At 68.4% G+C, this 112,836-nt stretch carries 108 protein-coding genes and 1 tRNA gene (2 of these 109 cut by a window edge); 63 read left to right on the top strand and 46 right to left on the bottom strand.

Annotation, left to right across the window (positions count from 1 at the left end; genetic code table 11):
• Together F3H57_RS06410 and F3H57_RS06405 are read right to left on the bottom strand one after the other, a co-directional pair.
• Window positions 1-627: the 5' portion of a DegT/DnrJ/EryC1/StrS family aminotransferase gene (locus F3H57_RS06410; RefSeq protein WP_149755068.1), read on the bottom strand. The gene continues 555 nt to the left of window position 1, outside the view; 627 of the gene's 1,182 nt are visible here — the first part of the coding sequence; its start codon is at window positions 625-627; its stop codon lies off the left edge, out of view.
• Entirely contained in the window at window positions 627-1,295 is a 669-nt protein-coding gene (locus F3H57_RS06405; protein ID WP_149755067.1) for an HAD-IA family hydrolase, read from the bottom strand. The genes F3H57_RS06410 and F3H57_RS06405 overlap by 1 nt, the downstream gene beginning before the upstream one ends.
• A 116-nt stretch (window positions 1,296-1,411) precedes the next feature.
• On the opposite strand from F3H57_RS06405, the gene glmU reads away from it, so the two are divergent.
• Both glmU and glmS read left to right on the top strand, forming a co-directional pair.
• Entirely contained in the window at window positions 1,412-2,761 is a 1,350-nt protein-coding gene (gene glmU, locus F3H57_RS06400; RefSeq protein WP_149755066.1) for a bifunctional UDP-N-acetylglucosamine diphosphorylase/glucosamine-1-phosphate N-acetyltransferase GlmU, read from the top strand.
• Between the two features lie 3 nt (window positions 2,762-2,764).
• A complete protein-coding gene (glmS, locus tag F3H57_RS06395; RefSeq protein ID WP_149755065.1) occupies window positions 2,765-4,579 on the top strand; it encodes a glutamine--fructose-6-phosphate transaminase (isomerizing) in 1,815 nt (604 codons plus the stop codon).
• Between the two features lie 3 nt (window positions 4,580-4,582).
• On the opposite strand, the gene F3H57_RS06390 is transcribed toward glmS, so the two are convergent.
• The gene (locus tag F3H57_RS06390; protein ID WP_149755064.1) at window positions 4,583-5,080 is read right to left on the bottom strand and encodes a hypothetical protein; all 498 of its coding nucleotides are present in this window, start codon (window positions 5,078-5,080) and stop codon (window positions 4,583-4,585) included.
• 77 nt (window positions 5,081-5,157) lie between these two features.
• Between F3H57_RS06390 and moaA the strand changes: the two genes are divergently transcribed.
• Window positions 5,158-6,165 (top strand): GTP 3',8-cyclase MoaA, encoded by a 1,008-nt coding sequence (gene moaA, locus F3H57_RS06385; protein WP_149755063.1) that lies wholly within the window; start codon window positions 5,158-5,160, stop codon window positions 6,163-6,165.
• 171 nt (window positions 6,166-6,336) lie between these two features.
• Here the strand turns inward: moaA and F3H57_RS06380 are convergent, their stop codons facing one another.
• Complete coding sequence (locus F3H57_RS06380) at window positions 6,337-7,467, bottom strand: anhydro-N-acetylmuramic acid kinase (RefSeq protein WP_149755062.1); 1,131 nt, start codon at window positions 7,465-7,467, stop codon at window positions 6,337-6,339.
• 74 nt (window positions 7,468-7,541) lie between these two features.
• Between F3H57_RS06380 and tyrS the strand changes: the two genes are divergently transcribed.
• Complete coding sequence (gene tyrS, locus F3H57_RS06375; RefSeq protein ID WP_149755061.1) at window positions 7,542-8,795, top strand: tyrosine--tRNA ligase; 1,254 nt, start codon at window positions 7,542-7,544, stop codon at window positions 8,793-8,795.
• A gap of 13 nt (window positions 8,796-8,808) precedes the next feature.
• Here tyrS and F3H57_RS22765 read toward each other — a convergent pair whose 3' ends face one another.
• On the bottom strand, window positions 8,809-8,937 hold the full coding sequence (locus F3H57_RS22765; protein ID WP_262504491.1) for a hypothetical protein: 129 nt from the start codon (window positions 8,935-8,937) through the stop codon (window positions 8,809-8,811).
• A 49-nt stretch (window positions 8,938-8,986) separates the two neighbouring features.
• Between F3H57_RS22765 and F3H57_RS06370 the strand changes: the two genes are divergently transcribed.
• Window positions 8,987-9,886 carry a GNAT family N-acetyltransferase gene (locus tag F3H57_RS06370; protein WP_149755060.1) on the top strand — a complete coding sequence of 300 codons (900 nt, stop codon included), beginning with the start codon at window positions 8,987-8,989 and terminating at the stop codon, window positions 9,884-9,886.
• Between the two features lie 44 nt (window positions 9,887-9,930).
• Here the strand turns inward: F3H57_RS06370 and F3H57_RS06365 are convergent, their stop codons facing one another.
• Window positions 9,931-10,479 carry a peptidylprolyl isomerase gene (locus tag F3H57_RS06365; protein ID WP_149755059.1) on the bottom strand — a complete coding sequence of 183 codons (549 nt, stop codon included), beginning with the start codon at window positions 10,477-10,479 and terminating at the stop codon, window positions 9,931-9,933.
• Entirely contained in the window at window positions 10,472-10,978 is a 507-nt protein-coding gene (locus tag F3H57_RS06360) for a peptidylprolyl isomerase (protein ID WP_149755058.1), read from the bottom strand. The genes F3H57_RS06365 and F3H57_RS06360 overlap by 8 nt, the downstream gene beginning before the upstream one ends.
• Window positions 10,979-11,115: 137 nt before the next feature.
• On the opposite strand from F3H57_RS06360, the gene F3H57_RS06355 reads away from it, so the two are divergent.
• From F3H57_RS06355 to F3H57_RS22950, 5 genes are all read left to right on the top strand, one after another.
• Complete coding sequence (locus tag F3H57_RS06355; protein WP_149755057.1) at window positions 11,116-12,303, top strand: phosphoglycerate kinase; 1,188 nt, start codon at window positions 11,116-11,118, stop codon at window positions 12,301-12,303.
• Window positions 12,304-12,403: 100 nt separating this feature from the next.
• Complete coding sequence (locus F3H57_RS06350) at window positions 12,404-12,706, top strand: FtsB family cell division protein (RefSeq protein ID WP_149755056.1); 303 nt, start codon at window positions 12,404-12,406, stop codon at window positions 12,704-12,706.
• Window positions 12,707-12,977: 271 nt separating this feature from the next.
• Complete coding sequence (locus tag F3H57_RS06345) at window positions 12,978-13,859, top strand: hypothetical protein (protein ID WP_149755055.1); 882 nt, start codon at window positions 12,978-12,980, stop codon at window positions 13,857-13,859.
• Entirely contained in the window at window positions 13,856-14,584 is a 729-nt protein-coding gene (locus F3H57_RS06340; protein WP_149755054.1) for a YkgJ family cysteine cluster protein, read from the top strand. Before F3H57_RS06345 ends, F3H57_RS06340 begins: the two co-directional genes overlap by 4 nt.
• A 25-nt stretch (window positions 14,585-14,609) precedes the next feature.
• Window positions 14,610-14,933 carry a transposase gene (locus F3H57_RS22950; protein ID WP_149755053.1) on the top strand — a complete coding sequence of 108 codons (324 nt, stop codon included), beginning with the start codon at window positions 14,610-14,612 and terminating at the stop codon, window positions 14,931-14,933.
• A gap of 87 nt (window positions 14,934-15,020) precedes the next feature.
• Here F3H57_RS22950 and F3H57_RS06330 read toward each other — a convergent pair.
• A tRNA-Leu gene (locus F3H57_RS06330) sits at window positions 15,021-15,106 on the bottom strand.
• A gap of 111 nt (window positions 15,107-15,217) precedes the next feature.
• Here F3H57_RS06330 and F3H57_RS06325 point away from each other — a divergent pair.
• The 5 genes from F3H57_RS06325 (at window position 15,218) to F3H57_RS06305 (ending at window position 17,993) form a co-directional block, all read left to right on the top strand.
• Complete coding sequence (locus tag F3H57_RS06325) at window positions 15,218-15,796, top strand: YqaA family protein (protein WP_149755052.1); 579 nt, start codon at window positions 15,218-15,220, stop codon at window positions 15,794-15,796.
• A 23-nt stretch (window positions 15,797-15,819) separates the two neighbouring features.
• Window positions 15,820-16,281: a disulfide bond formation protein B gene (locus F3H57_RS06320; protein ID WP_149755051.1), complete on the top strand. Its 462-nt coding sequence runs from the start codon at window positions 15,820-15,822 to the stop codon at window positions 16,279-16,281.
• A gap of 115 nt (window positions 16,282-16,396) precedes the next feature.
• Complete coding sequence (gene rocF, locus F3H57_RS06315; protein WP_149755050.1) at window positions 16,397-17,320, top strand: arginase; 924 nt, start codon at window positions 16,397-16,399, stop codon at window positions 17,318-17,320.
• A gap of 8 nt (window positions 17,321-17,328) precedes the next feature.
• Window positions 17,329-17,577: a hypothetical protein gene (locus F3H57_RS06310; protein WP_149755049.1), complete on the top strand. Its 249-nt coding sequence runs from the start codon at window positions 17,329-17,331 to the stop codon at window positions 17,575-17,577.
• Window positions 17,574-17,993 (top strand): PPC domain-containing DNA-binding protein, encoded by a 420-nt coding sequence (locus F3H57_RS06305; RefSeq protein WP_149755048.1) that lies wholly within the window; start codon window positions 17,574-17,576, stop codon window positions 17,991-17,993. Before F3H57_RS06310 ends, F3H57_RS06305 begins: the two co-directional genes overlap by 4 nt.
• A gap of 121 nt (window positions 17,994-18,114) precedes the next feature.
• Here F3H57_RS06305 and der read toward each other — a convergent pair whose 3' ends face one another.
• The 3 genes from der to F3H57_RS06290 all read right to left on the bottom strand — a co-directional run bounded on the left by der (window position 18,115) and on the right by F3H57_RS06290 (window position 21,659).
• The gene (gene der, locus F3H57_RS06300; RefSeq protein ID WP_149755047.1) at window positions 18,115-19,572 is read right to left on the bottom strand and encodes a ribosome biogenesis GTPase Der; all 1,458 of its coding nucleotides are present in this window, start codon (window positions 19,570-19,572) and stop codon (window positions 18,115-18,117) included.
• A gap of 65 nt (window positions 19,573-19,637) precedes the next feature.
• Window positions 19,638-20,963 carry an outer membrane protein assembly factor BamB family protein gene (locus F3H57_RS06295; protein WP_223162987.1) on the bottom strand — a complete coding sequence of 442 codons (1,326 nt, stop codon included), beginning with the start codon at window positions 20,961-20,963 and terminating at the stop codon, window positions 19,638-19,640.
• A 42-nt stretch (window positions 20,964-21,005) separates the two neighbouring features.
• The gene (locus F3H57_RS06290; RefSeq protein ID WP_149755046.1) at window positions 21,006-21,659 is read right to left on the bottom strand and encodes a tetratricopeptide repeat protein; all 654 of its coding nucleotides are present in this window, start codon (window positions 21,657-21,659) and stop codon (window positions 21,006-21,008) included.
• Between the two features lie 259 nt (window positions 21,660-21,918).
• On the opposite strand from F3H57_RS06290, the gene F3H57_RS06285 reads away from it, so the two are divergent.
• The 3 genes from F3H57_RS06285 (at window position 21,919) to F3H57_RS06275 (ending at window position 27,988) form a co-directional block, all read left to right on the top strand.
• Window positions 21,919-23,229 carry an efflux RND transporter periplasmic adaptor subunit gene (locus tag F3H57_RS06285; RefSeq protein WP_149755045.1) on the top strand — a complete coding sequence of 437 codons (1,311 nt, stop codon included), beginning with the start codon at window positions 21,919-21,921 and terminating at the stop codon, window positions 23,227-23,229.
• Window positions 23,226-27,032: an efflux RND transporter permease subunit gene (locus F3H57_RS06280; RefSeq protein WP_149755044.1), complete on the top strand. Its 3,807-nt coding sequence runs from the start codon at window positions 23,226-23,228 to the stop codon at window positions 27,030-27,032. Before F3H57_RS06285 ends, F3H57_RS06280 begins: the two co-directional genes overlap by 4 nt.
• Before the next feature lie 71 nt (window positions 27,033-27,103).
• Entirely contained in the window at window positions 27,104-27,988 is an 885-nt protein-coding gene (locus F3H57_RS06275) for a DMT family transporter (protein ID WP_149755043.1), read from the top strand.
• On the opposite strand, the gene F3H57_RS06270 is transcribed toward F3H57_RS06275, so the two are convergent.
• The 5 genes from F3H57_RS06270 to F3H57_RS22475 form a co-directional block, all read right to left on the bottom strand.
• Window positions 27,985-28,323, bottom strand: coding sequence for a hypothetical protein (locus F3H57_RS06270; protein ID WP_149755042.1), 339 nt, complete (start codon window positions 28,321-28,323; stop codon window positions 27,985-27,987). The genes F3H57_RS06275 and F3H57_RS06270 overlap by 4 nt on opposite strands.
• Window positions 28,324-28,447: 124 nt before the next feature.
• Window positions 28,448-30,286, bottom strand: a complete 1,839-nt coding sequence (locus F3H57_RS06265) for an ABCB family ABC transporter ATP-binding protein/permease (protein WP_149755041.1) — start codon at window positions 30,284-30,286, stop codon at window positions 28,448-28,450.
• Window positions 30,287-30,352: 66 nt separating this feature from the next.
• Window positions 30,353-31,438: a transglutaminase-like domain-containing protein gene (locus F3H57_RS06260; protein WP_149755040.1), complete on the bottom strand. Its 1,086-nt coding sequence runs from the start codon at window positions 31,436-31,438 to the stop codon at window positions 30,353-30,355.
• A 139-nt stretch (window positions 31,439-31,577) separates the two neighbouring features.
• Window positions 31,578-32,351 (bottom strand): 3-hydroxybutyrate dehydrogenase, encoded by a 774-nt coding sequence (locus F3H57_RS06255; RefSeq protein WP_149755039.1) that lies wholly within the window; start codon window positions 32,349-32,351, stop codon window positions 31,578-31,580.
• 207 nt (window positions 32,352-32,558) lie between these two features.
• The gene (locus F3H57_RS22475; RefSeq protein ID WP_223162986.1) at window positions 32,559-32,723 is read right to left on the bottom strand and encodes a hypothetical protein; all 165 of its coding nucleotides are present in this window, start codon (window positions 32,721-32,723) and stop codon (window positions 32,559-32,561) included.
• A 9-nt stretch (window positions 32,724-32,732) separates the two neighbouring features.
• On the opposite strand from F3H57_RS22475, the gene F3H57_RS06250 reads away from it, so the two are divergent.
• Complete coding sequence (locus F3H57_RS06250; RefSeq protein WP_223162985.1) at window positions 32,733-34,454, top strand: extracellular solute-binding protein; 1,722 nt, start codon at window positions 32,733-32,735, stop codon at window positions 34,452-34,454.
• A gap of 119 nt (window positions 34,455-34,573) precedes the next feature.
• On the opposite strand, the gene F3H57_RS06245 is transcribed toward F3H57_RS06250, so the two are convergent.
• Window positions 34,574-35,197: a helix-turn-helix domain-containing protein gene (locus F3H57_RS06245; RefSeq protein ID WP_149755037.1), complete on the bottom strand. Its 624-nt coding sequence runs from the start codon at window positions 35,195-35,197 to the stop codon at window positions 34,574-34,576.
• A 68-nt stretch (window positions 35,198-35,265) separates the two neighbouring features.
• Between F3H57_RS06245 and F3H57_RS06240 the strand changes: the two genes are divergently transcribed.
• The 11 genes from F3H57_RS06240 (at window position 35,266) to gap (ending at window position 46,669) form a co-directional block, all read left to right on the top strand.
• Window positions 35,266-36,774: a class I adenylate-forming enzyme family protein gene (locus F3H57_RS06240; protein WP_149755036.1), complete on the top strand. Its 1,509-nt coding sequence runs from the start codon at window positions 35,266-35,268 to the stop codon at window positions 36,772-36,774.
• 88 nt (window positions 36,775-36,862) lie between these two features.
• Window positions 36,863-37,501, top strand: a complete 639-nt coding sequence (locus tag F3H57_RS06235) for a DsbA family oxidoreductase (protein WP_149755035.1) — start codon at window positions 36,863-36,865, stop codon at window positions 37,499-37,501.
• A 214-nt stretch (window positions 37,502-37,715) separates the two neighbouring features.
• Window positions 37,716-38,933, top strand: a complete 1,218-nt coding sequence (locus F3H57_RS06230) for a multidrug effflux MFS transporter (protein WP_149755034.1) — start codon at window positions 37,716-37,718, stop codon at window positions 38,931-38,933.
• Between the two features lie 211 nt (window positions 38,934-39,144).
• Window positions 39,145-40,359 (top strand): NADP-dependent isocitrate dehydrogenase, encoded by a 1,215-nt coding sequence (locus tag F3H57_RS06225; protein ID WP_149755033.1) that lies wholly within the window; start codon window positions 39,145-39,147, stop codon window positions 40,357-40,359.
• A gap of 256 nt (window positions 40,360-40,615) precedes the next feature.
• Window positions 40,616-41,236, top strand: coding sequence for a YitT family protein (locus F3H57_RS06220; protein ID WP_149755032.1), 621 nt, complete (start codon window positions 40,616-40,618; stop codon window positions 41,234-41,236).
• Window positions 41,237-41,297: 61 nt separating this feature from the next.
• Window positions 41,298-42,635, top strand: coding sequence for an NADP-specific glutamate dehydrogenase (gene gdhA, locus F3H57_RS06215; protein ID WP_149755031.1), 1,338 nt, complete (start codon window positions 41,298-41,300; stop codon window positions 42,633-42,635).
• 67 nt (window positions 42,636-42,702) lie between these two features.
• Window positions 42,703-43,452: an SDR family NAD(P)-dependent oxidoreductase gene (locus tag F3H57_RS06210; RefSeq protein WP_149755030.1), complete on the top strand. Its 750-nt coding sequence runs from the start codon at window positions 42,703-42,705 to the stop codon at window positions 43,450-43,452.
• Window positions 43,453-43,465: 13 nt separating this feature from the next.
• Window positions 43,466-44,362, top strand: a complete 897-nt coding sequence (locus tag F3H57_RS06205) for a 2-dehydro-3-deoxygalactonokinase (RefSeq protein ID WP_149755029.1) — start codon at window positions 43,466-43,468, stop codon at window positions 44,360-44,362.
• A 16-nt stretch (window positions 44,363-44,378) separates the two neighbouring features.
• Window positions 44,379-45,362 (top strand): aldose epimerase family protein, encoded by a 984-nt coding sequence (locus F3H57_RS06200; protein WP_149755028.1) that lies wholly within the window; start codon window positions 44,379-44,381, stop codon window positions 45,360-45,362.
• Window positions 45,363-45,428: 66 nt separating this feature from the next.
• On the top strand, window positions 45,429-45,572 hold the full coding sequence (locus F3H57_RS22110) for a hypothetical protein (protein WP_188129617.1): 144 nt from the start codon (window positions 45,429-45,431) through the stop codon (window positions 45,570-45,572).
• A 92-nt stretch (window positions 45,573-45,664) separates the two neighbouring features.
• Window positions 45,665-46,669, top strand: coding sequence for a type I glyceraldehyde-3-phosphate dehydrogenase (gene gap, locus F3H57_RS06195; RefSeq protein WP_149755027.1), 1,005 nt, complete (start codon window positions 45,665-45,667; stop codon window positions 46,667-46,669).
• Between the two features lie 166 nt (window positions 46,670-46,835).
• Here the strand turns inward: gap and F3H57_RS06190 are convergent, their stop codons facing one another.
• Window positions 46,836-47,075, bottom strand: coding sequence for a hypothetical protein (locus F3H57_RS06190; RefSeq protein ID WP_149755026.1), 240 nt, complete (start codon window positions 47,073-47,075; stop codon window positions 46,836-46,838).
• 225 nt (window positions 47,076-47,300) lie between these two features.
• Here F3H57_RS06190 and F3H57_RS22105 point away from each other — a divergent pair, with 225 nt between their 5' ends.
• Entirely contained in the window at window positions 47,301-47,459 is a 159-nt protein-coding gene (locus tag F3H57_RS22105) for a hypothetical protein (RefSeq protein ID WP_188129616.1), read from the top strand.
• Here F3H57_RS22105 and coaD read toward each other — a convergent pair.
• From coaD to F3H57_RS06175, 3 genes are all read right to left on the bottom strand, one after another.
• Entirely contained in the window at window positions 47,450-47,950 is a 501-nt protein-coding gene (coaD, locus tag F3H57_RS06185) for a pantetheine-phosphate adenylyltransferase (RefSeq protein ID WP_149755025.1), read from the bottom strand. The two genes, F3H57_RS22105 and coaD, sit on opposite strands and share 10 nt — an antisense overlap.
• Window positions 47,951-48,018: 68 nt before the next feature.
• Window positions 48,019-48,456 (bottom strand): CBS domain-containing protein, encoded by a 438-nt coding sequence (locus tag F3H57_RS06180; RefSeq protein ID WP_149755239.1) that lies wholly within the window; start codon window positions 48,454-48,456, stop codon window positions 48,019-48,021.
• 113 nt (window positions 48,457-48,569) lie between these two features.
• Window positions 48,570-50,018, bottom strand: a complete 1,449-nt coding sequence (locus F3H57_RS06175) for a fused MFS/spermidine synthase (protein WP_188129615.1) — start codon at window positions 50,016-50,018, stop codon at window positions 48,570-48,572.
• Between the two features lie 279 nt (window positions 50,019-50,297).
• On the opposite strand from F3H57_RS06175, the gene F3H57_RS06170 reads away from it, so the two are divergent.
• Window positions 50,298-51,797 carry a CoA-acylating methylmalonate-semialdehyde dehydrogenase gene (locus F3H57_RS06170; RefSeq protein WP_149755024.1) on the top strand — a complete coding sequence of 500 codons (1,500 nt, stop codon included), beginning with the start codon at window positions 50,298-50,300 and terminating at the stop codon, window positions 51,795-51,797.
• A gap of 156 nt (window positions 51,798-51,953) precedes the next feature.
• On the opposite strand, the gene F3H57_RS06165 is transcribed toward F3H57_RS06170, so the two are convergent.
• Entirely contained in the window at window positions 51,954-52,616 is a 663-nt protein-coding gene (locus F3H57_RS06165; RefSeq protein WP_149755023.1) for a hypothetical protein, read from the bottom strand.
• 238 nt (window positions 52,617-52,854) lie between these two features.
• Here F3H57_RS06165 and F3H57_RS06160 point away from each other — a divergent pair, with 238 nt between their 5' ends.
• Genes F3H57_RS06160 through mmsB form a run of 3 tightly spaced genes read left to right on the top strand, consistent with a single transcriptional unit; the run spans window position 52,855 to window position 55,915 of the window.
• Window positions 52,855-53,997, top strand: a complete 1,143-nt coding sequence (locus F3H57_RS06160) for an acyl-CoA dehydrogenase family protein (protein WP_149755022.1) — start codon at window positions 52,855-52,857, stop codon at window positions 53,995-53,997.
• Window positions 53,994-55,046: an enoyl-CoA hydratase/isomerase family protein gene (locus F3H57_RS06155; protein WP_149755021.1), complete on the top strand. Its 1,053-nt coding sequence runs from the start codon at window positions 53,994-53,996 to the stop codon at window positions 55,044-55,046. Before F3H57_RS06160 ends, F3H57_RS06155 begins: the two co-directional genes overlap by 4 nt.
• On the top strand, window positions 55,043-55,915 hold the full coding sequence (mmsB, locus tag F3H57_RS06150; protein WP_149755020.1) for a 3-hydroxyisobutyrate dehydrogenase: 873 nt from the start codon (window positions 55,043-55,045) through the stop codon (window positions 55,913-55,915). The genes F3H57_RS06155 and mmsB overlap by 4 nt, the downstream gene beginning before the upstream one ends.
• Window positions 55,916-55,925: 10 nt before the next feature.
• Here the strand turns inward: mmsB and F3H57_RS06145 are convergent, their stop codons facing one another.
• From F3H57_RS06145 to F3H57_RS06135, 3 genes are all read right to left on the bottom strand, one after another.
• Window positions 55,926-56,456, bottom strand: a complete 531-nt coding sequence (locus F3H57_RS06145) for a cell wall hydrolase (RefSeq protein ID WP_149755019.1) — start codon at window positions 56,454-56,456, stop codon at window positions 55,926-55,928.
• 262 nt (window positions 56,457-56,718) lie between these two features.
• Window positions 56,719-57,885 (bottom strand): cation:proton antiporter, encoded by a 1,167-nt coding sequence (locus F3H57_RS06140; protein ID WP_149755018.1) that lies wholly within the window; start codon window positions 57,883-57,885, stop codon window positions 56,719-56,721.
• Window positions 57,886-57,920: 35 nt separating this feature from the next.
• Window positions 57,921-59,105: a cytochrome c3 family protein gene (locus tag F3H57_RS06135; protein ID WP_149755017.1), complete on the bottom strand. Its 1,185-nt coding sequence runs from the start codon at window positions 59,103-59,105 to the stop codon at window positions 57,921-57,923.
• A 165-nt stretch (window positions 59,106-59,270) separates the two neighbouring features.
• On the opposite strand from F3H57_RS06135, the gene F3H57_RS06130 reads away from it, so the two are divergent.
• The 10 genes from F3H57_RS06130 to F3H57_RS06090 all read left to right on the top strand — a co-directional run bounded on the left by F3H57_RS06130 (window position 59,271) and on the right by F3H57_RS06090 (window position 67,488).
• Complete coding sequence (locus tag F3H57_RS06130; protein ID WP_149755016.1) at window positions 59,271-60,539, top strand: Na(+)-translocating NADH-quinone reductase subunit A; 1,269 nt, start codon at window positions 59,271-59,273, stop codon at window positions 60,537-60,539.
• On the top strand, window positions 60,536-61,318 hold the full coding sequence (locus F3H57_RS06125; protein ID WP_149755015.1) for an RnfABCDGE type electron transport complex subunit D: 783 nt from the start codon (window positions 60,536-60,538) through the stop codon (window positions 61,316-61,318). Before F3H57_RS06130 ends, F3H57_RS06125 begins: the two co-directional genes overlap by 4 nt.
• A complete protein-coding gene (locus tag F3H57_RS06120; RefSeq protein ID WP_149755014.1) occupies window positions 61,305-62,099 on the top strand; it encodes an FMN-binding protein in 795 nt (264 codons plus the stop codon). Before F3H57_RS06125 ends, F3H57_RS06120 begins: the two co-directional genes overlap by 14 nt.
• Before the next feature lie 3 nt (window positions 62,100-62,102).
• On the top strand, window positions 62,103-62,768 hold the full coding sequence (locus tag F3H57_RS06115) for an NADH:ubiquinone reductase (Na(+)-transporting) subunit D (protein ID WP_149755013.1): 666 nt from the start codon (window positions 62,103-62,105) through the stop codon (window positions 62,766-62,768).
• Window positions 62,765-63,379 carry an NADH:ubiquinone reductase (Na(+)-transporting) subunit E gene (nqrE, locus tag F3H57_RS06110; RefSeq protein WP_149755012.1) on the top strand — a complete coding sequence of 205 codons (615 nt, stop codon included), beginning with the start codon at window positions 62,765-62,767 and terminating at the stop codon, window positions 63,377-63,379. The genes F3H57_RS06115 and nqrE overlap by 4 nt, the downstream gene beginning before the upstream one ends.
• Complete coding sequence (gene nqrF / locus F3H57_RS06105; RefSeq protein ID WP_149755011.1) at window positions 63,376-64,599, top strand: NADH:ubiquinone reductase (Na(+)-transporting) subunit F; 1,224 nt, start codon at window positions 63,376-63,378, stop codon at window positions 64,597-64,599. The genes nqrE and nqrF overlap by 4 nt, the downstream gene beginning before the upstream one ends.
• 10 nt (window positions 64,600-64,609) lie before the next feature.
• Window positions 64,610-65,590 carry an FAD:protein FMN transferase gene (locus F3H57_RS06100; RefSeq protein ID WP_149755010.1) on the top strand — a complete coding sequence of 327 codons (981 nt, stop codon included), beginning with the start codon at window positions 64,610-64,612 and terminating at the stop codon, window positions 65,588-65,590.
• A gap of 16 nt (window positions 65,591-65,606) precedes the next feature.
• On the top strand, window positions 65,607-65,783 hold the full coding sequence (locus F3H57_RS22100; protein WP_188129614.1) for a hypothetical protein: 177 nt from the start codon (window positions 65,607-65,609) through the stop codon (window positions 65,781-65,783).
• Window positions 65,780-66,172, top strand: coding sequence for a CBS domain-containing protein (locus F3H57_RS06095; RefSeq protein ID WP_149755009.1), 393 nt, complete (start codon window positions 65,780-65,782; stop codon window positions 66,170-66,172). The genes F3H57_RS22100 and F3H57_RS06095 overlap by 4 nt, the downstream gene beginning before the upstream one ends.
• A gap of 383 nt (window positions 66,173-66,555) precedes the next feature.
• A complete protein-coding gene (locus F3H57_RS06090) occupies window positions 66,556-67,488 on the top strand; it encodes a LysR family transcriptional regulator (protein ID WP_149755008.1) in 933 nt (310 codons plus the stop codon).
• On the opposite strand, the gene F3H57_RS06085 is transcribed toward F3H57_RS06090, so the two are convergent.
• From F3H57_RS06085 to F3H57_RS06040, 10 genes are all read right to left on the bottom strand, one after another.
• The gene (locus F3H57_RS06085; protein WP_149755007.1) at window positions 67,474-68,496 is read right to left on the bottom strand and encodes an ABC transporter ATP-binding protein; all 1,023 of its coding nucleotides are present in this window, start codon (window positions 68,494-68,496) and stop codon (window positions 67,474-67,476) included. The genes F3H57_RS06090 and F3H57_RS06085 overlap by 15 nt on opposite strands.
• A gap of 21 nt (window positions 68,497-68,517) precedes the next feature.
• Complete coding sequence (locus tag F3H57_RS06080) at window positions 68,518-69,426, bottom strand: ABC transporter permease (protein WP_149755006.1); 909 nt, start codon at window positions 69,424-69,426, stop codon at window positions 68,518-68,520.
• Window positions 69,423-70,370 (bottom strand): ABC transporter permease, encoded by a 948-nt coding sequence (locus tag F3H57_RS06075; RefSeq protein ID WP_149755005.1) that lies wholly within the window; start codon window positions 70,368-70,370, stop codon window positions 69,423-69,425. Before F3H57_RS06075 ends, F3H57_RS06080 begins: the two co-directional genes overlap by 4 nt.
• The gene (locus F3H57_RS06070) at window positions 70,367-72,175 is read right to left on the bottom strand and encodes an alpha/beta fold hydrolase (protein ID WP_149755004.1); all 1,809 of its coding nucleotides are present in this window, start codon (window positions 72,173-72,175) and stop codon (window positions 70,367-70,369) included. The genes F3H57_RS06075 and F3H57_RS06070 overlap by 4 nt, the downstream gene beginning before the upstream one ends.
• Complete coding sequence (locus tag F3H57_RS06065; RefSeq protein ID WP_149755003.1) at window positions 72,172-73,185, bottom strand: ABC transporter ATP-binding protein; 1,014 nt, start codon at window positions 73,183-73,185, stop codon at window positions 72,172-72,174. The genes F3H57_RS06070 and F3H57_RS06065 overlap by 4 nt, the downstream gene beginning before the upstream one ends.
• 76 nt (window positions 73,186-73,261) lie before the next feature.
• Window positions 73,262-74,797, bottom strand: coding sequence for an ABC transporter substrate-binding protein (locus F3H57_RS06060; RefSeq protein ID WP_149755002.1), 1,536 nt, complete (start codon window positions 74,795-74,797; stop codon window positions 73,262-73,264).
• A gap of 26 nt (window positions 74,798-74,823) precedes the next feature.
• Window positions 74,824-76,092, bottom strand: a complete 1,269-nt coding sequence (locus F3H57_RS06055) for a Zn-dependent hydrolase (RefSeq protein WP_149755001.1) — start codon at window positions 76,090-76,092, stop codon at window positions 74,824-74,826.
• 855 nt (window positions 76,093-76,947) lie between these two features.
• Window positions 76,948-77,565: a class I SAM-dependent methyltransferase gene (locus F3H57_RS06050; RefSeq protein ID WP_149755000.1), complete on the bottom strand. Its 618-nt coding sequence runs from the start codon at window positions 77,563-77,565 to the stop codon at window positions 76,948-76,950.
• Window position 77,566: 1 nt separating this feature from the next.
• Entirely contained in the window at window positions 77,567-78,325 is a 759-nt protein-coding gene (locus tag F3H57_RS06045) for a CDP-alcohol phosphatidyltransferase family protein (protein WP_149754999.1), read from the bottom strand.
• Entirely contained in the window at window positions 78,322-79,008 is a 687-nt protein-coding gene (locus tag F3H57_RS06040; protein ID WP_149754998.1) for a phosphatidylserine decarboxylase, read from the bottom strand. Before F3H57_RS06040 ends, F3H57_RS06045 begins: the two co-directional genes overlap by 4 nt.
• A gap of 646 nt (window positions 79,009-79,654) precedes the next feature.
• Between F3H57_RS06040 and F3H57_RS06035 the strand changes: the two genes are divergently transcribed.
• Window positions 79,655-81,436, top strand: a complete 1,782-nt coding sequence (locus tag F3H57_RS06035; protein WP_149754997.1) for an SLC13 family permease — start codon at window positions 79,655-79,657, stop codon at window positions 81,434-81,436.
• A 75-nt stretch (window positions 81,437-81,511) separates the two neighbouring features.
• On the opposite strand, the gene F3H57_RS06030 is transcribed toward F3H57_RS06035, so the two are convergent.
• Entirely contained in the window at window positions 81,512-82,456 is a 945-nt protein-coding gene (locus tag F3H57_RS06030) for a DMT family transporter (protein WP_223162984.1), read from the bottom strand.
• A gap of 500 nt (window positions 82,457-82,956) precedes the next feature.
• Between F3H57_RS06030 and cls the strand changes: the two genes are divergently transcribed.
• Window positions 82,957-84,333 (top strand): cardiolipin synthase, encoded by a 1,377-nt coding sequence (cls, locus tag F3H57_RS06025; RefSeq protein ID WP_223162983.1) that lies wholly within the window; start codon window positions 82,957-82,959, stop codon window positions 84,331-84,333.
• Window positions 84,333-85,028, top strand: coding sequence for an endonuclease/exonuclease/phosphatase family protein (locus tag F3H57_RS06020; protein ID WP_149754995.1), 696 nt, complete (start codon window positions 84,333-84,335; stop codon window positions 85,026-85,028). Before cls ends, F3H57_RS06020 begins: the two co-directional genes overlap by 1 nt.
• 120 nt (window positions 85,029-85,148) lie before the next feature.
• Here F3H57_RS06020 and F3H57_RS06015 read toward each other — a convergent pair whose 3' ends face one another.
• From F3H57_RS06015 to F3H57_RS05995, 5 genes are all read right to left on the bottom strand, one after another.
• Window positions 85,149-85,910, bottom strand: coding sequence for an anti-sigma factor (locus tag F3H57_RS06015; RefSeq protein ID WP_149754994.1), 762 nt, complete (start codon window positions 85,908-85,910; stop codon window positions 85,149-85,151).
• The gene (locus F3H57_RS06010) at window positions 85,891-86,433 is read right to left on the bottom strand and encodes a sigma-70 family RNA polymerase sigma factor (protein WP_149754993.1); all 543 of its coding nucleotides are present in this window, start codon (window positions 86,431-86,433) and stop codon (window positions 85,891-85,893) included. Before F3H57_RS06010 ends, F3H57_RS06015 begins: the two co-directional genes overlap by 20 nt.
• Before the next feature lie 28 nt (window positions 86,434-86,461).
• A complete protein-coding gene (locus F3H57_RS06005) occupies window positions 86,462-87,631 on the bottom strand; it encodes a 2OG-Fe(II) oxygenase (protein WP_149754992.1) in 1,170 nt (389 codons plus the stop codon).
• Window positions 87,632-87,789: 158 nt separating this feature from the next.
• The gene (locus F3H57_RS06000) at window positions 87,790-90,915 is read right to left on the bottom strand and encodes an efflux RND transporter permease subunit (protein WP_149754991.1); all 3,126 of its coding nucleotides are present in this window, start codon (window positions 90,913-90,915) and stop codon (window positions 87,790-87,792) included.
• Window positions 90,916-90,939: 24 nt separating this feature from the next.
• Window positions 90,940-92,076: an efflux RND transporter periplasmic adaptor subunit gene (locus F3H57_RS05995; protein ID WP_149754990.1), complete on the bottom strand. Its 1,137-nt coding sequence runs from the start codon at window positions 92,074-92,076 to the stop codon at window positions 90,940-90,942.
• Between F3H57_RS05995 and F3H57_RS05990 the strand changes: the two genes are divergently transcribed.
• From F3H57_RS05990 to F3H57_RS05960, 7 genes are all read left to right on the top strand, one after another.
• A complete protein-coding gene (locus tag F3H57_RS05990; RefSeq protein WP_149754989.1) occupies window positions 92,075-92,356 on the top strand; it encodes a hypothetical protein in 282 nt (93 codons plus the stop codon). The genes F3H57_RS05995 and F3H57_RS05990 overlap by 2 nt on opposite strands.
• Before the next feature lie 248 nt (window positions 92,357-92,604).
• Window positions 92,605-93,591, top strand: coding sequence for a cytochrome c oxidase subunit II (gene coxB / locus F3H57_RS05985; protein ID WP_149754988.1), 987 nt, complete (start codon window positions 92,605-92,607; stop codon window positions 93,589-93,591).
• Between the two features lie 17 nt (window positions 93,592-93,608).
• Window positions 93,609-96,191, top strand: a complete 2,583-nt coding sequence (ctaD, locus tag F3H57_RS05980) for a cytochrome c oxidase subunit I (RefSeq protein ID WP_149755236.1) — start codon at window positions 93,609-93,611, stop codon at window positions 96,189-96,191.
• Window positions 96,191-96,553 (top strand): hypothetical protein, encoded by a 363-nt coding sequence (locus F3H57_RS05975; RefSeq protein ID WP_149754987.1) that lies wholly within the window; start codon window positions 96,191-96,193, stop codon window positions 96,551-96,553. Before ctaD ends, F3H57_RS05975 begins: the two co-directional genes overlap by 1 nt.
• A gap of 2 nt (window positions 96,554-96,555) precedes the next feature.
• Window positions 96,556-97,122: a cytochrome c oxidase assembly protein gene (locus F3H57_RS05970; protein ID WP_149755235.1), complete on the top strand. Its 567-nt coding sequence runs from the start codon at window positions 96,556-96,558 to the stop codon at window positions 97,120-97,122.
• On the top strand, window positions 97,119-98,198 hold the full coding sequence (locus tag F3H57_RS05965; protein ID WP_149754986.1) for a c-type cytochrome: 1,080 nt from the start codon (window positions 97,119-97,121) through the stop codon (window positions 98,196-98,198). Before F3H57_RS05970 ends, F3H57_RS05965 begins: the two co-directional genes overlap by 4 nt.
• A 126-nt stretch (window positions 98,199-98,324) precedes the next feature.
• A complete protein-coding gene (locus F3H57_RS05960) occupies window positions 98,325-99,482 on the top strand; it encodes a TRAP transporter substrate-binding protein (RefSeq protein ID WP_149754985.1) in 1,158 nt (385 codons plus the stop codon).
• Between the two features lie 59 nt (window positions 99,483-99,541).
• Here the strand turns inward: F3H57_RS05960 and F3H57_RS05955 are convergent, their stop codons facing one another.
• The 4 genes from F3H57_RS05955 to F3H57_RS05940 all read right to left on the bottom strand — a co-directional run bounded on the left by F3H57_RS05955 (window position 99,542) and on the right by F3H57_RS05940 (window position 103,602).
• Window positions 99,542-101,536, bottom strand: coding sequence for a TRAP transporter large permease (locus F3H57_RS05955; RefSeq protein ID WP_188129613.1), 1,995 nt, complete (start codon window positions 101,534-101,536; stop codon window positions 99,542-99,544).
• Window positions 101,533-102,096: a TRAP transporter small permease subunit gene (locus F3H57_RS05950; RefSeq protein ID WP_149754984.1), complete on the bottom strand. Its 564-nt coding sequence runs from the start codon at window positions 102,094-102,096 to the stop codon at window positions 101,533-101,535. The genes F3H57_RS05955 and F3H57_RS05950 overlap by 4 nt, the downstream gene beginning before the upstream one ends.
• 175 nt (window positions 102,097-102,271) lie before the next feature.
• Window positions 102,272-102,919 (bottom strand): flavin reductase family protein, encoded by a 648-nt coding sequence (locus F3H57_RS05945; RefSeq protein ID WP_223162982.1) that lies wholly within the window; start codon window positions 102,917-102,919, stop codon window positions 102,272-102,274.
• The gene (locus tag F3H57_RS05940) at window positions 102,916-103,602 is read right to left on the bottom strand and encodes a GntR family transcriptional regulator (RefSeq protein WP_149754983.1); all 687 of its coding nucleotides are present in this window, start codon (window positions 103,600-103,602) and stop codon (window positions 102,916-102,918) included. The genes F3H57_RS05945 and F3H57_RS05940 overlap by 4 nt, the downstream gene beginning before the upstream one ends.
• A 167-nt stretch (window positions 103,603-103,769) precedes the next feature.
• On the opposite strand from F3H57_RS05940, the gene F3H57_RS05935 reads away from it, so the two are divergent.
• The 8 genes from F3H57_RS05935 to F3H57_RS05900 all read left to right on the top strand — a co-directional run bounded on the left by F3H57_RS05935 (window position 103,770) and on the right by F3H57_RS05900 (window position 112,462).
• Window positions 103,770-105,347, top strand: a complete 1,578-nt coding sequence (locus F3H57_RS05935) for an ABC transporter substrate-binding protein (protein WP_149754982.1) — start codon at window positions 103,770-103,772, stop codon at window positions 105,345-105,347.
• Window positions 105,348-105,478: 131 nt separating this feature from the next.
• Window positions 105,479-106,471: an ABC transporter permease gene (locus tag F3H57_RS05930; RefSeq protein ID WP_149754981.1), complete on the top strand. Its 993-nt coding sequence runs from the start codon at window positions 105,479-105,481 to the stop codon at window positions 106,469-106,471.
• Window positions 106,464-107,444, top strand: coding sequence for an ABC transporter permease (locus F3H57_RS05925; protein WP_223162981.1), 981 nt, complete (start codon window positions 106,464-106,466; stop codon window positions 107,442-107,444). The genes F3H57_RS05930 and F3H57_RS05925 overlap by 8 nt, the downstream gene beginning before the upstream one ends.
• A gap of 4 nt (window positions 107,445-107,448) precedes the next feature.
• Complete coding sequence (locus F3H57_RS05920) at window positions 107,449-108,624, top strand: amidohydrolase family protein (RefSeq protein ID WP_149754980.1); 1,176 nt, start codon at window positions 107,449-107,451, stop codon at window positions 108,622-108,624.
• Window positions 108,621-110,054, top strand: coding sequence for a chlorohydrolase family protein (locus tag F3H57_RS05915; protein ID WP_223162980.1), 1,434 nt, complete (start codon window positions 108,621-108,623; stop codon window positions 110,052-110,054). Before F3H57_RS05920 ends, F3H57_RS05915 begins: the two co-directional genes overlap by 4 nt.
• On the top strand, window positions 110,051-111,019 hold the full coding sequence (locus tag F3H57_RS05910) for an ABC transporter ATP-binding protein (protein ID WP_149754979.1): 969 nt from the start codon (window positions 110,051-110,053) through the stop codon (window positions 111,017-111,019). The genes F3H57_RS05915 and F3H57_RS05910 overlap by 4 nt, the downstream gene beginning before the upstream one ends.
• Complete coding sequence (locus tag F3H57_RS05905) at window positions 111,016-111,975, top strand: ABC transporter ATP-binding protein (RefSeq protein ID WP_149754978.1); 960 nt, start codon at window positions 111,016-111,018, stop codon at window positions 111,973-111,975. The genes F3H57_RS05910 and F3H57_RS05905 overlap by 4 nt, the downstream gene beginning before the upstream one ends.
• Entirely contained in the window at window positions 111,968-112,462 is a 495-nt protein-coding gene (locus F3H57_RS05900) for a nucleoside deaminase (protein ID WP_149754977.1), read from the top strand. The genes F3H57_RS05905 and F3H57_RS05900 overlap by 8 nt, the downstream gene beginning before the upstream one ends.
• 102 nt (window positions 112,463-112,564) lie before the next feature.
• Here F3H57_RS05900 and F3H57_RS05895 read toward each other — a convergent pair whose 3' ends face one another.
• A protein-coding gene (locus F3H57_RS05895; RefSeq protein WP_188129612.1) for a TonB-dependent receptor domain-containing protein crosses the window boundary here: on the bottom strand, window positions 112,565-112,836 show its final stretch. The gene runs 1,735 nt beyond the window's last position; the window shows 272 of its 2,007 coding nt (coding positions 1,736-2,007); the start codon falls outside the window, past its right edge — the gene reads right to left on this strand; its stop codon occupies window positions 112,565-112,567.

Below are 112,836 nucleotides of genomic sequence, written 5' to 3'. Positions count from 1 at the left end.
CGCGAGATCGGCGTCGTCCGTGACGATCAGCCCACCTTCGCCGGCGTTCACATGCTTATAGGTCTGGCAAGAATAGCAGCCGATCGCGCCGTGCCGTCCCGACGGGACACCGCGCCAGCGCGCGCCCATCGTGTGCGCGCAATCCTCGATCACCGCGACGCCGGCCGCGTCGCAGAGCGCCATCAGCCGGTCCATGTCGCAGACATGCCCGCGCATGTGGCTCAGAAGCAGGACGCGCGCCTCTCCCAGTTTCGCTTCGAGATCCGCAAGGTCGATCGTCAGATCCTCGGTCACGCCGACAAAGACCGGCCGCGCCCCGAGGCTCGCGATCGCCCCCGGCACCGGCGCCAGGGTGAAGGCGTTGGTCAGCACCGCGTCGCCCGGCCCCACCCCGAGCGCCCGCAGCGCGCAGCCCATCGCGTAGCCGCCCGAGGCGACCGCGAGGCAGTAGCGCGCGCCGGTCAGGGCCGCGAAGTCCCGCTCCAGCAGCGCCGCCTCACCGGCCTCGCCGCCGGCGACGTTGTAGCGGTGCAGCCTGCCGTGGCGCATGACCTCCACCGCCGCGGCGATGGCTTCTTCCGGAATCGGCTCCTGCTGGGTGAAACTGCCGGTGAAACGCTCCGCCATCACGCGGCCCCGAGCAGCCGATCCACCGAATCGCCAAGCTCGCGGTAATGACCGATGATGGCGTCGGGGTCATGCCGCGCCACGCCACGCCCCTCCGGCCCGAAGCCGACGAGGATACAGGGCACGCCCGCCGCACGGGCCGTGGCGCGATCGGTTTCGGTGTCGCCCACTATCAGAGAGCGATCGACGCTGCCGCCTGCCCGATCCACCGCGGCGCGATAGGGCGCGGCGTCGGGCTTGCGCACCGGCAGCGTATCGGCGCCCACGAGCGCGCCGAACAACTTCCGCACGCCGAGCTCGGCCAGCAGCGTCTCTGCCAGCCGCTCGGGTTTGTTGGTGCAGATGGCGACGCGGGCGTCGGCACTGCGCAGCGCCTCCACGGCCTCTACGGCGCCGGGATACATCATGGTGTGCACCGCGATGGCCTGACCGTAAGCGTCGAGCAAACGCGGATACCAGCGGTCGACCTCGGCCTCGTCCACCGGCCCCACGCGAGAGAGCCCCAGCCGCAGCATCGCCCGGGCGCCGCGCATCGCGGTGCCCGCGTCTGCGACGGGGTCGAGCCGCACGTTCGTGCCCATATCCAGAAAACAGGCATTCGCCGCCGCGATCAGATCGCCGCTGGTGTCGGCCAGCGTGCCGTCGAGATCGAAGATCACCGTGCGCACAAGCGCCGCCCTCCAAGGTTGTTGCGAGATCGACACCACACGTGATGCCGCGACCGCTTGTCCTGCCCTGCAGGCTCGTTAGAACGGGCACGAACGAAAGACAAAGAGATTGTGGCATGAGCATCGCCCTCGTCCTTCTTGCCGCGGGCAAAGGCACCCGGATGGAATCGGATCTGCCCAAGGTCCTGCACAAGATCGGCGGCGCGCCGATGCTGCTGCACGCCATGGCGACCGGCGCCGCGCTGGGGCCGGAACGAGTGGTCGTCGTCGCCGGGCACGGGGCGGAGGCGGTCGCCTCGGTCGCCCGCGACTACGATGGCGACACCGAAGTGGTTATCCAGTCCGAACAGCTCGGCACCGCACACGCGGTCGCGCAGGCGCGCGAGGCGCTGGCGGATTTCGACGGCGACGTGCTGGTGCTCTACGGCGACACGCCCTTCATCGGGCTCGACACGCTTGAGGAGATCGCCCGCGCCCGCGCCCGCCACGACGTTGTCGTACTCGGGTTCGAAGCGGCCGACCCCGGCCGCTACGGCCGGCTCGTCACCGACGGCGAGCGCCTCGAGCGGATCGTTGAATGGAAGGATGCGACGGAAGAAGAACGCGCGATAACCCTTTGCAATTCCGGTGTTCTGGCTGCCGATTCCGCGACACTCTTTCGCCTGATCGACCGGGTGGGCAACGACAACGCCTCGGGGGAATACTATCTGCCGGATGTCGTCGCCCTGGCCGTGGCCGAGGGGCTGTCGGCCACCGCCGTCGCCTGTGGGGAGGCCGAGACCCGGGGCATCAATTCGCGTGCGGAACTGGCCGGGGCCGAAGCGGCCTTCCAGGCGAGCGCGCGCAACCGGCTGATGGCCGATGGCGTGACCTTGCAGGCCCCAGAGACGGTGTTCCTCAGCTACGACACGGCCATCGGCCGCGACGCTGAAATCGAACCCAACGTCGTCTTCGGCCCCGGCGTCACGATCGAGAGCGGCGCGCGCATCCGCGCCTTCAGCCACCTCGAGGGCTGCCACGTGAGCCGCGGCGCCATTGTCGGCCCCTACGCCCGGCTGCGGCCGGGGGCGGAGCTGTCCGAGGATGTTCATGTCGGCAATTTCGTCGAGGTCAAGAACGCGCACCTCGCCGCCGGCGCCAAGGCCAACCATCTGAGCTATATCGGCGATGCCGAGATCGGTGAACGCACGAATATCGGCGCGGGCACGATTACCTGCAATTACGACGGCGTCTTCAAGCACCGTACGGAGGTCGGCGACGACGCCTTCATCGGCTCCAACACGATGCTGGTCGCGCCGGTGCGCATCGGCTCCGGCGCGCTGACCGCCAGCGGATCGGTGATCACCGCCGACGTGCCCGACGACGCGCTTGCCCTGGGCCGCGCGCAGCAGGTCGTGAAGGAGGGCCGGGCGCGCAAGCTGTTCGAGATACTGAAGGCCAGAAAGGCCGCAAAAACAAGGGATTGAGGTATGTGCGGGATTGTCGGCGTTCTGGGCACCCACGAGGTCGCCCCCATCCTGGTCGAATCGTTGCGGCGGCTGGAATATCGCGGCTATGACAGTGCCGGTATCGCCACCGTGAACGAGGGCCGGCTCGACCGGCGCCGCGCGGTAGGCAAGCTGGTGAACCTGTCGGATCTCCTGGTGCACGAACCGCTCGCCGGGAAATCCGGGATCGGGCACACCCGCTGGGCGACCCACGGCGCCCCGAGCGAGGTCAACGCCCATCCCCACAAGGCCGGTCCCGTCGCGGTCGTCCACAACGGAATAATAGAGAATTACAAGGCACTGCGCGACGAACTTCGCGCGATGGGCGCAGCCTTCGAAACCGAGACCGACACCGAAACGGTCGCGCTTCTGACCCAATACTACATCGCCGAGGGCCTGAACCGCGTCGAAGCTGCGGAAAAGACGCTCTCGCGGCTCGAAGGGGCTTTCGCGCTGGTCTTTCTCTTCGACGGCGAAGACGATCTGCTGATTGCCGCGCGCAAGGGCAGCCCGCTGGCCATCGGCCACGGCGACGGAGAGGTGTATGTCGGCTCCGACGCCATCGCGCTGGCGCCGCTGACCGACAAGATCACCTATCTCGAGGAAGGCGACCGCGCCATCCTCACCCGCGGCAGCGTCGACATCCGCGACGCCGAGGGCCGGCGCGCCAACCGCCCGGCCAAGACCGTGTCCATCGACGCCGCGCGTGTCGACAAGTCGGGCTACAAGCACTTCATGGCCAAGGAGATCTGGGAACAGCCCACGGTCCTGGCCAACGCGCTCGACGCCTATCTCGACGGCGACAGGATCGATCTGCCCGAAGGCCTCGATTTCGCGCAGAGCGAAAGGCTCACCCTCGTCGCCTGCGGCACGGCCTATTTCGCCTGTCTGACCGCGAAATACTGGTTCGAGACGCTCGCCGGCCTGCCGGTCGAAACCGACATCGCCTCGGAATTCCGCTACCGCGAACCGCCGATCCCCGCCGCGACCACGGCGCTCTTCGTCAGCCAGTCCGGCGAGACGGCGGACACGCTCGCGGCACTGCGCTACTGCCGTGACAAGGCCGACCGGATCCTGTCGGTGGTCAACGTCGCCGAAAGCTCCATCGCCCGGGAATCCGACCTCGCCCTGCCAATCCACGCGGGCGTGGAGATCGGCGTCGCCTCGACCAAGGCGTTCACCTGCCAGCTCAACGTGCTCTACCTGCTCGCGCTCAAGGCGGCGGTGGACCGCGGGCGGATGTCGCCGGATGCGCTCGCCGCCGCACTCGCGGAGCTGCGCGGGCTGCCGGGGCTGTTCAATGCCGCGCTCGACCGCGACCCCACGATCGCCGAAGCCGCCCGCGCCGTGGCGGAGACGCGCGACGTGCTCTTCCTGGGGCGCGGGCTGATGTATCCTCTCGCCCATGAAGGCGCTCTAAAACTAAAGGAAATCAGCTATATACACGCCGAAGCCTATGCGTCGGGCGAACTCAAGCACGGCCCCATCGCGCTGATCGACAAGTCCGTGCCGGTGGTGGTGATGGCGCCGAAGGACGCGCTCTTCGACAAGACGGTGTCGAACATGCAGGAGGTCATGGCCCGCGGCGGCCAGGTCCTGCTGATAACCGACGCCGCAGGCGCCGAGGCGGCGGGCGGCGACGTCTGGAAAACCGTCATCCTGCCCGAGGCCGCGCCGCAGCTGACCCCGCTTCTCTACGCGCTGCCGGCCCAGCTTCTGGCCTATCACGCCGCGGTGGCGAAGGGCACGGATGTCGACCAGCCGCGCAACCTCGCCAAGTCGGTGACGGTCGAGTAAGGCTCAGCCGCCGGCGTAGACCTCGAGCGTCGGCAGGTCGGTCAGGGGCACTTCCAGCAGACGCATCGCCGCCAGCGAGATGCGGCTGCCCGATCCGGCCTCGCCCTCGATCGGCCGCAGCGTGACGTTGGCCGAGGTGCCCGTCGCGGGATTCGCGACCCGCCCTTCTGTCTCGGCATCCACGAGCGGCGTCTCCAGCCAGAACCCCTGCGAGGCGGGATCGCCAAGCGAAGCGACCGTGGTGCCAAGGCTTCGCTCGCCCCCGGTCTCCGCCGGTGCCGCGGCGGCGGCCCGCTCCTCTTGCGTGGTCAGGTCGAAATCCTCGACGCTGCGCGCCTCCGCTGCGGGGTAGCGCGTCTCCACCGGGCCGGTGGCCTGCGGCGCGGGCTGGGCGGCGGACTCGGGGGCGGCTTCCTGCTGACCGCCGAAACCGTCGCGGATGGCGCCGCAGGCGGCAAGCGAAAGGGCGGCGCCGATAAGCAGGGCGGAGCGGATGCGCATGAGATTTGACCTCTGGTATCGTGTCGAATTCGTCCCGGATACTTGCCGTTCGCGCTTCGAATTACTAGCGTCTGTGCATGGAAACGCCTCTCATCGATCCGTTCGCCCGTCCGATCAGCTATCTGCGTGTATCGGTGACCGACCGCTGCGACTTCCGCTGCGTCTACTGCATGTCGGAAAACATGTCCTTCCTGCCCAAGAAGGAGTTGCTGACGCTGGAAGAGCTCGACCGCATGTGCTCGACCTTCGTGCGCCTCGGGGTGGAGAAGCTGCGCATCACCGGCGGCGAGCCGCTGGTGCGCCGGGATATCATGAAGTTCTTCTACTCCATGACCCGCCACCTGGACGCCGGCACGCTGAAGGAGCTGACGCTGACGACCAATGGCTCGCAGCTCGAACGCTTCGCGGAGGATCTCTACGCCGCCGGCGTGCGCCGCGTGAACGTGTCTCTCGACACGCTTGACGAGCAGAAATTCGCCGACGTGACCCGCTGGGGCCGGCTGCCGCAGGTGCTGCGCGGGATCGACGCGGCGCAGCGCGCGGGCCTTCGGGTGAAGATCAACGCCGTGGCGCTGAAGGGCTTCAATGAGGACGAGTTGTTCTCCATCACCGATTGGTGCGCCGATCGCGACATCGACCTGACCTGGATCGAGGTCATGCCGATGGGCGACATCGGCAACGAGGACCGCATCGGGCAATACTGGAAGCTCGACGACCTGCGCGCCGATCTCGCACAGCGCTACACGATCACCGACCTGCCCGAGAGCACCGGCGGCCCCGCCCGCTATGTCCGGCTCGAGGAAACGGGCCAGAAGATCGGCTTCATCACGCCGCTGACGCACAATTTCTGCGAAAGCTGCAACCGCGTGCGCCTGACCTGCACCGGCGAGCTGTTCATGTGCCTCGGCCAGGAGGACAACGCCGACCTGCGCGCGCCTCTGCGCAACCATCCCGGCACGGACGCCCCGCTCGAGGAGGCGATCCGCGCCGCCATCGCGCGCAAGCCCAAGGGGCACGATTTCGACTATTCGCGCCAGACCGTGGACGGGCGCGTGTCGCGCCACATGAGCCACACCGGCGGCTGAGGCGGCGGGATCGGTTCAGGCAAGTGTCACCGCGGCCTGCTCTGGCCGATAGCGCGGGAGCGAGGGGCCAGCCCCTCGCGCTCCCCGGAGTATTTGAGGCCCAAAGAAGCAGGCCCCGCGCGCGTGTCTTCTTCTCGCTAAAAATACTCTCGCCGAAGGCGGCGCGCCCTCTCAGCCGATCCTGCGCCGGGAGTGCGCGCCCGGGCGCGAGATTTCGCCGCCGCCGACGGCGGCGCGCACGCCCGTCGTACCCGGGCAGGACGTCGGCAGGCCGCGCATCACCCGGACCGCGAGATAGGCGAAGGCCTGCGCCTCCAGCATGTCACCGTCGAAACCGGCCGCCTCGACCGGCTCTACCGGGCAGTCGAGGCCGGCGGCGAGCATAGCCATCAGCACGGGGTTCTTGCGCCCGCCGCCGGTCACGAGCAACCGCTCGGGCGGCGCCGGGCAATGCTCGATCCCGCGCATGACCGCAGCCGCCGACATTGCCGTCATCGTCGCAGCGGCGTCGGCATCGTCCAGTTCGCGCACGAGATCGAGCATCAACGAAAAATCGTCGCGGTCGAGCGACTTGGGCGGCACCTTCAGAAAGTAGCCTTCCTCCAGGAACAGCTCCAACGCGCCCTCCACCACGCGTCCCCGCGCCGCGAGCGCGCCGCCCTCGTCGTACGGCATCCCGCGTCGTTCGGTCATCAGGTCGTTGATCGGGGCGTTCGCCGGCCCCGTATCGAAGGCCAGGAGTGCGCCCTCGTCCGCGGGCCCCGGCTTGCGAGGGTCGATCCAGGTCAGGTTGCCCACGCCGCCGAGATTGAGGAACGCCAGCGGCGCCTCCGCGCCCAAGGACCGGGCGCAGGCGAAATGGTAGAACGGGGCGAGCGGGGCGCCCTCCCCCCCGAGGCGCACATCGGCGCTTCTGAAGTCCCAGACCACCGGCACGCCGAGCGCGTCCGCCAGCGCCGCGCCGTCACCGAGCTGGTGCGTGCCACGTCCGCGCGGCTCATGCGCGAGCGTCTGACCGTGAAAGCCGATCACCTCGGCGCCGTCGAAGCGCGAGAGCACGTCGAGATGCGCTCGATGCACCACGTGCGCCGCCGCCTCCAGATCGTCCCCAGGCCAGTGACCGAGCGCCGCGCGCAGTGTCGCGGTCTCCTCGGTCGTGTATTCGCGATAGGCGGAGGGACCGGTCTCGATCACCGTCTCGCCGTCGGTGCGGATCATCGCCGCGTCGACCCCGTCGAGCGACGTGCCCGACATCGTCCCCAGCGCCCAGACCGGCCCCGTGCTGCCCTTGCCCCGTGTCATCGGCGAAATCCCGATTGGATGTTGTCGTTACGGGCAGTATAGCCACGCCCACGCAACTCTGCGAGGGACAAGCGATGACCTACCATCCCAAATCGGACTTCATGCGCGTGATGATGGAGCGCGGCTACTTGGCCGACTGCACCGATTATCAGGGCCTGGACGATGCGCTGAGCGCCGGGATGGTCACCGCCTATATCGGCTACGACGCGACGGCGACCTCGCTGCATGTGGGGCACCTGCTGAACATCATGATCCTGCGCTGGCTGCAGAAATGCGGCCACAAGCCGATCACGCTGATGGGCGGCGGCACCACGAAGGTGGGCGATCCGTCCTTCCGCTCGGACGAGCGCCCGCTTCTGGGGCCGGAACAGATCGCCGCGAACATCGACGGCATGAAGCAGGTCTTCGCCAAGTACTTGGATTACGGCGAGGCCGGCAATGGCGCGCTGATGCTCGACAACGCCGAATGGCTCGACGGGCTCAATTACCTCGAATTCCTTCGCGACATCGGGCGGCATTTCAGCGTCAACCGGATGCTCAGCTTCGAGAGCGTGAAGTCCCGGCTCGACCGCGAACAATCGCTGTCGTTCCTGGAATTCAACTACATGATCCTGCAGGCCTACGACTTCCTGGAGCTCAACCGCCGCTACGGCTGCGTGCTGCAGATGGGCGGGTCGGACCAGTGGGGCAACATCGTCAACGGGATCGACCTGACGCGCCGCGTGCTCGATCACGAGATCTTCGGGATGACCTGCCCGCTTCTGACCACCTCGGACGGGCGCAAGATGGGCAAGTCGGCCGGCGGCGCGGTCTGGCTGAACTCCGATCTGCTGAGCCCCTACGAGTTCTGGCAATTCTGGCGCAACACCACCGATGCCGATGTGGGCCGCTTCCTCAAGCTCTATACCGAATTGCCGGTCGAGGAATGCGAGCGGCTCGGCGCGCTCGGCGGATCGGAGATCAATCAAGCCAAGGTGATCCTCGCCAACGAGGTCACGACGCTCTGCCACGGGCCGGAGGCGGCGGCCGCGGCCGAAGCCACCGCCCGCGAGGTCTTCGAGAAGGGCGGCGCGGGCGAGGATCTGCCGACGCTGGAGCTTGGCCCAGACGAGGTGGCGGGCGGCATTTCCATCGTGCAGGTGCTGGTGCGGTCGGGCCTCGCGAAATCTGGCAAGGACGCCAAGCGCCTCATCGCGGAGAACGCCGCGCGCATGAACGATGCGGCGCTGACCGATTCGGGCCTGATGCTGGATGCGGGATCGCTCGCGGCGCCGGTGAAGCTGTCGGCCGGCAAGAAGCGGCACGCATTGGTCAAGCTGGCCGAGTGACGGCCGGGGGGGATCAGCCCCCGCTCGACCCGATGATCCAGAGCAGTTCGACCACCGCCAGCGCCGCGAAGGGCACCGACAGCATGAGCGCGACAAGCAGGGCCGCGGCCGGCGTCGGGCGCGGCGGAGGATGACGTTTCATGGCCCACATTAAGCCCGACTTCACCTAAGTCAGTGTTAATGTGCGGGCCATGTACTATCCGCTTCAGCAATCCTGGGAATTCTACGCGACGGCCCGCTTTCTCGGCTGGCCGGTGCAGCGCCAGACCGGCAGTTGCGGCACCGTCTGGAACGAACACCGGCGCGAGGTGTCGGTGCTCGGTCATGTGCGACTGATTTCACGCGGGCCCGCGCACGGCCGGTGGCTGGAAGAAGCGTCAGAGGAGCCGGGGCCGATCCTGCTCAACCCCGAGACGGCGGCAGGCTGGCGCGAGGCCGGCGCTTGGCCGCTGCTGAGTCCGGCCACCATCGCGCGCCTGCCCCTGGGCGAGGAGGACGCGATGCGCGCCGCGCTCGCCCAGAAATGGCGCAACCGGCTGAACGCGGCACAGCGGGCGGGTGTGACCACCCGCGTGCGCGTGTTTCCGGCCGAACCCGGGCACTGGCTCTTGCGGGAAGAGGCGGCGCAGGCGCGGTCGCGGCGCTATCGCCGCTGGCCGGCCGGGTTCTGCGCCGCCTATTCGGCTGCCAATCCGGCCGCGGCCCGGCTCGTCACCGCCACGCTGGACGGGCAGACAGACGCCGCGGCGCTGCTTCTCGTGCACGGGCGGCGCGCCACCTGGCAGATCGGCGTGACCCGGCCCGCCGGCCGGGCGGTGTCGGCGATGAACGCGGTGCTCTGGCAGGCGATGTGCTGGGCGGCGGCGCGGGGGCTGCACGAGATCGACCTTGGCACGGTCGACACCGTGACGGCCCCCGGTCTCGCGCGCTTCAAGCTCCGTACGGGCGCGGCGCCGGTGGCGCTCGGCGGAACGTGGCTTCTGCATCCGGTGCTTGCGCCCTTGGCCCGGCGCCTGCCCGCCGGATGGGCGGGGACGCCGGCCCGCCTGCCCCCGGGTCTACCGCCAGCCGGCAGCCCGGAGGTGAAGTGAAGCGGCGGGATCGGCGCACAGGCGATCCAGTCCAGAGGACCGCGTCACTCGGTGACGCGCACCTCTTCCATCACGTCGGGCTCTCCGACCACGGCGCCGTTCGGGCCCGTGCCGCGCTTGATTGCATCGACCACGTCCTGACCAGACGTGACCTCCCCCACCACGGTATACTGGCCGTTCAGGAAAGGCGCGTCGTCGAACATGATGAAGAACTGCGAGTTGGCACTGTCGGGCGATTGCGAGCGAGCCATGCCGACGACTCCCTGCTCGAAGCCGAGGTCCGAGAACTCTGCCGGCAGGTCCGGCAGGTCCGAGCCGCCACGCCCGGCCATGCGCATGTCGCCGCCGGTCTTGCCGAACTCCACGTCGCCGGTCTGCGCCATGAAGCCGTCGATCACGCGGTGAAAGACCACGCCGTCATAGGCTCCCTCCTCCGCGAGCGTTGCGATCCGCTCCGCGTGCTGCGGCGCGACGTCTTCGAAGAGGTCGATGGCGATGGTGCCATTCGCCTCTCCGGTCACGTCGATCTCTATCCCCGTCGCGGCGGCCGGACCGGCGGCGACGAGGGCTGCTGCGATCAGGGCCTTACGCATCCGCGGCCACCTTCACGCTGATCATGCGGTCGGGGTTCTTCGGCGGCTCGCCGCGGGTAAGCGCGTCGACATGCTCCATGCCCGAGATCACGCGGCCATAAACCGTGTATTGCCCGTTCAGGAAATGGTTGTCCTTGAAGCTGATGAAGAACTGCGAATTGGCGGAGTTCGGGTTCTGCGACCGCGCCGCCCCCAGCGTGCCGCGGTCGTGCGGCAGCTTGGAGAACTCCGCCGGCAGGTTCGGAAGTTCCGATGCGCCGGTCCCGGCCATGCGCAGGTCGAACCCGTCCTCGGCATTGCCGTGCCGCACGTCGCCGGTCTGCGCCATGAAGCCGTCGATCACCCGGTGAAAGACCACGTTGTCGTAGGCGCCCGCGCGCGCCAGTTCCTTCATCCGTTCGGCATGCTTCGGCGCCACGTCGGGCAGAAGCTCGATGATGACGGTACCGCCCGCCAGTTCCATCAGGATGGTGTTCTCGGGGTCCTTGATCTCGGCCACGTGTGCGCTCTCCCTTATCCGATGCTGGCGCCTTAGGTATAACCGGCAGCGGCGCGCCACAAGGCGCCGCTTTGTTGACGCCGGGCCCGCAAGGGGCCATGCATCGCGCCCAAAGCCTTTCGACAGGAGGATTGCCGATGGCCTGGAAGACGCTCGACCAGATGGACCTTGCGGGCAAGCGCGTGCTGACCCGCGTCGACATCAACGTGCCGGTCGAGGACGGGCGCGTCACCGACGCCACCCGGATCGAGCGCATCGTGCCGACGATCCGCGCCATCCTGGAGGCCGGCGGCAAGCCGATCCTGCTGGCACATTTCGGCAGGCCCAAGGGCGCACATGTCCCCGAGATGAGCCTGCAGCCGCTCGTCCCCGCCCTCGAAGAGGCGTTCGGCACCAGTGTCGTCTTCGCCGCCGATTGCCGCGGCCCGGCGGCCGAGGCCGCTGTCGGTGCACTGGAGGACGGCCAGGTCCTGCTGCTGGAGAACACGCGTTTCCACCCCGGCGAGGAAAAGAACGACGACGCGCTGGCCGACGAGATGGCCGCGCTCGGCGATGCCTACTGCAATGACGCCTTCTCCGCCGCGCACCGCGCGCACGCGTCCACCGAGGCGCTGGCGCGCAAGCTTCCGGCCTGCGCCGGACGGCTGATGGCGGCCGAGCTGAAAGCGCTCGAGGCCGCGCTTGGCGACCCCAGGCGGCCCGTTGCGGCCGTCGTCGGCGGCGCCAAGGTCTCGACCAAGCTCGACCTTCTGTCCAACCTGATCGAGAAGGTGGACACGCTGATCATCGGCGGCGGCATGGCCAACACCTTCCTCGCCGCGCAGGGCCTTAGCGTCGGCAAGTCGCTCTGCGAGCACGACATGACCGGCACCGCCAAGGAGATCGCCGAGAAGGCCGCCTCCACGGGATGCGAGATACTGCTGCCGCGCGACGTCGTTGTCGCCCGCGAATTCAAGGCCGGCGCCCCGCACGGCATCGTCAAGGCCGAGGACTGCCCCGAGGACGCGATGATCCTCGACGCCGGCCCCGACAGCGTCGCCCATATCCGCGACGTCCTGGACCGGTCCGAAACACTGATCTGGAACGGCCCCCTCGGCGCGTTCGAAATCGCGCCGTTCGACGCGGCCACCAATGCCGCCGCTTCCCACGCGGCCGAATTGTCGGCCGCCGGCAAGCTCGTTTCGGTCGCCGGCGGCGGCGACACGGTGGCGGCGCTCAACAAGGCCGGTGCGGCCGAATCGTTCAGCTACATCTCCACCGCGGGCGGCGCCTTCCTGGAATGGATGGAAGGCAAGACTTTGCCCGGAGTTGCGGCACTCGGGTAACACCCGATTCGCGACAGCGCGGCGGGTGATTTTCACGCCCGCCCCGCTGTGCCATCGTCACCGTGCAGCGCCCGCCCAGAGGCGCGACCGAGGCAGAGCCATGACCCATCTCCGACACCGCCCCGCGTTCGGGGCGCTTCTCTACTTCGCCGGCGCATTGGTGATCGGAGCCTATTTCACCTTCGCCGCGGTGCAGGGGGATTACGGGCTCTTCCGCCGCGCGGAGATCGAGGTGGAGGCCCGCCAGCAGGCCGAGGAACTCGATCGCCTGAAGGCCGAGGTCGCGCGGATGGAGAACCTCACCCGGCGGCTGTCGGACACCTATCTCGATCTCGACCTTCTCGACGAACAGGCGCGCGATGTCCTCGGCCTCGTCCGCGCCGACGAAATCGTCGTGCGCTGAACGCGCACCGCACGGCCGCCCAAGTTCTCCCGACCTCGCCGCCCTCGGTGGGTCTCACCCTGCCCCGGCATTCCGGCCCGGTTCGGAACCGCAGGAACCGCCCCCTTCCCTTCTTCTCGTTCCAAATACTCCGGGGGTGTGGGGGCTGGCCCCCACCCAGCACCGCCATCTGCGTCGCGCCCGGCACGGGGCAGGCCCGCCCCAGAAGCCGTTTGACCAACCGCGCCCGCTTGCACTAGGCCGAAGCGGCAGCAATCCGAAGCCACGATACATGCAAATCATCCTTCACGCCGGCGTGCACGCCACCGACGAGGACCGGCTGCTTCGGGGCCTGTCGCGCAATGCCGAGGCGTGGCGCGATGACGGGGTGGCGGTGCCCGGGCCGAGCCGGTACCGGACGCTGCTCAGCGACGCTGTGCAGGCGCTCGCCACCGGCACGCCGGGGCCGGAGGCCCGCGACGTCCTGATGGAAACCATCCTCACCGAGGATGCCGAGCATGTGGGCCGCATGATCCTGTCGCACCGGAACTTCTTCGGCGTGCCCAAGCTCGCGCTGCGCGGCGGGATCCTCTACGCGCGGGCCGAGGAACGGCTCGGCGCGCTCAAGTCGCTTTTCGCCGGCGACGGGATCGAGCTGTTTCTCGGCGTCCGCGATCCGGCCACCTTCCTGCCGGCGGTCTTCGCGGAGGCGCCGCAGACCGAGTTCACCGAGTTCCTCGACGGGCTGGCGCCCGAAGACCTGCGCTGGTCCGACCTCGTGCGCAGGCTTCGGGCCGCGCATCCGGACGTGCCGATCACCCTCTGGGCCAACGAGGACACGCCGCTGATCTGGGGCCAGATCCTGCGCACGATGGCCGGGATCGAGGCCGACCGCCGCATCAAGGGCGCTTTCGACCTTCTGTCCGAGATCATGGAGCCCGAGGGCATGAAGCGTTTCCGGGCCTATCTCGCGGAGCATCCGGGGCTGACCGAGCATCAGCGCCGGCGCGTGATGGTCGCCTTCCTCGACAAGTACGCGCGTGCGGACGCGATCGAGGAAGAGCTCGACCTGCCGGGTTGGGACGCGACCCGCGTCGCGGCACTGACGGAGCGCTACGAGGAGGATCTCGACGCGATCGCCCGCATGCCCGGCGTCAAGACGATCGCGCCATGAGCGGGCGTGCCCCGAAGAGCCTTGCCGAGCTGCGCAAGCGGGTCGGCGCGGTACGGCTGCGCGGCGCGGACGCGGCCCGCGCGCGGCAGATGCTCGACCTCTACCTCGATACCGCGGAGCGTCACGGGCAATCGCTGGATGTGGTCCTGCGCGAGGTCAAGGCGGGCCTGCCGGCCTTGCGCATCGGCGGGGCGGAGCTCCAGGGCCAGGCGGCCTCCGAACCCGTCCGGACGGCCGCCTGTGCGCCCGGCTGCGCCTTCTGCTGCATCCTGGCCGGCGACGAGGGCGCGGTGATCCTCGAGGCCGAGGCACGCCATCTGCACGCCGCGCTCGCACCGCTCGCCGGAGCACCGGACGGGCGCGCCTGGTCGTCGCGCGCCTGCCCTGCCCTCGATCCCGACACCCGCATGTGCCGCGCCTATGACGCCCGCCCGATGATCTGCCGCACCTACCTGTCCCCGGATTCGGAGGCCTGCCGCAGCATCGCCGAAGGCGTCCCCGCCCCCGGACCCGTCACGCTCGGCGCGCAAAGGCTCTACCTGACCGTCCAGGCGCTGGGGCGCGCCGCTCTGGCCGGGCATGTGACAGTACCGACCTACGCGCTGTCCCGCATTGCGGCGGCGGCGGTGGAAGGCCGCGACCTCTCCGCCGCGCTGCGCGAGGCACGCCACAAGCCGCGCACGCTCGACGACGAACGCGCGCGGCTGGCACCCCCGCACGCCTGAGCGGTCCCGCCGCCGGTCGTCCCCCATGACATCGGTCACACGGGCCTCATGGTTCAGGGCCCTGACCCGGCAGTTCACGACGTTCCTGAACCCGGTCGGCGGGCATGAGTTGCGGCCGAGGATAGAGACCCGGTCCAATCCGCAGATCCGGCGGCCCCGGACGTTTCCTGGCGTCGGTCCCGTGCGCGCCTCGGCCATCGCGGCCACCATCGGCAGCGCCCGGCGGTTCCCGAGCGGGCGCGAACTCGCGGCCTGGCTGGGACTGACACCTGCGAACCGGTCGAGCAGTGGCAAGGAGCGCGTCGGACCACGTCGTGGACGTCGTGGATGCCCTGCCTCGCGAATGTGAAGGCGGCAGCCTTGCTCTCCGGCATGGTCCACGCCCCGGCTCAGCCCGTGTTGAAGCTGAGGGAAACAAAGGCTTGCCTGATGCGGGTGGTGCCCAAGGTCGGACTCGAACCGACACGATCTTTCGACCGGGGGATTTTGAATCCCCTGCGTCTACCATTCCGCCACTTGGGCCTGAGTGCTGCTCCTACCGTCCGCGTGTCCTTGCGTCCAGAGGCAATCAGCGCGGCTTGACGACCCCGTGCCACCATGGTCAACCGGACCGACCCCCTCAGGGCGAGGCCCATGCTGAGACGTCTCTACGACCGCACGCTGTCCTATGCAGAGCATCCGCACGCCATGTGGGTGCTCGCTCTCGTAGCCTTCATCGAAAGCTCCGTGTTCCCGATCCCGCCGGACGTGATGATGATCCCGATGATCCTCGCGCAGCCGCGGCGCGCCTGGGCCATCGCGCTGGTGGGGACTCTCGCCTCCGTCGCCGGCGGGTTGGCCGGCTACGGTATCGGCTACTTCTTCTACGACCAGATCGGGGCGCCGGTGCTGGAAGCGCTCGGCAAGGGCGACAAGATGATCGCCTTCAATGCCCGCTTTCAGGAGCTCGGCGTCTGGGCGGTGCTGGTCGCCGGGGTCACGCCGTTCCCGTTCAAGGTCATCACCATAATGTCGGGCTGGGCGGCAATGCCGCTCCTGCCCTTCGTGCTGAGCGCGCTCGTCGCCCGCGCATTGCGATTCTTCATCGTGGCCGCGCTGCTCAACTGGTTCGGCCCCCCGATCCGCGATTTCATCGAACGGCGGCTCGGCCTTGTGTTCACGCTCTTTTGCGTGGCGCTCATCGGCGGCTTCGTGTTGGTGCGGTATCTGTGAGCCCTGGCACGAGGACGCGTGGAATGACCCGCAACGCCCTGATCCTGATCGCATCCGCCGGCTCCGCCGCGCTGCTTCTCGGGGCCCTCGGCTTCCAGCACCTGGGCGGCCTGGCGCCCTGCAAGCTCTGCCACTGGCAGCGGTATCCGCACGGATTTGCGATCCTGCTGGGTCTTGTCGCCACGCGCATCTCCGGGGCGGCGCTTTCGCTGCTCGGCACGGCTGCCATGCTGGTCACCGCCGGCGTCGGCATCTACCACACGGGGGTGGAACGCGGCTGGTGGGAGGGCCCCTCGACCTGCACCTCGGGCGCCATCGACGGGTTGTCGACCGATCAGCTCATGGACCAGATCATGAACGCGCCGCTGGTGCGATGCGACGAGGTCGCCTGGCAGCTTGCGGGCCTGTCCATGGCAAGCTGGAACGCCCTGCTGTCGCTCGCGCTCGCCGCCGTCTGGATCGCCGCGTGGCGCCGCGACGCCTGAGCTGCCCGGCGTCCATCTTGCGGAGCCGGCGCCCATTGCCGCCGATCGGTCGACTGGACGCCGCGCCGCACCGCGACATACTCGGCCCGTAAGCACCACGTCCGAAGAGGTATCGATGAGCCACCGCACCATCCTTCTCGTCGGCGCGCCGGTGGATTCCGGCAAGCGTCGCGCCGGTTGTCTGATGGGCCCCGACGCCTATCGCTGCGCACGCCTGCACGGCGCGCTCGCCGATCTCGGGCACGACGTGCACGACCTCGGGAACGTGGCCCCGGACGCCGTGGACGTCGCCCCGGACGCGCATCTTCACGCCCTGCCCGAGACGATCGGCTGGACCGCGGCACTCTCCCGCGCTGCCGAGGATGCGCTCGGACGCGGCACCGCGATCTTCATGGGGGGCGATCACGCGCTGTCACTGGGGACCGTGCACGGCGCGGCGGCGCACGCCGCGTCCCGCGGGCGACCGCTCTTCGTGCTCTGGCTCGACGCCCATTCCGACTTCCACACCGCGCTGACTACGGGCAGCGGCAATCTCCACGGCACGCCGCTGGCCTACATCACCGGCCGCGAGGGTTTTCCCGGCTTTCCCTCGGTGCCCCATCCGGTTCTCGAGGAGAATGTCTGCATTATCGGCCTGCGCTCCGTCGACGGGCCGGAGCGCGCAGCTCTCGAGGCCAGCCGCATCCGGCGCCACGACATGCGCAATATCGACGAGACCGGCATCGCCGCTCCGCTCAATGCCTTTCTCGAAACGGTCGCGGCGGCGGGCGGCGACCTGCACGTCTCCCTCGATGTCGACTTCCTCGACCCGGCGGTCGCACCGGCGGTGGGCACCACGGTCCCCGGCGGCGCCACGGTGCGCGAGGGACACCTCGCGATGGAGATCCTGCACGATTCGGGACTGATGTCGTCGCTCGACCTGGTGGAGCTCAACCCGATGCTCGACGAACGCGGCCGCACCGCGCAGTTGATGGTCGATCTCGCCGCCTCGGCCCTCGGCCGCCGCGTCTTCGACCGCCCCACGCCCCGCATCCTCTGAGGTCCGCCATGCCCCCCTCGGACAAGGCGCTCGTTCGCTTCGTCTCGATTCGCCTCGGGCTCGATGCCGCGCTCCGCAATCTCGCGGACCACATCGAGGAGGAGTACCGCCGCAGGTATCACTTCGACAGGATCGCGAACGGCGACGCCTGCAGATGGAGCACTGTGCGCCAGAACTTGCGGCCCGTCACCGCCGCCGGCCAACCGCGCGACCTCTTCGGCATGCAGTTGCGCCGCGCCGGGAGGGCGGCGGCATGATCTCCACCGCCTGGCCGTCAAGCGCTACCCGCTTCGTCGCCCTTCGCCTCGCCCCCGGCGCCGACCTGCGCGAGAGTCTGGAGGCCGCCTTCAACGCTGAGCCCGATGTCGCCGGCTTCCTCGCCGCCGCCGTCGGCTCGCTCACCCACGCCACGCTCCGCTCCGCCGGCCGGGACGACACCCTCACCATCCCCGGCCCGCTGGAAATCGTCGCTCTCTCCGGCACCTTCTCGCAGGACGGCCCGCACCTTCACCTCGCGGTGTCGGACGCGCGCGGCACGATGACCGGCGGCCACCTCCTGCGCGGCAACCCCGTCCGCACCACCGCCGAGATCGTCCTCGCCCTCGCCACCGGCCCCCGCTTCACCCGCCCGCGGGATCCGCGCACCGGCTACAATGAACTCGCCTTCGACTGAAAACCGCCCCCGCTTCTTTGGGCTTCCAAATACTCCTGGGGGCGTGGGGGGCAGCGCCCCCCACCGGGGGTTTGGGGGTTCCCCCCAAAATATCGCGCGCGCGGCACGCGCACCGCAGGCCTCAGCCGCGGCGCTTGTCGAGGTGCTTCTGCAGCGCGCCAGCGTTCTTCTCGCGCCGGCCCTTGTAGGGGTTGCGCGCGCCCTGCCCGCGCATCACCAGCCGGATCGGCGTGCCCGGCATGTCGAAATCGGCGCGCAGCCCGTTTACGAGGTAGCGCGTGTAGGCGTCCTGCATCTTGTCGGGATGCGAGCACATCACCACGAAATGCGGCGGCCGGGTCTTGGCCTGGGTCATGTAGCGCAGCTTGATGCGCCGCCCGCCGGGTGCCGGGGGCGGGTGCGCCTCCACCATCTCGCCGAGCCAACGGTTGAGCTGCGCGGTCGGCACGCGCCGGTTCCAGACCTCGTGGGCGCGCATCACAGCGCCGCGCAGCCGGTCGAGCCCGCGGCCCGTCCGCGCCGAGACCGTCACCAGCGGCGCCCCGCGCAGTTGCGGCAGAAGCCGGTCGAACGCCTCGCGCAGGGCGGCGAGCTTGCCGCTCTTATCCTCCTCGAGGTCCCACTTGTTGACCGCCACGACCACCGCGCGGCCCTCGCGCTCGGCCAGATCGGCAATCCGCAGGTCCTGCTGCTCGAACGGGATCGCCGCGTCCAGAAGCACCACCACGACCTCGGCGAACTTGACCGCGCGCAGCCCGTCGGCCACCGACAGCTTTTCCAGCTTTCCTTGAACCTTGGCCTTCTTGCGCATGCCCGCGGTGTCGAAGATGCGCGTCGGCACGCTGTCCCAGTCCATGGTGACAGAGATAGCGTCGCGGGTGATCCCCGCCTCGGGCCCGGTCAGGAGCCGATCCTCCCCCAGAAGGCGGTTGATGAGCGTCGACTTGCCCGCATTCGGTCGTCCCACCACCGCGATCTGCAGCGGCTTGTCGGGTGTCGGCGCGGGTCCGTCCTCGTCCGCCTCTTCCGACACCGGCAGCGACAGGTCCGGCTCCTCGGACGTGCGTGCCGCGACCTCGGCGAAGCCCTCGGACAGGGGCAGGAGCGCGGAATAAAGCTCCGACATGCCTTCACCGTGCTCGGCCGAAAGCTGGATGGGTTCCCCGAGGCCGAGGCCCCAGGCCTCGATCACGCCGGCCTCCGCCGCGCGGCCCTCGGCCTTGTTGGCGGCCAGCAGGACGTGATCGGCGCGCTTGCGCAGGATCTCCGCGAAGATCTCGTCGGTCGGGGTGATGCCGGTGCGCGCGTCGATCAGGAACAGGCACACGTCGGCCATGTCGACCGCCCGCTCGGTCAGGCGCCGCATCCGGCCCTGGAGCGAATCGTCGTTCGCGTCCTCCAGCCCCGCGGTGTCGATGGCGGTGAAGGAGATGTCGCCGAGCCGCGCCTCGCCCTCGCGCAGATCGCGCGTCACGCCGGGCTGGTCGTCGACCAGCGCCAGCCGCTTGCCGACGAGCCGGTTGAACAGCGTCGACTTGCCCACGTTGGGCCGGCCGACGATGGCGAGGGTGAAGGGCATGACAGACGCTCCGGCCAGATCCAAGGCGCCCCGTTACCGCAGAAGCGGCGCGAAGGAAAGCCGCCTCAGCGGTAGGCGGCGAGCGCGCCGTCCGCGGTGACCACGTAGAGCGTGCCGTTCACCACGATCGGGCTCGCGGTGGCGCCGCCCTCGACCGGCACCTGCGCGACCAGCCTTCCGTCCTCGGGCGCGAAGGCGCGCAGCGCGCCGTCCGACGAGGCGACCCAGAGCTGCCCGCCCGCCAGCACCGGGCCGTGGTTGGCGAAGGCGCTGTCGCGGCGCCGCGACGGCCGGGCGGAGCGTTTCCAGCCCGGCAGGTCCGCGGCCCAGACCTGCGCCCCGGTCTCGCGGTCGACGCGCACCAGTTCATCCAGATCGCTGAGAAAATACACGGAATTTCCGGCCACGAGGGGCGGGCCGAAGGCGCCCTTGTCGATGGTCCAGATATCCTCTCCGGAGCCCATCGACCGCGCCGTGAAACGCCCCGAATGGGTGCCGGCATAGACCGTGTTACCGGCGATGGTGGGATCGCCGGTCATGTCGTCGATGCGCGACAGCACCCGGCCACGCCGCGATCCGCCAACGATCTCGGACCAGATGCCGTTTCCGCCCTGCCGGAAACGCGCTTGCAGGTTGCCGTCGCCGAAGGCGAAGACGACCTGCTCCGCCCCGATGGCGGGGGCCGGCGCACCGGCGACGTTGGCGATGTCCGGCACGCCGTCGGCGCGCCAGCGAATACGCCCGTCCGGCGCCTCGATGGCCCAGCCGACCGAGTCACCCGAGGTGATGTAGACCAGCCCGTCGCGGTAGCTCGGTGCGCCGGTGGCAGTGTCCTGCAGCCGTTGGCTCCAGACCTCGCCGCCCGAGGCGGGATCGAGCGCCGTGAGCTCCCCGAAGCCCGTCGAGACGAACAGCCGCCCGCCGCCGAGGGCGAGACCGCCGCCCTGCGCCTGGAAGCTCTGGTCGCGCCGCGGCACCAGGGAGGTCTGCCAGAGCACCGCGCCGGAGGGCGAGATGGCCGAAACGATGAAGTCCGAGGACATGACGTAGATACGCGATCCGTCCGAGACCGGGTCGGTGTTCAGCCGCTGGCGCTTCACGTCGCCCTGGCCGATATCCACCGACCACAGCGGCTGCAACGGCAGCGACAGCGCGGCATGTTCGACGCGGGCATGCGGGCTGACCTGGCTCTGCGTCCAGGCGCCGTTCTGCACCGCGCCGGGCAGCGCCGCCGGCACCGCGCGATTCGGTCCGGGCATGGATTCAGACGGTTGCGTCTGGAGCACCTCGCGGATGCCGAGCCGTTCGCCCGGCAGGATGACCTCGCGCTCGCCGCAGGCCGCAAGCGCCGTCACACCGGCCATCAGCGCCAGATTGAGAAGCTTCGCCAAGTCCCCGTCCCCGTTCTGTCCACCCTCGCGCGGGCGCCTCGTTCAGGAGGCATCCTCGATCGAGCCGCCGAGCGCCACAATCAACTGCGACGCCCGGAGGCGCAAGCCCTGGGTCACTTCCGAATCCTGGCGGATCCCCTGCAGGCGCGTCAGCGCCGCGTCGGTCTCTCCCGCCTCGATCTCCAGCAGCGCCAGCTGTTCCTCGGCCATCAGCCGCAGCGGTCCGCCCTCTGCCATCGCCGCGAAGCCGCTCTGCCGTGTCTGCGCGTCCACACCTTCACGCGTGAGCGCCTTGAAGTGGGCGATCTGGCGATAGATGTCATTCTCTCCGCTCACGTTCACGGCATTCAGCGTCTCCGACGCGGCGGCGGTATCGGCGCCTTCGGCCGAAGATTGCTCGCCCGCCCGCAGCATGGCGAGGATCGCTTCCGCCCCACCCTCGGGCGCCTGGACCTCGGCCAGCGCGGCGGCGCGTTCCTCGGCGGTCTCCGCGTCGAGCGCCGCGTAGATCGCAGAGCCGAATTCCTGCGCCGCGGCCTCTTGCTGCGCGGCGCGGTATTCCCGCCAGGCCGCCCCGCCGACGATCAGCAGCACCAGCAGCACGGCGATCCAGCCATAACGCCGCAGGTAGCCGTAAAGCCGGTCACGGCGGACCTCTTCGGTGACTTCGTCGATGAAGCTATCGGGTTGGCTCACGCGGGCGCCTCTTTTTCAAGCGGTGATCGTCCGTCCACCCCTTATCGAAGGCGGTGGCGGCTGCCAAGCGGACTTCCCCGATGCCCGCGCACCGATACCGGCACGAAATTCGTCGCGTCGCCTTGAACGCGACGTTGACGACCCCGATCTGAACCGAAGAGTTTAGAAATAGGGAGATCGGACCGGGTATGGTCCAGATGAGCCTTGCGTTCCTAGAGCCTTTGGCGTGAAGAGCGCATACGGACAGGATTGATACTTAATGCGCGTTTTTCCGGTTCTTCTTGCGGTCCTGGTGGCCGCGTTGCTCTACGCCGTGGTCGTGGAGCGTGATCGTTTCGTGGCCTTGATCGGCCCCGCCGCCCCGACCGAGGTCGAGGCGGACCAGCCCCCCGACATCCCGGTCAAAGCCGATACCGACGCCAGTGAAACGCCCCCTCGCGAGGGGGCGGTGCGGGTCATGGCGATGAAGAGCGTGGCCCAGGAGATCGACAGCGCCGTGCGCCTGCGCGGCGAGACCGAGGCGCTGCGCGAGGTCGCCGTGATGGCCGAGACGACCGGCAAGGTTGTCTCCGACCCGCTGCGCAAGGGTGCCTTCGTCGATGCCGGCGATACGCTCTGCCGGCTCGACCCCGGGACGCGCCAGATCAGCCTGGAAGAAGCCGAGGCCGCGCTCGCCGAGGCCCGCGCCTCCGTCCCCGAAGCCGAGGCGCGCGTGCCCGAGGCCGAGGCCCGGGTGGCCGAGGCCGAAGCGGCGCTCGAAGAGGCGCGGATCAACGAGAACGCGGCTTCGACGCTCTCGGGATCGGGCTACGCCTCCGATACCCGGGTTGCGCAAACGCGCGCCGCCGTTCGCGCCGCCGAAGCCGCGGTCTCGAGCGCGAAGGCCGGGCTCGAAGCCGCCCGCTCGGGGCTCGAAAGCGCCGCCGCGCGCATCCGCTCGGCCGAGGCTGCAGTCGCCCGCGCCGAGAACGAGATCGACAAGCTGACCATCCGCGCGCCTTTCGACGGCCTGCTGGAAAGCGACACCGCAGAGCTTGGCGCGCTCCTGCAATCGGGCGGCATGGGCGGCGATCCCTGCGCCACGGTGCTCCAGCTCGATCCGATCAAGATCGTCGGCTTCGTGCCGGAAGCCGCCGTCGGCCGCGTCCATGTCGGCGCCACCGCGTCCGCGCGGCTGACCGGCGGGCGCGAGGTAGCAGGCGAGGTCACCTTCGTGTCGCGCAGCGCCGACGCGCTGACCCGCACCTTCCGGGTGGAGATTCGCGCGGACAACGCCGACCTCGCCCTATCGGCGGGCCAGACGGCGGAGATCGCCATCGACAGCGACGGCGTGAAGGCGCACCTGATCCCGCAATCGGCGATGACCCTCAGCGACGACGGCACTCTCGGCGTGCGCGCGGTCGGCGACGACGGCACCGCCCGGTTCCACGGCATCGAGATCGTGCGCGACACCGTGGAGGGCACCTGGGTCACCGGCCTGCCCGACCGTACCGACATCATCACGCTGGGGCAGGAATACGTCACCGACGGCGTGCCTGTCGCGCCTTCCTACCAGGACATCATCCAATGACCGGGCTCGTCGACTGGGCGGCCGCGCGGGCGCGCATGGTGGTGACCTTCATCGCGCTGTCGATCGTCATCGGCACCGTCGCCTACCTCGCCCTGCCGAAGGAGGGCGAGCCGGATATCGAGATCCCGGCGCTCTTCGTGTCCGTGCCCTTCCCCGGCATCTCGGCGCAGGATTCCGAGAGCCTGCTGGTCAAGCCGATGGAGACCGAGTTGTCGGATCTCGATGGCCTCAAGGAGATGTCGGGCACGGCAGCCGAGAACTATGCCGGCCTCGCCATGGAGTTCGAGTTCGGCTGGGACAAGACCAAGATCATGGCCGACGTGCGCGACGCCATGACCCGCGCGGAGGCGAAATTCCCGGACGGAGCGGAGCAGTATTCGATCAACGAGATCAACTTCTCCGAATTTCCCATCGTCATCGTGAACCTGACCGGTCCGGTGCCCGAACGCACGATGGCGCGGATCGCCAAGGACCTTCAGGACCGGGTGGAGGGGCTCGACGCGGTGCTGCAGGCCGGCATCGCCGGCAACCGCGACGAGATGCTCGAGGTGCTGATCGACCCCCTCCGGCTGGAAAGCTACAATGTCACGGCGGGCGAGCTGATCAACGTCGTGCGGAACAACAACCAGCTCATTGCCGCCGGCGAGGTGGAGACGGCGCAGGGCGCCTTCGCGGTCAAGATCCCGTCGTCCTTCGACGAGCCGCGCGATGTCTACGACCTGCCGGTGAAGGTGAACGGCGACCGGGTGGTGACGCTGGGCGATCTCGCCACGATCAACCTGACCTTCGAGGACCGCACCGGCACGTCGCGCTTCAACGGCGAACGCTCGCTCGCGCTGCAGATCGTCAAGCGCAAGGGCTACAACCTCATCGACACGGTCGCGCAGGTGGAGGACATGGTCGCGTCGGCACAGGCCGAATGGCCCGAGCAATTGCAGGCCGCGGTGACCATCGGCACCTCCAACGACCAGAGCCGGCAGGTGCAGTCGATGGTCGAGCAGCTTCAGGGGTCGGTGCTGACCGCCGTCGCGCTTGTGATGATCGTCATTCTCGCGACGCTCGGGCTGCGCCCGGCGATCCTCGTCGGCTTCGCGATCCCGACCTCGTTCCTGCTGTGCTTCGCGTTCCTCGCGATGATGGGCGTGTCGATCTCGAACATCGTGATGTTCGGGCTGATCCTCGCTGTCGGGATGCTTGTCGACGGCGCCATCGTGGTTGTGGAGTACGCCGACAAGCGCATCGCACAGGGCGTGGGGCCGATGCACGCCTATACCGACGCGGCCAAGCGCATGTTCTGGCCGGTGGTATCGTCGACCGCGACAACGCTCTGCGCATTCCTGCCGATGCTGTTCTGGCCCGGCGTGCCGGGGCAGTTTATGGGAATGCTGCCGGTCACGCTGATCTTCGTGCTCTCGGCCTCGCTGGTGGTGGCGCTGGTCTACCTGCCGGTCGTCGGCGGCGTGCTGGGCCGCTTCGGCCGCGGTCTCGGCAACGCTGTCGACCGCATCCGCCACCTGCCCTTCTATGCGAACGCGCTGCTGATCCCGTTGGCGGTCCTGCCCATCGGCGCTGCCCTGGCCGGCGTGCCGGCGCTGTGGGTCGTGGTGATCGACACCTACGGCGCCATGGACTCGGGCGACATCCTCGGCTCGGTGATGCCCACCTTCCTGGCGCTGTTCGCCTGCATTCTCGCCGCGGTGCTGCTGGTTGCCCTGGCCCTGGTCGGCGCCGCCGTCCTGCTTCTGTCGCTCGCCGCGCTCTTCGTGCGCATCGGCGCCGGTCTGCGCGCCGCGGGGCGCCGGATCACCGGGCGCCGCGACGAGACGCGCGTGACGAGCGGATACCGCCGCACGCTCTTCGGCCTGTTCATCGCGCTCATCGCCAAGAACCCGTTCGGTCCGGTGATCGCCGCCGCAATCATCTTCGTCTTCGTCGGCACGACCTTCATCTACTACGGTGAGAACCAGAACGGCGTCGAATTCTTCGTGGAGAGCGAGCCCGAGTTCGCGCTCGTCTACGTCAAGGCGCGCGGCAATCTCAGCCTCGAGGAAAAGGACGCTGTCGTCCGCCGCGTCGAAGACATCGTGCTTGCCCATCCCGGCGTGCAATCTGCCTTCGCCTTCGCCGGAGAGAGCGGCCTAAACAACAACACCGGCGGCGCCGAGGCCCCCAAGGACACGATCGGACAGGTCCAGTTCGAGACGGTCCCGTGGGAGGACCGCGCGGGCGACGCCAGCCTTGACGGCGACGTGGTGATCGCGGAGCTGACGGACCAGCTTGAGACCATTCCCGGCATCGAGACCGAGATCCTCAACCTCGCCATGGGACCGGCTTCGGCCAAGCCGGTGCACCTGCGGATCATGGGCGACGACTGGGACACCCTCATCGCCGCAACGACGCTGGCGCGCGAACGCTTCGACGCCACCCCCGGCCTGCGCCTGATCGAGGACACCCGCCCCCTGCCCGGCATCGACTGGGAAATCGAGGTCGACGTGGAGAAGGCCGGCCGCTACGGCGCCGACGTCGCCACCGTGGGCGCGATGGTGCAGCTCGTCACCCGCGGCCTCCTGCTCGACACGATGCGCGTCGACAGCTCGGACGAGGAAATCGACATCCGCGTGCGCCTGCCCGAGGAGGACCGGCTGCTGTCGACCCTCGACACGCTCAAGGTGCGCACCTCCGAGGGGCTGGTGCCGCTGTCGAATTTCGTCACCCGCAAGCCGGTCAACACGCTGGCCGAGATCAGCCGCGTCGACCAGAAGCGCTATTTCGACGTGAAGGCCGACGTCTTTCCCGGCACCTTCAAGGCGGTGGACGAGGATGGCGCCGTCGCCGCGACCCTGCGCACCGCGGGCGGCGGAGGCGGCGGTACGGTCGACGGCCCGGACGGCACCTACGCGATCCTCGCCGCCGAGGGCGAGGCGACAGCGGACAGCATCGGCGAGGGCCTGAGGTCGGGCACGCTCAGCCTCGTGCCGGTGAACCCCAACGAGCGCATCGCGCTCCTGACCGAGTGGCTCGACACGGGCCCCCTGCCCGCCGGGCTCGACTGGGAATGGACCGGCGACCAGGAGGACCAGGCCGAAAGCACGGCCTTCCTCGGCCAGGCCTTCGGCGCTGCGCTCGGGCTGATGTTCATCATCCTGCTGGCGCAGTTCAATTCGATCTACAACGCGGGGCTGGTGCTTCTGGCCGTGGTCCTGTCCACGACCGGCGTGCTGATCGGCATGCTGGTGATGGGGCAGACCTTCTCCATCATCATGACCGGCACGGGGATCGTCGCGCTGGCCGGGATCGTGGTGAACAACAACATCGTGCTGATCGACACCTATCAGGAATACGAACGCTACATGCCCCGAGATGAGGCTATCGTGCGCACCGCGGAGGACCGCATCCGCCCCGTGCTGCTGACCACGATCACCACCATGGCCGGCCTCGCGCCGATGATGTTCGGCCTCTCGCTCGATTTCTTCGGCGGCGGCTACACGATCGACAGCCCCACCGCGCTGTGGTGGAAGCAGCTGGCGACGGCGGTGGTCTTCGGACTGGGAATCGCGACGGTGCTGACGCTGATCTTCACACCGGCGATGCTCGCGGCGCGGGTCTGGGTGACGACCTACGCGCTCTGGCTCGGCCGTGCGCTCTCGGCGCTGTCGCTGGGCCGGGCGAGCCGCGCGGCGCAGGACTGGGCCGTCACCGCGCGCGCCCGCCGGGTGAAATCTCCGGTCATCCTCTGGGACGACGATACCCCCGCCCCCATGCCGGCGCGCACCTCGCCGAATAATCTCCGCGCTGCGGAGTGACGCCCCGCCGCCGGGGACGCTCGCCCCTCCCCCCTTGCAAAGCGACGCCTGTTAGCGCTAACGGGTGCCTCATGACCCACTCCCTGTCACTCCGCCGCGCGCTCTTCGAAGGCGTCGGGCTCCGGCTTCTGGCGATCTTCCTGCTGACCGCGATGTCCGCAGCGGTGCACGCCGCCGCCAAAACCGTGCCGGTCGGCCAGATCGTCTTCTGGCGGTCGTTCCTCGCGCTCGGGCCCATCTGCTTCTACATGCACCTGCGCGGGGGCTTTCGCGCCGGGCTGCGCACCCGCAGGCCCGGCGCCCACGCCTTGCGGGGCGGCCTCGGCGCGGTCTCCGTGGCGCTGTCCTTTCTCTCGCTCGCCTACCTGCCGGTGGCGAGCGCGGAGGCGCTGTCCTTCCTCGCGCCGATCCTCACGCTGCCGCTGGCCGCGCTGGTCCTGAAGGAACGCATCGGCCCCACCGCGATCCTGTCGGTGCTGATCGGCCTCGCCGGCGTCGCGCTGATGCTGTGGTCGGCGCTGGAGCTCCCCACCGAAGGCGCCGCGATCGGCGTCGCCGCCGGGCTCGGATTCGCCCTCGTGATGGCCGTGGTGCGCGTGCAGGTGAAAGACATGACCCGCTCCGAAGCCCCGTCCACCATCGCCTTCTACATGTCCGTCATCACCTCTCTGGCCGCGCTCGGCTCCGCCCCCTTCGGCTGGACCGCGCCGCCGCCCGAGGCATGGGTCCCGCTCCTCGCCACCGGAATCTTCGGCGGCCTCGCCGCCATCGCGGGCACCGAGGCGGTGGCGCGCGCGCCCGTCGCCACGCTCGCCCCGATCGAATATACCGGCCTCGTCTGGGCGCTCCTGTTCGACGTCGTGCTCTTCGCGACGCTGCCGACCTGGCAGGCGCTCCTCGGCGCGCTCACCATTCTCGCCGCCGCCGCGCTCGCCACCTTCGGCACGCGGCGCTAGAGGCCGGCCTCCCGTTCCGCCTCGCTGAGGCCCGCCCACCACTTGGCGTATGAGCTGTTCTTCGGATGCAGCCCGCCCTCGTCGGGCGCGCCGTCCTTCCACCAGACGGCGCCGCGCTCGCCGAGCCGCCGCTTGGCCGCGTCCACGTCGTCCCGCGCCGCCCGCTCCGCGTCCGCCGTCTCCGCCTGCCCCACGGCCCGCCGCGCCTGCATCAACGCCTTGATCGCCGCCCGCCGCTCCGTGTCCGAAAGCCGCGGATCGGTCTTCCGCCAAAGCCGCCCCTTCGCCACGAAGTACCGCCCGTCCGGCGTCTCGGGATGATTCTTCCGGCTCACGCGCGCCCCATCCTCTTCCTGCGCCCCTGCTTCTTTGGGCCTGAAATACTCCGGGGAGCGCGAGGGGCCGGCCCCTCGCTCCCGTCCGCGCCGCAAGGCCGGCCCCCGACCCCTCGCACCACGCTCACGCTGCGTCCTCCCGCTCCGCCGCCTGCCGCGCCCAGAGCCCGGCATAGCGCCCGCCCCGCGCCAGAAGGTCGGCATGGCTGCCCTCCTCCACGACTTCGCCGGCCTCGAGCACCACGATCCGGTCGGCGTCGGCAACGGTCGACAGCCGGTGCGCGATGGTCAGCACGCTGCGCCCCTCCGCCGCGCGCGCCAACGCCTCCTGGATGCCCTGCTCCGTCTCGGTGTCGAGCGCCGAGGTCGCCTCGTCCAGCAGCAGGACCGGCGGATCCTTCAGCAGCGTCCGCGCGATACCCACGCGCTGCTTCTCCCCGCCCGACAGCTTCAGCCCCCGCTCGCCGACCTGGGTGTCGTAGCCCTCGGGCAGCGAGCGCACGAATTCGTGGATCTGTGCGGCGCGGGCGGCCTCCTCGATCTCCTCCTGCGTGGCCTCCTCGCGGCCGTAGGCGATGTTGTAGCGGATCGTGTCGTTGAACAGGACCGTGTCCTGCGGCACCACGCCGATCGCCGCGTGCAGGCTGTCCTGCGTGACGTCCCGGATATCCTGCCCGTCGATGCGGATCGCGCCGCCCTGCACGTCGTAGAACCGGAACAGCAGCCGCCCGATGGTGGACTTGCCCGATCCCGACGGGCCGACCAGCGCCACGCTCTCGCCGGCGCCAACCCGCAGCGACACGCCCTTCAGGATCGGCCGGTCGGGCTCGTAGCCGAAGCGGATCGCGTCCAGCTCCACAACCCCGCGTGACACCTCCAGATCCCGCGCCCCAGGCTTGTCCGACACCTCCGCCGGCTGCTCCAGCAGGTCGAACATCTGGCCCATGTCGACAAGGCTCTGCCGGATCTCGCGGTAGACCGTGCCGAGGAAATTGAGCGGCATGGTGATCTGGATCATGTAGGCGTTGACCATGACGAAATCGCCGACCGTCAGCGCGCCCGAGGCGACCCCGCGCGCCGCCATCACCATGACCCCGACAAGGCCGGCGGTGATCAGGAAGGCCTGGCCGAAGTTCAGCGCCGCCAGCGACACTTGCGTGCGGATCGCCGCGCTCTCGTAGCCGCGCATCGCCATGTCGTAGCGCGCCGCCTCGCGCGCCTCGGCGCCGAAATACTTCACCGTCTCGAAGTTCAGGAGCGAATCGATCGCCTTCTGGTTGGCGTCGGTGTCCTGGTCGTTCATCTCGCGCCGCAGCTTCACGCGCCATTCGGTCACCTTGAAGGTGAACCCGACATAGGCGGCGATCGTGCCGGTCACGACGACAAGGTACCACGGGTCGAACAGCACGAAGAGCACGACCGCGATCAGCACCAGTTCCAGCAGGAGCGGGCCGATGGAGAACAGCAGGAAGCGCAGCAGGAACTCCACGCCCTTCACGCCCCGTTCCATGATCCGCGACAGCCCCCCGGTGCGGCGCGTCAGGTGGTAGCGCAGGCTGAGGCGGTGGATGTGGCGGAAGGTCTCCAGCGCGATGGTCCGCAGCGCGCGCTGGCCGACGCGCGAGAAGACGGCGTCGCGCAGCTGCTGGAAACCGGTATTCATCAGCCGCGCCATGCCATAGGCGACGGTCAGCGCCACGGCGCCGGCGCCGAGCGCCCAGGCCGGCGTGACCTCGCCGTCGGTCAGCGCATCGACCGCCGCCTTGTAAAAGAGCGGCGTGCCAACCGCGATCACCTTCGCGATGACCAGAAGCGTCAGCGCGCCGACCACGCGCCGCTTCACCCACGGCTGCCCCTCGGGCCAGAGGTAGGGAGCAACCCGGCGGATCGTGCGCAGGCCGGACCGACGCTCGTCCCCGGCGAGCGCGCTCCGGTCGGTCTCTCGGCTGGCATCGGGCGGCATGTCGTCTCCGGGCTGGCGGTCAGGGACCGGGATATCCGCCCGCGCCCGGGATGACCATGCGGCCGATCAGGCCGGCAGGTCCCGCGCCGTGATCGTGTAGGCGAAGTCGTCCGGGGACAGGGGATCGCGACGCTCCCCGCCGATCTCCGCCTGCGGATACATCAGGAACGGCACCTCGCCCAGTTCGGCGCCCGGCAGCGCCACGTCGTGCGCGTCGTTGTAGGCGATCCAGTTGCCCTCCCAGGCGCCGAACAGCGTCTCGCGCGCCGCGGCGACCTTGGGATGCGACAGCGGCAGGTCCTTCGGCGGCTCCTCCAGCATCACCTTGCGCACGTCGGCGGGATCGACCGGCACCCAGCCGAAGTCCTGCAGCCAGACCTCGGCCCGGCAATGCTGCGCGCGGGTAACGTCGGCCGATCCGGCGCCAAGGCTCTTGTAGCCGAACGCGGAGGGTGCCACGCGCAGCCCGTAAAGGTCGCGCGCCGGCAGCCCTGCGGCCCGCGCGAGCCCGACGAAGAGCGCGTTGAGATCGGCGCATTTGCCGGTCAGATCGCCCATGTGCAGCATCGAGCCGATGTCGCCCAGCCCGCAGCCGCGGGTCTCGGGGTTGCGCGCGGTGTTCTCCACGATCCAATCGTAGATCGCCCGGGCCTTGGCGAGGTCCGTCTTCGCCCCGGCGGTGGCCCGGTCCGAGGTTTCGCGCACGATCCCGTCTGTCGGAATGAGATCGGTCGCCGCGGTGTAGCGGGCCCGCGCCCCTTCGGGCAGCGGCGGAACGGAGCCGGGCGCGGAGAGATCCACCGCCCGGTCCCGCGTGGCGGACAGCGTCGTCACCTGCAGTCGGCGCGGCGTCTCGCCCGCCGGCCAGCGCGCATGCAGCATCTCCGCCCCGTCACCCGAGGTCACGACCTCTACCTTCTCGGCGTCGCCCGACCACTGCGCCTTGCCCGCGCGCATCCAGCCGTCCGCCTCGAAGGATGGCATGGGCACCCAGGCCTGCGCCTCGGCACCGGCAGGCAGCGTGATCTCCGTCACAAGCTCGAACCGCCGCCAGTCGCCGGGCGTCGGCGCGAATGCGGCCGCCGCATGGCGCGGCAGGGCTGCAAGGGTCGCGGCGGCCGCGCCGCCGAGAATCAGGTGCCGTCTGTGCATGGCCGTACCTCTGTCATCTGCCGCCGGGCCATAGGCCGGGCGCCCGTCCCACGCAAGCGCGACGGCGCACGATCTTACCTAAGATCGTGCGCAGGATTTTAGTTAAAATCCTGCGCCAGGCCACATCTCGCACCCTGTTTCAGAGCGCCGTCCAGCCGCCATCGACGCTGATCGTCGTGCCGGTGATCTGCGCCGCCGCGTCCGAGCACAGGAACACCGCGGTGCCGCCGATCTGCTCGACGGTGGCGAACTCCTTGGAGGGCTGGCGTTCGAGAATCACCTTCTCCTTCACCTCCTCCTCGCTCATGTCGTACTTCTTCGCGGTATCGGGGATTTGCGATTCGACCAGCGGCGTCAGCACGTAGCCGGGGCAAATGGCGTTCGCCGTGATCGGCTCCTTCGCGGTTTCCAGCGCCACGGTCTTGGTCATGCCGACGATGCCGTGCTTGGCCGAGATATAGGCCGACTTGTAGGGCGACGCGGTCAGCCCGTGCGCCGAGGCGATGTTGACCACCCGACCCCAGCCGGCCTTGCGCATCATCGGCAGCCCCGCCGCGGTGGTGTGAAAGGCCGAGCTGAGATTGATCGCGATGATCGCGTCCCACTTCTCCGCCGGGAACTCGTCGATGGGCGCGACGTGCTGAATGCCGGCATTGTTGACCAGAATGTCGCAGGCGCCGGCGGCCTCGATCAGGTGGCGGCATTCCTCGCCCTTCGACATGTCCGCCTTGATGTAGCGCGCGGTGACGCCGTGTTCGCGCCCGAGATCCTCGGCCAGCTTGTGATCCTCGTCGGTATCGGTGAAGGAATTCAGCACGACGTCGGCACCCGCGCGCGCCAGTTCATGCGCGACCCCGAGCCCGATGCCCGAGTTCGATCCGGTGATGATGGCGGTCTTTCCCTTGAGCGACATGAACGGCCTCCGTTTCGCATCCGCGGCAAGTCTCGCCGCACTTGCAAAGGAGCGCAAGACGCACCGCCGTCGAGCGCCGGGGCCGGCTCATGCTAAAAAAAAACGCCGGCACAAGGCCGGCGTTCAGTTATTGAGGCAGGTTTCATACAGGCAAGAAACCTATCGAGCAGTGCCTCTTACATATCCCTTCCACCTTCGGAAGCCAAGCTAAAAGTTTGATTGCAGGGCGATGCGGGCGTAGAGAACCATCAGCGTGACACCAGGGCAGAAGGGTTTGATGCCGCCATGCGGAAGCAGTTTCTCCGGGCGCTCGGCCGCGCCGCATTTATCATCGGCGTCGGCGCCGCGCCGGCCCTTGCCGAGCCCCAGCATGGCATAGCTATGTACGGCGAACCGGCGCTGCCACCCGATTTTGTGGCGCTGCCTTACGTCAATCCCGATGCCCCCAAGGGCGGCCGGATCGTCGTCGGCGAGGTCGGCAGTTTCGACAGCCTCAATCCGCACATCCTCAAGGGCGTCGTGCCCTGGCAATTGCGGTTTCTCGGCTACGAAAGCCTGATGGGCCGCAGCTACGACGAACCCTTCACGCTCTACGGTCTGCTCGCCGAATCGATAGAAGTCGCCGACGACCGCTCCTGGGTGGAGTTCACCCTGCGCGAGGAAGCGCGATTCTCCGACGGCAGCGAGGTCACCATCGAGGACGTGATGTGGTCCTACGAAACACTCGGCACGATCGGGCATCCACGCTACCTCGGCACCTGGGCGCAGGTGGAGGAGATGGAGCAGACCGGTCCCCGCTCCGTGCGCTTCACCTTCAGCACCGACAACCGCGAACTGGCGCTCCTGATCGGCATGCGCCCGATCCTCAAGCGCGCGCAGTGGGAGCAAAAGGAGTTCACCGAATCGGGGCTCGACACCATCCCCATCGGCACCGCGCCCTATGTCGTCAGCGATTTCGAGGCCGGCCGCTACGTGGAGATGACCCGCAACCCCGATTACTGGGGCAAGGACCTGCCCTTCATGCAGGGCCAGGCCAACCTCGACACCATCCGCATGGAGTTCTTCGCCGACGCCCAGGTCCTGTTCGAGGCCTTCAAGGCCGGCGCCATCACTTCCATCCGCGAGACCAACGCGGAGAAATGGGCCACGCAATACGACTTCCCCGCCGTCCAGCGCGGCGAGATCGAGCTGTCCGAGATCCCGCACCAGCGCCCCACCGGGATGACCGGCTTCGTGATGAACACCCGCCGCCCGGCCTTTTCCGACTGGCGCGTGCGCAGCGCGATGATCCATGCCTTCAACTTCGAATACATCAACGACGCGCTCACCGGCGGGCGGCAGCCGCGCATCCGCTCCTATTTCTCCAACTCGCTGCTGGCGATGGAGGACGGCCCGGCGAGCGAGGAGGTCGCCGCTCTCCTCCAGCCGCACAGCGATTCACTGGTGCCGGACGCGCTTGAGCCCTACGCCCTGCCCGAAGGCGACGGCAGTGCCAGCAACCGCGCGAACCTGCGCCAGGCCCAGGCCCTGATGCGCGAGGCCGGCTACAGTGTTGAGGCCGGCCGGATGACCACCCCCGATGGGCGCCCCTTCGGCTTCGAGATCCTGCTGCCCTCCTCCACGCCCGAGGCCGATGTGGGCGCCATCATCGACCTCTACGTCCCCGCGCTCGAGCGCATGGGCATCGATGTGACCGTCTCCCGCGTCGACAAGGCGCAATATGCGGAGCGCACGGACAGCTTCGATTTCGACATGACCTTCTACACCCGCGGCCTGTCGCTCAGCCCCGGCAACGAGCAGAAGCTGTATTGGGGGTCGGCCGCGGCCTCCTCGCAAGGCTCGCTCAACTGGATGGGCGTGCAGAGCCCGGCCATCGACGCGATGATCGACGAGATCCTGACATCGCAGAGCCGCGACGACTTCGTTACCGCAACCAAGGCGCTCGACCGGGCGCTGACCACCGGACGCTACGTGATCCCGATCTACCAGTTCCTGGAAAGCCGGATCGCCCACGACGCCGCCCTGCACTATCCCGACACGCTGCCGATCTACGGCGACTTCATCAACTTCCATCCCGACGTCTGGTGGTACGAGGCAGAGTGATCGGCCCGCTCCCCGGGGCGGCGCGCCTTTCTCCTTCTTCTCGTCGCGAAATACTCCGGGGTGAATTGGCCGCCCCGCGGCCAAGAGGGGCAGCGCCCCTCACCCTTTCGCTCGCCGGCTCAGACCAGCGAGGTCACCCAGAGGATCGTCGCGTCGTCCGCGCTGACCGAGATCACGTTGTGCCCCATGGTCGCGTCGTAATACGCGCTGTCGCCGCGCCGCATCTCGATCGGCTCGTAGAACTCCGTGTAGAGCCGGATCACCCCCGTCAGGACATAGAGGAACTCTTCCCCGTCATGGCGCACCCAGCCGTCGAACTCGTCCATCGACCGGGCGCGGACGCGGGCGCGATAGGGCAGCATCTGCTTCTTGGTGAGCGTCTCGGCCAGCAGCGCATGTTCGTAGGTCACGGTGGCCTGCGGAGTCCCGTCCCCGTCCTTGGTCACCGCCAGCCGGCCGTTCGCCTTGTCGCGCGTCGGCGGCGTGAAGAGCTGCGGCACGGAGATCTCCAGCCCCGTCGCCAGTTTCTTCAGCGCGTCGTAGGTGGGCGACATCTGACCGTTCTCGATCTTCGACAGGGTCGACCGGGCCAGCCCCGCCTGCCGCGCCGCCTGTTCCAGCGTCCAGTCGCGGGCCTTGCGCAGCTCGCGCACCCGCTCGCCAAGATTGAGCGGCTCGCCCTCTTCCGAGGGGCCGGTCTCGCGCGCGATGCGGATCAGGCTCTGGGGATCGTGACCGGACATGGCCGAAGGTCATAGGCCGCACCGGTTGCGCTTGCAAGACGGCGGCCGGGGCGGCTACGTCGCCGGCCATGGACGCGATCTTCGATTGCGGGCGCCCGGCGCCCTGCCCCGCACCCTTCAACCTGGCCGCCCACGTGCTGGGCTTCGCAGCGCCGGACCCCGACAAGATCGCCTTGGCGGTGATCGCGCCGACGGGCGCCGAGCGCTGGAGCTACGGCCGGCTCGGGGCCGCGGTGGGCGGCACGGCGGCGGGGCTCCTGCAGGCGGGGCTGGCGCCGGGCGATCGGGTTCTCCTGCGCCTCGGCAACACCGTCGCCTTTCCGCTCGCCTTTCTCGGCGCCATCGCCGCGGGGCTGGTGCCGGTGCCCACCTCGGCGCAGCTCACTGCCCCGGAGGTCGAGAAGATCGCCGCGCAGCTTGCGCCCGCCGCCATCCTGCGGGAGCCGGACGTGGCCTGCCCCGAAACCGCCCTTCCGATTTTCGGCCCCGAGGACATGCAGGTCTGGCGCGAGCTGCCGCCGGCGCCTTTCGACATGGGCGATCCGGACCGGCTCGCCTATATCGTGATGACTTCCGGCACCTCGGGTCGCCCGCGCGCCGTCGCCCATGCGCACCGCGCCGTCTGGGCCCGGCAGATGATGATGGAGGGCTGGTACGGCCTGGGTCCGTCCGACCGGCTGGCCCATGCCGGCGCGTTCAACTGGACCTTCACGCTGGGCACCGGTCTGCTCGACCCGTGGACCATGGGCGCGACCGCGCTGATCCCTGCCGCGGGCGTGACGCCGGCACAACTCCCGCTCCTCCTCGACCGCCACGAGGCCACGATTTTCGCCGCCGCGCCGGGCGTTTACCGGCAGATCCTGAAGCATGACCCGAAGCTGCCGAAGCTGCGGCACGGCCTCTCGGCAGGCGAGAAACTGGCCGAGCCGGTGCGCACCGCGTGGGAGCAAGCGACCGGCACGCCGATCTTCGAAGCCTACGGAATGTCGGAATGCTCGACATTCATCTCCGCCGCGCCCGGCGCGCCGGCGGCGCCCGGCACGCTGGGGCGGCCGCAGGTCGGCCGGCGCGTCGCGATCCTGGGCGAGGCTGGCCCGGTCAGGGCCGACGAGCCCGGCGAGATCGCGGTGGACCGGTGCGATCCGGGGCTCATGCTGGGCTATCTGGGCGACCCCGAGGCAACGGCCGAGAAGATGCAGGGCGAGTGGTTCCTCACCGGCGACCGCGGCGCAATGGCTGCGGACGGCAGCATCACCTATCTCGGCCGCATGGACGATCTGATGAATGCCGGCGGCCTGCGCGTCGCCCCGCAGGAGGTCGAGGACATCCTGCTGACCCATCCCGGGATCGACGAGGCCGGCGTGACCGACATGGAGGTCAAGCCCGGCGTGCGCGTCATCGCCGCGTTCTGGACCGGCCCCGAGGCGCTCAACGACGCCGATCTCGACGCCTGGATCGCCACCCGGCTCGCGCGCTACAAGTGCCCGCGGCTCTGGCAGCGCCTGGATAGCCTGCCGCGCAGCGCCAACGGCAAGCTCCTGCGCCGCCGCCTGCCCGAGCATCTGCCGACCGACTGATCCCGGCCACGTGCATCCCGCGCCCCCATCTGATACATCGGTGCAATCCGATACGACCTTCCTGCCGCCCCCGAAGAAGGAGAGCCCCTTGGTCAAGCTCGACATCCTGTCCGATCCGATCTGCCCCTGGTGCCTGATCGGCAAGACGCAGCTCGACCGGGCCCTGGCCGAGATCCCGGATCATCCGTTCGACATCGAATGGCACCCGTTCCAGCTCAATCCCGACATGCCCGCCGGTGGCATGGACCGGCGAGCCTATCTCGAAGACAAGTTCGGCGGCCCCGAGGGCGCAGAGAGCGCCTATGCCCCGGTCCTCGAAGCGGCAGAAGCGGCCGGGCTCGACATCGCCTTCGACCGGATCACGCGCACGCCCAACACGCTCGACGCGCACCGGCTGATCCACTGGGCAGGGATCGAGGGTCGCCAGACCGCCGCCGTCTCCGCGCTCTTCGCCGCTTATTTCGACGATGGCCGGGATATCGGCGAGCACGAGACGCTGGCCGACATCGCCGACGGGATCGGGCTCGACGCGGCGTTGATCCTGCGCCTGCTCGCCTCCGAGGCCGACCGCGAAGAAATCGCAGAACGCGACCGCGCCGCCCGGGAGATGGGCGTGACCGGGGTGCCGACCTTCATCGTCGGCGGCAAGCATGCCGTGCCCGGCGCGCAGCCGCCCGAACTCTGGGCGAAGGTCATCGCGGAGCTGAAGGCCGGCGCGGACAGCTGATCTGCCGACATGCATCACACGCATGGCTGCCATGCTATTTGGTGCGGATTGCAGCCGGCGGGTGAAGATCAACCGCTAACGCACTGGCCTGCGGGCGTGATCGCATTTCTGTGCCGTGCCGCACAGGCAGGTGATAGCGCACGCGTTTGGATACCGGGTGGTTTCTTAAAGCCGACCGGGCTATGTCCCGGGCAGCTCAACGAAAGTCCGCCCGATGTCCTCGCTTCCGATCCGCCGCTCCGAACTCGTCGCGCTTCTTGCCATGATGTTCGCGACCATCGCCTTTTCCATCGACTCGATGCTGCCGGCCCTGCCCGAGATCGCCGAGGCGATGACCCCGGACGACGTGAACCGCGCGCAGCTGATCCTGACGGTCTTCGTGCTCGGCATGGGGCTCGGGACGTTCTTCACCGGCCCGCTGTCGGACGCCTACGGTCGCAAGCCTGTGGTGCTGGGCGGGGCGATCCTCTACTGCATCGCGGCGCTGGTCGCGGCGCGCGCCCAGTCGCTCGAGGTGCTGCTGGCGGCGCGGCTGGCGCAGGGGCTTGGCGCCGCCGGACCGCGCGTGGTGGCGCTGGCGATCATCCGCGACCTCGTCTCGGGCCGCGAGATGGCGCGCATCATGTCCTTCGTGCTGATCGTCTTCACGGTGGTGCCGGCGCTGGCGCCGAGCCTCGGGGCGGTTATCATCGGCTTCGCCGGATGGCGCGGAGTCTTCATCGCCTTCGTGCTGTTCTCGGTGGTCTCGGCGGTCTGGATGATGATCCGCCTGCCCGAGACCCATCCGCCGGAGGCCCGTCGGCCCCTGCGCTTTGCCGCCATCGCCAGCGCCGCGCGCGAGATGGCCGCGCAGCCGGTGGTGCGGATCTCGATCATGGTGCAGGCGCTGACCTTCGGGATGATGTTCTCGATGCTTTCCAGCGTGCAGCCGGTCTACGACGTGACCTTCGGGCGCGGCGACGAGTTTCCGCTCTGGTTCGGGGCGGTGGCACTCTGTGCTTCCAGCGCCAGCCTTCTCAACGCCACCATCGTGGTGCGCGTCGGCATGCGGCGGATCGTGACCGCGATCCTGGCGATGCAGGTCGTGGTATCTGGCGTGATGGTCGCCATCGGCCTCGCCGGTGTGCCCGAGGCGGTCTATTTCGGCGCCTTCGTGTTCTGGCAGGGCACCGTGTTCTTCATGGCCGGGCTCTCGATCGGCAACCTCAACGCCATCGCGATGGAGCCGCTGGGCCATATCGCGGGCCTCGCAGCGAGCCTGATCGGCGCCATCGCCACGGTCGCCGCGGTGGTGCTGGCGATCCCCGTGGGGCTGATGTTCGACGGCACGCCCCTGCCGCTGGCCGCCGCGATGTGCGTCGAGGCGGTGCTCGCCCTGGGTCTGATGCTCCACATGCGGCGCATCGAGGCGCCGGTGACAGCCGCGGCCTAGGCGCCCCGGGGTGGGCAGATTGCCCACCCTGCCTGTCCCCCTGCACCATCACAGACAGGCGCCCGAAGGGCGTGCATCCTGCGCACCATTGCGGCAGACGGATCCTGTGGCGGGAAGGAATTTCGGTATACGATCGCATACACATATTTCCTTAATCGCCCACATGCGATAGAGCCACGGCAGGCGCAACCCGCAGAACGGAGCCGCAGCGATGTCCAGGATCAAGGTCGAGAACCCCATCGTCGAGATGGACGGTGACGAGATGACCCGCATCATGTGGGATTTCATCAAGGAAAAGCTGATCAAGCCTTACCTCGATATCGACCTTCTCTATTACGATCTGTCGATCCAGGAACGCGACCGCACGGACGACCGCATCACCGTGCACGCGGCCGAGAAGACGCGCGAGGTCGGCTGTGCGGTGAAATGCGCCACGATCACGCCGGACGAGGCGCGAGTCGAGGAATTCGGACTCAAGAAGATGTGGCGCTCGCCCAACGGGACGATCCGCAACATCCTCGGCGGCGTGGTCTTCCGCGCACCGATCATCTGCCGCAACGTGCCGCGGCTCGTCCCCGGCTGGACGCGCCCCATCGTCATCGGTCGCCACGCCTTCGGCGACCAGTACCGCGCCACCGACTTCCACTTTCCCGGCAAGGGCACGCTGTCGATGAAATTCGTCGGCGAGGACGGCACGGTGATCGAGAAAGAGGTCTACGATGCGCCCTCCTCGGGCGTGTTCATGGGCATGTACAACCTCGACGACTCGATCCGCGATTTCGCGCGGGCCTCATTGAACTACGGCCTCAACCTCGGCTGGCCGGTCTACCTGTCGACCAAGAACACGATCCTGAAGGCCTATGACGGCCGCTTCATGGAGATCTTCGAGGAGGTCTACGAGGCCGAGTTCCGCGAAGCCTTCGAGGCCAAGGGCATCGGCTACCAGCACCGTCTGATCGACGACATGGTCGCCTGCGCGATGAAGTGGAACGGCGGCTTCGTCTGGGCCACGAAGAACTACGACGGCGACGTGCAATCGGACACCGTCGCGCAGGGCTTCGGCTCGCTCGGGCTGATGGCCTCGCAGCTGATGACCCCCGACGGCGGAATCGTCGAGAGCGAGGCCGCCCACGGCACCGTCACCCGCCACTACCGCCAGCACCAGCGCGGCGAGGCGACCTCGACCAACTCCGTGGCGTCGATCTTCGCCTGGACCGGCGGGCTGAAGCATCGCGCCAAGCTCGACGACAATGCCGAACTGACAACCTTTGCGGACACCCTGGAGAAGGTGGTCGTGGACACGGTCGAGGCCGGCCACATGACCAAGGACCTCGCGCTGCTGGTCGGACCCGAGCAGGGCTGGCTGACCACGACCGGGTTTCTCGACAAGGTCGACGCGAACCTGGATCGCGCCCTCGGGGCGTGAGCGGCGAAAGACCCGCGGCGCAGCACCCGTCCCCCGCGCGGCGGCCGCCCGGGGCCAGCCCATTGCGCTCCCCGGGGTTCATCCGGCCCGAAACCGGCGTCGCCCCGGCCCGAGCGACCTGGCGGCGCGCGGATCGGGGCGCATGGCGGCACGCTGGGGCGGCGCCTGCCGCCGAAACGGGCAGGTGCACGGCGGGCGGTGACGTGACGCACGGTTCGGGCTTGCGTTCTCGGCAACGAGCGACAGAAGGCATGGCATGATCCTTCTCGACACCCCGCCGCCCGATCGCCACACGACCTCCGAGGACGTGCAGGGCATGCTCATCGGCTGCACGCTGGTGGCGCTGTCGATCCAGTTCCTGCGGGCCTCCGAACTGATCACCGGGCAAATCGCGGGGCTGGCGCTGGTGGTCGCCTACCCGACCGCGATCAGCTTCGGCGTCGCCTTCTTCGTGCTGAACCTGCCGTTCTACTGGCTCGCGATCCGGCAGATGGGCTGGCGCTTCACGGTGAAGAATTTCGTCGCGGTGACGACGATGTCGGCGATGGCCGACCTGATGCCGCTGGTGCTGCGGGTGGAGCCGCTGCATCCTGCCGTCGGTGCCGCGCTCTTCGGCCTCTGTGCCGGGATGGGTCTGCTGGGTCTCTTCCGCCACGGGGCGACGCTGGGCGGCGTGGGGATCGTCGCGCTCTGGCTGCAGGACACGCGCGGGGTAAAGGCCGGGCACGTGCAGCTCGGCTTCGATCTGTGTGTCTTCGCGCTCGCGCTGTTCCTGTTCCCGTGGGAGATCGTGGCCTGGTCGCTCCTCGGCGCCGTGATCCTGAACGCGATCATCACCGTCAATCACCGCCGCGACCGCTACATCGCGCGGCCCTGAACCTTGCCGTGCGCGTATCCGGGCTAGCTCCGCCTTCCACGAGGCAGAAGGAGCAGGCCGGATGGACAGACGCGACGCGCTGGTAGAGACATTCATGGACGCAGTCCGCGCAAGGAGCGGCGGCGAGCCGGAATTCCTGCAGGCTGTGGAGGAGGTCGCTCGCGACGTCCTGACCGTCGAGAAGGCGCATGCCGAGTTTGCCGCCGCGCGCGTTCTGGAGCAGCTGACCGAACCCGACCTTCTGGCCCAGTTCCGCGTGGTCTGGGAGGACGACGGCGGCGCCACCCGCATCAACCGCGGCTGGCGCGTCCAGATGTCGAACGCGATCGGCCCTTACAAGGGCGGCCTGCGCTTCCACCCGAGCGTCACGCCCTCGGTGCTGAAGTTCCTTGCCTTCGAGCAGTGCTTCAAGAACGCGCTGACCGGTCTGCCCCTGGGCGGCGCCAAGGGCGGCGCGGATTTCGACCCGTCGGGCTGTTCGGACCGGGAGATCATGCGCTTCTGCCAGGCGTTCATGGCGCATCTCGCACCCTTCATCGGCCCGGACCTCGACGTGCCGGCGGGCGACATCAATGTCGGCCAGCGCGAGATCGGCTGGCTTTTCGGCACCTACAAGCGCAAACGCGGCGTGTTCGACGGCGCGCTCACCGGCAAGGGGCCGTCCTTCGGCGGCTCTGCGCTGCGCGTGCAGGCGACCGGCTACGGGCTGATCTACTTCGTCTGCGCGATGCTGGCGCGGCGCAGCGCGGAGCTGGACGGCAAGCGCGTGGCGATCTCGGGCAAAGGCAACGTGTCGACCCACGCCGCCGAGAAGGCGATCGAGATGGGCGCGCGCGTCGTCTGCCTGTCGGACACCTCCGGCACGCTGCACGCGCCGGACGGAATGCGCCAGGACGCGGTCGAATGGGTCCGGGCGCAGAAGCGCAGCGGCGGCCAGGTCGCCGATCCGCCGGCCGCGCTGGGGCTGCAGTTCCGTGACGGCGAAGGCCCGTGGGGAATCGAAGCGGACATCGCCCTGCCCTGCGCCACGCAGAACGAGGTCGGGCCGGAGGCCGCACGCGCGATCGCCGAGTCCGGCGTCACGCTCCTGGCCGAGGGCGCGAACATGCCGCTGACCTCGGAGGCGGTGGAAATCCTCGACCGCGCCGGCATCGTACAGGCGCCCGGCAAGGCGGCCAATGCGGGCGGCGTCGCGGTCTCGGGACTGGAAATGAGCCAGAACGCTGAGGGGCGCTTCCTGTCGCGTGAGGAGGTCGACGCGGCCCTGCGCAAGATCATGGACGGCATCCACGACACGGTGATCGCCGAAGCCGAGAGCGCGGGCGACTGCCGCCGCGGCGCAAACGTGGCCGGCTACCGGCACCTGGCTCGCGCGATATCCTCCTACGGGATCGTCTGACCGGCTTTCCATCCCCACGGCACGGCGTTATGCCTCTGATGTGGGCGACCGTGGGGGCCATCCGAACGTGACCGAGGCACGCTTTCCCGATCTCGACGGTGCGGCGGTCCTCGTGACCGGCGGCGGGTCGGGCATCGGCGCAGCGCTCGTGGCCGGTTTCGCGGCGCAAGGCGCGCGGGTTTCATATCTCGACCTTGTGGCCGGCGATGCGCGCGGCGTTCCCGATGAGCCGCTGTTCATCCCTTGCGACGTCGCCGATCTTGCGGCGCTGCACGACGCCGTGGCCGCTGCGACCGACGCACACGGCCCCGCACGCATCCTCGTCAACAACGTGGCCGACGACACCCGCCACACGACGCTGGAGGTGGACGCCGTGCGCTGGGATGCCGCCATGGCGGTCAACCTGAGGTCGTATTTCTTTGCCTCCCAGGCCGTCATACCCGCCATGCGCGAGGCGGGCGGCGGCTCCATCGTCAATCTCAGCTCGATCAGCTACGTCATGGGTCAAGCGGGCTATCCGCTCTATACTGCGGCGAATGCGGGCATCACGTCGCTCACACGGTCGCTGGCGCGGGAATTCGGGGCGGACGGTATCCGCGCGAACGCCCTCGGCCCCGGCTGGGTTATGACCGAGCGGCAGCGGGCGCTCTGGGCCACCGAGGAGGCCGTCGCCGCGCATCTGGAGCGGCAATGCCTGAAACGCACGCTGGCACCCGCGGACATGGTCGGGCCGGCGCTGTTCCTGGCGAGCGCGGCGAGCGGAGCGATGACCGGACAATTCATGGCCGTCGACGGCGGCGTTGTGACGACGGGTTAGTACGGAGAGAGTGATGGTCTGGATCGCGGCGGATTGGGGCACGACGCATCTGCGCCTGTGGGTGATGGACGGCGACGCGGTCCTGCGTCGGATGGAAACCGACGAGGGCATGGGCCGCCTGCAACCGGAGGATTACGAACCGACGCTGCTCGGTCTTCTCCGCGACCACATCCCGGTGGCCCAGGCGACTGAAGTGCTGGCGGCCGGCATGGTCGGCGCGCGCCAGGGCTGGATCGAAGCGCCCTACACCACCATTCCAGCGCCGCCACCGTCGGTCGCCGCGGCCGTTCGGCCCGAGACCCGCGATTCGCGGCTGGCCGTGCATGTCCTGCCGGGGATGCGGCAGGACGATCCGCCCGACGTGATGCGCGGCGAAGAGGTGCAGATCGCCGGCCTGATGGCGACGGAGCCCGATTTCGAGGGGATCGTCTGCCTTCCGGGGACGCACACGAAATGGGTCGAACTGCGCGGTGGCGAGGTGGTCCGGTTCCGCACCTTCATGACCGGGGAACTCTTCACCCTGTTGTCCGACCAGTCGGTCCTGCGGCTCAGCGTCGGGGCCGAGGGATGGGACGACGCGGCCTTCCGCGACGGCGTGCAGCGCGGGCTCGCCCGGCCGGATTCGCTGCCAGCCGGCCTGTTTTCGCTGCGCGCCGAGGCGCTTCTGCGCGATCTGTCGCCCGAGGCGTCGCGGGCGCGGCTGTCGGGCCTGCTGATCGGAACCGAGCTGTCGGCGGCCCGGGACATCTGGCAGGATCGTCCGCTGCGCATTGTCGGCGTGGCCGCCCTGTCCTCCGCCTACCAGACCGCCCTGTCGATGCAGGGTGCCGTGGCGGCGACACCGGATCTTGACGAGGTCACGCTTGCAGGCTTCCGGGCCGCGCACAAGGCGCTGGCGACCGTCGAATGACCCGAGGGAGAGCGTGATGGCACAGATCGTCGGAGAGACCGCGGGCGGACGCCCGATCCACGAGGTGAGGCTGTCGAACGGCACGCTGTCGGTGCGGCTCCTGAGCTACGGCGCCACCGTGCGCGACCTGCGACTCTCCGGAGTCGGACATCCGCTGGTGCTCGGCTATGACGATGTGGCCGATTATGCGCGCGAAGTGCCCTACATGGGCGCCATCGTCGGGCGCGTGGCCAACCGGATCGGCGACGGCACCGCCGAGATTGCCGGGGAGACCTGCCGCTTCGACCTCAACGAGGGCGCGATGCAGACGCTGCACGGCGGCAAGGACGGCACCGGCCGCCGCCTCTGGCGGATCGAGGAAGAGAGCGACACGCACGTCGTCTTTGCCGATACCCTTCCGGACGGGCATATGGGCTTTCCCGGCACGCTCGACGTGCGGGTGCGCTACGCGCTCGACGGCGGCACGCTGGAGATCGAAATCAGCGCGGAGACGGATGCGCCGACGCTCTGCAACTTCGCCTCGCATTGCTACTTCAACCTGTCGGGACAGCAGAGCATCGACGATCACCTGCTGACCATCGACGCGGACCGGTTCCAGGACATCGACGCGCGCAAGATACCGCTCGGCCCGCCGGTGCCTGTGGAGGGCACGTCTTTCGATCTGCGCACCCCCGCTGTGCCGCCCTGGGGGGTGGACCACAATTTCTGCCTGGCGGACACGCGACGCGCCCCGCGCGAGGTGCTGCGCCTCGCCGCCGGCGGCGTGGAGATGCGCATCGCCACCTCGGAACCCGGACTCCAGGTCTACGACGGCGGCGGCATCGAGGTGGCGCAGGGGCTCGGGATCGAGGGACGCGCCTACGGTCCGCGCGCGGGCCTCGCGCTCGAGCCTCAGGCCTGGGTGGACGCGGCCAACCAGGGGATGCGCGTGCAGGTCGATCTCTTTCCCGGGGAGACATACCGCGCCCTGTCGCGTTTTGCCTTCGCGCGCGCCGGCTGAGGCGTGGACAGCACGGGCCGGCTCTGGCATCTCTGGACAGGCCGAGACCCGGAGAGTGCGCCGTCCGTGACCAATACCCTTGCCATCGTCCTCGGTCTCGCCATCCTGGGGGCGATCGTAGGCGACGTCACGCTCTGGGACGGCCAGCACCTGACCTTCCTGGGCCGCAAGGGGCTGGACCTGCTGGAGTGGATGGCGTTCTGGCGTTGACCGGCGGGCCGGCGGGTCCACCTTGACATGCGAGGCGGGCTTTGCTCGTTAGCGATAACGGAAAAACCACCGGATCCGGAGGGACTGACGTCATGACCATCAAGGTAGCCATCAACGGCTTCGGCCGAATCGGGCGCAACGTGTTGCGCAGCATCGTGGAATCGGGCCGCACCGACATCGAGGTCGTGGCGATCAACGATCTCGGCCCGGTCGAGACCAACGCCCACCTGCTGCAATACGACAGCGTGCACGGCCGCTTTCCGGTCGAGGTGACCGTCGGCGAGGACACGATCGATGTCGGCCGCGGCCCGATGCAGGTCACTGCGATTCGCGATCCCAAGGAGCTGCCCTGGGGCGGCGTCGACGTGGCGCTGGAATGCACCGGCCTGTTCACCTCGAAGGACAAGGCGGCCGCGCATCTGGAGAACGGCTCCACCCGCGTCCTGATCTCCGCGCCGGGCGCGGACGCCGACAAGACCGTCGTCTACGGCGTCAACCACGAGAGCCTGACCGCCGGCGACAAGGTGGTCTCGAACGCCTCATGCACGACCAACTGCCTCGCCCCGGTGGCGAAGGTTCTGCAGGACGCGGTGGGCATCAAGCGCGGTTTCATGACCACGATCCATTCCTATACCGGAGACCAGCCGACGCTGGACACGATGCACAAGGACCTCTACCGCGCGCGCGCCGCGGCGCTGTCGATGATCCCGACCTCGACCGGCGCGGCGAAGGCCGTGGGCCTGGTTCTGCCCGACCTCAACGGCAAGCTCGACGGCGTGGCGATCCGGGTGCCGACGCCGAACGTGTCGGTGGTCGACTTCACCTTCGAGGCGGGCAAGGATACCTCCGCCGAAGAGATCAACGAGGCGATCAGGGCCGCCGCGGCGGAAGGTCCTCTCAAGGGCATCCTCGGAGTGACCGACCACAAGCTGGTCAGCCAGGATTTCAACCACGATTCGCGCTCGTCGATCTTCGCGACCGACCAGACCAAGGTGATGGACGGCAATTTCGTGCGCGTGCTGTCGTGGTACGACAACGAGTGGGGCTTCTCGAGCCGGATGTCGGACACCGCCGTGGCGATGGGCAAGCTCGGCTGAGATCGGGCGGGGCCTTTGCGCCTGGCGTGCCGGCGTCCGGCGCCAGGCCCCGCGCGGCGGAGCGAGGGGCCAGCCCCTCGCGCTCCCCGGGATATTTATGGGCAGATGAAGACCGGGGGCAACCTGCGCAGGTGTGCCGCCCCCGGCGTCCTTGGGCCGGGCCGCATCACTCGTAGCCGAACGCGCCCCGCGCATCGCCGTAGCCGTCCGGCGCCTCTGGAAGGATCCTGGTCTCGACCGGCGGCGGGGCGCGGAACGGCGCCTCGAGCGAGAGGCCGGCGCGAGTCTCCGCCGCCAGCGTGGCGGTGAAGTCGGCGCGCGGCGTGTCCGGGCGCGCGGCCGGCCGCTTTTCGAGTCCCTGGACCGAGTCGGCCGCAGGTGCGGCAATCAGGCGGGATCCGTCCATCGCATGTCTCCTTCAAGGCGGGCGCGCGGGTCGGCGCGCGATGCAGGCGGCGCGCGGGGCGGCGCGCGACATGCCGGCAGCCTAGCTGATTGGGATTGAGACACGGTTAACCGGAACGGTTTGCATCTCGCGCATGGCGGCCTTCGGGTGTCCGACGTTGCGCTGCGCCGCAGCATCGCCCATGTCGGGCCTGTACCGCAGACACCGAAAGGAAAGGGGACCGCAATGTCCAGCGCCCTGCACGGATTCACAACCCGCCTCGGCAAGCGTGCTGCCTATCGCCGCACTCTCCGCGAGCTGCGCGCCCTGCCGCTCGACACGCGGCTCGACCTCGACATCGCGGGCGCGGAAAAGAGCGTCGCCCGCCGAGCGGTCTATGGCTGAGCCTCGAAGCGCCGCACCAGAGCTTCCTTCACCGGCGGCGTGACGAAGGTGGTCACGTCGCCGCCGAGGCGCGCGATCTCTTTCACCAGCTTCGACGCGATTGCCTGGTGTCGCGCCTCGGCCATGAGGAACACCGTCTCGATCGACGAATCGAGCGCCCGGTTCATGCCGACCATCTGGAACTCGTACTCGAAGTCGGCCACAGCGCGCAGACCGCGGACGATGACCTGCGCACCGACGTCGCGGGCGCAGTCGATCAGCAGGTTCTCGAACGGATGAACGACGATCTCCGCCCCGGTCTCGACGCTGAGCGTCTTGCACTCGGCCTCGATCATCGCGACCCGGGTCTCCAGATCGAAGAGCGGCCCCTTGTCGCGGTTGATCGCGACGCCGATCACCAGCCGGTCGACGAGCACCGCCGCGCGCCGGATGATGTCGATATGCCCCAGCGTGATCGGGTCGAATGTACCGGGATAGAGTCCGGTTCGCATCGGCGCCTCCCTCTTGGCCGTCGGCGCACGCAACGATATTGCGCCCGCGAATGCAAGAGGCGGTGACGCTACCAGTTGTTGGTGATCATGCCCTCGAGCGCGTCTTTTTCCATAGACAGCTCGGACAGCCGCGCCTTGACGGTGTCGCCGATGGTTATGAGGCCGATCATCTTGCCGTCCTCGATCACCGGCATGTGGCGGAACCGCCCCTCGGTCATGCGGGCGAGCACCTCGTCGCCGGCGTCGAACCGCCCGCAGGTCTGAAGCTCGCGCGTCATGTAGACCTCCACGCCTTCGTCGAGGCAGGCGGCGCCCTTCTGCGCCAGACAGCGCACGATGTCGCGCTCCGACAGGATGCCGAGCGCGGTCTCGCCGTCTTCGGAGACGACCACGGTGCCGATCCGCCGCTCCGCCAGGATCTTGGCGGCGTCCTTCAGCGCGGTGCCCGGCGCCACCGTGACGACACCGTCGTCGGCCTTGCTCTTGAGGATGTGTTGAACCTGCATCGCGGCGGTCTCCCTTGCCATGGGCTGTCCGGAAAAGGTCCACTTGACGGGGCGTTGCTGTCAACACCTACCTTTGCGCAAGACGGCACGGCCGGCATTCCGTTGCGAGGCGCCTAGCGATGGCCGACCCATCCGCGATCGTCGGTGAACGCGCGGGCGGGCGAGAGGCTGACGGGTGCGTAGCCCCCGGGCAGGCTGTCCAGCGGAGCGAGCGGCCTGTCCGACGCGGCCAGCAGCACGTTGCCGCGGCCGCGGGCGCTCAGCGGCCCCTGCAGCGCGCGGACATGGCGGTAGAGACCGTCGAGGATGGCGTGCACGCCGCGCGCCAGCGGGCCGTCCGGCCGGTCGATCAGGTTTACGTAGACCGGGCCGTCCACGATCGCCCGAAGCCGTTCGTAGGTCTCGCGCGTGACGAGATGGGCGGGAACCGAGCCCGAGGAGAACGCGTCCATTACCGCCGCGTCGAAGCGGCGGCCGGTTTCCTCGATATAGACCCGCCCGTCAGCGTGGACGATGCCGAGACGCCCCTCCCCGGCCGTGGTGCCGCCACGCGCCTCGTAGCCGGCCCGTGCGATCATCTCGCTGGCGCGCGGCATGTGCCGGCGGACGACATCGGTGACGAGCGGGTCGATCTCCACGGCGACGGCCTGCGCCGCGGGGCGCGAGGCCAGGAGCCGCGTCGGCAGCGTGTAGCCGCCTCCGCCGACGAAGAGGACCTCGGGCGCCGGACCGAGGTCGCGGTCGAGCCGGTCCCAGAGCCAGGCCGTGTAGGACAGCGCGAGGCTGTCGCCGGCCGGCGACAGCTTCTCGGCCGCCTGTATGGTCCGGTCGGAATAGAGCCGGACCTCGCCGCCGCGCCGCTCCACGTGAAGGCAGGACAGGCCCGATTCGTACATGCAGGCCGGCCCGCCGGCGACGCCAGCGAAGACCACGAAGGCAGCGGCCGCGAGCACGACGCCGGATTGCGGCCCGCTGCCGCCGCCCGGCGGACCGCCTGCGACCAGCGGCACGCACAGCACGGCCACGATGCCGCATCCGGCAAAGGTCGCCGTGGAGCCGATCAGCGGCAGCGCGACGAAACCGGCGAGGATCGCGCCGACGATGGCGCCGAGCGATCCCGCCGCCAGCACCAGTCCGAGCGAGGAGCCCTCCCGGCCCGGGCGCGCCTCGATGGCCACGCGGGCGAGGTACGGGGACGGGATCGTCACGCAGACGGAGGCCGGGAAGAACGCGACCACGACGCTCAGCAGCATCCCCTCCGTGCCGCGCGCGCCCCAGCCGTGCAGCAGTCCGAGCAGCGTCGGAGACAGCGCCATCAGCACGGCCGTGGCCACAAGCGACATGCGGACAAGGCCGACGGCGGCGCGGCGGGGGCGTTCGGCCACGAACCCGCCCAGCGCGCTGCCCAGCGAAAAACCGGCGAGGATCGTCGCGATCACCGCCGTCCAGGTCAGAAGCGAGGTGCCGAAGAAGGGCGCGAGGACTCGGCCGGCGGCGATCTCGTAGGTCAGGCCGACCGCCGAGAGCACCGTGATCAGGCCGATCGTGATCCAGAACCGCATGTCGCCCTCCATCGTGGTTTTTCGGGGGGCGCGCGCCGCGCCGCCCCGCGCGTGATCGCCCATGTGGCGCGGCAAGGAAAGGCGCCACCGGCGCGCCCGTGCGCGGGGGCTCTGCCCCCACACCCCCGGAGTATTTGCCGGCCCAAAGAAGCAGGCGAGCGCAGTATGCCGGTCGAGGGTGCTCCGATCGCGGCGACCGGAGCGCGTTTTTCGCGCTTTCCCCCTGTTGCCGGCAATTCCGCCCGCCTATCCTCGCGTGCAGACTTCAAGGAGACGCCCATGCAGGACCTGACCCATTTCATCGACGGCACGCGCACGGCGGGCACGTCCGGCCGCTTTGCCGACGTCTTCAACCCCGCGACCGGCGAGGTGCAGGCCCGCACGCCGCTTGCCTCGTCGGCGGAGCTGGACGCGGCGGTGCGCATCGCCGCCGCGGCGCAGCCGGCCTGGGCGGCGACCAACCCGCAACGGCGGGCACGGGTGATGATGAAGTTCGTGCACCTGCTGAACGAGAACATGGACCGCCTGGCCGAGGCGATCAGCCGCGAGCACGGCAAGACCTTTCCCGACGCCAAGGGCGACGTGCAGCGCGGGCTCGAGGTGGTGGAATACTGCATCGGCGCGCCGGAGCTCTTGAAGGGCGAGTTCACCGATGCCGCGGGACCCGGAATCGATATGTATTCCATGCGCCAGCCGCTCGGCGTGTCCGCCGGCATCACGCCGTTCAACTTCCCCGCCATGATCCCGATGTGGATGTTCGCCCCGGCGCTGGCCTGCGGCAACGCCTTCATCCTCAAACCGTCGGAGCGCGATCCGTCCTGCCCGCTGCTTCTGGCCGAGCTGATGGAGGAGGCCGGGCTGCCGAAAGGCGTCCTGCAGGTGGTCAACGGCGACAAGGAGGCGGTGGACGCCATCCTCGACCATCCGGGCATCGCCTCGGTCGGCTTCGTCGGCTCCACCCCGATCGCGGAATACATCTACGGGCGGGGCTGCTCGAACGGCAAGCGGGTGCAGTGTTTTGGCGGCGCCAAGAACCACATGATCGTCATGCCGGATGCCGACATGGACCAGGCGGCGGACGCGCTGGTTGGCGCCGGCTACGGCGCCGCCGGGGAGCGTTGCATGGCCGTGTCGGTCGCCGTGCCGGTGGGCGATGAGACCGCCGACCGGCTGATCGACAAGCTGGTGCCGCGCATCGAGAAGCTGAAGGTCGGCCCCTACACAGCCGGCGAGGATGTCGATTACGGCCCGGTCGTCACCGCGGCGGCGAAGGAGAAGATCCTCGGCCTCGTCCAGAGCGGCATCGACCAGGGCGCGGAGCTCGTCGTCGACGGGCGCGAGTTCCAGCTGCAGGGCTACGAGAGCGGCTTCTTCGTCGGCCCGCACCTGTTCGACCGCGTGACGCCCGACATGGACATCTACCGGCAGGAGATCTTCGGCCCGGTGCTGTCGACCGTGCGCGCGGCCAGCTACGACGAGGCGCTCCGCCTGGCCATGGATCACGAGATGGGCAACGGCACCGCGATCTTCACCCGCGACGGGGATGCTGCGCGCGATTTCGCCAATCGCGTGAACGTGGGCATGGTGGGGATCAACGTGCCGATCCCGGTGCCGCTGGCCTATCACACCTTCGGCGGGTGGAAGAAATCCGGCTTCGGCGATCTGAACCAGCACGGTCCGGACAGCTTCAAGTTCTACACCCGCACCAAGACCGTGACCGCGCGCTGGCCCTCAGGGATCAAGGATGGCGGCGAGTTCAACTTCAAGGCCATGGACTGACTCCCCTCCGTCAGGAAGGGGCGGCGCCAAGGAGTTCGCCCCTTCCTATTCAGCCCGGCGGCACCATCCCTGCCCCGGGAATGGGAAGATGACCGTTGCGTGAAGATCGGAGCAAGGCCGTGGCCGTGCACCGATCATGTGCGATCTTTGGCGCGTTCAGGACTCGTCCCCACCGTCCGAACCGCCGCCGTCCGAGCCGTCCGAACCATCGCTTCCCGAACCGTCAGACCCGGCGTCAGTCTCAGAGTCCGAGTTTGCCCCGCCGGTGCCCTCGCCCGACGTCCCGTCGTCGGTCGCGCTGCCGTCGGCGCCGGCCTCCATGTCACCGACATCGGCGTCTGCCTCGGCCTGGGTGCCGTCGTCAGAGGTCTCGTCCGCCTCGGGCACGTCACCGACCGCCTCGTCCTCGGACAGGTCTTCATCGGTCGGCGCCGCTGCACCGTCCTCGAAGCTGTCCACCTCCGCCGTACCGGCGAAGCCGTCGTCCCCGGAGGCCGGCATCTCGGGCACGCCGTCGCCGTCCTTGTCGTCGAATATTTCTGCGGCGATCTCGGCCGTGGTGCGTTCCGGGTTGAGTTCGCAGGCGGTCACCAGCCCCTCGACGGTGCCCACAGCGACGTTGCCGGGAATGTCGGTGGTGGTGGCGATGCCCTCGGGCGTATCGACGATCTCCAGCGCGATCCGCCCCTGGGTGCGCTCGTCCATCAGCAGGTATTCCTCGCAGGTGACGCTGCCGGCGCTCTGGGCCACCGCGGCGGGGCCGAAGCCGGTCAGGGCACCGGCGCTGACAAGGGCGAGGATCGAGGTCTTGCGGGTCATGGATCTGGTCCTTTCGCTATGTCGTGTCTCCGGCACGGGCGCCGCGCCGGGATCGGGCTGAGAACCGCCGGAACGTGGCCATCGTTCCGCCGGCCCCGGCGGGCAGCCCCTCGCCCGGCGACAACCCGCCAGCGCCGCTCACGCCGTGTTACAGCCCGCCATCCGCGCCCGCCGCTTGCCACGGCTCGCCCGGCCTGAGACAAATTGCGCACAGCGCGACGTGGCGGAGGGAGGCCCCATGGATTTCAGCCTGAGCGACGAACAGGAGGCGATCTTCGACATGGCGCGGGATTTCGGCGCGGCCGAGATCGCCCCCCGCGCGCTGGCCTGGGAAAAGGAAGGCACGATCCCCCGCGCGCTCTGGCCGCGGCTGGCCGAACTGGGCTTCGGCGGGCTTTTCGTGTCCGAGGAGTCGGGCGGCGCAGGGCTCGGCCGGCTCGACGGCACGCTGGTCTTCGAGGCGCTGTCGATGGCCTGCCCGTCGGTTGCCGCCTTCCTGTCGATCCACAACATGTGCGCGGCGATGATCGACCGCTTCGGCAGCACGGAACTGCGAGATCGCGTGCTGCCTTCCGCCCTGACCATGCGCACGGTGCTGGCCTATTGCCTGACCGAACCGGGCTCGGGCTCCGACGCGGCGGCGCTGAGGACGCGGGCAGAGCGCACGACCCACGGCTGGCAACTGAGCGGCACGAAGGCGTTCATCTCCGGTGGCGGCTATTCCGACGCCTATATCGTGATGTGCCGCACAGGTGAGGACGGGCCGGCCGGCATTTCCGCGATGCTGGTGGAGGACGGGACCGAGGGGCTGAGCTTCGGCGGGCTGGAGGACAAGATGGGCTGGCGCGCGCAGCCCACCCGGCAGGTGCGGCTCGACGGCTGCGAGGTCCCGGCCGAGAACCTCCTGGGCGAAGAGGGCCAGGGTTTTCGCTATGCCATGGCCGGGCTCGACGGCGGGCGGCTGAACATCGCGGCCTGTTCTCTCGGGGCGGCGCAGGCGGCGCTCGACGCGACGCTGGGCTACATGCGCGAACGCCACGCGTTCGGACGGCCCATCGACCAGTTCCAGGCGTTGCAGTTCCGCCTTGCCGAGATGGAGATCGAGATCGAGGCCGCGCGCGTCTTCCTGCGCCAGGCGGCCTGGGCGCTCGACACCGGGGCGCACGACGCCACCAAGCGCTGCGCGATGGCCAAGGCCTTCGTGACCGAGGCGGGCAGCCGCGTCGCCGATGGGTGCCTGCAACTGCATGGCGGCTACGGCTATCTGTCAGATTACGGGATCGAGAAGATCGTGCGCGATCTGCGCGTGCACCAGATCCTGGAAGGCACAAACGAGATCATGCGCCTGATCGTGGCGCGCAAGATGCTGGAGGCGGCATGAGCCACCTGACCGTTCGCAAGGAGGGCCGCGCCGGACGGATCACCCTCACTCGGCCGAAGGCGCTGAACGCACTGAGCCACGACATGTGCCGGCAGGTCATGCAGGCGCTGATCGACTGGAACGCGGACGCCGAGATCGACCTCGTGATCCTCGATGCCGAAGGGGACAAGGCGTTCTGCGCCGGCGGCGACGTCAGCCGGGTCTATCAGGAGGCGAAGGCGGGCAACGGCGACGCGGTGCGGCTCTTCTGGCGCGACGAATACCGCATGAACGCGATGATCGCGGAATATCCCAAGGCGGTGTTCTCCTTCCTGCAGGGGTTCACCATGGGTGGCGGCGTCGGGCTGGGGTGCCACGGCTCGCACCGCGTGGTGGGCGAGACCGCGCAGGTCGCCATGCCGGAATGCGCGATCGGGCTCGTGCCCGATGTGGGCGGGTCGTACCTTCTTGCGCGGACGGAAGGGCATATCGGCGAGTACCTCGCGCTGACCGGCGCCCGGATGGGACCGGGCGACGCGATCAACGCGGGCTTTGCCGATCTCTACGTGCCCGAGGCGCGCTGGCCCGACCTCATCGCGCGACTGGAAGAGACCGGCCAGCCCGACGCGGTGACGGAGGTCGCGACGACTCCGCCCGAAGCCACCCTGCCCGGCAAGCGCGGCGATATCGACGCGCTCTTCGGCGGCGAGACGCTGCACGGCATCGTCAACCGGCTGCGCGGCGACGACAGCGATCTTGCCGCCGAGGCACTCAGGGCGATGGAGCGCAGTGCGCCCCTGTCGATGGGCGCGGCGCTCGACATCCTGCACCGGATGAAGCTCGGCTCCGCCGACATCCGCAAGGCGCTGGAGCTCGAATACCGCTTCACGCACCGGGCGCTGGAACATGGCGACTTCCTCGAAGGGGTCCGGGCGATGATCGTCGAGAAGGACCGCGCACCGCGCTGGCGGCACGAGATCGGCACTCTGTCGCAGACCGATGTGACCGCCATGCTGCAGCCGGTGCCCGAGGTCGCGCTCGACTTTCACGACTGGAAGGCGGCACCATGAAGATCGCGTTCATCGGGCTGGGCAACATGGGCGCGCCGATGGCGCGCAATCTCGCCGCCGCGGGACATGCGGTGACCGGCTTCGACACGGCAGCCGTTGCCGTCGAGGGCGTGACCATGGCCGGCAGCGCCGCCGACGCCGTCCGCGCGGCCGATGTCGCGATCACCATGCTGCCGAGCGGCGCAATCCTGCGCGCCGTCGCGGACGAAATCGTGCCCGCCATGCGCCGCGGCGCGGTCCATCTCGACTGCTCCACGGTCGACGTGGCCAGCGCCCGCGCGGTGGCCGAAACGGCGCAGGCCGCCGGGCTCTCTGCGCTCGACGCGCCGGTGTCGGGCGGCGTCGGCGGCGCCGAGGCCGGCACGCTCACCTTCATGGTCGGCGGCGACGAAGCCGGGTTCAAGACCGCGCTGGAGCTCTTCGAGATCATGGGGAAAAAGGCCGTTCATTGCGGCCCGTCCGGGAACGGTCAGGCGGCCAAGATCTGCAACAACATGATCCTCGGCGCGACGATGATCGTCACCTGCGAGGCCTTCGCGCTCGCCGACAAGCTGGGGCTCGACCGGCAGGCGATGTTCGACGTGGTCTCGACCTCCTCGGGGTCTTCGTGGTCGATGAACAGCTATTGCCCGGCGCCGGGCATCGGCCCGACCTCACCTGCGGACAATGACTACCGACCCGGGTTTTCTGCGGACCTGATGCTCAAGGACCTGCGCCTTGCCATGCAGGCCGCCGAAGAGGCGGATGCCGACACGCCCCTCGGCACCGCGGCGGCGGCGCTCTATGCCCGCTTCGTGGAGGAGGAGGACGGCGCGGGGCGCGACTTCTCGGCCATGCTGCCGAGGTTCGAGCGGCGCGGGCGCGGCTGACCGGTGCCCCTCAACGGCCGGTAATCCCCTCGAGCGGGGCGAGCGGCACCGGCTGCGTGACGCGTTGCGGACTGCGCTTTTCGTAGAACGCGTTGCCGCCGGCGGTCAGCACGTAGTGCATGTTGTTATAGCCCGCGTTGTATGTCGCGGCGTGGAAGAAGCGCGCGTTCTCCACCATCGGGTGACGCTCGCCGCGCAGGATCTCCGAGGCGACCGCCCGGGCGAGCAGCTCGGACTCGCCGCGCATCCGCCGCGACATGACACCGGGCGCGAACTGCCCGCGCTGGCCCACCACGGCGCAGACGGTGTCGGGGAACTCGGGCGACTGGACGCGGTTCATCACCACCGTGCCGACGGCCGTCATGCCGTCGTGGCTGGACCTGACCGACTCGAAGTACATCGCCCGTGCCATGCAATCGACCTCGCTCGCGCGCAGCGGCAGACGCATCCGCTCGCTCTGCCCCCCGCCGCCACAGGCCGCAAGCAGGGAGAGACAGGCGATCAGGGCGGCGCAGCGCATCCGGGTCGTGGATCGGGGCATCGGGCGGTCGGCTCCTGTGGCTATCGGCTCGGGCCGCACGATAGCGCCGAGCCGCCCCCGGCCGCAACGCTTCGATCGTGCTGGTCTTGCCATCCTCCGCAACGCTTGCGGGCCGCGCCCGATGAGACGAGTTCGGCTCGGGCCGGAACATCATGCATGTCAATGCAGATGCGCAGGCCGGATACGGGCCAGCGCGGGCGGCAAGAATCGTCCCGATCCGGCCCGCTCCCCACATCGGCGGGGTTCGGCCATCGCGCGGGGTTCAGCCGCCGTCCCCACGCCGGCTCAGGCGCCGGATCACCGCCAGCGTGGCCGGCGGACCGAGGATCTCGAACACCACGGTCGATGCGATCGTCAGGGTCATGATCGGCACGGCCCACTCCGGAAACGTCTCGGCCGCGACAAGCGCCATGCCGACGGCCACCCCTGCCTGCGGCAACAGCGCCGGCCCGTAACAATGCCGCTCGGCCCCATGCAGGCCGCCGAGCCGGGCGCCGATTTCCCCGCTCAGCACACGCGCGGCAATGCGCAGGCCGATATAGGCCGCCGTGATCCAGCCCAGCGCCCAGAGCGCATCGACCTCCAGCGACGCGCCGGCGAGCAAGAAGAACAGCAGCATGAACGGCAGCTCGATCCGCTCGATCTCGTTGAAGGCGACGTCGTGATGGCGGGCGAAGTTGGCGATGATCGCACCCGCCGTCATGCCCGCCACAAGGTAAGACACCTCGAGCCAGAGCGCGAGCCCCGCGGTCAGGAACACGATGCCGAACGCCTCCAGTTGCAGTGGCTCACCCGGCTTGAGCCGCCCGCTGAGATGGGCCGACGGCGCGCCGATCACGAGGCCGAGCGCCACCGCGCCGAGGATGTCGCGGCCGGCGACCATGAAAGGCGTCGCCCAGTCGCCCGAGGGATGCGCAAGCGCGAGGCAGACGCTGAAGACGATCAGTCCCCAGACGTCGTCGATCGCCACGATTCCGCCGATCGTCTCGGTAAAGCCGGTGCGGCGCCCCGATTGACGGATCACGTCGGCGATCGCCGCGGGGTCGGTCGCGGTCGCGGTCGCCCCGAGAAGCAGCGCCAGCCGGGGATCGACCCCGAGCGCCGACAGTCCGGCCCAGACGATCAGCGTGGTTCCGGCCACGACGGCGAGCGAGATCGCGAGGATCGCACGGCCGTGCCGGGCCATGTTGTCGCGCGTGAGGTCCGCGCCAAGCAGAAATGCGACCATGGTCAACGCCACGACGGAGATCAGTTCGAACCATCCGTTCGCCTCTGCCGGCAGCAGGCCGAACCCGGATTGCCCGACAGCCAGCCCGAAGAGCAGAAGCAGCGTCACTCGCGGCAGCCGCGTGACCACCCCGATCTGGTGCGCGGCCAGGCCACCGGCGAACAGCACGCCGAGCGTCACCAGCAGATCGGCCTGATCCATTCCCGGTCGCGTCCTCTAACCGGCTCGCCTGCCGCCTAGCGGAGCAGGTCCAGCGCGTCCATGTCGATGCCGAGCGGTCCGGCGAGATCGGCGATGGAATCGTGCAGCAGCTCCAGCGCGTAGGCCGGATTGTGCGCGTAGGCGCCGGGATCGGAGGTCACCAGCTTCCAGTTGAAGACCGTGCGCAGGCTGCGCGGCGTCCAGGCGCCATAGGCGACCGGAGCGCCGTCCGCCATGTCCACCGCGCCGTCGCCGTTGGCATCGGTGAAGAAATACGGATAGCGGGTGCCGTCGTGGATCATCGGCACGCCCGCGACCTCGTCGGCATAGGCGCGGATCATGTCGAGCAGCCGGTTGGCATTGGCCTCGATGTCGGAGCGGATGCCGACGGAAGTGTCGCCGCTGCCGTCGTAGCTCTGGCGGGAGATGCGGATGTCCTGCGGGCTGTCGGCCTGGTGGCAGGTGAGGCAGGGCTCGAACTCCACCTCGAGCGTGTGCGGCTCGTGGCACGAATTGCAACTCTCCACCGGGCGGGCATGGAAGAACCGCCCCGAATAGTCGCGGCCCTCGTAGTGGTAGCCCGAGGCACCGTAACCGCCGAGCCAGGTGGCCGCGGCCGTCGCGTAGTGCGGATTGATGAAGCGCAGCGACGGGTCCGGCTCGTCCAGCGCAAGGTCCGCGACGGCCTCCTCGACGTCGCCGCCGGCCGCGCGGCCCTGGTGGCAGGTCAGGCACGAGGCTTCCACGCCCTGCACCGGATGGGCGACGCCGCTGGGCAGCGTCACCTCGGAGATCTGCGCCAGCCCGGCATTGTGGCAGGTACCGCAATCGACGACGCCGCCGACGTCGATCGGGCCGTCGACGACGCCCGCCTCGCTGCCGTCGAGCCCGTGGAAATCGCGGAAGCCCTCGCCCGAATGGCAGGTCGCGCAGCTGGATTCGATCTCTCCCTCCTCGTCCCAGTGCCGGAACGCCTCCGCGGCCGCGTTGGCATGGGCCGAACGGAACCAGTCGGCGATCGCCTGGTCGTTCTCGATCTCGATGTCGGCCGGTTCGAACGGCCCGGACTGGGGCAGCGCGAACGGCACGACCGAAGCGTCGTCCTCGGTCTCGGCGGTCTCGGGTACGCTCTGGCCGAACGCCCCGCTCCCCAGCAGAAGCGCCAGGACACCCGCGCCGACAAGGAGCGGTCTTGGCAAGGCATTGTGCGGCAACGGCATGATCTGTCGTCTCCCTCTGCAGAGCTGCGGCGATTTTGGGGGCATCCTAACGGCGAAGGCCCGCCCCGGAATTGATCCAGATCATTCTGCGGGTGCAAAGCCGATGATACCCTTCCGCCCGGCAGGGTCCGGAGACAGCGGGCCGCCGGAAAGATCGGGGGCAGGATGAGATTTCCCTGGAGCGGTGCGGGCCTGAATCCGGTTTTCGCATCGCCACCGGAAGAGGCGGGCGTGAGCGAAGTCCGGACCGACGAGGCAGCCATCTGCCCGCCCGTGGGCCAATCGCTTCATGTCACGCCGCTCTTGCAGGAAGGCGACAGCGTCGCGCGCGGCGCCGCCGTGGCGTGTCTGCGCCACCACCCCGAGGTCCGTTTCGCCGCGCCGGTGGCCGGTCGTGTGGCGCGCATCTCGCTGCTGCCGGGCCGCAAGTTGTCCGAGATCGTCCTCTACAGCGACCCCGGCGACGCGGCGGAGCGCCACGATACGTCCGCGACGAACAATGATGCCGGCTTGCGCCGCCTCATGCAGGCGGCGGGCTTCTGGCCGCGCCTGCGTCGCCGGCCCTTCGGCGGCATGCCCGCGCCAGAGGAGGTGCCATTCGCCGTCGTGGTGATGGCCACCGACACCCGGCCCGGCGCACCCGACCCGCGCGCTGCGATCGAGGGACAGGAAGACGCCTTCGCGCACGGGCTGGAGGCCCTGGCACATCTCAGTCAGGGGCCGGTGATCGTTTGCGCGCCCTCAGACGCCGCCGAAGGCTGGCACCTGTTGTCGGACCAGCGGGCGCGCGTCGTCCCACGCGGGCCGCGTCATCCGCAGGGCGCCGCCGGGATTTGCGTGCATCGGCTTTGCCCGGCGGGCCTCGACGCGCCGGTCTGGGACCTGCATGCCGAGGATGTCGCCGCACTCGGCGCGCTGCTGGCCACCGGCGTCTTGCCGATGACCCGGCTCGTCCGGATCGGCGGCGCGGCGCTCCGCACGGCGCGCACGGTGCGCACCCATCCCGGCGCCGACCTGCGCGAGCTGACCCAGCGCCTCGTCGTGCCCGGCCCGCACGAGCTGATCTCGGGCTCCGCACTCGACGGGCGGCCGGCACGGTGGCTCGCGCCGCGGCACCGACAGATCACCGTTCTGCCGACATCCCGCGACGTCCGGCCGACGCACTGGCTGACCGCCGCGCTGCGCCGTCCCGGGTTGGGGACGCCGGCGATCCCGACGGCCGCGCTGAACCAGGCTTTCGGCGCCGCGCTGCCGGCCGCGCCGTTCGTGCGCGCTCTCGGCGCCGGCGACGACGAGAGCGCGATGCGCCTCGGTCTCCTGTCGCTGCTGGAGGAGGACGTGGCCCTCGCCGATTACGTGCTGGGCGAAGGCGGTCGCCTGTCCGCGCAGCTCGGCGCCATGCTGGATCGCATCAGGACGGAGTTCGCGGCATGACGCGGGGGATGTGGACGCGCGAGACCGTCGCGCTGATGCTGCTTGCGGCCTACCTGCCGCTGGCGCTGTTCTGGGCCTGGCATGGCGGGGCGGAGGCGCTCGGCAGATTTGCCCTCGCCGCGGTGATCGTCGCGGTGTGGCATGTCGTGTTCCTGCTGGCGCGCGCGCAGGCGCCGTCGCTGTCGGGCATGATCGTGGCGCTGGCCGTCGCGATGCTGGCGCCGGAGGATCTCGGCGTGATCCGCCTCGCCCTCGGCCTCAGCTTCGGCGTCGTGTTGGGAGAACTGGTGTTCGGCGGCTGGGGCCGCAACGTCGTGCATCCCGCGACCGTGACATTGTCGTTTCTCGGCTTCGGGTTCCCAGCCTTCGCCTGGCCCGGCTTCGACGCCCCCGTCGCCTGGGCGGCGATCCCCGCGGCCCTGATCGGCATCGCAACGGGGACCATGCCGGCCGCGGTCCTCGCCGGGGCCGCCGGCCTGGGCGCCGCCGCCCTTCTTCTCGGCGCGGTGCCGCAGGCGGTGCTGTTCGCCGCGTGCATCGTCCTCGTCCTTCTGGTCGCCGACCCGGTCGCCAGCGCGGCGACGACCCCGGGCCGCTGGGTCAATGGCGCGCTCTATGCCGCGCTCGTCATTCTCTTCGCGCGGGGCTGGGCCGGTGCCGCCCCCGCGCAGATCGCCGTCAGCGCCGCGCTGCTGACCTCGCTCGTCGCGCCGCTTCTGGACGAAGCGGCGCTCGCGCTCTGGACCGCACGCAGAAAGGGACGCCATGGCCGCACGTGACTGGAACCCCCTGCGCCGCGTTCTGGCCCTGCCCAACGAAAGCCGCACCAAGACGGTCATGGTGGCCTTCCTGGTCTCGGCGCTGTGCGCGGCGCTGGTCAGCGGCGCGACCGTGGTGCTGCGGCCGATCCAGACCGCGAACCGCGCCGCCGAGGAGCAGGCCCGGATCGCCGCTCTGGTGGACGACATTCCCGGCATGGCCGACCTCCTGCAGGAGTCCGGCGGCACACTCTCGACCGTGGTCGTGAACCTCGAGAACGGCCGCGCGGCGCAGGACGTGACGCCCGCGAACCTCGAGGCCACGCTCGCCGATCCCGGCAACTGGACGACGCTCGGCGCCGGGCAGGACATCGCGGGCCTCGGCCGGCGTCCCGATTATGCCCAGATCTACCTGCTGCGGGACGGGGACAGCGTGTCGCTCGTGCTGCTGCCGCTCAGCGGCCAGGGCTATGGCGGCCGGATCGACGCGATCCTCGCCTTGCGCGAGGACATGAACACGATCGCCGGCGTCGCCATCACCGGCCATTCCGAAACCCCCGGCCTCGGCGGCCGGATCGAGGAGCGTGCCTGGCAGGCGGCCTTTCCGGGAACCGAGCTGCGCGACGACAGCGGAGAGACGCGCTTTCGCGTGGCGCAGGGCCCTGCCTCGGGGATGCACGAGGTCGACGGCATCACCGGCGCGACCCGCACGGGGCGCGCAGTGACGCAGATGGTCCGCTTCTGGCTCGGGCCGGAGGGCTACGGCCCCCTGCTGGACGCCATCGCGCGTGGGGAGTTCTGAGCCATGACCGCCGCGCGCGCCACCTGGAGCACGCTCACCGACCCGCTGGTCCGGCAGAACCCGGTGACGCTGCAGATCCTCGGCATCTGCTCGGCGCTCGCGGTGACGACGACGCTGGCAACCGCGGTGACGATGTCGGTGGCGCTGACAATCGTGCTGACGCTCTCGGCGGGTCTTGTCAGCGCGATCCGCAGGCATATCCCGGGCACCATCCGCCTGATCGTCCAGATCGTCATCGTCGCCTCGCTGGTCATCGTCATAGACCAGGTCCTGCAGGCGTATTTCGCCGAGATCAGCCGTGCGCTGTCGGTCTATGTCGGGCTGATCACCACCAACTGCCTCGTCCTCGGGCGGACGGAGGCCTTCGCCCGCCACAATCCCCCGTTCCCCGCGATGATCGACGCCTTCGGAAACGGGCTTGGCTATTCGCTGGTGCTGGTCACGATCGGCGGCCTGCGCGAGCTCTTCGGCAAGGGCGAACTGTTCGGCCGGACCATCCTGCCGCTGGCCGATGCCGGCGGCTGGTTCACACCGCTGAGCCTGATGCTGCTGGCGCCCTCGGCCTTCTTCCTGCTGGGCCTTCTGGTCTGGGCAGTGCGCACGATCCTGCCCGAACAATCCGAGGCGCGCGAGCACACGCCGCCCCCGAGCACGGAGCCGGCAGAATGACCGGACTGTGGGAACTCTTCCTGACCGCGGCCTTCGTCGACAACATGCCGCTGACACTCTTCCTGGGGCTGTGCACGTTCCTTGCGCTGTCGCGCCGGCCCGAGGCGGCGCTTGGCCTCGGCGTGGCGATGACCGGCGTGCTGGGGGTGACCGTGCCGCTCAACCACCTCGTCTACAGCTACCTCCTGGCGCCCGGCGCCTGGGCCTGGGCGGGCCTGCCGGAGATCGACCTGTCCTATCTGTCGCTGATCGCCTTCATCGGGGTGATCGCGGCCTCGGTTCAATTGCTCGAAATGCTGCTCGACCGCTTCGTGCCGTCGATCCACGCGGCCTTCGGGGTGTTCCTGCCGCTCCTGACGGTGCAATGCGCGATCCTCGCCGGGTCGCTCTTCATGGTGGAGCGCAGCTACACGCTCGCGCAATCGGCGGTGTTCGGGCTCGGCAGCGGTCTCGGCTTCGCGGTCGCGGTGGCGATGCTGGGGGCGATCCGCACCCGGCTGGCCTATGCCGACCTGCCGCCCGGGCTGCGGGGGCTCGGCATCGCCTTTGTGCTGACCGGGCTGATGTCGCTGGGCTTTGCGGCCTTCTCGCAGATGGCGGCGGCGCAATGACCGAGGTGGTGCTGGGAATCGCGATCATCGTCGCGCTCGTCGTCGGGATGAGCGTCGGGCTGCTTGCGCTGCGGCGGCGCCTGGTGCCCGATACCGGGCTCGACGTCACCGTCAACGACGGGCTGCACCTCGTCGCGCGGCGCGGCGACGGTCTTCTGTCGGTGCTGCACGGCGCCGGGGTCGCGATCCCGGCGGCCTGCGGCGGATCGGGCACCTGCGGGCTCTGCCGCGTGACCGTCACCGGGGAGGGTGCGGGCGAGCCGCAGGCGACCGAACGCGGAGTTCTGTCCCCGCGCGAGCGCCGCGCCCATGTCAGGCTTGCCTGCCAGACGCGGCTGCGCGGCGATTGCGCCGTGGAGGTGCCGGACGACATCCTCAGCGCCGGCGGCGGAGTTCTCGGCACCGTCTCCTCCACCCGGATGCTGGCGCCGCTTATCCGCGAGATCGTCGTCGAGCTGCCGCCCGAGCAGCCGACGGAATTCCGGGCCGGCGATTTCATGCAGATCACGGCGCCGCCCTACGCGCTCGATTTCGCCACGCTCGACTTCGACCCGGCCTTCTCGGAGGCCTGGGAGATCGCGGGATGGCGCCGGATGCGACTCGCCTCCGTGGCCGAGGTCACGCGCGCCTATTCGCTCGCCTCGCGGCCCGAGGATTCCGGGCACGCGGTGTTCAACATCCGGCTCGCCGTGCCGCCGGCGGGGCGCGAGCACGAGTTGCCGCCGGGCCTCGTGTCATCCTGGCTGTTCTCGCTCCGCGCCGGCGACCGGATTGCGCTGTCGGGGCCGTTCGGCGAGTTCCATGCGCAGCCCACCGGACGCGAGATGGTCTTCGTGGGCGGCGGCGTCGGCATGGCGCCGCTGCGCGCGATGATCCACCAGGAGCTGGCGCAAGGCACCTCGCGGCGGATCCGCTATTTCTTCGGTGCCCGCTCCGCCGCCGACCTGTTCTATTCGGACGAGTTCACCGCCCTCGCCGGGCGGCACGACAGTTTCGACTGGACGCCCGCCCTGTCCGATCCCGCGCCGGGGGACCGCTGGGGCGGTGCGACCGGTTTCGTGCACGAGATCCTCTTTGCCGAGATGCGCGCGCATCCCGCGCCCGAGGAATGCGAATACTACCTGTGCGGGCCGCCCGCGATGATCTCGGCGGTGCTCGCCACGCTCGACCGGCTCGGCGTCGAGCCCGAGGCGATTTTCTACGACGATTTCGGAGCATGAGGAGCCTGAGATGACGACACCCGGCAAGGACTGGTCCCGACGCGCCGCGCTCGGCCTGATCGGCGGCACGCTGCTTCTGCCCGCCGCGGCGATCGGTGGCGGCGCGGCCCGGACGCTCTCGGGGCGGGCCTTCGGCACCGATTGGCGGATCACCGCGCCGCCGGGCGTGGGCATCGCGCAATTCGCCCCGGCGCTGGATGCGCTGTTCGCCGGAATCGACGCGCAGCTCTCGCCCTGGCGGACGGACAGCGCCGTAAGCCGCTTCAACGCCGCGCCGGCGGGGGCCGCCACCGCCGATCCGGCGCTGACCGAGGTGACCGCCGCCGCCCTCGACATCGCGCGGCGCAGCGGGGGCGCCTTCGAACCCACTATCGGACCACTCGTCGCGCGCTGGGGGTTCGGCCCGATCGCGCGGGGCGGCGCGCCGGACTGGCGTGCGCTGTCGGTGGGCCCGCACGGCGTGACCAAGTCGCGCGGCGATCTCACGCTCGATCCCTGCGGCATCGCGAAAGGCTGGGCGCTCGACCGGGCGGCAGAGCTACTGCGCGAGGCCGGCATGACCGACCTGCTGTTCGATCTCGGCGGGGAGTTCGTGGCGGTCGGCCAGCACCCCGAAGCGCGCGACTGGCGCGTCGCGGTCGAGGCGCCGATCCCCGGCCTGCCGGCGCCCGCGGCGCTGCGCCTGCCCACGGGGACGGCCGTTGCCACCTCCGGCACAATCGCGCAGAGCTACGTGCTCGGGCAGCGACGCTACGGCCACATCATAGACCCCGGAACCCGCGCCCCCGCGACCGGCGCCTTGCGCTCCGTGACGGTGGTCGCCACAGACGCCATGACGGCAGACGGCTGGGCCACCGCGCTCTTCGCCGCGGGCGACACGGCCGGGCCGGACATCGCCCGCACCCACGATATCGACGCGCTGTTCCTGTTCGAGGACGATGGACGACTACGCGAAATGCGCAGCGGTGCCATCTCCGCGCTGATCCTCTGACCGAAGGAGCAGAGCCATGGAAATCCTCATTGCCGTCCTGCTCGTGACGCTCGCGGCGGCGGGCATCGGGCTCGGCCTGATGCTCGGGCGCGGCCCCGTCCGGACGAGCTGCGCCGCCGCCGAGGGGCTCGCGATCGCCCGCTGCGCCGATTGCCCGCTGCAGCATCGCACCCGCCCGGAGAGCGACCGATGAGCGCCTACCGTGTGCGCGGCATCATGCGCACCGATGCGCCGGGCCTCGTCCCCGACATGCCAATCCGCCGCGCCGCCGCGCTCCTGACCGAGGCGCGCGCGGCGGTGGCGCCGGTGCTGTCTGACGATGGCCGGCTGATCGGCCTGCTCAGCCAGAAGGACTGCTTCGCGCCGGCCCTGCACGCCAGCTACCACCGGGAATGGACGGGACGCGTTGCCGACCGGATGGCGACGGATGTCGTGGCGGTCGATGCCGCGGACGAGATCATCCGCGCGGCGGAGATGTTCCTGAGCCACCCTCACCGGATCTTTCCGGTGCTTGACGACGGACGCTACGCGGGGCTTCTGGACCGCTCGGACGTCCTTGCGCTGCTCCTCAGGATCGGCTGACCGCCGGTGCGGCATCCGAAATCCGGGCGGCTCACTTTCTCCATCACGATCGAAGCGCGGGGCGGCGCCGCGCGGTCGACCGAATCCTGCCATCCCATCGGGCGGGCCTGTGCCCCGTTCGCTGGGCGCGTCGATCTACCGAGATTCTCCGGCGGCGTCACCCAGGCTCCCCGACAGCCGATCTTCTGGCGACGAACGATGTCTGCGCCACGAGAGGCCGGCCCGCCGTATTCTCTTCGCCTACGCCGAGCGTTTCCGTGTGACCGGCAGCGTCGCGTATTCCGCGTTGTTCGATCGAATTTCGAGGTGCATTCCGGAGCTTGCAGGCGATACATGCTATAGAAGCAGTTAATGTGCCGGACCCTCGAAGGGAGTCGTGTCCATTGAAAATCAGGGAACTCGAGGCGTTTGATGCGTACATGAAGCTCGGGACGATGAAGGCCGCATCCGAGGAACTCGGCATCAGTCAGCCGATGATTTCACGCCTTCTCAGCAAGCTCGAGATCCGAGTCAAATTCGCGCTTTTCGACAAGAAGCGAAACCAGCTCAAACCGACTCCCGAGGCCCATCTGTACCACCAGTCGGTGGCGCGGCTCATCTCGCAGGTGCGGGAAAACGAGCAGGACGCCGCGGCGATCGCGAACAACCAGCTTGGAAACGTGATCATAGCCGCGCAGCCGACATTCGTGGACACGCTGCTGCTGGATGCGCTTCGCAGCTTCAACGTCAAGCATCCCGGCATAGGCATAAAGGTCCTGGACGTGGGGATGCGCGAGCTGCTCAGAACCATCGACAAGAACTACTGCGATGTGGCGCTCGGCATTACGCTCGAAAGCGGCAATTACAGCGCCAAGGTTCGACCGCTGGGGCGCTGCGAGGCCCGCTGCATCATGCACGAGGATCACCCGCTGGCGCGGGAGGAGCTGATTTCTGCCGAAATGCTGCGGGGGCAGGATTTCATCGACCTTATGCCCGAAAGCCCGCTGCGCAAGCGGGTGGACGAACTGGTCCAGACCGAAAGCGCCGACCGCCGGACCGTGGCCGAGATGGGCACCATGCGCGGCGTCTGCGCGCTGGTTGATCGCGGGATGGGTGTTGCCGTCGTCGATCCCTTCGCCGAGCTTCTGCTGCGCGGCACCTCTGTGGTCTCCAAGCGGCTCACCCCGCTGATCGAGTGGGAAGTGGTCTTCCTCACGCCCGACAATGTGCCGACCAGCCGCGTGGCCGAAGCCCTCTTCTCCGAGATCGAGGCAGAGGTCGACCGCCTGAAAGGCATGGGCATCCTCAAGAAGGACCGAGCCTCACCCGGCCTGTAGCTCCGCTTCGGACTCCGTCATCTCGCCCGCCGCGATCGCCTTCCAGTGCCAGCAGCGAACCTTGTGGCCGTCCGTTGCCGCCTCGAGCGTCGGCGCCTCGGCACGGCACTTCCCGGTCGCGTATGGGCAGCGTTCGGCAAACCGGCAGCCCGTAGGAACGTCGAACAGCGAGGGCACGCGGCCCCGGATCGTGTAGAGGTCTTCGGCAGGGTCGCTCTCGATGGTCGGCATCGCCTGCATCAGGCCGCGCGTGTAGGGATGAAGGGGCGCGTCGAAGAGGCTTTCGACCGTGCTGTCCTCGATCACCTGGCCAAGATACATGACCGCGACGCGGTCGCAGATCTCGGCCACCACGCCGATGTCGTGGGTGATGAACACGACGGCCATGTCCAGCTCGGCCTTCATCTGCATGATCAGGTCGAGGATCTGGGCCTGCGTGGTCACGTCGAGCGCCGTGGTCGGCTCGTCCGCGATCAGGAGCCTCGGGCGGCAGACCAGGGCCATCGCGATCATGATGCGCTGGCGCATCCCGCCCGACAGCTCGTGCGGATATTCGGACAGCCGCTTCTCGGGCGACGGGATGCCGGTGGCCTTGACCATCTCCAGCGCGGTCCTGGCGGCCTCCTGCCGGCTTTGCCGGCCATGGGCCTGGAGCGCCTCGATGATCTGGTCGCCCACCGTGTAGAGCGGGTTCAGCGAACTGGTCGTGTCCTGGAAGATCATCGAGATGTCGTTGCCGCGGATCCGGGCCAGCCGCGCCTCGTCGAGGGCAAGAAGGTTCTCGCCATCGAACAGGATCTCGCCCTCGAAATCGGTGATCTCGGGGTTGAGCAGCTGCATGATCGCCTCGGACGTCACGCTCTTGCCGCAGCCGCTTTCGCCGACGACGCCAAGGACCTCGTTGCGCCCGACGTGAAAGGACACATCGTCGACCGCGGTGACCCGCCCCTTCTCGGTGTGGAAGTGCGTTCTCAGGTTGCGGATGTCGATGATCGGGGATGCGGACATGCCGGGCTCCTTCCGGTTCGGTTAGCGCTTGGACACGGCCTTGTTCGTGTGCGGATCAAGAAAATCGCGCAGGCCGTCGCCCAGGATATTCTGGCCGAGCACGACCCCGATGATCATCGCGCCCGGAAAGACCGTCATCCACCAGGCCGAGGTGATAACGTTCTTGCCGTCGTAGAGGATGTTCCCGAGGCTCGGATGCGGCGCCGGGATGCCCACGCCGAGAAAGCTCAGCATCGCCTCGGTGATGATCGCGACCGCGAAGACGAAGCTTGCCTGCACGATGAGCGACGAGACCGTGTTGGGAAAGATGTGCCGCCAGATGATCCGGGTCCGGCTCGAGCCGAGGGCGCGCAGCGACTCGATATAGGGCTGTTCCTTGACCACCAGCGCGTTCGACCGCACCACCCGCGCGATGAGCGGCGTATAGACCACCACCAGCGTCAGGATCACGTTCCGCGTCGTCGGGCCGAAGACGGCGATCACCGAGATGGCCAGCAGGATCGCCGGGAAAGCCATCAGGCCGTCGGTGATGCGCATCAGAACATGGTCGAGCAGCTTGAAATACGCCGAATAAAGCCCGATCGCCACCCCGATCAACGACGACAGCAGCGCGACGCTGAACCCGATGAGAAGTGAGGCCCGTGTGCCGTGCAGCACGCGTACATAGATGTCGCGGCCGAAATTGTCGGTCCCCATCCAGTGCTCGGCCGAGGGCGGCTGAAGCCGGTCGATCGGGTTGATGTCGAGCGGGCCGTGCGGGGTCAGCAAGGGGCCGAGGAACGCCAGAAGGCAGATCACGACGGTCAGGCCCAGCCCGCAGACCGCCAGCCTGTTGGCCATGAAGCGCCGAAGTGTGAGGGCCCGTTGCTCGTTCTTCAGGCGGGTCTTGGCGGCGCGAAGGTCATGATCGGGTCGGGAGGTGTCGGTCATTGGTCCAGCCTCACTCGGGGATCGACCACCCCGTAGATCAGGTCGATGAAGAGATTGATCAGCACATAGCCGAAGGCGACGAGCAGCACCGTTCCCTGGATCACCGGGAAGTCCCGCCTCTCGACGGAATTGACGATGAGTTGCCCCAGGCCGGGAATGTTGAAGACGAACTCCACCACCACCGCCCCGGCGATCAGGGTGGTGAAGGTCTGGCCGATGATTTCGAGGATCGGGATAAAGGCGTTTCGCAGCGTGTGCTTGATCACGACGGTCGCGCGCGACAGGCCCTTGGCACGGGCGGTCTTGACGTAGGCGTTGTTCATCACTTCCAGCATCGCCGCGCGCGTGATCCGGGTGATGAGCGCGGCCTGGATGAAACCGAGCGAGATTGCCGGCAGCAGCAGGTACTCCAGATGCGTGCCCAGCCCTTCGGACAGCGGCGCATACCCCGCCACCGGCAGCCAGTTCAGGAAGACGGCGAAGAAGAGGATCAGCAGAAGCCCCATGAGGAAGCTCGGGACCGAGATCCCCACAAGCGCGAAGCTCATCAGCGCGCCGTCCATCCACTTGCCCCGGTAGAGCGCCGCGAAGACTCCCATTGGCACGGCGACGAGTATCCCGATGATCTGCGCGAAGATCGCCAGCGACAGGGTCGGACGGAAATAATCGAGGAAGACCGAGGTGACGGGCGTGCCGCTGTAGATCGACGTCCCCAGATCGCCCGTCAGCGCATTGCCGAGCCACGATGCGAATTGCTGTGGCACCGGACGGTTGAGGCCCAGCTCGTCCCGCAACTGCCGGATATCGTCGGCCGAGGCGTCCGGCCCGAGGATGACGCTGGCGGGATCGCCGGGCGACAGGTGAACCAGGGCGAACACCACCACCGCCACGACCCCCAGAACGGGGACAAGGGACAGGATCCGCTTTACGACGTATTGTATCATGGGTCCTCCGCGGGACGGCCGGCCGCGACGGGCGCATCGGCCGCCCGCGGCATCGTACCGGTGATGAAGTCCGTCGCCGCCTCTGCGGCGATTTCGGTCGAACTGCGATGTGTCAGGAAATGCCCCTCGCCCGGAATCCATCGCAGCGTCACGTCCCCGCCAGCCGCGGTCACCGCCTCGGCCATCGCCGCGGATTCCGAGGTCGGTACGCGCGTGTCCTGGTCCCCGTGCAGGATGAGCAGCGGGCAACGGATGTCGCCGACGCGGCGCACTGGCGCGATGGCGTCGAAGAAGTCGGCCATCTTCTCCGCGTCGCCGTACTCCTGCGCGCGCAAGGCGCGGCGCCGGGCGGGCGCGGTGCGCAGGAAGGTTCCGAGATGCGACATTCCGGCGATATCGACGGCGCACGACCAGAGTTCCGGATGATGCGTGATCGCCAACAGCGTCATGAACCCGCCGTAGCTGTGCCCCATGATCCCGATGGAGCCGCTCGCCCGGCCGAACCGATCGCGCAAATGCGCATGCAGGGCCACGACGTCGCCCAGCGCATCCATGCGCCGGGGCCCGTCGTCGAGCCCCACGAATGCGCGACCGTACCCTTCGCTGCCCCGGATGTTCGGGGCGACCACGGCGATTCCGCGCTCCACCAGCCGCTCGAGGATCGGGGCATGCTCGCGGCGGTACTGATCCTCCGGCCCGCCGTGCAGGTAGACAACGATCTGCCCGCCTTCGGGCTGCCCGAGAATGACGTATTCGATCTCGCATCCGTCGAATGATGCGAAGCGCCCGACTCTGTCGCGCCTGTCATCGGCAACCACGCCTTTCGGTCGAGCTTCCGCGCCGTGAAGCCGCGCCACGGGCGGATCGAACGGGGTCGAAGTGATCGCGATCAGGTCATCTCCCGGGCCGAAGCACATCGAGTGAACGTGCCCCGGTGCGGAGGTCAAGGCGACCGCATTGTCCGGATCGTCGAGAGGGATCGTGAGCATCTCCTCGGCGCAGTCGCGGACCAGCGTCAGCGCGATTCGCCCGGTATCGGGCTGCAGGCAAAGATGCCGGACGTCCCGGCCGGAGGACTTGAACACCAGCTGCACTGTCCCCGTGTCGAGGTTCATCCGGTGCAGCCCGATCCACTCCCCGCCCAGATCGCCCGCGAAAAGGATGTCGGCCTCTGAAAGGGCAAGCACCGGTCCGATGCGCCCGCATCCTGCATCGAGCGGCACCAGGCTGCGCGCCCGGACATCGAAGAGGCAGAATCGTCGGTCGATGTTGGTGATCTCTTCCAGCATCAGCACGCGGTCTTGCGACAACGCGATCGCCCGGGTGAGCGGCCGCTCGACCTCGAGAAGCTGCCGGACCTCGCCGGTGGTGGTGTCGAACTGCAAGATGCGGTGCAGGGTTTCGGTCGCGGTGTTCGCCACGACGATCCCCTGCCCCGCGAAGAGCCGGCCCGCGAAGTGGTGGTCCGCGCCGGCATCCTCCAGACATGCGCGCACCGATCCGTCGCGGCCCAGCAGGTAGAGCTGGCCGCGCTCGGTGCAGGCCGGATCCGAGGCGAAGACGAGCCGCACCTCCGGATCCTCCACGAGCCAGAAACGCGTGACGTCGAAGCCGGGGCCGGTGAGCGCCCACCGGCTCGCGGTTTCGGGATCGAACTCCCAGAGGGCCGTCCGGTCGTCGACGTTCGTGAGGTAGAGGACCGTGCCGCGTCCTGCATCCCACGCGAGATCGCCCAGGCGCGCGTGCCGCGACCGATTGGGGCCGAGCAGATCCAGCGTGCAATGGTTCAGGCAAGCCAGCGTCATGCCCGACCCTCGTAGAGGTGGCAGGCCACCTTGTGGGTGTCGCTGATCGTGCGGGATGCCGGCACGGTCGTGCGGCAGATCTCGGTCGCGTGCGGGCAGCGCGTGTGGAAGCAGCATCCGCTCGGCGGAGAGAGCGGCGACGGCACCTCGCCGGTGAGCTTGATCCGCTCCTTCTTCGTGCGCGGGTTGGTCTTGGGCAGCGCCGAAATGAGCGCCTGCGTGTAAGGATGCTTGGGCGACTCGAACAGCTCCTCGGCAGTCGCGACCTCCACGAGATTGCCGAGGTACATGACGCCGATCCGGTCCGAGATGTACTTCACCACCCCGAGATCGTGCGAGATGAAGAGGTAGGACAGGTCGAACTCGCGGCGGATCCGCTTCATCAGGTTCAGCACCTGCGCCTGGATCGACACATCGAGCGCCGAGACGGTCTCGTCGCAGATGACCACCTTGGGGCTTAGCGACAAGGCGCGGGCAAGGCCGATCCGCTGCCGCTGGCCGCCCGAGAACTCGTGCGGGAACCGGAAATAGTGCTCGCTCGACAGGCCGACGGTCTCCAGAAGCTCGATCACCCGGTCGGTGCGCGTCCTGCGCGTGCCGATGCCGTGAATCTTCATCGCTTCCTCGAGGATGTCGCCCACGCGCATCTTGGGATTGAGCGAGGAATACGGATCCTGGAACACCATCTGCAATTCGCGCCGGAAACGAGCGAACTCGGACGGCGATTTCTCGAAAATGTTCTCGCCGCGATAGAAGCAGGCCCCGTCGGTCGGCTCGACCAGCCGCAGCAACGTGCGGCCCAGCGTGCTCTTGCCGCAGCCGCTTTCGCCGACGAGGCCGAACGTCTCCCCCTCCGCGATCTCGAACGAGACGCCGTTCACCGCCTTCACGTACGCGGTCGGTTTGAAGAAGCCCCGGCGCACCGGGAAATGCTGTCTGACCTCGACCGCGCGCAACAGGGGCTCCGGCGCGGAGGCGCGCGGCGTGTCAGGTGATGTGGCGTGGGACATGGGGCTTCTCCTTCCCGGCTCGCACGGCGGCAGGGCGAGCCGGGAACAGCCCGCCCTGCCGCGTCGCATGGCCCGGTCAGTCGGCGACCGACAGGTTCGACAGGATGATGTTGTTGGAGACGGTGAAGCCCTCGATCTCCTCGGCCAGGCCGTGCAGCGGCTTGTAGTTGCCGTAGCGGATGTAGGGCGCGTACTCCATCACCTCGGTCTGCAGTTCCTTGAACAGCTCCAGCGCCTCGTCCTGATCCTCGGTCACCCGGATCTCCTCGACCAGCCGGTCGATTTCGGGGCTGTCGGTCCAGCCGGCATACTCGTTCTTCGAGTGCAGGAAGATCGCGTTGATCGGCGTCGGCTCGAAGGTGAACTCGGAGGCGAAGAGATCCCATGCTTCGGGATCGGCGCGGTACTCGAGAAGCGTCGCCCAGTCGTACTCGGCCAGCTCGACGTTCAGCCCGACTTCCTGAAGCTGCTGCTGCACCACGATCGCCGCGTAGAAGTGAAGCGGATAGGCGCGGGACACGAGAAAGCGCAACTCCTCTCCGTCATAGGAGGATTCTTCGATCAGCCGACGGGCCTTGTCGGCGTCGTCCTGGTTGTAGAGCTCCTCACCGGCGTCGTTGTACCACAGCACCTGGCTCGGCGCGGCGAGCGAATGCTCGAGCGAGAAGAACCGGTCGTTGCCGAGCGAGGCATAGAGGATCTCTTCCATGTTCAGCGCGGCGCTGACCGCCTGACGCAGCTTGATGTCGCTGAAGGGGCCGTGCTTCTTGTTGAAGAACATGCCGAGGAAGGCATAGTCCTCCGCGAAGATCTTCAGCGCCTCGTCATTGACGATCTGATCCGCATTGTCGTGCGGAAGCCTTAGCGCGATGTCGTACTGGCCCGAGCGCAGGCCGGAGACGCGCGTGGAATCGTCGGTCACGATCTCCATGTAGACGTCGTCGACACCGGGCTCCTTGGCCCCGGCAAGGCCGTTCGGCGGCGTGTCGAGAGAGCTGTAATCCTCGAATTTCGCCAGGTGCATTTCCTGGTCGGTATCCCAGTTCTCGACCCGGTAGGGTCCGGTGCCAACGTATTCGGTGACGCCCTGCGCCGGCGCGTTCGCGACGATCTCCTCTGGCATGATGCCGGCGAACTGCATCGGGTTGCCGATGACCGACAGCGTGAGCGGCGCAGGCTCGGCCAGCTTCAGCGCCAGGGTCATGTCGTCGACCTTTTCGAATGTGGCGTCCGACAGCGTGCCGCGCGCGAGGATCGACCGCTCCTTCCAGCGCTGCATCGACGCCACCGCGTCATCGGCTGTCAGCGGCTCACCGTTGTGGAAGGTGACGCCCTCGCGCAGAGTGATCGTGTAGGTCTTGCCGTCCTCGCTGACGTCGATCGACTCCGCCAGCACCAGTTCGGGTTCGTAGTCGGCGTTGAGCGTGACCAGCGGCTCGAAGATCTGCGCCGCGAAATCCATGGTCGCGTAGGCGGTCGACATGTGCGGGTCGATCGACGGCGGGATGGTATCGTAGGCAATACGCACTTCGGTCCGGTCCTGGGCGAAGGCGCCTCCGGCCATGGCCGCCAGTGCCATCACGGCGGCCGAGGTCTTGAGTGACTTGGTCATTTCTTTCTCCTCTGTTGGATTTTTCGTCAGACGACCGGATCGGCGCCCGCGGGCGGGGTCCGGTCGAGGTCCAGCAGGGCCCGGGTCAGGACCCGGGCACCGTTGACGGCATCTTCCCTGGTGATGCTCTCCTCGGGGCAGTGGCTGCGCCCGTCGAGACAGGGCACGAACAGCATGCCCATCGGACAGATCCGTGCCATGTGGGCCGCGTCGTGCCCCGCCCCGCTTGGCATCGTCACGGCACTGAGATCGAGCGCGCGTGACGCTTCCGCTACGGTCCGGGTGATGTCCCCGGCGCAATCGGTGGGCTCGGACGCGCTGAGCAAGCGCACCTCGAGGCGCAGCTCGCCGCGGCGGCAGACGGCCTCCTCGGCCCAGTCGATGATTGGCGCGAGGAAACCGTCCAGCAGCTCCTGGCGATCGCTGCGCACCTCGACCGTGATCCGCGCTTCGCCCGGTACCGCATTTGCCGCGCCCGGACGCACGCCGATCTTGCCGACGGTTCCCACGAGATAGGCATTCGAGCGTTGTTGGGCGTGCGCCTCGTGGTTGATCCGCTCCACGATCCGCGATGCCCCGACGAGCGCGTCCTGGCGCAGGTTCATCGGGGTGGTGCCGGAATGGTCGGCCCGTCCGGTCACCACGATCTCGTACCGCTTGATTCCGACGATGTTGGTGACCACGCCGATTCGTGTGCCTGCGGATTCGAGGACGCGCCCCTGCTCGATATGCAGTTCCAGAAAACCACGGATCTCCTCGGGCGAGCGGAGTGCACCGTTCAGCTTGTCCGGCTCACCGCCGCATCGGCGAATGGCTTCGCCGAGCCGCTCGCCCTCCGGATTCGTGTATTCCAACAGGCTGGCAGGAAGATTCCCGGACATCGCACGGCTGCCGACGCAGGACACGCCGTAGTCGCTGGGTTCCTCGGACAGGAAATCGACGACCTCCATCGTGTGCCGAGGCGCCGTATCGCCTTCAGCGAACGACTGGACGGCTTCGAGCGCCGACAATACGCCGAGGATGCCATCGTAGCGACCGCCATCGGGCACGGTGTCGATATGGCTCCCGCTGACAAGCGTGCCGGCGGCGGGGTCGGATCCAGGCAACGAACCGATGAGATTGCCGCCGGCATCCATACGGGTTCGAAGGCCGGCGCTCTCCATTTCTTCGCGCAACCACTCCCGGGCCCGGGCATAGCGATCCGTAAAGGCGCGACGGGTCCATGGCCGACCCGGATCGGTGTACTCCGAGAGTTTCTCGAGCCGCTGCCACAATCTGTCTTTGTCTAGCTCCATACCGACCTTTTCCGCTCGAGCATTCAGTTGCGTCGGGGCGCCATTCTCAAGGCAAGTCCCTCGAGATTTGGGCGCATGTGTCCGTGGCATTCCGTGACCGGGCGACTCCCCGATGCGCCGGTACCGTCGGCCAGTCATCGACTCGCATACTTCCCTAGATTGCAAATTTAGTCAAACCGATGCCATTGTATAACTTATCTGCATACTCGGTTCTTCAACCCGCTCATACCTCCAGGCAACTTAGGCTTGGCTCTAAACGGCCGGGTCGGCGGGGCTCGAAAGTGGATGCGTGCCGGCGCCACCGCGGACAAACACGCCGTGGCTTATAGCCGGCGCTCGCAATAGGCCGTGCCCTTGCGGATATATCGTCTCGATGGAGCGCCTTATTCAGGACTTCTTGTCTTCACCCGACGGCAACAGAAAGGCGGCTGACGATCCCACTCGGGAAAGAAATACCTGGAAGCAACGTCACGACGTTGTAAATGCTTACAAAACTTAGCGGTTGGTGTCCGGAAAGATCGCTCACGGCAATCGAATTGACGGACGCCCGAGGCTGTCCCCGCTAGGATTGAAGGACAATCAAACTGCTACCGGCTATCAATTCACGCCAGATGACTATTATTTAAAATCTTCACCACACCTGTCGCGTATGGGCGGTGAGCCTCCCTCCAAGGGTGTCTTCGCCGCCTTGCGCCGGTAGCCTCCGCAGATCGCGGGCATGCACCGCCGTCCGACCGACCGGAGAAGGGAGCCTTGCCGGGCCATCGCGACCGCACGGGTTTGGCCCAGCGCGGCCGAATGTCAGCGACATTCGACTTCCCACGTGCATGTCGGGACCGGCATGGCGGACCGGGATCACGCCGCCTTTCGCAGGGTCATGAAGGTCATCATGCCGAACGGCGGCAGGGACTTGCGTTCGACGGGCGAGAGGCTGGTCTCTCCAAGAACGGTCTCGTCCGAAAAATCCGAATGCCACCCGAGGACATTCGCAAACGGCGCAAACCCGCGTTCAAGCTTCGACAGAACGCCCGTCGTCCGCTTGAAGTGGTTGACGACAACCACCTCGCCGCCAGGTTTGCAGACGCGTGCGATCTCGGACATCACCGTCTCGGGCTCGGGCACGACCGACAGCACGTGCATGGCGACGACCGTGTCGAAATGCGCATCGGGATAGTCGATCTCCCGCGCGTCCATCTGGCGGAGCTCGCGGACGTGCTTCAGGTTCATCCGATCGACCTTGTCGCGTGCCTTGACCAGCATGTCCTCGCTGTAATCGACGCCCGTCACCTCGAGGTCGCCGCGGTAGTGCGGCAGCGCCAGTCCCGTGCCGACGCCGACCTCCAGGACCGTTCCGGACCGGCCGTTCACGTAGTCGACCGTCCTGCGCCGGCCGACATCGGTGATCGCCCCGAACGTCCGGTCGTAGATGGGCGCCCAGCGGGCATAGGAGGTCTCAACGGCGTTGCTGTCCATGTCAGTTGTCCTTCGGATTCGCCGCATGCGGCTTCGTGACAAGTGCCCAGACGACAACAGCGACGTAGCCGATGCAGAGCGCGACGAGAGTGACCCACGCGAATGTCAGAACGGTCGCTCCGATGAACGCGACGCCGACCAGGAACACCTTCACGTTGCGACGAGATATGGCTGTGGTCTTGAATGACCAGGTCGGAATCCGGCTGATCATCGAGAGTCCGATGACGACGAGGTAGATCGATATCGCGAGCGGGTGCAGGATCGGGGCGCCGGCGAAGGCGAAGGAGAGGAACATCGGCAGCATGGCCAGCATCGCGCTGGCGGGGGCCGGCACGCCCACGAAATAGGCGTTGTCCTTGCCGCTCGTCTCCGACTTGGTGCCGACATTGAACCGGGCGAGCCGCAGAACGCAGCAGGTCGCGAAGATGAGAACCGAGATCCAGCCGAGGCTGGTGTGGCTCTGCAGCCCCCACAAGTAGATCACCAGCGGCGGCGCCACGCCGAAGTTCAGGAAGTCGGCGAGCGAGTCGAGTTCGGCACCGATGGCGCTGTCGGCGGCCATCGCGCGCGCCAGCCGCCCGTCCAGCCCGTCGAGCACGCAGGCCGCCAGGATCAGCTTCACGGCCAGGGGGAAATCGCCCTGAATGCCGAAACGGATGGCGCTCAGCCCGGCGCAGATGGCCGCGATCGTCAGCATGTTCGGCACGAGCTGGATGAGCGGGATTTCCGATCTCGGTCTGCGCGGCGGTTTCTCTGTCATCGGGTCTGGTCGGTCCGGGCGGCTTCGCCAAGTTCGGCAATCACCGTCTCTCCCGCGACCATCGTCTGGCCGATGCGCACCTTCGGGGTCACCCCCGGCGGCAGGTAGACGTCGAGCCGGGAGCCGAAGCGGATCAGGCCGAACCGTTCGCCGGCCGCGAGCGCATCACCTTCCCCGGTCCAGCAGACGATGCGACGCGCCACCAGGCCGGCGATCTGGACGACGGCCAGGTCCTGCCCCGCGGCGGTCCGGATGCAAAGACTGTTGCGCTCGTTGTCGGCGCTGGCCTTGTCGAGAGACGCGTTCAGAAACTTGCCTGGCCTGTAGGCGATGCTGGTGACGCGTCCCGCCACGGGGGCGCGGTTCACATGGCAGTTGAAGACGTTCATGAACACGCTGACGCGCGTCAGCGGCGTCGCCGCCATGCCGAGCTCGACCGGCGGAACCGCCGGTTCGATCAGGGAGACGATGCCGTCGGCCGGGCTGACGACCAGATCGTGCCCGCCGGGCGGCACGCGTTCCGGATCGCGGAAGAAGTAGTAGCACCAGACCGTGAGGCCGACGCCGAGCCACCCGGTCACCGGCGACAGGAGGAACAAGCCAACGGTCACCGCCGCGAAGATGGCGACGAACCGGATGCCCTCGCGATGCATCGGTTTCACGAAGGTTGAGAGCATGTTCATCGCCGAGAACCTCGCGGTGACGCGGCCAGCGGTCCCGGGCGCCCCACGCGGCCGGTGCACTTGCGGTCACCCCGTGTCATTGCCGGAAAGATCGCCGCACTCGGCGCTGCGATGTTCTTTTGGGTGTACTGCAAAGCCATCTCATGAATCGCGTACTCTACAACCGGCGCAGGGACAACCGGAGCCAACGCCGGAAGAAGGTGCCGGCGATCCTCGGCCGGTGTCGGTCGCAGGTTCCGGGCCATATCGCCCTCGTTCGGCCGTCCAGACCGCTCCGGGTGCCTGCGGCCCTCGTCACCGGGCCGCGGCATGGCAGCGCCGGAGCCCAGCCATGGTTCGGATTTTGGAACGGCGATTGTGGCCTTGAGCCGGTTGGACGCCCCCCCCTGGGCTGGCCCCGAGCCGTGCCGGCGCCTCCCCGACCGGGTAGCCCCGCTCGACGATGCCACCTCGATGCAAGACCGGCCCCGTACCGGACGCTGGCTGATCCCCTTGCGGGGCTGCCTTGGGCGGAACATTGCTGCCAAACCGAGAGGGCGGGACCCAGCACGGCGCCACCCCGCCCTGACGGCGGAACAGACAGTGGCGCATCGTCCGTAAACCTGCCACCTTCGGGCGTCGCCACTCCCCCAAGGATTGAAAAGCCATGACGACGGTCTTCGGCCTTGATGCGTCCCTGCTCGCGCTCGGTCTTCTGCTGCTTCTCTTCGTCGCCTTCGTCGTCGAGAAGTATCCCCCCGATGTCACCGCGGCGGGAGGAGCCGCGCTCTTCATCGTGCTCGGCCTCGTGCCGAGTGAGGAGGTGATGGCCGCCTTCTCGAGTTCCGCGCCCATCACCATCGCGGCGATGTTCGTCGTCTCGGGCGCGCTCGTGCGGACGGGCGTCCTCGACGCCCTCGCCGACCTCGTGATCGAGCACGCCGCCTCCCGCCCGGCCCTCGCCGTCGCGCTCTTCGTCTTTGCCACCGTGGCCGCGTCGGCCTTCATGAACAACACACCGGTGGTGCTGGTCCTCATCCCGGTGGTGATCCGGCTTGCGGGCAGCCTTGGCCTCGCTCCGACCCGGCTTCTCATTCCACTGTCCTATGCGGCGATCCTCGGCGGGACCTGCACGCTCATCGGGACCTCGACCAACATCCTCGTGGATGGCGTCGCGCGCGAGGCGGGGCTCGCGCCGTTCTCGATCTTCGAGATCGCACCAGTCGGGATCGCCGTTGCGGTCGTCGGCGGCATCTCGATGCTGGTGCTGTCGCGGTACCTGCTGCCCGACCGCGCCTCGCGCGAGGGCGGCGAGGAAGAAGAGACCCGGTTCCTGTCCGAGGTCGTGATCCGTGAAGGCTACCGCCATATCGGCGCACGCCTTCGCGATGTCGCGGACTTCCAGGAATCGCGGCTGCGGGTCACCGGCCTGCGGCGGGGCGGGCGGATACAGCGATCGAACCTGGACAGCGAGGCGCTGCGCCGCGGCGATGCCCTGATAATCGTCGCGGGCACCTCCGAGCTTCTGACTTTGTCCGAGCGCACCGGCCTGCGCGTAGGCCAGCGGCGGTCGATCGAGATCGATACCGAGGGGGACGTCCGGATCGTCGAGGCCATCGTGACGCCCTCGCGCCGCAGCTCCGGTCTGCGTATCGCCGACCTCGCACTCGGGCGGCGCGCGGGCATCCGGGTCCTCGGCGCGTTCCGTCCCGGACACATCGCCGGCGCGGATCTCTCTAGCGTTCGGTTGCGGCCCGCGGACAAGCTCCTGCTCGAGGGCACCGCGGAGGGCTTCGAGGAGCTCCGCCGCTCGGGCGACGTCGTCTCGATCACCGCGCCCGGCGGCCGCGCCTACCGGCGCAAACAGGCTCCCGTCGCGGTGCTCGCGCTCGTCGGCATCGTCCTCCTCGCCGCGCTCGACGTTCTGCCCATCGGCATTCTCGCGCTCGTCGCGGTGGCGGCGATCCTGGTCCTGCGCTGCATCGACAACGACGAGGCCTGGGCCTCCATCGACGCCTCGATCGTCGTGCTGATCTTCTCGATGCTGATCGTCGGCGCCGGACTCGAGCATACCGGCGCGGTGGAGCTTATCGTCGGTGCACTCACGCCCTGGCTGGAAGGACTGTCGCCCTTCGTGCTGCTGGCCGTCGTCTACTTCGTCGGCTCCTTCCTGACCGAGGTCGTGACCAACAACGCTGTCGCGGTGATCTTCACGCCGATCGTGATCTCGCTTGCCGGCCAGCTCGGCGTCGATCCCCGCCCCTTCGTCGTCGCCGTGATGTTCTCGGCCAGCGCGAGCTTTGCCACGCCCATCGGCTACCAGACCAACACGCTGGTCTACGGCGCGGGCAACTACCGCTTCGCCGATTTCCTGCGGATCGGCATCCCGATGAACCTGATCGTCGGCGCCGCGGCGATCCTCGCGATACCGCTGGTCTTTCCCATGTGAGCGCCGCATCCCAGCCGTCCTGGCGTCTCCGGGCGTTCGTTCGCGGGCGGACGCGGTTCCGATTTCGATCGGAACTCAACGCTCCGGCGGTTGCGAGGACGCCAATTCGATGTCCCGCTTGCGCTCTCGATGGAAGACGTAGGCGCCCGAGGCGAGGATGATGCTGGTACCGAACAGCGTGATCGCATCCGGAAAATCGCCGAAGACCAGGAAACCGACGGCCGTTGCGCCGACGATCTCCAGGTACTGGAACGGCGCCAGGATACTGGCCTCGACCTTGCTGAAGGCGAAGGTGATCATCAGGAACGTGACCGTCGCCAGCGCCCCGGCCGAGATCACCGCCAAGACCACCCATTCCGGCATCGCCCAAACGCCGGGCATGCGGGCACCGAAGATCACGCGAGCGGTTTCCGCGAGGACAAGGAGCCCGGCAGCGAAGAGCGAGGCGCCGAACTGGAAACTCAGGGCCGACTGGCGTGCCGTCGCCTTGCGCAGCACGATCATGTTCAAGGCGTAGGCGACCGCGCCCACGAGCGGCAGCAGGACCACGGGCCCGAACTCCGAGAAGTTGGGCCGAATGACGATCATTGCGCCGATCAGACCGACGCCCACGGCCGCAAAGCGCCGCGGTCCCGGCACTTCGCCGAGCAGCACCCCCGCGAGCACGGTCAGAACCAGCGGCTCGAGGAAGAAGATCGCGATGGCCGTGGCGATCGGCATAACGGAGAACGCGGTGACCAGCGTGTAGGTCACCGTCGCGATCAGCACGGCCGAGATCAGCGACGCCCGGGTGAAGACCGGCCCGGCCATGTGCCGTCTGAGCAGGAACGCGACCGGCAGAAAGAAGGCCGCCTGCGCCGAGGCCCGCAGCACGGTGACCTCGAATGCGGGGAGGACGGATGTCAGCGACTTCGAGATCGCATCGCCGACCGGAAGCAGCCCCATCGCAATGCACATGAAGATCATGCCGGCCCGCTTGTCGGCCGGCTCGTGGTGGGTAACGCTTGGGCTCGCGACCATTTCGCCTCCTCCGGCACCTCGCGAGGTGCTCGAACAGGTCCGGGCGTCCAGGACGATTTCGGGGATGCCGCGAGACGCCATCTCGCGCACCGCAAGCGCTATAACTTCCGTGTGACCCGGTCAACCGGCGGGCCGGCGCCTGCCCGGGCCGGGACCGCGGCGAGGTCCGCGCGCCTCCCGGTGGGGCCCTCCCTATGACGTGCCGCCTCTGCCAGCCCTGACGGCACGGATCGAAACGCTCCCCGCTCTCGATCCCGCGCCCGATGGCCACGGCATGCCCGGATCGACGGCCTTTCCGTCCCGCTCGCCCCCGAGGATTGTCATTCGCTGCCTGCGGTACGCTGGATGCCGCGGCTGTCGGACATGGAGACCGGCGGGCGTATCGCTCCGCTTCATCCCTTGCGGAGCGGCCGGCTTTTCCGAACTATTGTCGCAATGCCGCAAGTCGACCTGAACACCACGCGCCGATGAGCGTATTCTGGACCGCAGGAACAGGGATCGTGGCGATCGGCATCGTCGCGTTCTGCATCTGGCGGGCGATGGCCACGGCGCGTACCCCGCAAGGGTCTGTGGCGTGGGTGATCTTCCTGCTGAGCGCGCCATGGTTCGCGGTTCCGGCCTATGCGGTCTTCGGCGGCCACAGGATTCGCTCCTACACACGGTCGCGGCAGCGCAGCCGGGCGCTCGCCTCGGATCTGAAGGACGATACGCGCTACGCTCCGCCTCACGAAGCCGCCCGGACGCGGCTCGCGGTCTTCGAGCGGATCGTGAACCTGCCGGCGACCGGCGGAAACTCCGCGCGGCTCCTGATCGACGGGCACGACACGTTCGCGGCGATCTTCGACGCGATCGACACGGCCCGGCACAGTGTCTGCGTGCAGTTCTACACGATCGTCGACGACACGACCGGACGGGCGCTGGCCGAGCGCCTCATGGCGGCCGCGCGCCGGGGGGTCGCCGTGCGCCTGCTCTTCGACGGGGTCGGCAGCTACGGTCTGCCGCGCAGTTACCGCCGGAAGCTCTCCGACGCAGGGGTCGAGGTCGTCGACCCGCGCGCGGCGCGCGGTCCGACCTCGCGGCTCAACATCAATTTCAGGAACCACCGCAAGACCGTCATTGTCGACGGCGAGGTCGGTTTCCTGGGCGGCCACAACGTGTCCGACACTTACGTCGGGCACAATCCGCGGTTCGGCCGCTGGCGCGACACGCATCTCGCGCTCCGCGGGCCGATCGTGGCGCAGCTCCAGCTCATATTCGCGGAAGACTGGCACTGGGGCACGGGCGAGCTGCTGACAAGCGATCTGAACTGGGATCCGGGCCTCCAGGAGGAGAACCGGTCGGCGGTATTGCTTCCGACCGGGCCGGCCGACCCGACGGAGGCGGGCTCGCAGGTCTTTTTCGCCACCATCGCCGCGGCCCGTCACCGGCTATGGATCGCATCGCCCTATTTCGTGCCTGATGCCAGCACCCTCTCGGCGCTCAGCCACGCTGCGTTGAGCGGCGTCGATGTCCGGGTGATCCTCACCGGCAAGGTCGATCACCTCCTGCCGTGGCTCGCCGCCCATGCGTTCTTCGACGACATCCGGGCCGACGGCGTCCGGATCTTTCGCTACGCTGCCGGGTTCATGCACCAGAAGGTCATCCTTTGCGACGACGATCTGGCCCTGGTCGGCACGACGAATTGCGACATCCGGTCGTTTCGCCTGAACTTCGAGACGATGGCGGCCTTCGCCGATCCGGGCCTTGCCCACGAGGTTGCGACCATGCTGGAAACCGATCTGGCTAACTGCGACATCTACGAGACGCCGCTGGCCGAAGCGCCGCTCTGGATCCGAGTCGGCGCGAAGATCGCCCGGCTTCTGGCCCCGGTGCTGTGATGGACCTCAAGATTGCCAGCTACAACATTCGCAAGGCCCTCGGCATCGACCGCAAGCGGAGCCCGGAACGCATCCTGTCGGTCATCAACGGCATGGGAGCGGATGTCGTGCTCCTGCAAGAGGCCGACCATCGCCTCGGCCCTCGGCGCGCCGCTCTGCCGCACTCGCTCATCGCACGCGAAACGGATTATTCGGTTGCCGACCTGGCGGTCAGCGAAGTCAGCCTCGGCTGGCACGGAAACGCGATCCTTGTCAGGAAGGACCTGCCGGTGACGGCCACCGAGCGTTTCGACCTGCCGGGGCTGGAGCCCCGGGGTGCGGTCATGGTCCGGATCGAAGGACTGCACGTCGTGGGAACGCATCTCGGACTCATACGGCGCTGGCGCCAGCTCCAGATGCAGGCGATCCTCGACCATCTGGGCGACCGCGCCGCGACGTGTCTGATCGGGGGCGATTTCAACGAGTGGTCCCGTCGCGCCGGCTTTGCGCCCTGGGCCAGCGATCTGGAGCTTGTCAGCCCCGGACCGTCCTTCCACAGCGCGCGACCTCTGGGACGTCTCGACAGGTTCGCCCACGGCCCCGGCCTGAGCCTTCACGCCACGGGGGTCGAAAACCACGGCGCGGCGCGGCGTGCGTCCGACCACTTGCCGGTCTGGTGCGCGGTGCGGACCCATTCGGCGGACCGGCCGGAATGAGCAAGGGCGCCAACACCATGCGCGATCTCTGCCGACAACGGCGCGACCGGCCAGAATATCCCGCCTAAGGTAACGCGCTTCGCGGCGACCGACCGCTCTGAGGGCAGGGCAGATCGTCCGTCAGCGGGCCTCCGCGAGCAGCCGGGCACCGGAAGCGAGTTGGTCTGGGTGCCCGGACTCGTCGAGCATGACATAGGCCGACCGGCCGCGCTCGAAGACCGCCACCGTCCGGCCCTCATAATCGAAGGCCGCTGGCGAAACCGGGGCCGTGCCCCCACCGCGCGCAACCGCCAGGACGAAGATCGGTCCCAGATCCGGAGTATCGACCGACATCGCGACCCCTGGGCGATCGGGGGTCGCCACGACCTGCACGTCGCGGACGGTCCAGTCCGCGGGCAGAGGCGGCAACGCGATCCCCAGGGCGGCAAGGATCTCCTGAGGGTCGAACGTCGCGGCTTCGGGTTGCGAAACCATCCAGTGGCGCAACTCGAGCGCGGCATGGGCATCGAGCGCCGCCTCTACCAGGGGCGGAGCTTTTTCGGGCCCGCTCGCCAGCCACACGCCGTGCCCGACCCAGCCGGTCGCGAAGAGCACGATGGCCGCGGCGACGGGCGCGCCACGGCGGAGTAGCCTGCGCCATCGCAGGCGGTCCTGCAGGCGACGGGCCATGGCCACGAGCCTCGAGGGTGAAGGCATGTCCGCCGAAAGCGCTAGGCGCAACCCTTCCATATCCCGGGCCTCGGCCATCAGGGCGGCCGCACGTTCGGGCCGCTCGGCAAGATAGTCCGCGAGCGCGTAATTGCGCTCGGTGGAGAGGCGCCCCTGGAGGAAGGCCGGAAGATCCGCTTCCAGTTCCTCGCTGCTATCGGTCGGTCCGGTCATCGCGCCCTCCTACAACTTTCAGGCCCCGGCCAGAAGACGCCACCTGGCCGTCCTCGAAAGCGCGCAGTTCGGCTCGGGCGCGCGCGACACGGGACATGACCGTACCGGCAGGCACGCCCAGGATCTCGGCCGCCTCGGCAAGGCCCAATCCTTCTATCGCCACGAGGTGAAGCGCCTCGCGACGCTCGGCGCTCAGCGCAAGGAAGGCGGCCCGCACCTGCGTCAGACGCGCTGCCACCTCGCCGGAGGCCGGAACGAAGAGCGGCCGGCTCTCGGCCCAGGCCTGCTCCCTTGCTTCGGCGGTGCGTTCGCTCCGCCGAGTGTCGATGAAGAGGCGATGCAGTATCGACATCAGCCATACCCGTTCGTCGGCACCGTCGCGGAACGTCCCCCGCCGTTCTTCGGCCCGCACGAAGGTGGCCTGCACCAAGTCATCCGCCGCGTCCGGATCGCGCGTGAGAACCCGCGCATACCGGCGAAGCGCTTCCAGTTGTCCCACGATGTCCAGACCGTTCCGGCCCATGATGTCGCACCCCGCCCCTGTTCGCTTGTCACGCAGACGGGTCTGCCGCGGTCTGCGGTCGTGCCTGGTAGACCGCCCCCGTTTCACCGAGGAACCGCGCGTTCTCTTCCCGGATGCGCGCGGCGGCATCGTCATAGAGGAACGGCAGGAAGGCATAGCGCCGCCCGCGGGTCACCTTGCTCACCTTGTGCAGCAAGGAGCACGAGAACACGACCGCGCCGCCCGGCGGCGCCTTGAACCCTTGCGGGCCGTATTCGGGAAAGCTCACTTCACCGCCGTCGAAATCGTCACTGAGATTCACCGAGACGGCAAAACGCCGATGCGCGGTCCCCTTCGTCGTGTTGTCGCGGTGCGGCGCGAAATGCCCGCCATCCTCTGCAGCGTAGCACGAAACGATGTAGCGCTCCATGCGCGTGACCTTGAACTGGTGGACCTTCGCGATCTCGGGCACCACGCGGCGCCGGAACCGTTCCTGCAAGGTGGAAATCAGCCCCTTGTCCTCGATATCGTAGTCCTTGCGGCTCTTGAAGCCGTGGTCGGTCACGCCGACAGTGCGGCCGCCGACCTCGCGCATGAAGCCGCTTTCCCGGCCGCCCTGCGCTTCGTAGAGGTCAACCAGATGCCGGCAGAGTTCAGGCTCCAGTACCCGGGGGAGGAACAGGATCGGGGGCATGCTCTGGATGCCGGCGAACCGGTCCGGGGGCGGCAGTTCGTCCAGCACCGACATGAGTTCGGAGATGTCGCTGCGGCTCTTCCGGAAGGGAATGGCCGCGAGAACCCGCATCGTGGGGTCGATGACCACCCATTGGCGGACGAATGCCAGGTGCCGGCTGCCCGGATCGGCGTCCCTGGCCACAACGCCGTAGAGGCGGGACGCGGTCAGATCGAAATCCCAGAAATGCCGGTAGCCGGGCACGCGGTTCGTCACGCGCCCGGTGGACTCGTCCTCCGGATCGACGCTGACCCCGAAGAAACACGCCTTGCTGTCGTCGAAGATGTCCGTCCGCTCGTGGACCGCGTTCAGGGCGGCCTCGGCGTGGGGATCGCTCGCGCGGCAATAGAAACAAAGCACCAGGTAGCGACCGGCCGCGCTGTCGAAGGAATAGCGCGGATTGGCGACGCTGCGCTGGATGAAGCCCGGCGCGGGATCGCCGGGCAGCAGCGCGGTGGTCGCACCGTTGCTTGCAGAAGACGTCATCTCACCACCCCTCCGTTTACCGGGTATACGGAGACAGGCCGCAAGCACGTCCCGAGCGCGGCGATTTTTTTTGCGGGTGCATGGGGCCGGGGTCCGGAGGGCGGACCCTGCACGCACGCGGCCCCCGGGAACGCCCCGGGGGCCGCGCGAGACGCGTGCTAGGCCCGGGCGCCCTCGCCCGCTGCGGTGCCCGGAGAGCGGAAGAAGAACCGCGCGATGACAGCGAAGAACAGCGGCACGAACAGCACGCCGAGAACCGTCGCCGACAGCGTGCCGCCCAGCACACCCGACCCGATCGCGTTGCGGCCCGCGGCGCCGGCGCCCGTCGACAGGACCAGCGGCGTGACCCCGAGGGAGAAGGCCATCGAGGTCATCACGATGGGCCGGAACCGCTGCCGGGCAGCCTCCACCACAGCAGTGTAGATCGGTTCTCCACCCTCCATGCGGTCGCGCGCGAATTCCACGATGAGGATGGCGTTCTTGCCGGTCAGGCCGATCACGGTCAGAAGCCCGACCTGGAAGAACACACCGTTCTCGTAACCGCCCAGCCACGCCCCGAGCAGCGCGCCGAGCACGCCGATGGGCATCGCCAGCATCACCGCGAACGGGATCGCCCAGCTTTCGTAGAGCGCGGCGAGCGACAGAAAGACCGCCGCCAGTGACAGCGCGTAGAGCAGCGGCGCCTGGCTGCCGGATTCGACCTCTTCGAGCGACAGTCCCGTCCACGCGACCTCGAAGCCCTCGGGCAGGTTCTCGTCCACCAGCCGCAGGATCTCGTTCATCGCGTCCCCCGACGCGACGCCCGGCGCGGGCGAGCCCTGCAACTGCATCGACGGCACGCCGTTGTAGCGGTTGAGGCCCTGCGGACCGTAGGTCCAGCCGGTCGTGGCGAAGTTCGAGAACGGCACCAGCTCTCCGCTCGCGTTGCGCACGCGCCAGAGGTCGAGATCGCCGGGCTGCATCCGCGCTGGCGCGTCGGCCTGCACGTAGACCCGTTTCACCCGGCCCTCGTCGACGAAGTCGTTCACGTAGCGGCCCGCCCAGGCGATGGACAGAAGGTTGCCCACGGTCTCGGCCGACACGCCCATCGCGCCGGCCTTGCGCCAGTCGATGTCGATGTTGAACTGCGCCGCGTCCTCGAGGCCCGAGGGCCGCGCCGAGGCGATCATCGGCGACTGGTTGAGGATGCCCAGAAGCTGGTTGCGCGCGTTCACCAGCGCCTCATGGCTCTGGTTGTTGCGCGCCTGCAGGTAGAAGTCGAAGCCGGAGGCGTTGCCGAGCTCGGGCACCGAGGGGGGCACGATCGGGAAGACCTGCGCGTCGGTGATCTGGCTGAACGCACCGAAGGCCCGGCCCGCCACCGCCTGCGCGCTGTCCTGCGGCCCGCGCTTCTTCCAGTCCTTGAGGCGTACGAAGGCCAGCGCGTTGTTCTGCCCCTGTCCCGCGAAGCTGAACCCGACCACACCGAAGGTGGAATCCACCGCGCTCTTCTCGTTCTCGATGAAGTGCGTCTCGACCTGCTCCAGCACGTCGAGCGTGCGCTCTGCGGTGGCGCCGGTGGGCAGCGAGATCAGGGTGAACAGCAGGCCCTGATCCTCTTCCGGCAGGAAGCCCGTCGGCGTGCGCATGAACAGAAACACCACCGCCACGCCGATGCCGAGATAGACGAGGAAGGTCCGCAGCGGCCGCTTGACGATGTACCCCACTGTTCCTGCATAACCGCCCAGCGTCGCGTCGAAGCCGCGGTTGAACCAGCCGAACATGCCCTTGCGCCGGTCGCCGTGGGTGGGTTTCAGCAGGATCGCGCAGAGCGCCGGGGTCAGCGTCAGCGCCACCACCACCGACAAGGCCATGGCCGAGACGATGGTGATCGCGAACTGCTTGTAGATCACGCCGGTGGAGCCCGGGAAGAACGCCATCGGTACGAACACCGCCGACAGCACCATGGCGATGCCGATCAGCGCGCCGGTGATCTGTCCCATCGACTTCTTCGTCGCCTCGCGCGGGCCGAGGCCCTCTTCCTCCATGATCCGCTCGACGTTCTCGACCACCACGATGGCATCGTCGACGAGAAGGCCGATGGCCAGCACCATCGCCAGCATGGTCAGCGTGTTGATGGTGAAGCCGGCCGCCGCCAGCACCCCGAACGTGCCGAGGATGACCACCGGCACCGCGAGCGTCGGGATCAGCGTCGCGCGGAAGTTCTGCAGGAAGAGGTACATCACGAGGAACACGAGCACGATCGCCTCGATGAGGGTTTTCACCACCTCCTTGATGGAGATCTCCACGAAGGGTGTCGTGTCGTAGGGAATGACGTAGTCGACGCCCTCGGGGAAAAATTGCGCGAATTCGTGGAGCCGCGCCTTCACCGCCTCCGCCGTTTCGAGGGAGTTGGCGCCGGGCGCGAGGCTGATCGCCATGCCCGCCGAGGGTTTCTGGTTGTAGCGCGATTCCGCGGCGTAGCTGGCGGCGCCGATCTCGACGCGCGCGACATCGTCCAGCAGGACCAGCCCGCCGCTCGTCTCGGCGCGCAGGACGATCTGCTTGAAATCCTCGGGCGTGCGAAGAAGCGACTGCGCGGTGATCGTCGCATTGAGTTGCTGGCCGTCCACCGCCGGCAGCCCGCCGAAGGAGCCGGCCGAGATCTGCGTGTTCTGCTCGGACACCTTCGCCACCACGTCCGCGGGCGTCATGTCGTAGGCGTTGAGCCGCGACGGATCGAGCCAGATCCGCATCGCGTATTCGGCGCCGAAGACCTGGGTGGAGCCGACGCCCTCGATCCGGCTGATATCGTCGACGAGGTTCGATACCATGTAGTCCGCAAGGTCGGTGTCGTCGTAATCGCCGCTCTCGGCGATGAGCGCGACCACCATGAGGAACCCGGCAGAGGACTTCTGGACCTGCACCCCCTGCCGCTGCACCGTCTCGGGCAGAAGCGGGGTGGCCTGGCTCAGCTTGTTCTGCACCTGCACCTGCGCGATGTCGGCGTCGGTGCCGGTCTCGAAGGTCAGCGTGATCGAGGAGGAACCCGCCGAGGTCGACGAGGACGATATGTAACGCAGCCCGTCGAGCCCGGTCATGTTCTGCTCGATCACCTGCGTCACGGTGTTCGCCACCGTCTGCGCCGAGGCGCCGGGATAGGTCGCGCTGACCTGCACCGACGGCGGCGCGATCTGCGGATACTGCGCCACCGGCAGGGTCAGCACCGACAGGATGCCGACGCCCATGATGAGGATGGAGACGACCCAAGCGAAGACGGGTCGGTCAATGAAGAAGCGCGCCATGTGTGTTCCCTCGGAGCCGGCCGGTCACTCGGTAATCGTGTCCTGCGGCATCTCGGCCGCCGCCTGTTCGCTGGCCGCGCCGCGGCGCGGCTGCGGCGTCACGGTCGCGCCCTCGGCGATCCGCTGGAAGCCGGCCACCACGACGCGGTCGCCATCGGCGAGCCCATCGCGCACGATCCAGTCCGACCCCTGGTTCTGCAGGATGTCGAGAGCGCGCACCTCTATGACGTTCTCGCCGTTCACCACCATCGCCTGAGGATTGCCGCGCCGGTCGCGCGTCACACCCTCCTGCGGGACACGGAAGACGCCGTCGGCGGTACCGGTGGGCATTTCCACCTGCACGTACATGCCCGGCAGCAGCAGCTTTTCGGGATTGTCGAACTCGATGCGCAGGGCGACCACGCCGGTCTGCGGATCGACGTAAGGGTCGGCGGCGGTCAGCGTGCCGGTCTGGTCGTAACCCTGTCCGTCAGCCAGGACGAGCGACACGTGCCGTTCGGCGTTGCCGAGCTGCGCCAGCCCCTCGCCGCGCTGCCACCGCAGAAGGTCGGCCGCCGACTGGGTCACGTCGACATAGACGCGGTCGATGTTGCGGATGATGGCGAGCGGTTCGGCCTGTCCCACCGCGACCAGCGCGCCGGGGGAGGTCTGCGAGAACCCGATCTCGCCGGAAAGCCGGGCCGTGACCTGCGTCCGGTCGAGCTCGATCTCCGACTGCCTCTGCCGCGCCTGGGCGAGTTGCAGTGCCGCCTCGGCCCCGTCGCGGGCCGCCACGGCGTCGTCGAGAGCCTGCTGCGAGGCGACGTTGCGGGTCTGAAGCTCCTGCAGACGCTCCGCCTCCTTTTCGGCGGCGGCAAGCTGCGCTTCCGCCTGCGCGACCGAGGCGCGTGCCTCGGCCAGCGAAGCCTCGTAGCTCGCCGGGTCGATCGTATAGAGGACCTGCCCCGCCTCGACCGGCGCCCCTTCGGTGAATCTGCGCTCGAGGATGATTCCGGCGACCTGCGGGCGCACTTCCGCCTCTTCGAAGGCGGCGACGCGGCCCGGCAGGATCGAGGTCATGGTGATCGTTTCGGACGAGACGGCGACCGTCTCGACGGTCGGAGGCGGCGCATCGCCGCCCCCCTGGGCCCGGGCGAAGGGGGCGACAGAAAGGACGAGCATGGCGCTCAGGGCCAGACGATGTACAACGTGTTTCAAGATTTCACCAAATGCCGAAACACGCCATCGGCTCGACGACGTGTTTGAGAAACTTGAGGGTTTCTTATTTTCCCGCGCAGCGGACGGCAAGATCGCGCGCAAGGCCGGACCGCACGATACAGTGTGCACTCACGCACCGCGTCTCGGCACGGCCATGTGTGCCAGTCTTTTCGCCGCCTTTGATCACGCATCGGGCACGCTGCAACCGGGCGAGCCGGACCAAAGCGGAATTGCCGGCGGCTGACCGGATCGGGCGTCACGGCCGGAGAAGACGGCGCCCCGCTCCTCGAAATCGCGGGCCGCATCGCTTCCCCTTCATAGAAACCCGACGGGAACGGCTCAAGCGGCTTGCAAGTTGCACGATGAACATCTCTCATATGGAACTGAGATCGCTTGGCTGGAGGATCGGATGTCGCAATGTCCAGCGCAGGCTGACAGGATGACCTGCCGAGCGGCGGAGCGTCCCTGCCTCCTCCGCAGACCGGTCGAATTGTGACGTTGCCCGTTCGGGCCATTGCGGCGCTGGTGTCGCTTGCCCTGCTCGGCGGGTGCGACGGCGTGCAATCCGTGCTGAGCCCCGGCGGCCGGGACGCGCAGGTCATCGCCACGCTCTTCTGGTGGATGCTGGGCGGCGCGGTGATCCTGTGGCTGCTGATGAACGGGCTTCTGGTCTACGTCACGCGCATCGACCAGCGGGCCATGTCGCAGCGCACGGCCGAAGCGCTGATCATCGGCGGCGGCATCGTCTTTCCGACGGTCGTTCTGGCCGGGCTCCTGGCCTTCGCGCTGTCGGAGATGCCGCGCCAGCGCGATCCCGGCACCGGCCTGACCGTGCGAGTGACCGGCGAGTCGTGGTGGTGGCGGGTCGAATACCTGAAGGACGGCGCGACCGCCGCCGTCGTTTCGGCCAACGAGATCCGCCTGCCCGCCCACCAGCGCAGCGAGATCACGCTCAACGCCCATCGCGTGATCCATTCGTTCTGGATCCCCGCGCTCGGCGGCAAGACCGACATGATCCCGGGGCGCGAGACGCGCATGTCGCTGGAGCCGACGCGCGCGGGCGAGTTCCGCGGCCAATGCACCGAGTTCTGCGGCGAGAGCCACGCGCTGATGGCCTTCGGCGCGGTGGTGATGGAGCCCGAGGCCTTCGACGCCTGGCTCGCGAAGGAAGCGGAACCCGCCGCGCCGCCCGAGGGCGAGGCCGCGCGCCGCGGGCAGGCGATATTCAACGCCGAGGGCTGCGGCGCCTGCCACGCGATCCGCGGCACGGCCGCCACGGGACGGGTCGGTCCGGACCTGACGCATCTCGGCGGGCGCGTGTCTCTCGCCGCCGGCATCCTGCCGATGACCGAGGACGCACTGATCCGCTGGATCCGCGACCCCGAGGCGGTGAAGCCCGGTGCCCGGATGCCCGCCTACGATCACCTCGGCGACGGCGACCTCGCGGCGCTTGCCGCCTATCTGGAGGGTCTGACGTGACCGACATCGCCGAGTCCATGGACCCCGGCGTCGCCGCCGCCATCGACGACGAGACCCGCCCCCGCGGCATCTACCCGCCGACCGAGGAGATGCTGAACGAGCCCGTCGACCCCGATTTGCAGAAGGCGCAGGAGGCGCGGCTGCGCGCCGTCTGGGCCGAGCCGCCGGGCTGGCGCTACTGGTCGGCGGTCAACAATTCCGAGGTCGGCGCCTGGTATTCGCTGACCGCCTTCGCCTTCATGCTGTGTGCCGGGGTGCTGGCGCTGCTGATGCGGGTCCAGCTTGCGGTGCCCGAGAACGACTTCCTGCCCGCGGACACGTTCAACCAGTTCTTCACCATGCACGGCTCGGCGATGATGTTCCTCTTCGCCGTGCCGATGTTCGAGGCGATCTCGATCCTCCTGCTGCCCGCTTTCCTCGGCGCGCGGGACATGCCGTTCCCGCGCCTGTCGGCCTACGGCTACTGGGCCTTCCTGATCGGCGGGATTTTCGTGCTGAGCTCCATCCTCTTCGGCGTCGCGCCGAATTCCGGGTGGTTCATGTACCCCCCGCTCGCCACCGAGGCGGAGGGTCCGGGCTCCGACATCTGGCTGCTCGGCCTGTCGTTCATCGAGGTCGCCTCCATCGCCGCGGCGGTCGAGCTGATCGTCGGGGTCGTCAAGTGCCGCCCGCCGGGGATGCGCATCAACCTGATGCCGCTTTACGCATGGTACGTGCTGGTGGTCGGCGGCATGATCCTGTTCGCCTTCCCGCCGCTCATCGCCGGGGATTTCCTGTTCGAGATGCAGCGGTCCTTCGACTGGCCGTTCTTCGACCCCGAGCGCGGCGGCGATCCGATGCTCTGGCAGCACCTGTTCTGGATCTTCGGACATCCGGAGGTCTACATCATCTTCCTGCCCTCCATCGCAATCGCCGCGATGGTGATCCCGACCGCCGCCCGCCGGCCGATCGTCGGCTACAACTGGATCGTGCTGTCGGCGGTGGGCACCGGGTTCCTGTCCTTCGGGCTCTGGGTGCACCACATGTTCACCACCGGGCTGCCGTCGCTGTCGCTCGGCTTCTTCTCGGCGGCGTCCGAGGCAGTGGTGATCCCCACTGGCATACAGCTCTTCGCCTTCGTGGCGACACTGATCGTGGGCCGGGTGCGGATGATCCAGCCGATGCTCTGGATCGCGGGGGCTGTGGCGATCTTCACCGCGGGCGGCCTGACCGGCATCATGGTCGCGCTCGCGCCCTTCGACTGGCAGGTCCACGACACCTACTTCATCGTCGCGCATCTGCACTACACCCTCTTCGGCGGCATGATCTTTCCGATCATCGGCGGGGTCTATTACTTCTACCCGTTCTTCGCGAAGAAGAAGATGTCGGACCGGCTCGGCAGGATCTCGTTCTGGCTGACCTTCACCGGCTTCAACATCTGCTTCCTGCCGATGCACCTGACCGGCCTCAAGGGCATGCCGCGCCGGGTCTTCACCTACCCGGGCGACATCGGCTGGGACTGGCTCAACCTGATCTCGACCGTCGGCGCCTTCGTGACCGCGGCGGGCATCCTCGTCTTTGCCTGGGACCTCCTGCGCCCCAAACGCGACCAGGACCTGACCGAGCGCAATCCCTGGGGCGGCGGGACGCTGGAATGGGCGCATGACGTGCCGGACCCGGGCTGGGGCGTGCGCGGCGTGCCCTACATCACCTCGCGCTATCCGCTCTGGGACCAGCCGAACTTCCTGGAGCGGCTCGACACCGGCCGCTTCTACATTCCCGACGCGCCAGAAGGGCTGCGGGAAACGGTCGTGACCTCCGCCGTCGACGCGGTGCCGCAGCACGTCGCACGCATCACCGGGCCGGCCTGGTGCACGATCTGGGCGGCGGTCTTCACCGGCGGCGCGTTCATCTTCCCGACCTTCCACATGTACCCGCCGGCCATAATCTGTGGCATTCTCGCCGTCGCGGCGGTGATCTACTGGCTCTGGACCTCGACCGCGCTCGTGCCCGAGGCGCCGATGAAGGATGCGGGCCTCGGCCTGACCCTGCCGACCTACGTGTCGGGACCGCGGGCGCCGGGCTGGTGGGGCGTCTTCATCACCATGCTGGGCGATTCCACGGCCTTCGCCAGCCTTGTTTTCGGCGTCTTCTTCTACTGGACCGCGCGGCCCGACTTCCCGCCCGAGGGCGCGGTGCACGCAAGCCCGCTCTGGACGGCGCTCGCCGCCGCCCTGCTCTTCGGCAGCTGGGCCGCCACGCGCGCCGCGCGCGGCATCAACCGAGGGGGCAACCCGCGCACCGCGCAGATCCTGCTGATCGCCGCCCCTCTCCTCGCGATCGCCGGCGGCACGGCGCTGGTCCTCGCCGTCTGGGTGCCGGGCCTCGCGCCGTCGAGCCACGTCTACCCGGCGATGATGTGGGCGCTCGTCGTCTGGACCTGCGCGCATGTCGCCGCCGGGGTCGTCATGCAGGGCTACTGCCTGGCCGGCACGATCTTCGGCAAGCTGACGCCGCGCTACGATGCCGATCTGTGGAACACGACGCTGTTCTGGCACTTCCTCGTCGTCTCGTGCCTGATCACCGCCGCGATGATCGGCATCCTGCCGAGGATGCTCTGATGCAGTTCGACCGCCGCTCAAGCCTCTGGCACATGATCGCCGCGCCCATCGCGTGGTCGCTGCACTTCTGCGTGGTCTACGGCTGGACCGCCTCGGTCTGCGCGCGCGGATGGGACGCGGGCACCGCGCGGCTCGGCATTGCCATCGCCACTGGGCTGGCGATCGCCTTCATCGCCGCAATCGGCTGGCACGCCTGGAAGCAATGGGATTACCTCGACGATTTCGACTACGAGCACGACGGGCCGAGTGTGGAGGACCGGCGCGAGTTTCTCGGCCATGCGGGCTGGCTGCTCGCCCTCGTGTCGCTGATCGGCGTGCTGTTCAACGCGAGCCCGGCGCTTTTCATCTCGAGTTGCGTGTGACGATGCGTGCCCGGTTCGCCGCCCCCGCGCTCGCCACGCTCGCCCTTGTCTGGGTGCCCGATTGGGAGGCCGCGCTCGGCGCCTTCCCGGCCCACATGCTGCGCCACATGACGCTCGTCGCCGTAGCCGCGCCGCTGATCGTTCTGGCCGTGCCGCCACTGACGCGGCTCGCGCCGCCGGTGGCGCTCGCCGCTGCGCTGGAATTTTCGGTGGTCTGGGCCTTCCACCTGCCGCACCTGCATGCCGCCGCGCAGACCGCCCTGCCCTGGTTCGCCGTGGAGCAGGCGCTGTTCCTGGCCGCCGGCCTTGCCGTCTGGGCCAGCGCGCTGCCGCCCGCGCCGCCGCTCGCCGGGGCGGGCGGGCTGCTGCTGACCTCCATGCACATGACCTTCCTCGGTGCGCTCCTGGTCCTGGCGCCGAGCGACCTCTACGCCGCGCTCTGCGGCCGGGCCCCCGACCTCTCGGGCCAGCAGCTGGGGGGCATCCTGATGCTGGCGCTCGGCACGCCCATCTACCTCATCGGCGGGCTCGCCCTGACCGCCCGCACCTTGCGCGAGGGCACGACATGACATGGCGCGATCTTCTGCGGGCCCGCCCGCACTGGCCGAGCGTCGGCCGCACGCTGGCGGCGCTTGCGCTCGCCGGCGGCCTCGTCGGGGGGGCGGTGATGGCATTCGGCCTCTACAACGTCTCGGCCAGGGTAGGACACCTGCCCGGGGTGAGCTGGGTCCTGCACACCACGTTCCGCAACTCGGTGGACCTGCGCGCCTCGGCCGAGCCACCGGAAGACCTGCGCTCCGACGCCATGATCGCCCTCGGCGCAGGCCATTTCGATACCGCCTGCGCCGGCTGCCACGCCGCACCGGGACAGGAACGCAGCGCGACGGTGCGCGCCATGGTGCCGGAGCCGCCGCACATCACCGAGGCGGTCGCGCACTGGGACCCGGCCGAGTTCCACTGGATCGTGCACGAGGGCGTCAAGATGAGCGGCATGCCCGCCTGGCCCGCGACGCGCGAGGACGATGTCTGGCCGGTCGTGTCCTTCCTGCTCGCCGTGCCCGAGATGGACAAAGCGGGCTACGATGACCTGACGGCGCGGCCCGAGGGGCAGTATTGCGCGATGTGCCACGGCCCGGACGGGGTGTCGGGCAACCCCCACATCCCGCGGCTCGACATCCTGTCGGAGCGCTACATCGCCGATACGCTCGCGGCCTACCGCGAAGGGCGGCGCGACAGCGGCATCATGGCCCAGGCGATGTCGACTGTCCCGGCGGAGGCGATCCCGGATCTCGCACGGTCTTTCGCCGGGACCGCACCCACCGGCGCAAGCAGCACCCCCGGAGAGCTCGAAGAGCGCGGCCGCGATCTTGCGACCAAGGGCGAAAGCCACGAGGTGCCGGTCTGCCGCGCCTGCCACGGTCCGTGGCCGGAGCCGCTGAATCCCGCCTTCCCGTCCCTCGCCGGTCAATACGAGCCCTATCTCGCGCAGCAGCTCCGGCTGTGGCGTGACAGCGATCGAGGCGGTAGCCGCGTGTCGGGCCTCATGCACGAGGCGTCGCGCGATCTGACGGATGCGGACATCGCGGCCCTCGCGGCCTATTACGCCTCCCTCGCGCCCGCGAAGCTGAACGAGCAGCAGGACTAGGCGGTCAGGCCGGAGATCGGCCGACTGTATGCACCGCCAAGGACAGGCAGATGACCGCTCTGCATCGCCTTCCGCGACTTGCACTCTACGTCGACCGGCGTTGGACATGAAAAGGGGGAGAAACCCATGCATCGTCGCAAGTTCCTGACCAGCGCCGCCGCAGGCGGCACGGGCGCCGCCGCGCTTGCCGCACCGGCCGTCGCCCAGTCGCAGCCGCAGGTGCAATGGCGCTGCACCTCGTCCTTCCCGCAATCGCTCGACACGATTTACGGCGGGGCGCAGGACGTCGCGAAATACGTGCGCGAGGCCACCGACGGCGCCTTCGACATCCAGGTCTTCGCGGGCGGGGAAATCGTGCCGGGCCTGCAGGCCGCCGACGCCGTGCAGAACGGGACCGTGGAGATGTGCCACACCGCCGCCTACTACTATGTCGGCAAGTCGCCGACCTGGGCGCTCGGCGCGGTCATTCCCTACGGCCTCAACAATCGCGGCATGAACGCCTGGCTCTACTACGGCGGCGGCATCGACGCGCTGAACAACTTCTACAACGCGCAGGGCCTGCACTACCTGCCCGCGGGCAATACCGGCACGCAGATGGGCGGCTGGTTCCGCAACGAGATCGGCGGGCTGTCGGACATGGACGGGTTGCAGATGCGCATCGCCGGCCTGGCCGGGCGGATCATGGAGCAGATCGGCGTCGTGCCGCAGCAGATCGCGGGCGGCGACATCTATCCCTCGCTCGAGCGCGGCACGATCGACGCGGCCGAGTGGATCGGCCCCTACGACGACGAGAAGCTCGGCTTCTACCAGGTGGCGCCGTACTACTACTATCCCGGCTGGTGGGAGGGGAACCTCACCCTCAACATGTTCATCGGCACCGAAGCGTGGGAAGGCCTGCCGGACACCTACAAGCGCCTGCTGGAGACCGCATGCCGCGCCGCCAACACCGAGATGATGGCGGAATACGACTACAAGAACCCGACGGCGCTGCGCAGCCTCGTGGAGAACGGCGCGCAGCTTCGCGCCTTCCCGCAGGAGGTGCTGGACGCCACCTACGACGCGGCGCTGTCGCTCTATTCCGACCTGCGCGGCAACACAGACGGCTGGGCCGAGATCTACGACAGCATGATGGAGTTCCAGGCCGAGCACTTCCTGTGGCAGCAGGTGGCCGAGAGCACCTTCGCGCGGTTCATGATGGATAAGCAGTCGAACGGCCAGCTTCCGGCGCAGATCTCCGGCGCGGGATCGGTCGGCGGCGGCGGGTCCGGCTCCGGCGACAACTGATCGCGGACAGACGCGAGGCGAGGCGGCCCGGAGCTAGGCTCCGGGCCGTTTTCGTCGGGTCAGTCGAAGTTGAAGCCGCCGCCGCCCGAGGTGCCTCCGGAGGCCTCGCCCTCTTCGCCGGAGGGCGCGTCGGTTTCGGCCTCGCCGGCATCGGGGCTCGATCCGAAGTTGAAGCCGCCGCTGTCTTGGTCTGAGGGCGCGCTACCCGACCCGCCATTGGCGCCACCCGTACCGCCATTGCCCGACACACCGAAATTGAAACCGCCGCTCGAGCCGTTGCCCGAAGCCTCGTCGCCGGCTCCGCCGGACCCCGAACTCCCCGATGATCCGCCGCCGAAGTTGAAGCCACCGCCGGCGCCCTGCCCCGAGCCGCTATCGGAGCTTCCGCCGCCCGAGCCGCCGAAATTGAACCCGCCGCCGGAGCTGCTGCCGCTGCCGCCGGTTTCGGGCGCGCTCTGCGCTGCGGGTGCCGTGCGCTGCGCCTGCCGGTCGGACTGGTAGTGCGTCACGAGGCTCGGGACGGAGATCACCAACAGGATCAGCATGAACTGGATGGCGATGTACGGCAGCACACCCTTGTAGATTTGCGGCGTGCGGATGCCGGCCAGCATTTCACCGCTTACGGTATCCCGCCTTTCCTTCGTCGGCGCGACCGATCGGAGGTAGAACAGCGCGAAGCCGAAGGGCGGGGTCAGGAAAGAGGTCTGCAGATTCATCGACAGGATGACGCCGAACCAGATCAGGTCGATCCCCAGCGTCTCGGCCACCGGCGCCAGCAGCGGCACCAGGATGAAGGCGATCTCGAAGAAGTCGAGGAAACAGCCGAGAATGAAGATCACCACCGTGACCACGACGAGGAAGCCGAACTGCCCCCCTGGCAGGCCCAGAAGCAGCTCCTCGAGCCACACCTGCCCGTTCACGCCGTAGAAGGTCAGCCCGAAGACACGCGCGCCGATCAGGATGAAAAGCACGAAGGCCGAGAGCTTGGCCGTCGCCTCCACCGCCGAGCGCAGCGTGCCGAAATCGAGCCGCTTCTTGGCCAGCGCCAGGATCAGCGCGCCAACGGCCCCCATCGCGCCGCCCTCGGTCGGCGTCGCGATGCCAAGGAAGATCGTGCCGAGCACCAGGAAGATCAGCGCCAGCGGCGGAATGAGGACGATCACCACCTCCTCGGCCAGCCGCGACAGAAGGCCGAGCCGCATGTAGCGGTTGGCCAGCGCGATGCCGTAGCAGATGACCACCGTGAAGCCCGCGGCAAAGACCGTGCGCGTCGCCGGGATCACGTCGGTGAAGAGAAGCCGCGCGGAGCCGACATAGAGAACGACCGCCAGCACCGCCATCGCCAGCAGCGACCAGACGCCGCCGCCGAGCCGCCGTTCCTCGGGCGGCAGCGCGGGCACGGCCGAGGGGCGCAGGATCGTCAGGCCGAACATGTAGAGGCAGTAGACCCCGACGACGATCAGCGCCGGGTACAGCGCGCCGAGATACATGTCGCCCACCGACACGCCGAGCTGGTCTGCCATCACGATCAGCACGAGCGACGGCGGCACGATCTGTGCCAGCGTCCCGGCCGCCGCGATTGTCCCTGTCGCGACCGACGGATCGTACTTGTAGCGCTGCATGATCGGCAGAGAAATCAGTCCCATGGCGATCACCGACGCCGCGACGACGCCCGTCGTGGCTGCCAGCAGCGCCCCCACCAGGATCACCGCGAAGGCGACGCCGCCCCGGAGCGGACCGAAGAGCTGCCCGACAGTGTCGAGCAGATCCTCGGCCATGCCGGATCGCTCGAGGATCAGGCCCATGAAGGTGAAGAACGGGATCGCCAGCAGGGTATCGTTCGACATGATGCCGAACACGCGTTCAGGCATCGCGCGAAGAAGTGGCCAGAACAGGTTGATCTCGCTGGAGTAATCAGAAAGGCCGACGCCGATGACGAAGAAGATCAGCCCGCCGCCGGCGAGGGTAAGCGCCACCGGATAGCCGAGCAGCAGCATCCCCATCACCGAGATGAACATGATGGGCGCGAGGTTGTGTGCGATGAGCTCGATCACGACCGGGCCTCCCGCGCCACGGGCGGCAGCTCATCGGTATCCGATGACGGATACGGCATTCTGCCGGTCAGTTGCGCGACCCGCTTGATGATCTCCGACAGTCCCTGCGCCGCGAAGGAGATGAAGCCCAGCAGCACCCAGAGCTTGGCGGGCCATCGCACCAGGCCGCCCGCGTTCGAGGATTGCTCCCCGCTAACATAGGAGGACATGAAGAACGGCCAGGCGAGCCAGACCATCAGCACTGCGAAGGGCATCAGGAACACCAGGTGACACACCAGGTCGATTATTGCGCGCCCCCTGGGCGAGAGCCGGGAGGACAGGACGTCGACGCGCACATGCTCGTCGCGGCACAGTGTCCAGGCGGCGCAGAGCAGGAACACCGCGCCGAAGAGATACCATTGCAGTTCGAGCCAGGCATTCGAGGAGATGTTCATGCTCTTGCGGATGACCGCGTTGCCGGCCGAGACCAGCACGGCGGCCAGCACCAGCCAGGCCACCCCCTTTCCGATCCACCCGTTGACGTGGTCGATCCCGCGCGAAAGTTTCATCAGCGCCGCCATCGTGATCCTCCCTCTCGCGGCGCCTCTCCTTGTGGGCCGCCGGTTTCGCCGCGATCTAGCATGTCTCGGGAAGGGAGAAAGGGGGCTGATTGCCTCTGGCGGTCCCTGAGGAACCGGAGCGCGAGCATTGCTTAGAACGCGGGCAGACCCGACCCGGCGCCGGACGTCCGCGGTCTCAGGCCCGCTGCCGCTTCCCGGCGATGACCTCGGACGCGGAGGGCGTCGCCAGATCGAAGTAATCCTTCGTCCCGGCATACCCGATGCCGCCCATCCGCCCGAGCGCATCGAGTTTCTCGTGGTCGGAATAATACGTCTCGAGGTCGATGATGTCCTCGCGCACATGCGCCATGACGATCTTGCCGAGGATGATCTCGCGCGCCGAGCTGACCTCGATCCCGAGATAGCGGCGGCATTCGAACGCCACCGGCGCCTCGGCGATGCGCGGGGACGCGACGTCGACCCCGGGCACGGCGGTCAGGCCCGCCATCTCCAGTTCGTCGACGTCCGGCGCGAACCCGGCCGCGGTGACCGACATCGCCTCCACGTTGGCGCGATCGACGATGTTCACGGTGAAACACTCCGTCATTCGGATGTTCCACGCGGTGTCCTTGAAGCTGCGATCAGGCTTGTTCTCGACCCCGAGCGCCAGGATCGGCGGATCGGCGGAGAGGCAGTTGAAGAACGAATAAGGGGCGGCGTTGACCACGCCCTCGGGCGAGACGGTCGTGACCCAGGCGATGGGGCGCGGCACGACGGTGCCAATCATGACCTTGTAGGCCTCGCGCGGCGTCAGATCCGCAAAATTCAGTGCATGATGGCTCAAGGCGCCAGCTCCTTTCCGTAGCGCGACAGGATCGTGGAGACGCTGTCGGGTTTCCTGGCCAGCTCCGCGCGGCCCGCGACCGCGCCGAGATGGTGATCCATGATCGAGATCGCGCCGTCGGCGTCGCCCGCCCGGATCGCGGCGATGATCTGCGAATGCTCGTCGACGGCACAGTCCGACGAATGCGTCTTGGCGTACATGGCCATAATCAGCGAACAGCGCAAAACGACCTCGGAGACATAGCGATAGAGCACCGCGTTTCCGGTCAGCTCGGCCAGCAGCGTGTGGAATTCGCCGGCGAGGCGGATCGACACCGGGCCGTCCTTGCCCTTCACGCTCTCCTCGCTGCGCACATGCGCCTCGAGCTGATCGTATCCATTTTCCGGGATGCGCTGGACCAGAAGGCGGATCACCTCGGCCTCCAGCGCGCGGCGCACCTCGAAGATCTGCTTGGCCTCTTCCAGCGAGGGCTCGGCGACGAAGGCGCCGCGATTGCGGCGCGTCACCACCAGCCCCTCGTTCTGAAGCCGCACGAGCGCGTGGCGCACGATCGTCCGCGACACGCCGAACTGCTCACCCACCGTGTCCTCCGGCAGACGCATGCCGGGCTTCAGCGCCTGTTCGATGATCGCACGCTTCAAAAGCGTGTGAACGGCATCCGTCAGGGTCGTCTGGTCGGTCATGGCAGTTCTTCTTGTCTGTTCTTTGTGCACCGGACATAGCGCATCCAATTCGACCGGTCAATCGGATACAATTTACTTGCCAGATGAGAATCGATCCATCATGCAGAGGATATCGTATCCAATCGGCGTGAATCGGGGATACAATTTCTGACAGGGAGACCGAAGGCATGACGATCAGACATCTTCTTCTCGCCTCCGTAGCGGTGGCCGGCCTGGCCGGCGGCGCCGAGGCTCAGAATGTTCTGAAATGGGGCGCCAACCGCGACATCGGATCGCTCGACCCCTATTCCTACGGCGACAGCTTCACCATCAACGTGCTGAACCACGTCTACGAGGGGCTGGTGCGCTACAACGCCGATCTGGAGATCGAGCCGGCGCTGGCCGAGTCCTGGGAGATCCTGGAGGATCAGGTCACCTGGCGGTTCATCCTGCGCGAAGGCGTGACCTTCCACAACGGCAACCCGTTCACGGCGAAGGATGTCGTCGCATCGCTCGAACGCGTCAGCCACGAGACCTCGCCGCTCAAGGGCAACCTGCCGGCCTATGTATCGTCGGAGGCGGTGGACGAGCGCACCGTCGACATCACCCTGAACGGCACCTATCCGCTGCTGCTCAACGACCTGACGAACATCCACATCTTCGATCAGGAGTGGATGGAAGAGAACGACTCGCTCCTGCCCACCGATATCGGCGCAGGGACCGAGGGCTACGCCACCTACAATGCCAACGGCACCGGCCCCTTCATCGTCGAGAGCCGCCAGCCGGACGCCAAGACGACCTTCGTGGTCAATCCCGACTGGTGGGACGAGCCGCAGCACAACCTCGACCGCATCGAACTTACGCCGGTGAGCTCTGCTGCGACGCGGGTGGCGGCGCTTTTGTCGGGCGAGATCAACTTCACCAACGACGCGCCTGTGCAGGACCTGCCGCGCCTTGCGGCCGCGCCGAACGTCGAAGTGCTGGAAGGCGTCGACCTTCGCACCGTGATGATCGGCTTTCCCTTCCGCGACACGCTGTCGACCGGCGAGCCCAACCCCTTCAAGGACAAGGCGGTGCGTGAGGCGCTCTACAAGGCGATCGACCTTGAACTGATCCACGAGAAGGTGATGCGCGGCAAGTCCCGTGTCGCCGGCGCCACGGTCGCCCCGCCGATCCCCGGTTATGCCGAGGAACTGGATACCGTTCCCGAGTTCGATCCGGAAGCCGCGCGCACGCTTCTGGAGGAGGCCGGCGTTCCCGAAGGTCTGGAATTCGAATTCAACTGCCTGTCCGACGGGCTCGTGAACGAGGAACAGTTCTGCCAGGCCATCGCCGCGATGTGGTCGCGGATCGGCCTCGCCCCGCAACTCGACGTGGCGCCACGCGCGGTACAGACGCCGAAGCGCACGGGCGGCACGACCGATGTCTACACGCTCGGCTGGGCGACGCTGCCGATGCTCGACGCCTATTCTCCGCTCCTGCAGATCTTCCATTCGAAGGAGGGCAATTCCGGCGTCTTCAACTGGGGCGGCTGGTCCTTCCCCGAACTCGACGCGCTGATCCAGGAGGCCGGCCAGGAGCTCGACACCGAGACGCGGCTCGCGCTGGAAACCGAAGCACTCGGCATCGTCAAGGAGGAGATCATCATGATCCCGCTGCACCAACAGCCGATGGCCTGGGCGGTCACCGACGAGGTCACCGAGATGCCGCTCTTTCCCGACAACAAGCCACGGCTCTGGTTCGCACGGGTCGGAAGCGAGGGGTGAGTGGTTTCGGATCGCTGGCGCGATCCGATCCGCCGGGGGATTTCATCCCCCGGACCCCCTGAGAGTATTTTCGACGAGAAGAAGAACAAGGGCACTCGCTTTCCGTGCGGGGTCCGCGGAGGACCACATCCATGCTCGCCTTTCTGATCAAGCGCACGGCCAATGCGGTCTTCGTCATGCTGGCCGTGGCGCTTCTGGCCTTCGTCATCTTCCGGTTCTTCGGCGATCCGGTCGAGATGATGGTGAACGAACAGGCCACCCAGTCCGACCGCGCCGAGCTGCGCGAGCGGCTGGGCCTCAACGACAGCTTCGCGACCCAGTACGGACGTTTCGTGGTGAACGCGGTTCAGGGGGATTTCGGCATCTCCTACCGCAACCAGCAGGACGTGATGGTGCTGATCGGGGAGCGTTTCCCGGCGACCTTCGAGCTGGTGCTCGTGGCCACCGTGATCTCGCTGGTGGTCGGGATCCCGCTAGGGGTGATTACCGCGGTGCACCACAAGTCACGGCTGGCAAATCTGTTGCAGCTCGGGTCGATCATCGGCGTGTCGCTGCCCTCCTTCGTGGTCGGCATCCTGCTGATCCTGGCGTTCTCGGTCAGTCTCGGCTGGCTGCCGGCCTTCGGACGGGGCGAGACCGTCGATATCGGCTGGTGGTCCACCGGCCTGCTGACCCCGTCGGGACGGGCGGCGCTGGTCCTGCCGGCCATCTCTCTTTCGACTTTCCAGATCACGCTGGTGATGCGCCTGGTGCGCGCAGAGATGCTGGAGACCCTGCGTGCCGACTACGTCAAGTTCGCCCGCGCCCGCGGCGTGCCGCGCGGCCGGATCAACTGGGTCCACGCGCTGCGCAACTGCCTGATGCCGGTGATCACGCTGACGGGGATGCAGATCGGCAACCTGATCGCCTTCGCCCTGGTCACCGAAACGGTGTTCCAGTGGCCCGGCATGGGCCTTCTGTTCATCCAGGCGGTGACCTTCGTCGATATTCCCGTGATGGCGGCGTACCTGCTGCTCGTCTCCTTCATCTTCGTGGCGCTGAACACGCTTGTGGACGTGACCTACGCATGGGTCGATCCGCGCCTGCGCGACGACTCCGTCAAGGCCGGAGGGGCCAATGGCTGATATCTCCATGACATCCGACCCGAAGACCATCGCCACCGACGCCACGACCGAACCGGTCCGGCGCACGCGCTTCGCAGCGCTCCGCCAAACCGACCTTTGGCATTCGTTCACGAACCACCCGAGCGCCGTTTTCGCGGTCTGCCTCCTGGCGCTGGTCGCGCTGACCGCGCTGCTGGCGCCGGTCATCACCCCGCAGGACCCCTACGACCTCGCGTCGCTGGTGCTCTGGAACGCGGAGATCCCGCCGATCTGGAACGCCGAGGGGCAATGGCCTTACCTTCTCGGCACCGACACGCAGGGGCGCGATATCCTGTCGGCAATCCTCTACGGCTCGCGCATCAGCCTCGTCATCGGCTTCGCCTCGGTGATCGTCGCGCTGGCGGTGGGGCTGAGCCTGGGCCTCATCGCGGGATATGTCGGGGGCTGGGTCGACAACGTGATCATGCGGATCGGCGACGTTCTGCTGTCGATGCCGTTCATCCTGATCGCGATCCTGATCACCGCCGTCGCGACCGCGTCGCTGCCGGCCGGTCTGAAGGATGTCCTCGCCGCGCCGATCCTGATCATCGCCATCGCCGTGCCGTCCTGGGTGCAGTACGCGCGCACAGTCCGCGCCTCGGCCATGGTCGAGCGCAAGAAGGAATACGTGATGGCCGCCCGCCTCATCCGGGTGAAGCCGTGGCGGATCATGCTGCACCACATCCTGCCGAACTGCCTGACGCCGATCCTCGTGGCCGCGACGCTGAACTTCGGCCTCGCGATCCTGTCGGAGGCGACGCTGAGCTTCCTCGGCGTCGGCATGCCGCCCGACCAGCCGAGCCTCGGCACGCTCATCCGGATCGGCAACCAGTACCTGTTCTCGGGCTTGTGGTGGATCGTGGTGTTCCCGGCGGTGCAGCTCTGCCTGATCGTGCTGTCGGTCAACATGATCGGCGACTGGCTGCGCGACGCGCTCAATCCAAAACTGAGATAAGAATATGACAACGCTCAAGAACTGCCGCCCCATGGGCGGCCCCGCCACCGACCTGCATATCGCCGGGGGCCGCTTCGCGGCCGAGGCGGCCGAAGGAGGCGAGGTCATCGACTGCGGCGGACGCATCCTGATCCCCGGCCTCGTGGAGGCGCACACCCATCTCGACAAGTCGCTTCTCGGGATGGCGTGGTATCGCAACGAGGTGGGGCCGCGGCTGATCGACAAGATCACCAACGAGCGCGAGGTGAAGGTGTCGCTCGGTCTCGATCCGCAGGTGCAGAGCGAACGCCAGGCGATCCTGTCGGTCAGCAAGGGCACGACGCAGATCCGCAGCCACGTGGATGTCGACACCCATCACGGGCTCGCCGGGGTCGAGGGCGTGATGGCGACGCGCGAGAAGCTCTCCGGGCTCGTCGACATCGAGATCGTCGCCTTCCCGCAATCCTCCATGATGCCGCGCCCCGGCACGGTCGAGATGATGGACGAAGCGCTGAGTCTCGGTGCCGACCTCGTCGGCGGCATCGACCCCTGCGGGATCGAGCGCGACCCAAAGGGCCATCTCGATGCCGTCTTCGCGCTGGCCGAGAAGCACGGCAAGCCGATCGACATCCACCTGCACGAACAGGACGCCCTGGGCGGCTTTTCGATGGAGGAGATCATCGCGCGCACGCTGGCGCACGGGATGCAGGGCAAGGTGACGATCAGCCACGCCTTCTGCCTCGGCATGACCAACCGGGCCTACGCGGCAGAGCTGCACGCGCGGCTGGCCGAGGCGGGGATCCACATCATCACCACCGCGCCGTCCGCCGTGCCCGTGCCGGCGGTGAAGGAACTGAAGGCGGCGGGCATCCTGACCGGTTCGGGCTCCGACGGCATACGCGACACCTGGGGACCGTTCGGCAACACCGACATGCTGGAACGGGCGATGTTCATCAGTCAGCGCAACAACCTGCGCCGCGACGACGAGGTGGAGATGGCGCTGGATATTTGTACCTACGGCGGCGCCGCGATCATGGAGACCCAAGGCTACGGGCTGAATGTCGGCGACCGCGCCGATTGCGTGCTGGTCGAGGGCGAGGCACTGGCCGAGGCGGTCGCGATGCGCGCCCCGCGCAAGCTGGTGCTGAAGGGCGGCGCGGTCGTCGCGCGCGACGGAATCTGCGTGCGGGAGGCCCCGTGACCCATCGCACGCTCCTCTCCGCCCGATGGGTCGTCGCCTTCGCTGGCGGCGCGCATGTCATCCACGAAAACGGCTGCGTCGTCATCGAGGGGGCGCGCGTGATCCATGCCGGCGGCGCCTTCGACGGCGAGGTGGCCGAGCGGATCGACTACGGCGAGGCGGTCCTGTCGCCCGGGTTCGTCGACCTCGACGCGCTGAGCGATCTCGACACGACGATCCTCGGCTACGACAACGGCCCGGCCTGGAAGACGGGCCGCGTCTGGCCCGAAAGCTACGTAGCCGCCGGGCCCTACGAGATGTACGGGCCCGAGGAACTTGCCTACCAGAAACGGTTCGCCTTCGCGCATCTCATCCGCAACGGGATCACCACCGCGCTGCCCATCGCCTCGCTCTTCTATCGCGAATGGGCAGAGACGGTGGCGGAATTCGACGCCGCCGCCGCGGCCGCCGAAGAGCTGGGCCTGCGCGTCTATCTCGGCCCAGCCTACCGCACCGGCGGACAAGTGACCGATACCGCGGGCAACATTCGCGCCGTCTATGACGAGGCGCGCGGGATGCAGGGGCTCGAGGACGCCGCCGCCTTCGCGGCGCGCGTCGACGGCACGGCGGGCGGGCGCATCCGCGCGATGTTCGCCCCGGACCGGATCGAGACCTGCACCGAGGCGCTGCTGCAGCGCACGCAAGCGATCGCTTCGGAAGTGGGCGCGCCGGTGCGCCAGCATTGCTGCCAGTCGCCGACGGAACTGCGGCTCGTGCGCGAGCAGCACGGCACGACACCCATAGACTGGCTTGCCCGGATCGGCGCGCTCGGGGCGAACTGGCTCCTGCCGCACGGCACCCATGCCGAGGACCGCGACTTCGCGCTGATGGCCGAGCATGGCGCGACGCTCGTGCATTGCCCGCTGGTCGCGGCCCGCCACGGCGGGACGCTGCGCAGCTTCACCGGCTGCCGCGCGCGCGGCATCAATATCGGGCTCGGCACCGACACGTGGCCGGCGGACATGATCCTCAACATGCAACTCGGCATGATGACCGCGCGGATCACCGAGGGCGCAGGGGCCGTCCGCTCCGAAGACCTGTTCGATGCGGCGACCCTCGGCGGCGCACGGGCGCTGAAGCGCGACGACCTCGGCCGCCTCGGCCCCGGGGCCTGCGCCGACATCACTGTCATCGACCTGTCGCAGACGCTCCAGACCCCCGACCCGATCCAGACGCTGATGACCGGCGCCTCGGGCCGCGACGTGCGCGACGTCTGGATCGACGGTCGCCGCGTCATGAAGGATCGCCGGATCCCCGGTATCGACCCCGTGGAGGACATCGCGCGGGCGCAGGCGCAGTTCGACCGGCTGATCGCCAGATACCCCGACCGCACCGTCGGGCACCCGCCCCTGTCCGAGATCTTCACCCCCAGCTACCGGAGGGCAGAATGACCCAGACCGTCCTCGACGTGCGCAACCTGCGCGTCGAATTTCCGACCCGCCACGGCACCCTGACCGCCGTCGACGATATCTCCCTGACCATCGAGCGGGGCGAGATCCTCGGCGTCGTCGGCGAGTCCGGGGCCGGCAAGTCGATGACCGGCATGGCGATCCTCGGCCTGCTTGAGCCGCCGGGCCGCATCGCCGCCGGCGAGATCCACCTCTCCGGCGACCGGATCGACACGCTCACCGAACCGCATATGCAAAGGGTCCGGGGCCGGCGTATCGGTGCGATCTTCCAGGACCCGCTGACCTCTCTCAACCCGCTCTTCCGCGTCGGCGACCAGCTTGTCGAGACGATCCACCTGCACACCGAGCTGGGCAAGTCCGCCGCCCGGCAGCGCGCGATGGACCTCATGCGCGAGGTCGGCATCCCCGCGGTAGAGGAACGTATCGACAATTATCCCCACCAGTTCTCGGGCGGGATGCGCCAGCGCATCGTCATCGCCCTAGCCCTCTGCGCCGAGCCCGAGCTCATCATCGCCGACGAGCCGACCACCGCGCTCGACGTGTCGATCCAGGCGCAGATCACGGCGCTCTTGAAACGGCTCTGCCGCGATCGGGGCACGGCGGTGATGCTGGTCACACACGACATGGGCGTGATCGCGGAGACTGCCGACCGTGTTGCTGTGATGTATGCCGGACGGCTGGCCGAGCTTGGCGCGGTGGAGGACGTGGTGCGCCGCCCGCAGCACCCCTATACCGAGGGGCTGATGGGCTCGATCCCGAGCCTGCACAGCGACGAAGGCGAGCTGCGGATGATCCCCGGCTCGATGCCCCGGCTCGGCAGCATCCCGGCCGGCTGCGCCTTCAACCCGCGCTGCGCCCATGCCGGGCCGCGCTGCCGCCGGGAGATCCCGCGCACCCACGGAACCGGCGCCGCCTGCTGGCTGACGCTCGAAGGAGAGACCGCATGACCGAGGCCATCCTCGAAGTCGACGCGCTGGAACGCCGCTTCGACGTCTCCGCCCCCTGGCTCAATCGCGTGATCGAGCGCAAGCCGCGCCGCACCCTGCGCGCCGTCGACGGGGTGGATTTCGACATCGCGCGCGGCCAGACCCTCGCCCTCGTCGGCGAAAGCGGTTGCGGCAAATCGACCATCGCCAAGCTGGTGACGGGCCTGCACGCCCCGTCGGGCGGCAAGATCCGCTTCAACGGCGATCCCGAGAAGATGCAAATGATCTTCCAGGACCCGTTCGCCTCGCTCAACCCGCGCTGGCGCGTGGGCCGGATCGTCGCCGAACCGCTGCGCACGCTGAACCCGCAGGCGCCCGAGGCCCAGGTGACCGCGCGAGTGGAGGAATTGCTGGACACGGTGGGCCTGTCGCCCGCCGATGCCGTCAAGTACCCGCATGAGTTTTCCGGCGGGCAGCGGCAGCGCATCTCCATCGCGCGCGCGCTCGCGGGAGAGCCGGAATTCCTGGTTTGCGACGAGCCGACCTCGGCGCTCGACGTCAGCGTGCAGGCGCAGGTCCTGAACCTGATGAAGCGGCTCCAGCGCGAAATGGGGCTGACATATCTTTTCATCAGCCACGACCTGAGCGTGGTGCGTCACATGGCCGACGTGATCGCGGTGATGTATCTCGGCCGCATCGTCGAGATCCAGCCGACCGCCGACCTCTTCGCCACGCCCCTGCATCCCTACACCCGGATGCTGCTCGACACGATCCCGGACCTCGAGGCGCCAAAGCGCGACCGCGCGCCGATGGGGGGCGAGGTGCCCTCCCCGGTCTCGCCGCCCTCGGGGTGCAGCTTCCACCCGCGCTGTCCGCTCGCCTTCGACCGCTGCACGCGCGAGCGACCGGAGCGCGAGCCGCGGGTCCACGACCGCCGCGTCGCCTGTTTCGCCGCCGCCGAGAACACCGATGTATGATCCCGCCTTCCTGCACCGCGCCATCGCGATTTCGGCCGAGGCGCTGACGACGCCGGGCACCGAGCCGTTCGGCGCCGTCGTCGTCAAGGACGGCGCGGTCGTGGGCGAGGGCATCAACCGGTCGGTGCTGAACCACGACCCCACGAGCCACGGCGAAACCGAGGCGATCCGCGACGCCGCCCGCACCCTCGGCACCGTCGACCTGCGCGGCACCCAGCTGTATTCGAGTTGCGAGCCCTGCCCGCTCTGCGTCGCGGCGATGATGATCGCGGGCGTGTCCGAACTCTACTACGCCGCCGACATGGACACGGCCGGCGCGCATCTGGGCGGCCTGCCCGAGAGCGCGCGGTTTCCGGTCGACGTGGGCGCGATGCGCGAGCAATGCGGCCTGCCCGCCGGCGATCGGACCATGCAGAGCGCGCAGCACCAGTCAGACCGCGCGGCCGAGGTGCTGGCCCGATGGGCGCGCCACGTGAGCGGGCACTAGGCGAAGTCCGGCAATCGCTTCCGCGCCGGACGGGGCGTCCCCGTCACGTCCGGACGGAGAAGCTCGTAAGGACCCCGCCGCGCTGGCGGGGCCCGCTTCGCCTCAGAAACGGCTGGTCAGCCCCACGTAGAAGCGCCGTCCGTCGAGGATCTGCCCGTAGGTTTCGCTGTCCATCTGCTTGTCGAAGACGTTGTAGACCGCGAAGGCGCCGGTGAAGCTGTCGTTGAAATCGTAGGTCATGCCGGAATCGACCAGCGTGTAGCCGGGCACCGGGTCGTCCTCGGCCACGACGTTGGTTTCGCTGCGGTAGTTCACGTCGGTCCAGGCCCCGAGCGCGCTGCTCGCCGGGTTCCAGTCGAGGCCGAGATTGACCT

This window comes from Roseivivax sediminis (assembly GCF_900112685.1).
Lineage (GTDB): Bacteria > Pseudomonadota > Alphaproteobacteria > Rhodobacterales > Rhodobacteraceae > Roseivivax > Roseivivax sediminis.
Note: the sequence above shows the minus strand (reverse complement) of the source record. Positions and strands in the feature narration are given on the sequence as shown.

Coding starts and splice junctions, on each gene's coding strand:
- glmU (WP_149755066.1), top strand. CDS start 1,412: ATGAGCATCGCCCTCGTCCTTCTTGCCGCGGGCAAAGGCACCCGGATG.
- glmS (WP_149755065.1), top strand. CDS start 2,765: ATGTGCGGGATTGTCGGCGTTCTGGGCACCCACGAGGTCGCCCCCATC.
- F3H57_RS06390 (WP_149755064.1), bottom strand. CDS start 5,080: ATGCGCATCCGCTCCGCCCTGCTTATCGGCGCCGCCCTTTCGCTTGCC.
- moaA (WP_149755063.1), top strand. CDS start 5,158: ATGGAAACGCCTCTCATCGATCCGTTCGCCCGTCCGATCAGCTATCTG.
- F3H57_RS06380 (WP_149755062.1), bottom strand. CDS start 7,467: ATGACACGGGGCAAGGGCAGCACGGGGCCGGTCTGGGCGCTGGGGACG.
- tyrS (WP_149755061.1), top strand. CDS start 7,542: ATGACCTACCATCCCAAATCGGACTTCATGCGCGTGATGATGGAGCGC.
- F3H57_RS22765 (WP_262504491.1), bottom strand. CDS start 8,937: ATGAAACGTCATCCTCCGCCGCGCCCGACGCCGGCCGCGGCCCTGCTT.
- F3H57_RS06370 (WP_149755060.1), top strand. CDS start 8,987: ATGTACTATCCGCTTCAGCAATCCTGGGAATTCTACGCGACGGCCCGC.
- F3H57_RS06365 (WP_149755059.1), bottom strand. CDS start 10,479: ATGCGTAAGGCCCTGATCGCAGCAGCCCTCGTCGCCGCCGGTCCGGCC.
- F3H57_RS06355 (WP_149755057.1), top strand. CDS start 11,116: ATGGCCTGGAAGACGCTCGACCAGATGGACCTTGCGGGCAAGCGCGTG.
- F3H57_RS06350 (WP_149755056.1), top strand. CDS start 12,404: ATGACCCATCTCCGACACCGCCCCGCGTTCGGGGCGCTTCTCTACTTC.
- F3H57_RS06345 (WP_149755055.1), top strand. CDS start 12,978: ATGCAAATCATCCTTCACGCCGGCGTGCACGCCACCGACGAGGACCGG.
- F3H57_RS06340 (WP_149755054.1), top strand. CDS start 13,856: ATGAGCGGGCGTGCCCCGAAGAGCCTTGCCGAGCTGCGCAAGCGGGTC.
- F3H57_RS22950 (WP_149755053.1), top strand. CDS start 14,610: ATGACATCGGTCACACGGGCCTCATGGTTCAGGGCCCTGACCCGGCAG.
- F3H57_RS06325 (WP_149755052.1), top strand. CDS start 15,218: ATGCTGAGACGTCTCTACGACCGCACGCTGTCCTATGCAGAGCATCCG.
- F3H57_RS06320 (WP_149755051.1), top strand. CDS start 15,820: ATGACCCGCAACGCCCTGATCCTGATCGCATCCGCCGGCTCCGCCGCG.
- rocF (WP_149755050.1), top strand. CDS start 16,397: ATGAGCCACCGCACCATCCTTCTCGTCGGCGCGCCGGTGGATTCCGGC.
- F3H57_RS06310 (WP_149755049.1), top strand. CDS start 17,329: ATGCCCCCCTCGGACAAGGCGCTCGTTCGCTTCGTCTCGATTCGCCTC.
- F3H57_RS06305 (WP_149755048.1), top strand. CDS start 17,574: ATGATCTCCACCGCCTGGCCGTCAAGCGCTACCCGCTTCGTCGCCCTT.
- der (WP_149755047.1), bottom strand. CDS start 19,572: ATGCCCTTCACCCTCGCCATCGTCGGCCGGCCCAACGTGGGCAAGTCG.
- F3H57_RS06285 (WP_149755045.1), top strand. CDS start 21,919: ATGCGCGTTTTTCCGGTTCTTCTTGCGGTCCTGGTGGCCGCGTTGCTC.
- F3H57_RS06280 (WP_149755044.1), top strand. CDS start 23,226: ATGACCGGGCTCGTCGACTGGGCGGCCGCGCGGGCGCGCATGGTGGTG.
- F3H57_RS06275 (WP_149755043.1), top strand. CDS start 27,104: ATGACCCACTCCCTGTCACTCCGCCGCGCGCTCTTCGAAGGCGTCGGG.
- F3H57_RS06265 (WP_149755041.1), bottom strand. CDS start 30,286: ATGCCGCCCGATGCCAGCCGAGAGACCGACCGGAGCGCGCTCGCCGGG.
- F3H57_RS06260 (WP_149755040.1), bottom strand. CDS start 31,438: ATGCACAGACGGCACCTGATTCTCGGCGGCGCGGCCGCCGCGACCCTT.
- F3H57_RS06255 (WP_149755039.1), bottom strand. CDS start 32,351: ATGTCGCTCAAGGGAAAGACCGCCATCATCACCGGATCGAACTCGGGC.
- F3H57_RS22475 (WP_223162986.1), bottom strand. CDS start 32,723: ATGCTGGGGCTCGGCAAGGGCCGGCGCGGCGCCGACGCCGATGATAAA.
- F3H57_RS06250 (WP_223162985.1), top strand. CDS start 32,733: ATGTACGGCGAACCGGCGCTGCCACCCGATTTTGTGGCGCTGCCTTAC.
- F3H57_RS06245 (WP_149755037.1), bottom strand. CDS start 35,197: ATGTCCGGTCACGATCCCCAGAGCCTGATCCGCATCGCGCGCGAGACC.
- F3H57_RS06240 (WP_149755036.1), top strand. CDS start 35,266: ATGGACGCGATCTTCGATTGCGGGCGCCCGGCGCCCTGCCCCGCACCC.
- F3H57_RS06230 (WP_149755034.1), top strand. CDS start 37,716: ATGTCCTCGCTTCCGATCCGCCGCTCCGAACTCGTCGCGCTTCTTGCC.
- F3H57_RS06225 (WP_149755033.1), top strand. CDS start 39,145: ATGTCCAGGATCAAGGTCGAGAACCCCATCGTCGAGATGGACGGTGAC.
- F3H57_RS06220 (WP_149755032.1), top strand. CDS start 40,616: ATGATCCTTCTCGACACCCCGCCGCCCGATCGCCACACGACCTCCGAG.
- gdhA (WP_149755031.1), top strand. CDS start 41,298: ATGGACAGACGCGACGCGCTGGTAGAGACATTCATGGACGCAGTCCGC.
- F3H57_RS06205 (WP_149755029.1), top strand. CDS start 43,466: ATGGTCTGGATCGCGGCGGATTGGGGCACGACGCATCTGCGCCTGTGG.
- F3H57_RS06200 (WP_149755028.1), top strand. CDS start 44,379: ATGGCACAGATCGTCGGAGAGACCGCGGGCGGACGCCCGATCCACGAG.
- gap (WP_149755027.1), top strand. CDS start 45,665: ATGACCATCAAGGTAGCCATCAACGGCTTCGGCCGAATCGGGCGCAAC.
- F3H57_RS06190 (WP_149755026.1), bottom strand. CDS start 47,075: ATGGACGGATCCCGCCTGATTGCCGCACCTGCGGCCGACTCGGTCCAG.
- F3H57_RS22105 (WP_188129616.1), top strand. CDS start 47,301: ATGTCCAGCGCCCTGCACGGATTCACAACCCGCCTCGGCAAGCGTGCT.
- coaD (WP_149755025.1), bottom strand. CDS start 47,950: ATGCGAACCGGACTCTATCCCGGTACATTCGACCCGATCACGCTGGGG.
- F3H57_RS06180 (WP_149755239.1), bottom strand. CDS start 48,456: ATGCAGGTTCAACACATCCTCAAGAGCAAGGCCGACGACGGTGTCGTC.
- F3H57_RS06175 (WP_188129615.1), bottom strand. CDS start 50,018: ATGCGGTTCTGGATCACGATCGGCCTGATCACGGTGCTCTCGGCGGTC.
- F3H57_RS06170 (WP_149755024.1), top strand. CDS start 50,298: ATGCAGGACCTGACCCATTTCATCGACGGCACGCGCACGGCGGGCACG.
- F3H57_RS06165 (WP_149755023.1), bottom strand. CDS start 52,616: ATGACCCGCAAGACCTCGATCCTCGCCCTTGTCAGCGCCGGTGCCCTG.
- F3H57_RS06160 (WP_149755022.1), top strand. CDS start 52,855: ATGGATTTCAGCCTGAGCGACGAACAGGAGGCGATCTTCGACATGGCG.
- F3H57_RS06155 (WP_149755021.1), top strand. CDS start 53,994: ATGAGCCACCTGACCGTTCGCAAGGAGGGCCGCGCCGGACGGATCACC.
- mmsB (WP_149755020.1), top strand. CDS start 55,043: ATGAAGATCGCGTTCATCGGGCTGGGCAACATGGGCGCGCCGATGGCG.
- F3H57_RS06145 (WP_149755019.1), bottom strand. CDS start 56,456: ATGCCCCGATCCACGACCCGGATGCGCTGCGCCGCCCTGATCGCCTGT.
- F3H57_RS06140 (WP_149755018.1), bottom strand. CDS start 57,885: ATGGATCAGGCCGATCTGCTGGTGACGCTCGGCGTGCTGTTCGCCGGT.
- F3H57_RS06135 (WP_149755017.1), bottom strand. CDS start 59,105: ATGCCGTTGCCGCACAATGCCTTGCCAAGACCGCTCCTTGTCGGCGCG.
- F3H57_RS06130 (WP_149755016.1), top strand. CDS start 59,271: ATGAGATTTCCCTGGAGCGGTGCGGGCCTGAATCCGGTTTTCGCATCG.
- F3H57_RS06125 (WP_149755015.1), top strand. CDS start 60,536: ATGACGCGGGGGATGTGGACGCGCGAGACCGTCGCGCTGATGCTGCTT.
- F3H57_RS06120 (WP_149755014.1), top strand. CDS start 61,305: ATGGCCGCACGTGACTGGAACCCCCTGCGCCGCGTTCTGGCCCTGCCC.
- F3H57_RS06115 (WP_149755013.1), top strand. CDS start 62,103: ATGACCGCCGCGCGCGCCACCTGGAGCACGCTCACCGACCCGCTGGTC.
- nqrE (WP_149755012.1), top strand. CDS start 62,765: ATGACCGGACTGTGGGAACTCTTCCTGACCGCGGCCTTCGTCGACAAC.
- nqrF (WP_149755011.1), top strand. CDS start 63,376: ATGACCGAGGTGGTGCTGGGAATCGCGATCATCGTCGCGCTCGTCGTC.
- F3H57_RS06100 (WP_149755010.1), top strand. CDS start 64,610: ATGACGACACCCGGCAAGGACTGGTCCCGACGCGCCGCGCTCGGCCTG.
- F3H57_RS22100 (WP_188129614.1), top strand. CDS start 65,607: ATGGAAATCCTCATTGCCGTCCTGCTCGTGACGCTCGCGGCGGCGGGC.
- F3H57_RS06095 (WP_149755009.1), top strand. CDS start 65,780: ATGAGCGCCTACCGTGTGCGCGGCATCATGCGCACCGATGCGCCGGGC.
- F3H57_RS06085 (WP_149755007.1), bottom strand. CDS start 68,496: ATGTCCGCATCCCCGATCATCGACATCCGCAACCTGAGAACGCACTTC.
- F3H57_RS06080 (WP_149755006.1), bottom strand. CDS start 69,426: ATGACCGACACCTCCCGACCCGATCATGACCTTCGCGCCGCCAAGACC.
- F3H57_RS06075 (WP_149755005.1), bottom strand. CDS start 70,370: ATGATACAATACGTCGTAAAGCGGATCCTGTCCCTTGTCCCCGTTCTG.
- F3H57_RS06070 (WP_149755004.1), bottom strand. CDS start 72,175: ATGACGCTGGCTTGCCTGAACCATTGCACGCTGGATCTGCTCGGCCCC.
- F3H57_RS06065 (WP_149755003.1), bottom strand. CDS start 73,185: ATGTCCCACGCCACATCACCTGACACGCCGCGCGCCTCCGCGCCGGAG.
- F3H57_RS06060 (WP_149755002.1), bottom strand. CDS start 74,797: ATGACCAAGTCACTCAAGACCTCGGCCGCCGTGATGGCACTGGCGGCC.
- F3H57_RS06055 (WP_149755001.1), bottom strand. CDS start 76,092: ATGGAGCTAGACAAAGACAGATTGTGGCAGCGGCTCGAGAAACTCTCG.
- F3H57_RS06050 (WP_149755000.1), bottom strand. CDS start 77,565: ATGGACAGCAACGCCGTTGAGACCTCCTATGCCCGCTGGGCGCCCATC.
- F3H57_RS06045 (WP_149754999.1), bottom strand. CDS start 78,325: ATGACAGAGAAACCGCCGCGCAGACCGAGATCGGAAATCCCGCTCATC.
- F3H57_RS06040 (WP_149754998.1), bottom strand. CDS start 79,008: ATGAACATGCTCTCAACCTTCGTGAAACCGATGCATCGCGAGGGCATC.
- F3H57_RS06035 (WP_149754997.1), top strand. CDS start 79,655: ATGACGACGGTCTTCGGCCTTGATGCGTCCCTGCTCGCGCTCGGTCTT.
- F3H57_RS06030 (WP_223162984.1), bottom strand. CDS start 82,456: ATGGTCGCGAGCCCAAGCGTTACCCACCACGAGCCGGCCGACAAGCGG.
- F3H57_RS06020 (WP_149754995.1), top strand. CDS start 84,333: ATGGACCTCAAGATTGCCAGCTACAACATTCGCAAGGCCCTCGGCATC.
- F3H57_RS06015 (WP_149754994.1), bottom strand. CDS start 85,910: ATGACCGGACCGACCGATAGCAGCGAGGAACTGGAAGCGGATCTTCCG.
- F3H57_RS06010 (WP_149754993.1), bottom strand. CDS start 86,433: ATGGGCCGGAACGGTCTGGACATCGTGGGACAACTGGAAGCGCTTCGC.
- F3H57_RS06005 (WP_149754992.1), bottom strand. CDS start 87,631: ATGACGTCTTCTGCAAGCAACGGTGCGACCACCGCGCTGCTGCCCGGC.
- F3H57_RS06000 (WP_149754991.1), bottom strand. CDS start 90,915: ATGGCGCGCTTCTTCATTGACCGACCCGTCTTCGCTTGGGTCGTCTCC.
- F3H57_RS05990 (WP_149754989.1), top strand. CDS start 92,075: ATGGCGCTCAGGGCCAGACGATGTACAACGTGTTTCAAGATTTCACCA.
- F3H57_RS05995 (WP_149754990.1), bottom strand. CDS start 92,076: ATGCTCGTCCTTTCTGTCGCCCCCTTCGCCCGGGCCCAGGGGGGCGGC.
- ctaD (WP_149755236.1), top strand. CDS start 93,609: ATGGACCCCGGCGTCGCCGCCGCCATCGACGACGAGACCCGCCCCCGC.
- F3H57_RS05975 (WP_149754987.1), top strand. CDS start 96,191: ATGCAGTTCGACCGCCGCTCAAGCCTCTGGCACATGATCGCCGCGCCC.
- F3H57_RS05970 (WP_149755235.1), top strand. CDS start 96,556: ATGCGTGCCCGGTTCGCCGCCCCCGCGCTCGCCACGCTCGCCCTTGTC.
- F3H57_RS05965 (WP_149754986.1), top strand. CDS start 97,119: ATGACATGGCGCGATCTTCTGCGGGCCCGCCCGCACTGGCCGAGCGTC.
- F3H57_RS05960 (WP_149754985.1), top strand. CDS start 98,325: ATGCATCGTCGCAAGTTCCTGACCAGCGCCGCCGCAGGCGGCACGGGC.
- F3H57_RS05950 (WP_149754984.1), bottom strand. CDS start 102,096: ATGGCGGCGCTGATGAAACTTTCGCGCGGGATCGACCACGTCAACGGG.
- F3H57_RS05940 (WP_149754983.1), bottom strand. CDS start 103,602: ATGACCGACCAGACGACCCTGACGGATGCCGTTCACACGCTTTTGAAG.
- F3H57_RS05935 (WP_149754982.1), top strand. CDS start 103,770: ATGACGATCAGACATCTTCTTCTCGCCTCCGTAGCGGTGGCCGGCCTG.
- F3H57_RS05930 (WP_149754981.1), top strand. CDS start 105,479: ATGCTCGCCTTTCTGATCAAGCGCACGGCCAATGCGGTCTTCGTCATG.
- F3H57_RS05925 (WP_223162981.1), top strand. CDS start 106,464: ATGGCTGATATCTCCATGACATCCGACCCGAAGACCATCGCCACCGAC.
- F3H57_RS05920 (WP_149754980.1), top strand. CDS start 107,449: ATGACAACGCTCAAGAACTGCCGCCCCATGGGCGGCCCCGCCACCGAC.
- F3H57_RS05910 (WP_149754979.1), top strand. CDS start 110,051: ATGACCCAGACCGTCCTCGACGTGCGCAACCTGCGCGTCGAATTTCCG.
- F3H57_RS05905 (WP_149754978.1), top strand. CDS start 111,016: ATGACCGAGGCCATCCTCGAAGTCGACGCGCTGGAACGCCGCTTCGAC.
- F3H57_RS05900 (WP_149754977.1), top strand. CDS start 111,968: ATGTATGATCCCGCCTTCCTGCACCGCGCCATCGCGATTTCGGCCGAG.